At 31.7% G+C, this 115,343-nt stretch carries 104 protein-coding genes and 2 tRNA genes (1 of these 106 running past the window's edge); 49 read left to right on the top strand and 57 right to left on the bottom strand.

Features of this window, described 5'->3' with window-relative positions; all coding sequences use genetic code 11:
• Positions 1-1,367 carry the 5' portion of a tRNA (N6-isopentenyl adenosine(37)-C2)-methylthiotransferase MiaB gene (gene miaB / locus ACKTSW_RS13445; protein WP_408025767.1) on the bottom strand. It extends 88 nt beyond the left edge of the window, so 1,367 of the gene's 1,455 nt are visible here — the first part of the coding sequence; the start codon lies at positions 1,365-1,367; its stop codon lies beyond the left edge, outside the window.
• 200 nt (positions 1,368-1,567) lie between these two features.
• Here miaB and topA point away from each other — a divergent pair, with 200 nt between their 5' ends.
• The 7 genes from topA to ACKTSW_RS13410 all read left to right on the top strand — a co-directional run bounded on the left by topA (position 1,568) and on the right by ACKTSW_RS13410 (position 11,004).
• A complete protein-coding gene (gene topA / locus ACKTSW_RS13440) occupies positions 1,568-4,054 on the top strand; it encodes a type I DNA topoisomerase (RefSeq protein ID WP_408025766.1) in 2,487 nt (828 codons plus the stop codon).
• A gap of 35 nt (positions 4,055-4,089) precedes the next feature.
• The gene (locus ACKTSW_RS13435; RefSeq protein WP_408025765.1) at positions 4,090-5,250 is read left to right on the top strand and encodes a formimidoylglutamase; all 1,161 of its coding nucleotides are present in this window, start codon (positions 4,090-4,092) and stop codon (positions 5,248-5,250) included.
• A gap of 96 nt (positions 5,251-5,346) precedes the next feature.
• Positions 5,347-6,723: a T9SS ring complex lipoprotein PorK/GldK gene (gene porK, locus ACKTSW_RS13430; RefSeq protein ID WP_408025764.1), complete on the top strand. Its 1,377-nt coding sequence runs from the start codon at positions 5,347-5,349 to the stop codon at positions 6,721-6,723.
• A gap of 42 nt (positions 6,724-6,765) precedes the next feature.
• Positions 6,766-7,416 carry a type IX secretion system motor protein PorL/GldL gene (gene porL / locus ACKTSW_RS13425; protein ID WP_408025763.1) on the top strand — a complete coding sequence of 217 codons (651 nt, stop codon included), beginning with the start codon at positions 6,766-6,768 and terminating at the stop codon, positions 7,414-7,416.
• Between the two features lie 43 nt (positions 7,417-7,459).
• Positions 7,460-8,995 carry a type IX secretion system motor protein PorM/GldM gene (porM, locus tag ACKTSW_RS13420; RefSeq protein WP_408025762.1) on the top strand — a complete coding sequence of 512 codons (1,536 nt, stop codon included), beginning with the start codon at positions 7,460-7,462 and terminating at the stop codon, positions 8,993-8,995.
• An 18-nt stretch (positions 8,996-9,013) separates the two neighbouring features.
• Positions 9,014-9,874, top strand: coding sequence for a type IX secretion system ring subunit PorN/GldN (gene porN, locus ACKTSW_RS13415; protein ID WP_408025761.1), 861 nt, complete (start codon positions 9,014-9,016; stop codon positions 9,872-9,874).
• An 83-nt stretch (positions 9,875-9,957) separates the two neighbouring features.
• The gene (locus ACKTSW_RS13410) at positions 9,958-11,004 is read left to right on the top strand and encodes an NAD(P)/FAD-dependent oxidoreductase (RefSeq protein ID WP_408025804.1); all 1,047 of its coding nucleotides are present in this window, start codon (positions 9,958-9,960) and stop codon (positions 11,002-11,004) included.
• Between the two features lie 3 nt (positions 11,005-11,007).
• Here the strand turns inward: ACKTSW_RS13410 and ACKTSW_RS13405 are convergent, their stop codons facing one another.
• Complete coding sequence (locus tag ACKTSW_RS13405; RefSeq protein ID WP_408025760.1) at positions 11,008-11,424, bottom strand: DUF983 domain-containing protein; 417 nt, start codon at positions 11,422-11,424, stop codon at positions 11,008-11,010.
• 118 nt (positions 11,425-11,542) lie between these two features.
• Between ACKTSW_RS13405 and ACKTSW_RS13400 the strand changes: the two genes are divergently transcribed.
• Positions 11,543-13,459 carry an ABC-F family ATP-binding cassette domain-containing protein gene (locus ACKTSW_RS13400; RefSeq protein ID WP_408025759.1) on the top strand — a complete coding sequence of 639 codons (1,917 nt, stop codon included), beginning with the start codon at positions 11,543-11,545 and terminating at the stop codon, positions 13,457-13,459.
• A 73-nt stretch (positions 13,460-13,532) separates the two neighbouring features.
• On the opposite strand, the gene ACKTSW_RS13395 is transcribed toward ACKTSW_RS13400, so the two are convergent.
• Positions 13,533-14,459: an MBL fold metallo-hydrolase gene (locus tag ACKTSW_RS13395; protein ID WP_408025758.1), complete on the bottom strand. Its 927-nt coding sequence runs from the start codon at positions 14,457-14,459 to the stop codon at positions 13,533-13,535.
• A 420-nt stretch (positions 14,460-14,879) separates the two neighbouring features.
• Between ACKTSW_RS13395 and ACKTSW_RS13390 the strand changes: the two genes are divergently transcribed.
• Genes ACKTSW_RS13390 through ACKTSW_RS13380 form a run of 3 tightly spaced genes read left to right on the top strand, consistent with a single transcriptional unit; the run spans position 14,880 to position 17,511 of the window.
• Positions 14,880-15,743: a winged helix-turn-helix domain-containing protein gene (locus tag ACKTSW_RS13390; protein WP_408025757.1), complete on the top strand. Its 864-nt coding sequence runs from the start codon at positions 14,880-14,882 to the stop codon at positions 15,741-15,743.
• 32 nt (positions 15,744-15,775) lie between these two features.
• Positions 15,776-16,717 carry a 1-aminocyclopropane-1-carboxylate deaminase/D-cysteine desulfhydrase gene (locus ACKTSW_RS13385; RefSeq protein ID WP_408025756.1) on the top strand — a complete coding sequence of 314 codons (942 nt, stop codon included), beginning with the start codon at positions 15,776-15,778 and terminating at the stop codon, positions 16,715-16,717.
• On the top strand, positions 16,717-17,511 hold the full coding sequence (locus tag ACKTSW_RS13380) for a glucosaminidase domain-containing protein (RefSeq protein WP_408025755.1): 795 nt from the start codon (positions 16,717-16,719) through the stop codon (positions 17,509-17,511). Before ACKTSW_RS13385 ends, ACKTSW_RS13380 begins: the two co-directional genes overlap by 1 nt.
• A gap of 48 nt (positions 17,512-17,559) precedes the next feature.
• Here ACKTSW_RS13380 and ACKTSW_RS13375 read toward each other — a convergent pair whose 3' ends face one another.
• Positions 17,560-18,690 carry a hypothetical protein gene (locus ACKTSW_RS13375; RefSeq protein ID WP_408025754.1) on the bottom strand — a complete coding sequence of 377 codons (1,131 nt, stop codon included), beginning with the start codon at positions 18,688-18,690 and terminating at the stop codon, positions 17,560-17,562.
• Positions 18,691-18,927: 237 nt separating this feature from the next.
• Between ACKTSW_RS13375 and ACKTSW_RS13370 the strand changes: the two genes are divergently transcribed.
• The 4 genes from ACKTSW_RS13370 (at position 18,928) to ACKTSW_RS13355 (ending at position 23,527) form a co-directional block, all read left to right on the top strand.
• Positions 18,928-21,126, top strand: coding sequence for a tetratricopeptide repeat-containing sensor histidine kinase (locus tag ACKTSW_RS13370; RefSeq protein WP_408025753.1), 2,199 nt, complete (start codon positions 18,928-18,930; stop codon positions 21,124-21,126).
• A gap of 2 nt (positions 21,127-21,128) precedes the next feature.
• Positions 21,129-21,863, top strand: coding sequence for a LytR/AlgR family response regulator transcription factor (locus ACKTSW_RS13365; RefSeq protein WP_408025752.1), 735 nt, complete (start codon positions 21,129-21,131; stop codon positions 21,861-21,863).
• Positions 21,864-21,869: 6 nt separating this feature from the next.
• Positions 21,870-22,385: a gamma carbonic anhydrase family protein gene (locus tag ACKTSW_RS13360; RefSeq protein ID WP_408025751.1), complete on the top strand. Its 516-nt coding sequence runs from the start codon at positions 21,870-21,872 to the stop codon at positions 22,383-22,385.
• Positions 22,386-22,546: 161 nt separating this feature from the next.
• Positions 22,547-23,527 carry a DUF3179 domain-containing (seleno)protein gene (locus tag ACKTSW_RS13355; protein WP_408025750.1) on the top strand — a complete coding sequence of 327 codons (981 nt, stop codon included), beginning with the start codon at positions 22,547-22,549 and terminating at the stop codon, positions 23,525-23,527.
• Positions 23,528-23,707: 180 nt separating this feature from the next.
• Here ACKTSW_RS13355 and ACKTSW_RS13350 read toward each other — a convergent pair whose 3' ends face one another.
• Positions 23,708-24,139: a hypothetical protein gene (locus tag ACKTSW_RS13350; RefSeq protein ID WP_408025749.1), complete on the bottom strand. Its 432-nt coding sequence runs from the start codon at positions 24,137-24,139 to the stop codon at positions 23,708-23,710.
• A gap of 123 nt (positions 24,140-24,262) precedes the next feature.
• Between ACKTSW_RS13350 and ACKTSW_RS13345 the strand changes: the two genes are divergently transcribed.
• Positions 24,263-25,240, top strand: coding sequence for an endonuclease/exonuclease/phosphatase family protein (locus tag ACKTSW_RS13345; RefSeq protein WP_408025748.1), 978 nt, complete (start codon positions 24,263-24,265; stop codon positions 25,238-25,240).
• A 243-nt stretch (positions 25,241-25,483) separates the two neighbouring features.
• On the opposite strand, the gene ACKTSW_RS13340 is transcribed toward ACKTSW_RS13345, so the two are convergent.
• Both ACKTSW_RS13340 and ACKTSW_RS13335 read right to left on the bottom strand, forming a co-directional pair.
• Positions 25,484-25,556 (bottom strand) — tRNA-Phe (locus tag ACKTSW_RS13340).
• Between the two features lie 65 nt (positions 25,557-25,621).
• Positions 25,622-25,694 (bottom strand) — tRNA-Phe (locus ACKTSW_RS13335).
• 110 nt (positions 25,695-25,804) lie between these two features.
• Here ACKTSW_RS13335 and ACKTSW_RS13330 point away from each other — a divergent pair.
• The 7 genes from ACKTSW_RS13330 to ACKTSW_RS13300 all read left to right on the top strand — a co-directional run bounded on the left by ACKTSW_RS13330 (position 25,805) and on the right by ACKTSW_RS13300 (position 33,424).
• The gene (locus ACKTSW_RS13330) at positions 25,805-26,536 is read left to right on the top strand and encodes a type III pantothenate kinase (RefSeq protein WP_408025747.1); all 732 of its coding nucleotides are present in this window, start codon (positions 25,805-25,807) and stop codon (positions 26,534-26,536) included.
• A complete protein-coding gene (locus tag ACKTSW_RS13325; protein WP_408025746.1) occupies positions 26,529-27,797 on the top strand; it encodes a hypothetical protein in 1,269 nt (422 codons plus the stop codon). The genes ACKTSW_RS13330 and ACKTSW_RS13325 overlap by 8 nt, the downstream gene beginning before the upstream one ends.
• Positions 27,798-27,812: 15 nt before the next feature.
• Entirely contained in the window at positions 27,813-29,123 is a 1,311-nt protein-coding gene (locus ACKTSW_RS13320) for a hypothetical protein (RefSeq protein ID WP_408025745.1), read from the top strand.
• 12 nt (positions 29,124-29,135) lie between these two features.
• The gene (gene lptC / locus ACKTSW_RS13315; RefSeq protein ID WP_408025744.1) at positions 29,136-29,705 is read left to right on the top strand and encodes an LPS export ABC transporter periplasmic protein LptC; all 570 of its coding nucleotides are present in this window, start codon (positions 29,136-29,138) and stop codon (positions 29,703-29,705) included.
• Positions 29,705-29,902, top strand: a complete 198-nt coding sequence (locus ACKTSW_RS13310; RefSeq protein ID WP_408025743.1) for a hypothetical protein — start codon at positions 29,705-29,707, stop codon at positions 29,900-29,902. Before lptC ends, ACKTSW_RS13310 begins: the two co-directional genes overlap by 1 nt.
• Positions 29,902-31,194 (top strand): hemolysin family protein, encoded by a 1,293-nt coding sequence (locus ACKTSW_RS13305; RefSeq protein WP_408025742.1) that lies wholly within the window; start codon positions 29,902-29,904, stop codon positions 31,192-31,194. The genes ACKTSW_RS13310 and ACKTSW_RS13305 overlap by 1 nt, the downstream gene beginning before the upstream one ends.
• A 112-nt stretch (positions 31,195-31,306) precedes the next feature.
• Entirely contained in the window at positions 31,307-33,424 is a 2,118-nt protein-coding gene (locus ACKTSW_RS13300) for a peptidylprolyl isomerase (RefSeq protein ID WP_408025741.1), read from the top strand.
• A 32-nt stretch (positions 33,425-33,456) separates the two neighbouring features.
• Here ACKTSW_RS13300 and ACKTSW_RS14355 read toward each other — a convergent pair whose 3' ends face one another.
• The 4 genes from ACKTSW_RS14355 to lpdA form a co-directional block, all read right to left on the bottom strand.
• On the bottom strand, positions 33,457-33,675 hold the full coding sequence (locus ACKTSW_RS14355; protein WP_456243488.1) for a DUF7220 family protein: 219 nt from the start codon (positions 33,673-33,675) through the stop codon (positions 33,457-33,459).
• Positions 33,662-34,384: a metallophosphoesterase family protein gene (locus ACKTSW_RS13295; RefSeq protein ID WP_408025740.1), complete on the bottom strand. Its 723-nt coding sequence runs from the start codon at positions 34,382-34,384 to the stop codon at positions 33,662-33,664. Before ACKTSW_RS13295 ends, ACKTSW_RS14355 begins: the two co-directional genes overlap by 14 nt.
• 47 nt (positions 34,385-34,431) lie before the next feature.
• The gene (locus tag ACKTSW_RS13290) at positions 34,432-35,298 is read right to left on the bottom strand and encodes a helix-turn-helix transcriptional regulator (RefSeq protein ID WP_408025739.1); all 867 of its coding nucleotides are present in this window, start codon (positions 35,296-35,298) and stop codon (positions 34,432-34,434) included.
• An 87-nt stretch (positions 35,299-35,385) separates the two neighbouring features.
• Positions 35,386-36,786, bottom strand: coding sequence for a dihydrolipoyl dehydrogenase (gene lpdA / locus ACKTSW_RS13285; protein WP_408025738.1), 1,401 nt, complete (start codon positions 36,784-36,786; stop codon positions 35,386-35,388).
• A gap of 97 nt (positions 36,787-36,883) precedes the next feature.
• Between lpdA and ACKTSW_RS13280 the strand changes: the two genes are divergently transcribed.
• Positions 36,884-37,342, top strand: coding sequence for a heme-binding domain-containing protein (locus tag ACKTSW_RS13280; RefSeq protein ID WP_408025737.1), 459 nt, complete (start codon positions 36,884-36,886; stop codon positions 37,340-37,342).
• 18 nt (positions 37,343-37,360) lie between these two features.
• Positions 37,361-38,590 (top strand): glycosyltransferase, encoded by a 1,230-nt coding sequence (locus ACKTSW_RS13275; protein ID WP_408025736.1) that lies wholly within the window; start codon positions 37,361-37,363, stop codon positions 38,588-38,590.
• Here the strand turns inward: ACKTSW_RS13275 and ACKTSW_RS13270 are convergent.
• The 5 genes from ACKTSW_RS13270 to ACKTSW_RS13250 all read right to left on the bottom strand — a co-directional run bounded on the left by ACKTSW_RS13270 (position 38,587) and on the right by ACKTSW_RS13250 (position 44,555).
• Positions 38,587-39,894, bottom strand: coding sequence for a carboxypeptidase-like regulatory domain-containing protein (locus tag ACKTSW_RS13270; RefSeq protein WP_408025735.1), 1,308 nt, complete (start codon positions 39,892-39,894; stop codon positions 38,587-38,589). The two genes, ACKTSW_RS13275 and ACKTSW_RS13270, sit on opposite strands and share 4 nt — an antisense overlap.
• Before the next feature lie 403 nt (positions 39,895-40,297).
• A complete protein-coding gene (locus ACKTSW_RS13265; RefSeq protein ID WP_408025734.1) occupies positions 40,298-42,322 on the bottom strand; it encodes a M3 family metallopeptidase in 2,025 nt (674 codons plus the stop codon).
• An 80-nt stretch (positions 42,323-42,402) separates the two neighbouring features.
• On the bottom strand, positions 42,403-42,882 hold the full coding sequence (gene purE / locus ACKTSW_RS13260; RefSeq protein ID WP_408025733.1) for a 5-(carboxyamino)imidazole ribonucleotide mutase: 480 nt from the start codon (positions 42,880-42,882) through the stop codon (positions 42,403-42,405).
• A gap of 38 nt (positions 42,883-42,920) precedes the next feature.
• Complete coding sequence (locus tag ACKTSW_RS13255; RefSeq protein ID WP_408025732.1) at positions 42,921-44,078, bottom strand: 5-(carboxyamino)imidazole ribonucleotide synthase; 1,158 nt, start codon at positions 44,076-44,078, stop codon at positions 42,921-42,923.
• A 66-nt stretch (positions 44,079-44,144) separates the two neighbouring features.
• On the bottom strand, positions 44,145-44,555 hold the full coding sequence (locus ACKTSW_RS13250; protein ID WP_408025731.1) for a Rieske (2Fe-2S) protein: 411 nt from the start codon (positions 44,553-44,555) through the stop codon (positions 44,145-44,147).
• A gap of 192 nt (positions 44,556-44,747) precedes the next feature.
• Here ACKTSW_RS13250 and greA point away from each other — a divergent pair, with 192 nt between their 5' ends.
• The 3 genes from greA to ACKTSW_RS13235 all read left to right on the top strand — a co-directional run bounded on the left by greA (position 44,748) and on the right by ACKTSW_RS13235 (position 46,660).
• Positions 44,748-45,221 (top strand): transcription elongation factor GreA, encoded by a 474-nt coding sequence (greA, locus tag ACKTSW_RS13245; RefSeq protein ID WP_408025730.1) that lies wholly within the window; start codon positions 44,748-44,750, stop codon positions 45,219-45,221.
• Between the two features lie 98 nt (positions 45,222-45,319).
• Positions 45,320-45,712 (top strand): HIT family protein, encoded by a 393-nt coding sequence (locus ACKTSW_RS13240; RefSeq protein ID WP_408025729.1) that lies wholly within the window; start codon positions 45,320-45,322, stop codon positions 45,710-45,712.
• 66 nt (positions 45,713-45,778) lie between these two features.
• Positions 45,779-46,660: a hypothetical protein gene (locus ACKTSW_RS13235; RefSeq protein WP_408025728.1), complete on the top strand. Its 882-nt coding sequence runs from the start codon at positions 45,779-45,781 to the stop codon at positions 46,658-46,660.
• Positions 46,661-46,681: 21 nt separating this feature from the next.
• Here the strand turns inward: ACKTSW_RS13235 and ACKTSW_RS13230 are convergent, their stop codons facing one another.
• Positions 46,682-47,830 (bottom strand): sensor histidine kinase, encoded by a 1,149-nt coding sequence (locus tag ACKTSW_RS13230; RefSeq protein WP_408025727.1) that lies wholly within the window; start codon positions 47,828-47,830, stop codon positions 46,682-46,684.
• A 75-nt stretch (positions 47,831-47,905) separates the two neighbouring features.
• On the opposite strand from ACKTSW_RS13230, the gene ACKTSW_RS13225 reads away from it, so the two are divergent.
• Positions 47,906-48,766 (top strand): flavin reductase family protein, encoded by an 861-nt coding sequence (locus tag ACKTSW_RS13225; RefSeq protein WP_408025726.1) that lies wholly within the window; start codon positions 47,906-47,908, stop codon positions 48,764-48,766.
• Between the two features lie 7 nt (positions 48,767-48,773).
• The gene (locus tag ACKTSW_RS13220; RefSeq protein WP_408025725.1) at positions 48,774-49,139 is read left to right on the top strand and encodes a DUF3127 domain-containing protein; all 366 of its coding nucleotides are present in this window, start codon (positions 48,774-48,776) and stop codon (positions 49,137-49,139) included.
• 227 nt (positions 49,140-49,366) lie between these two features.
• Here the strand turns inward: ACKTSW_RS13220 and ACKTSW_RS13215 are convergent, their stop codons facing one another.
• From ACKTSW_RS13215 to ACKTSW_RS13205, 3 genes are all read right to left on the bottom strand, one after another.
• The gene (locus ACKTSW_RS13215) at positions 49,367-49,603 is read right to left on the bottom strand and encodes a DUF1456 family protein (protein WP_408025724.1); all 237 of its coding nucleotides are present in this window, start codon (positions 49,601-49,603) and stop codon (positions 49,367-49,369) included.
• A 12-nt stretch (positions 49,604-49,615) separates the two neighbouring features.
• Complete coding sequence (locus tag ACKTSW_RS13210; RefSeq protein ID WP_408025723.1) at positions 49,616-50,251, bottom strand: YqaA family protein; 636 nt, start codon at positions 50,249-50,251, stop codon at positions 49,616-49,618.
• Positions 50,252-50,329: 78 nt separating this feature from the next.
• Positions 50,330-51,886 carry an NAD(P)/FAD-dependent oxidoreductase gene (locus ACKTSW_RS13205; protein ID WP_408025722.1) on the bottom strand — a complete coding sequence of 519 codons (1,557 nt, stop codon included), beginning with the start codon at positions 51,884-51,886 and terminating at the stop codon, positions 50,330-50,332.
• Positions 51,887-52,043: 157 nt separating this feature from the next.
• Here ACKTSW_RS13205 and ACKTSW_RS13200 point away from each other — a divergent pair, with 157 nt between their 5' ends.
• Both ACKTSW_RS13200 and aat read left to right on the top strand, forming a co-directional pair.
• The gene (locus ACKTSW_RS13200) at positions 52,044-53,423 is read left to right on the top strand and encodes a short-chain fatty acid transporter (RefSeq protein WP_408025721.1); all 1,380 of its coding nucleotides are present in this window, start codon (positions 52,044-52,046) and stop codon (positions 53,421-53,423) included.
• A gap of 117 nt (positions 53,424-53,540) precedes the next feature.
• Entirely contained in the window at positions 53,541-54,164 is a 624-nt protein-coding gene (aat, locus tag ACKTSW_RS13195) for a leucyl/phenylalanyl-tRNA--protein transferase (RefSeq protein WP_408025720.1), read from the top strand.
• Positions 54,165-54,314: 150 nt separating this feature from the next.
• On the opposite strand, the gene ACKTSW_RS13190 is transcribed toward aat, so the two are convergent.
• The 11 genes from ACKTSW_RS13190 to ACKTSW_RS13140 form a co-directional block, all read right to left on the bottom strand.
• Positions 54,315-54,749: a response regulator gene (locus tag ACKTSW_RS13190; RefSeq protein ID WP_408025719.1), complete on the bottom strand. Its 435-nt coding sequence runs from the start codon at positions 54,747-54,749 to the stop codon at positions 54,315-54,317.
• 6 nt (positions 54,750-54,755) lie between these two features.
• Positions 54,756-56,210: a PAS domain-containing sensor histidine kinase gene (locus tag ACKTSW_RS13185; RefSeq protein WP_408025718.1), complete on the bottom strand. Its 1,455-nt coding sequence runs from the start codon at positions 56,208-56,210 to the stop codon at positions 54,756-54,758.
• Positions 56,211-56,323: 113 nt separating this feature from the next.
• Positions 56,324-57,301 carry an NAD(P)-dependent alcohol dehydrogenase gene (locus ACKTSW_RS13180; RefSeq protein WP_408025717.1) on the bottom strand — a complete coding sequence of 326 codons (978 nt, stop codon included), beginning with the start codon at positions 57,299-57,301 and terminating at the stop codon, positions 56,324-56,326.
• Positions 57,302-57,467: 166 nt separating this feature from the next.
• Complete coding sequence (locus ACKTSW_RS13175; RefSeq protein ID WP_408025716.1) at positions 57,468-58,571, bottom strand: serine hydrolase domain-containing protein; 1,104 nt, start codon at positions 58,569-58,571, stop codon at positions 57,468-57,470.
• 169 nt (positions 58,572-58,740) lie between these two features.
• Positions 58,741-59,712, bottom strand: a complete 972-nt coding sequence (locus tag ACKTSW_RS13170) for an acyl-CoA thioester hydrolase/BAAT C-terminal domain-containing protein (RefSeq protein ID WP_408025715.1) — start codon at positions 59,710-59,712, stop codon at positions 58,741-58,743.
• A 352-nt stretch (positions 59,713-60,064) separates the two neighbouring features.
• A complete protein-coding gene (locus ACKTSW_RS13165) occupies positions 60,065-61,450 on the bottom strand; it encodes a restriction endonuclease subunit S (RefSeq protein WP_408025714.1) in 1,386 nt (461 codons plus the stop codon).
• Positions 61,437-63,218: a restriction endonuclease subunit M gene (locus tag ACKTSW_RS13160; protein ID WP_408025713.1), complete on the bottom strand. Its 1,782-nt coding sequence runs from the start codon at positions 63,216-63,218 to the stop codon at positions 61,437-61,439. The genes ACKTSW_RS13165 and ACKTSW_RS13160 overlap by 14 nt, the downstream gene beginning before the upstream one ends.
• Positions 63,218-63,418: a helix-turn-helix domain-containing protein gene (locus ACKTSW_RS13155; RefSeq protein ID WP_408025712.1), complete on the bottom strand. Its 201-nt coding sequence runs from the start codon at positions 63,416-63,418 to the stop codon at positions 63,218-63,220. The genes ACKTSW_RS13160 and ACKTSW_RS13155 overlap by 1 nt, the downstream gene beginning before the upstream one ends.
• A 368-nt stretch (positions 63,419-63,786) precedes the next feature.
• Entirely contained in the window at positions 63,787-63,936 is a 150-nt protein-coding gene (locus ACKTSW_RS13150; protein WP_408025711.1) for a hypothetical protein, read from the bottom strand.
• 136 nt (positions 63,937-64,072) lie between these two features.
• Positions 64,073-65,995, bottom strand: coding sequence for a CocE/NonD family hydrolase (locus ACKTSW_RS13145; RefSeq protein WP_408025710.1), 1,923 nt, complete (start codon positions 65,993-65,995; stop codon positions 64,073-64,075).
• A gap of 77 nt (positions 65,996-66,072) precedes the next feature.
• Positions 66,073-68,571, bottom strand: a complete 2,499-nt coding sequence (locus ACKTSW_RS13140) for a zinc-dependent metalloprotease (RefSeq protein ID WP_408025709.1) — start codon at positions 68,569-68,571, stop codon at positions 66,073-66,075.
• Positions 68,572-68,743: 172 nt separating this feature from the next.
• On the opposite strand from ACKTSW_RS13140, the gene ACKTSW_RS13135 reads away from it, so the two are divergent.
• A complete protein-coding gene (locus tag ACKTSW_RS13135) occupies positions 68,744-70,696 on the top strand; it encodes a YgiQ family radical SAM protein (RefSeq protein ID WP_408025708.1) in 1,953 nt (650 codons plus the stop codon).
• Between the two features lie 30 nt (positions 70,697-70,726).
• Here ACKTSW_RS13135 and ACKTSW_RS13130 read toward each other — a convergent pair whose 3' ends face one another.
• From ACKTSW_RS13130 to ACKTSW_RS13100, 7 genes are all read right to left on the bottom strand, one after another.
• Positions 70,727-70,981: a hypothetical protein gene (locus ACKTSW_RS13130; protein ID WP_408025707.1), complete on the bottom strand. Its 255-nt coding sequence runs from the start codon at positions 70,979-70,981 to the stop codon at positions 70,727-70,729.
• 83 nt (positions 70,982-71,064) lie between these two features.
• A complete protein-coding gene (locus tag ACKTSW_RS13125; protein WP_408025706.1) occupies positions 71,065-72,537 on the bottom strand; it encodes a nicotinate phosphoribosyltransferase in 1,473 nt (490 codons plus the stop codon).
• 70 nt (positions 72,538-72,607) lie between these two features.
• On the bottom strand, positions 72,608-73,333 hold the full coding sequence (locus ACKTSW_RS13120) for a metallophosphoesterase (protein WP_408025705.1): 726 nt from the start codon (positions 73,331-73,333) through the stop codon (positions 72,608-72,610).
• Positions 73,334-73,337: 4 nt separating this feature from the next.
• Positions 73,338-73,835: an RNA 2'-phosphotransferase gene (locus ACKTSW_RS13115; RefSeq protein ID WP_408025704.1), complete on the bottom strand. Its 498-nt coding sequence runs from the start codon at positions 73,833-73,835 to the stop codon at positions 73,338-73,340.
• A gap of 11 nt (positions 73,836-73,846) precedes the next feature.
• Positions 73,847-74,320, bottom strand: a complete 474-nt coding sequence (locus ACKTSW_RS13110; protein WP_408025703.1) for a macro domain-containing protein — start codon at positions 74,318-74,320, stop codon at positions 73,847-73,849.
• A gap of 43 nt (positions 74,321-74,363) precedes the next feature.
• Positions 74,364-75,200, bottom strand: a complete 837-nt coding sequence (gene prs, locus ACKTSW_RS13105; protein WP_408025702.1) for a ribose-phosphate diphosphokinase — start codon at positions 75,198-75,200, stop codon at positions 74,364-74,366.
• Between the two features lie 64 nt (positions 75,201-75,264).
• Positions 75,265-75,954 carry an NUDIX hydrolase gene (locus ACKTSW_RS13100; protein WP_408025701.1) on the bottom strand — a complete coding sequence of 230 codons (690 nt, stop codon included), beginning with the start codon at positions 75,952-75,954 and terminating at the stop codon, positions 75,265-75,267.
• A 238-nt stretch (positions 75,955-76,192) separates the two neighbouring features.
• Between ACKTSW_RS13100 and ACKTSW_RS13095 the strand changes: the two genes are divergently transcribed.
• Entirely contained in the window at positions 76,193-78,070 is a 1,878-nt protein-coding gene (locus ACKTSW_RS13095; protein ID WP_408025700.1) for an Ig-like domain-containing protein, read from the top strand.
• A gap of 329 nt (positions 78,071-78,399) precedes the next feature.
• Here the strand turns inward: ACKTSW_RS13095 and ACKTSW_RS13090 are convergent, their stop codons facing one another.
• From ACKTSW_RS13090 to ACKTSW_RS13050, 9 genes are all read right to left on the bottom strand, one after another.
• Positions 78,400-78,939 carry a sigma-70 family RNA polymerase sigma factor gene (locus ACKTSW_RS13090; RefSeq protein WP_408025699.1) on the bottom strand — a complete coding sequence of 180 codons (540 nt, stop codon included), beginning with the start codon at positions 78,937-78,939 and terminating at the stop codon, positions 78,400-78,402.
• A gap of 259 nt (positions 78,940-79,198) precedes the next feature.
• Complete coding sequence (locus tag ACKTSW_RS13085) at positions 79,199-79,534, bottom strand: DUF3703 domain-containing protein (RefSeq protein WP_408025698.1); 336 nt, start codon at positions 79,532-79,534, stop codon at positions 79,199-79,201.
• A 51-nt stretch (positions 79,535-79,585) separates the two neighbouring features.
• On the bottom strand, positions 79,586-81,199 hold the full coding sequence (locus ACKTSW_RS13080; protein WP_408025697.1) for an amidohydrolase: 1,614 nt from the start codon (positions 81,197-81,199) through the stop codon (positions 79,586-79,588).
• Between the two features lie 107 nt (positions 81,200-81,306).
• Positions 81,307-83,067, bottom strand: a complete 1,761-nt coding sequence (locus ACKTSW_RS13075) for a S41 family peptidase (protein ID WP_408025696.1) — start codon at positions 83,065-83,067, stop codon at positions 81,307-81,309.
• A gap of 12 nt (positions 83,068-83,079) precedes the next feature.
• A complete protein-coding gene (locus ACKTSW_RS13070) occupies positions 83,080-83,826 on the bottom strand; it encodes an outer membrane beta-barrel protein (protein WP_408025695.1) in 747 nt (248 codons plus the stop codon).
• Between the two features lie 392 nt (positions 83,827-84,218).
• Positions 84,219-84,578, bottom strand: coding sequence for a DoxX family protein (locus tag ACKTSW_RS13065; protein WP_408025694.1), 360 nt, complete (start codon positions 84,576-84,578; stop codon positions 84,219-84,221).
• 3 nt (positions 84,579-84,581) lie between these two features.
• Positions 84,582-86,021, bottom strand: a complete 1,440-nt coding sequence (locus tag ACKTSW_RS13060) for a M20/M25/M40 family metallo-hydrolase (RefSeq protein WP_408025693.1) — start codon at positions 86,019-86,021, stop codon at positions 84,582-84,584.
• A gap of 48 nt (positions 86,022-86,069) precedes the next feature.
• On the bottom strand, positions 86,070-87,851 hold the full coding sequence (locus ACKTSW_RS13055; RefSeq protein WP_408025692.1) for a TonB-dependent receptor: 1,782 nt from the start codon (positions 87,849-87,851) through the stop codon (positions 86,070-86,072).
• Between the two features lie 39 nt (positions 87,852-87,890).
• Complete coding sequence (locus tag ACKTSW_RS13050; RefSeq protein ID WP_408025691.1) at positions 87,891-90,911, bottom strand: tetratricopeptide repeat protein; 3,021 nt, start codon at positions 90,909-90,911, stop codon at positions 87,891-87,893.
• A 124-nt stretch (positions 90,912-91,035) separates the two neighbouring features.
• Here ACKTSW_RS13050 and ACKTSW_RS13045 point away from each other — a divergent pair, with 124 nt between their 5' ends.
• A complete protein-coding gene (locus tag ACKTSW_RS13045) occupies positions 91,036-91,719 on the top strand; it encodes a cell division ATP-binding protein FtsE (protein WP_408025690.1) in 684 nt (227 codons plus the stop codon).
• A 205-nt stretch (positions 91,720-91,924) separates the two neighbouring features.
• On the opposite strand, the gene mdh is transcribed toward ACKTSW_RS13045, so the two are convergent.
• The 6 genes from mdh to asnB all read right to left on the bottom strand — a co-directional run bounded on the left by mdh (position 91,925) and on the right by asnB (position 99,279).
• The gene (gene mdh / locus ACKTSW_RS13040) at positions 91,925-92,851 is read right to left on the bottom strand and encodes a malate dehydrogenase (RefSeq protein ID WP_408025689.1); all 927 of its coding nucleotides are present in this window, start codon (positions 92,849-92,851) and stop codon (positions 91,925-91,927) included.
• A gap of 146 nt (positions 92,852-92,997) precedes the next feature.
• Positions 92,998-94,017: a DUF6588 family protein gene (locus ACKTSW_RS13035; RefSeq protein WP_408025688.1), complete on the bottom strand. Its 1,020-nt coding sequence runs from the start codon at positions 94,015-94,017 to the stop codon at positions 92,998-93,000.
• Positions 94,018-94,095: 78 nt separating this feature from the next.
• Entirely contained in the window at positions 94,096-96,033 is a 1,938-nt protein-coding gene (gene gyrB / locus ACKTSW_RS13030) for a DNA topoisomerase (ATP-hydrolyzing) subunit B (RefSeq protein WP_408025687.1), read from the bottom strand.
• A 262-nt stretch (positions 96,034-96,295) separates the two neighbouring features.
• Complete coding sequence (locus tag ACKTSW_RS13025) at positions 96,296-96,673, bottom strand: hypothetical protein (protein ID WP_408025686.1); 378 nt, start codon at positions 96,671-96,673, stop codon at positions 96,296-96,298.
• A 313-nt stretch (positions 96,674-96,986) separates the two neighbouring features.
• A complete protein-coding gene (locus ACKTSW_RS13020; protein WP_408025685.1) occupies positions 96,987-97,268 on the bottom strand; it encodes a DUF4870 domain-containing protein in 282 nt (93 codons plus the stop codon).
• A 349-nt stretch (positions 97,269-97,617) separates the two neighbouring features.
• Positions 97,618-99,279, bottom strand: a complete 1,662-nt coding sequence (asnB, locus tag ACKTSW_RS13015; protein WP_408025684.1) for an asparagine synthase B — start codon at positions 99,277-99,279, stop codon at positions 97,618-97,620.
• Between the two features lie 367 nt (positions 99,280-99,646).
• Here asnB and ACKTSW_RS13010 point away from each other — a divergent pair, with 367 nt between their 5' ends.
• The 6 genes from ACKTSW_RS13010 to trpA all read left to right on the top strand — a co-directional run bounded on the left by ACKTSW_RS13010 (position 99,647) and on the right by trpA (position 106,370).
• On the top strand, positions 99,647-101,038 hold the full coding sequence (locus tag ACKTSW_RS13010; RefSeq protein WP_408025683.1) for an anthranilate synthase component I family protein: 1,392 nt from the start codon (positions 99,647-99,649) through the stop codon (positions 101,036-101,038).
• Positions 101,039-101,100: 62 nt separating this feature from the next.
• Positions 101,101-101,679: an anthranilate synthase component II gene (locus ACKTSW_RS13005; RefSeq protein WP_408025682.1), complete on the top strand. Its 579-nt coding sequence runs from the start codon at positions 101,101-101,103 to the stop codon at positions 101,677-101,679.
• 70 nt (positions 101,680-101,749) lie between these two features.
• Positions 101,750-102,736, top strand: a complete 987-nt coding sequence (trpD, locus tag ACKTSW_RS13000; RefSeq protein ID WP_408025681.1) for an anthranilate phosphoribosyltransferase — start codon at positions 101,750-101,752, stop codon at positions 102,734-102,736.
• Between the two features lie 122 nt (positions 102,737-102,858).
• On the top strand, positions 102,859-103,647 hold the full coding sequence (trpC, locus tag ACKTSW_RS12995; RefSeq protein ID WP_408025680.1) for an indole-3-glycerol phosphate synthase TrpC: 789 nt from the start codon (positions 102,859-102,861) through the stop codon (positions 103,645-103,647).
• Positions 103,648-103,712: 65 nt separating this feature from the next.
• Positions 103,713-105,521, top strand: a complete 1,809-nt coding sequence (trpB, locus tag ACKTSW_RS12990; RefSeq protein WP_408025679.1) for a tryptophan synthase subunit beta — start codon at positions 103,713-103,715, stop codon at positions 105,519-105,521.
• 66 nt (positions 105,522-105,587) lie between these two features.
• Entirely contained in the window at positions 105,588-106,370 is a 783-nt protein-coding gene (gene trpA / locus ACKTSW_RS12985) for a tryptophan synthase subunit alpha (protein WP_408025678.1), read from the top strand.
• 48 nt (positions 106,371-106,418) lie between these two features.
• Here trpA and ACKTSW_RS12980 read toward each other — a convergent pair whose 3' ends face one another.
• Positions 106,419-107,027 carry a TonB-dependent receptor plug domain-containing protein gene (locus tag ACKTSW_RS12980; protein WP_408025677.1) on the bottom strand — a complete coding sequence of 203 codons (609 nt, stop codon included), beginning with the start codon at positions 107,025-107,027 and terminating at the stop codon, positions 106,419-106,421.
• Positions 107,028-107,172: 145 nt separating this feature from the next.
• Here ACKTSW_RS12980 and recQ point away from each other — a divergent pair, with 145 nt between their 5' ends.
• Together recQ and ACKTSW_RS12970 are read left to right on the top strand one after the other, a co-directional pair.
• Positions 107,173-109,278, top strand: coding sequence for a DNA helicase RecQ (gene recQ / locus ACKTSW_RS12975; RefSeq protein ID WP_408025676.1), 2,106 nt, complete (start codon positions 107,173-107,175; stop codon positions 109,276-109,278).
• A gap of 11 nt (positions 109,279-109,289) precedes the next feature.
• The gene (locus ACKTSW_RS12970; RefSeq protein WP_408025675.1) at positions 109,290-110,018 is read left to right on the top strand and encodes a hypothetical protein; all 729 of its coding nucleotides are present in this window, start codon (positions 109,290-109,292) and stop codon (positions 110,016-110,018) included.
• Between the two features lie 25 nt (positions 110,019-110,043).
• Here ACKTSW_RS12970 and ACKTSW_RS12965 read toward each other — a convergent pair whose 3' ends face one another.
• Together ACKTSW_RS12965 and ACKTSW_RS12960 are read right to left on the bottom strand one after the other, a co-directional pair.
• On the bottom strand, positions 110,044-110,664 hold the full coding sequence (locus tag ACKTSW_RS12965; RefSeq protein WP_408025674.1) for a hypothetical protein: 621 nt from the start codon (positions 110,662-110,664) through the stop codon (positions 110,044-110,046).
• Positions 110,648-111,130 (bottom strand): RNA polymerase sigma factor, encoded by a 483-nt coding sequence (locus ACKTSW_RS12960; RefSeq protein ID WP_408025673.1) that lies wholly within the window; start codon positions 111,128-111,130, stop codon positions 110,648-110,650. The genes ACKTSW_RS12965 and ACKTSW_RS12960 overlap by 17 nt, the downstream gene beginning before the upstream one ends.
• Before the next feature lie 121 nt (positions 111,131-111,251).
• Between ACKTSW_RS12960 and ACKTSW_RS12955 the strand changes: the two genes are divergently transcribed.
• From ACKTSW_RS12955 to ACKTSW_RS12930, 6 genes are read left to right on the top strand one after another with little or no spacing between them, the layout of a single operon-like run.
• On the top strand, positions 111,252-111,758 hold the full coding sequence (locus ACKTSW_RS12955) for a GbsR/MarR family transcriptional regulator (RefSeq protein WP_408025672.1): 507 nt from the start codon (positions 111,252-111,254) through the stop codon (positions 111,756-111,758).
• A 44-nt stretch (positions 111,759-111,802) separates the two neighbouring features.
• The gene (locus ACKTSW_RS12950; RefSeq protein ID WP_408025671.1) at positions 111,803-112,189 is read left to right on the top strand and encodes a DoxX-like family protein; all 387 of its coding nucleotides are present in this window, start codon (positions 111,803-111,805) and stop codon (positions 112,187-112,189) included.
• On the top strand, positions 112,186-112,923 hold the full coding sequence (locus tag ACKTSW_RS12945) for a DUF2071 domain-containing protein (protein ID WP_408025670.1): 738 nt from the start codon (positions 112,186-112,188) through the stop codon (positions 112,921-112,923). Before ACKTSW_RS12950 ends, ACKTSW_RS12945 begins: the two co-directional genes overlap by 4 nt.
• A complete protein-coding gene (locus ACKTSW_RS12940) occupies positions 112,914-113,672 on the top strand; it encodes a methyltransferase domain-containing protein (RefSeq protein WP_408025669.1) in 759 nt (252 codons plus the stop codon). The genes ACKTSW_RS12945 and ACKTSW_RS12940 overlap by 10 nt, the downstream gene beginning before the upstream one ends.
• Positions 113,673-113,680: 8 nt before the next feature.
• On the top strand, positions 113,681-114,076 hold the full coding sequence (locus tag ACKTSW_RS12935; protein ID WP_408025668.1) for a hypothetical protein: 396 nt from the start codon (positions 113,681-113,683) through the stop codon (positions 114,074-114,076).
• A gap of 13 nt (positions 114,077-114,089) precedes the next feature.
• Positions 114,090-114,788, top strand: a complete 699-nt coding sequence (locus ACKTSW_RS12930) for a YqjF family protein (protein WP_408025667.1) — start codon at positions 114,090-114,092, stop codon at positions 114,786-114,788.
• A gap of 25 nt (positions 114,789-114,813) precedes the next feature.
• On the opposite strand, the gene ACKTSW_RS12925 is transcribed toward ACKTSW_RS12930, so the two are convergent.
• Positions 114,814-115,343, bottom strand: a 530-nt coding sequence (locus tag ACKTSW_RS12925) for an IS3 family transposase (protein ID WP_408025666.1), incomplete at its 5' end; no start/stop codon positions are given.

The raw sequence follows: 115,343 nt of genomic DNA, 5'->3' as shown, positions 1-115,343 counted from the left end.
TTATAGTGCTCTTTAGGGAAAACAACCACCGTGTTTTGCGTATTTCTACCTTTCCATTCATTAGGGTTCTTTTTAGAGGTTCCTTCAATTAAAACTTCTTCAATTTTACCCAAATGCTGTTGAGTTCGATATAAACTATGTTCTTGTTGTAAGTCGATGATTTCCTGTAAACGTCTTTTTTTGGTTGCTAAAGGAATATCGTCTTCCATTTTTTTAGCAGCTAAAGTTCCTGGTCTTTCAGAATATGCGAACATAAATCCGAAATCGTACTTTACATAACGCATTAAATCTAAGGTGTCTTGATGATCTTGTTCTGTTTCTCCACAAAAACCAGCAATCATATCTTGGCTTAAGGCCATTTCGGGAATAATTTTATAAATATTATCAACCAATTCCATATACTCTTCGCGAGTATGTTGGCGATTCATAGCTTTTAACATATTGTTACTTCCGCTTTGAACAGGTAAATGGATGTATTTACAAATATTTTGATGTTTAGCCATTACATGAATTACATCTAAAGTCATGTCTTGTGGGTTTGATGTAGAAAAACGAAAACGAATTTTAGGAAATTCTGTAGCACACATATCAAGTAGTTGGGCAAAACCTATTGCAGAAGCTTGCGCTAGTTCAGAAGCTTTCTTAAAATCTTTTTTCAATCCACCACCATACCATAAGTAAGAATCTACATTCTGACCTAATAGGGTAATTTCTTTAAAATTTTTTTCTTGCATACTGCGAATTTCTTCAATAATACTCTTTGGGTCACGACTACGTTCACGACCACGAGTAAAAGGAACCACACAAAATGTACACATATTGTCACAACCGCGGGTAATTGATACAAATGCAGAAACTCCGTTAGAGTTTAAGCGTACAGGAGAAACATCGGCATAGGTTTCTTCTTTCGATAAAATTACATTTACAGCATCACGACCTGCATCTACTTCTTCTATTAAATTAGGTAAATCGCGATAGGCATCAGGACCTACAACTAAATCAACAATTTTTTCCTCTTCTAAAAATTTTTCCTTTAAGCGTTCGGCCATACAGCCCAAAACACCAACTTTCATAGTAGGGTTTGTTTTTTTAACAGCGTTGTATTTTTGAAGTCTGTTACGAACAGTGGTTTCTGCTTTTTCCCGAATAGAGCAAGTGTTAACCAATACCAAATCTGCGTCTTCTAGGTTTTGTGTAGTGTTAAAACCTTGTTCAGCTAAAATTGACGCCACAATTTCGCTATCGTTCATATTCATTTGACAACCATAACTTTCAATAAAAAGCTTTTTGCTGTTTCCTTCTTTGTGTTCTGTAGCAAGGGCTTTCCCTTGCTTTTGTTCGTCAATTACTTTCTCTACGTGTTCCATAAATCCTAAAATCGTACTAAATATAGTGAGCAAAGATACAACCAAAATGTGTAATTTGTGACAAATTGACATGGATAGTTTTTTCAAGAAAAAGTAAAATTTTATTAAAAAGGACTCATTAAAAAAAAACTATATACTTTTGCAAACTGAATTATGCCTATATTAATAAGGTGTAAAATGAGATAAGAGACATAAGACGTATGGCAAAAAATTTAGTAATAGTTGAGTCACCTGCTAAAGCGAAAACGATAGAGAAGTTTTTAGGAAAGGATTTTCAGGTTGAATCAAGTTTTGGGCACATTGCAGACTTACCTTCTAAAGAGTTAGGTGTAAATGTAGAAGGAGATTTTAAACCAAAATATATAGTTTCTACTGATAAAAAAGCAGTGGTGAAGAAACTTAAAGATTTAGCAAAAAAAGCAGAAACTGTTTGGTTAGCATCCGATGAAGACCGTGAAGGAGAGGCGATAGCATGGCACTTAGCGGAACAATTAAAGTTAAAAGAAGAGAACACAAAACGGATTGTTTTTAACTCTATTACTAAAAATGCAATATTAAAAGCAATAGAAAATCCACGTACAATTAATTATAATTTAGTTGATGCACAGCAAGCACGACGTGTATTAGATAGAATTGTAGGGTATGAGTTATCTCCTGTTTTATGGAGAAAGGTAAAGCCAGGGTTATCTGCAGGTAGAGTGCAATCGGTTGCAGTACGTTTAATTGTAGAGCGTGAAAGAGAAATAGAAGGTTTTACCTCTATAGCTTCTTACCGAGTTGATGCAGAGTTTGTGAATGCAGAAGGTAAAAAGTTTAAAGCAAAACTTGCGAAGAATTTCTCAACTAAAAAAGAAGCAGAAGATTTTTTGAACTCATGCTTAGATGCAGAATTTTTTGTAGCAGATTTACAAAAAAAGCCAGCAAAAAAATCTCCAGCACCACCGTTTACAACATCTACCTTACAACAAGAAGCATCAAGAAAATTAGGTTTCCCTGTTGCTAAAACAATGATGGTTGCACAACGTTTGTATGAAGCAGGGTTAATAACCTACATGAGAACAGATAGTGTGAACTTATCTAGCGATGCAAAAAATGCAGCCCAAGCAGAAATCATTGCTTCTTATGGAGAAGAATATAGCAAGCCACGTAACTTTTTTACGAAATCAAAAGGAGCACAAGAAGCACACGAGGCGATTCGTCCAACAAATATGGAGAATCACGAAATTACAGGTGAATACGATCAAACAAGGCTCTATAGCTTAATTTGGAAACGCACGCTTGCTTCACAAATGAGTGAAGCACAGTTAGAGCGTACCGTTGTGAAAATAGACAACAATAAAAATAAGAAACAATTTACTGCAAATGGAGAGGTAATTACTTTTGAAGGTTTCTTAAAAGTATATTTAGAAGGGAACGATAATGAAGATGAGGAGCAAGCAGGAATGTTGCCTAAAATGGAAATTAAGGAGCAATTAACTAATGAATTAATAACAGCTACCGAACGTTATACACGTCCGCCAGCAAGATTTTCAGAAGCAGCCTTAGTAAAGCGTTTAGAAGAATTAGGAATTGGTCGTCCATCTACTTATGCACCTACTATTTCAACAATTCAAAGAAGAGAATATATTGAGAAAGGAACAATAGAAGGAAAAGAAAGGAATTATACACAATTAAGTTTAGTAAACCAATCAGTATCAGAACAACTTTTAACTGAAAGAGTAGGCTCTGATAAAGGAAAACTAGTTCCAACTGATATTGGGAACATCGTAAACGATTTCTTGGTAGCCAATTTCGATGCTATTTTAGACTATGGTTTTACAGCCAAAGTAGAAAATGAATTTGATGAAATTGCTGAAGGAAAAGAAGATTGGATAGTAATGATTAAAGATTTCTATAAAAACTTTCATGTAATTGTAGAAGATGTTGCTGAAAATGCAGAAAGAGCAAAAGGAGAACGTTTGTTAGGAGTTGACCCAGAAAGCGGTAAAAATGTATATGTGCGTTTAGGACGTTATGGAGCAATGGTACAAATAGGAGAGGCAACAGACGAAGAAAAACCTCGTTTCGCCAGCTTACAAGGAGACCAAACAATGAATTCAATTACCTATGAAGAAGCTATGGACTTGTTTAAGTTACCAAAAACATTGGGAGACTATGAAGAAAAAGAGGTAATAGTAGCCAACGGAAGATTTGGTCCTTATATTAAATTTGACGGCAAATATGTATCGTTAGATAAAGGAGAAAATCCAATGGAGGTAGATATGGATAGAGCTGTTGAATTGATAGAAGCAAAGAGAAAAGCAGATGCCCCTATTGGACAATACGAAGGTATGCCTATTCAAAAAGGTGTTGGACGTTTTGGACCGTTTATTAAATGGAACTCTATTTTTATTAATGTAAATAAGAAGTATGACTTTGATAATTTAAGTCAAGCAGACATAGAAGAGCTAATTGAAGATAAAAAAAGAAAAGAACGAGAAAAACTTATTCATAATTTTGAAGAAGTTGGTATTCGTGTAGAAAAAGCACGTTGGGGACGCTTTAATGTTATCAAAGGAAAAATTAAAATAGAGCTTCCCAAAACGACTGAGATAGAAAAATTAACGCAAGAAGAGGCTGTTAAAATGATTGAAGCTAAAGCTCCTAAGAAAAAAACAACTAAAAAGAAAGTGACCAAAAAAAAATAGTTTAGTATATTGCGGCACTTATAATTCCCCTAATTATGAATATAGACTTCTTTACTCCAATTGAAGACTCTGTGGCTACTCATGTGGTTTTACAGGCTTCTTCTGTGCTTGGAAGAAAAGTTCAACTTCATACTGCTCAAGACGGTTTTCCAGACTTATCTGACGTTTCTATAGCTATTTTAGGTGTTAAAGAAGATAGAGGAACTGTAAATAACTTGGGTTCAGGTAAAGAATTACATGAAATTAGGAAGTATTTATATCAATTATTTCCAGGGAATTGGCATACACATATAGCTGATTTAGGAAATATAGAAAATGGAAATGCTATAGAAGATACCTATTTTGCAGTTAAATCATCGGTAGCCTTTTTGTTAAAAAATAATATATTACCTATCATAATTGGTGGGGGACAAGATTTAACTTATGCAAATTATAGAGCTTATGATGAGTTAGAGCAAACGGTTAACTTAGTAGCTGTAGATAGCCGATTTGATTTGGGTTCATTGGAGGATGAATCAAGTTCAAAATCGTATGTAAGCAGAATTATTATGGAAGAACCAAATAATTTGTTTAACTTTAGTAACGTAGGATATCAAACTTTTTTCAACTCACAAGAAGAAATAAGCTTAATAGATAAATTGTATTTTGATGCTTACAGATTAGGTCAAGTAAAAGATGTAACTTTAGTAGAACCTGTAATGCGTGATGCTGATGTGGTTAGTATAGATATAGGAAGTATTCGACAAAGTGAAGCACCAGCTAACAAAAATGCCTCTCCTAACGGTTTTTACGGAGAAGAAATATGTGCTATTGCACGTTATGCAGGGATTAGTGACAAAGTAACGTCTTTTGGTATTTATGAGTATAATAGTAAATTAGACTCTAATTGTCAAACGGCAAATTTAATAGCACAAATAATATGGTATTTTATTGAAGGAGTAAATTCTAGAGCTAAAGACTACCCATTTGCCACAAAGGAAAGCTATCAAAAGTTTACAGTGCTTTTGAATGATGACGATCCAATAAACTTTTATAAGAGTGATAAAAGTGGACGTTGGTGGATGGAAATAAATTTAATATCAAATAATAAACACAAAAGACATGCGTTAATACCATGTAGCTATCGAGATTATGAGCAGGCACTACAGCAAAAAACACCTGAAAGATGGTATAAAGCTTTGCAAAAGCTTGTTTAGGAGAAAGTTGTGTGTTATGTAAAAAATAATAACTCGTAATTGTTTTTTAATAAAAAAAATAATAGGTTTACGCCTCTTTTATAAGAAAGATATAATATGAAAAAAATAATAGTACTTGCATTGTTAGCATCTATCATCTACTCTTGTGGTTCAAGTGGCGATAGAGGAGAATTGGTAGGAGTTACGTCTAAAAGAAAATGGTTTGCAGAAAAACCATATGGTATGGCTAAAATACCAGGAGGATCTTTTACCATGGGTAAACAAGATGAAGATCCTATGGGAGCCATGAATGCGCCAACAAAAACGGTTACTGTACAACCATTTTATATGGATGAAACAGAAATAACCAATAGTGAGTACAAAGCATTTGTTCATTGGGTAAGAGACTCTATAACGAGAACAAAACTAGCTTATCAAGCAGAGTTTGCTTTTTTAGGAGGTGATGAAGCGAATGCAGGAAAGAATGCAGAAGGAATCCAATTGTATGCTTTTGCTTCAAAAGATACAGTAAACGAAACTCCGTATGAAAAATACATGCGTGAGAACTATTACGAACTAGGAGAAGGATTAGATTCTTTAAAACCATTAAACTGGGAAGAAGAAATTGTTTGGGATTCTCAAGAATATCCAGATGCTGATTATGTTGAGGTAATGGATTCTTTATACATAAAGAAAGACGAAGCTTTAAATGGTATTAGAACTTTTAATACAGAATTGTTAAATTATAGATATTATTGGTTTGATAATGAGGCAGCTGCAAGAACAGGAAAGAACAGAAAAGATTTCTTAAAAGATAAAGTAATTAACGTATACCCAGACACCACAGTTTGGATAAAAGACTTTAATTATTCCTACAATGATCCAATGCATCAAGAATATTTTGCTCATAAAGCCTACGAAAACTATCCAGTAGTTGGTGTTACCTGGAATCAAGCAAAAGCATTTTGTCACTGGAGAACAAAAACTAAAAACAGTTATCAACGATCAAGAAAAAAACTAGGTTTAGTTCCAGCATTCAGGTTGCCAACAGAAGCAGAATGGGAATACGCAGCTCGTGGTGGCTTAAATTACGGTAAATATCCTTGGGGTGGGCCAAGTACCACAAGTGATAGAGGGTGTTTCTTAGCAAACTTTAAACCAGTACGTGGAGACTATGCTGCCGATGGGGCTCTATATACTGTTGAAGCGATGTCATATAACCCAAATGAATATGGATTATTTAACATGGCAGGGAATGTTTCTGAATGGACAAATACAGCATACAACCAAATGTCTTATTACATGGGGTCTACAATGAACCCGAATGTTGAAATTAAAGAAAATAGAAGAAAAATTATCCGTGGAGGATCATGGAAAGATGTTGCTTATTTTTTAGAAGTTAGTTCTCGTGATTGGGAATATGCAGACACAGCAAGAAGTTATATCGGATTTAGAACAGTACAAGATTATTTAGGTACTAATAAAAGTAATTAATAAGAAAACAAGAATAAATATTAATCCCCAAAATTTAAAATTATGGCACAATCAAAATCAACTAAAAAATTATTTAACATGGCTTACGGTTTGGGAGCCTCAGTCGTTATTTTAGGAGCATTATTCAAAATTATGCACTTTAAAATTGGTCCATTAACAGGTGGAGTTATGTTAACCATAGGGTTAGTTGTAGAAGCAGTGATTTTTGCTATTTCAGCATTTGAACCTATTGAAGATGACTTAGATTGGACAAAAGTATACCCTGAGTTAGGAGATGGTCAATCAACAGGAGGAAGAGGTAAAGAAGCATCTCCTGAAGAGGCACAAAGTATGTTATCACAAAAATTAGATAATATTTTAAGCGAAGCGAAATTAGATGCGCAGTTAGTATCTCGTTTAGGAGATAGTATAAAAAACTTCCAAGGAGCAGTAGAGCCTTTAGCATCAGCTTCTCAAGCGATTTCTGCAACAGGTAGTTATAATGAGCAAATGACAAGAGCAGCAGCTCAAATGGAATCATTAAATAGTTTATATCAAACACAAGTTGAAAATGCTAGTAAGCAAGCGGATTTAAATTCTGCAATGGTAGAAAATTCTCAGCGTTTACAAGAGCAAATGCAATCCTTAGCAACAAACTTATCTTCTTTAAACGGAGTATACGGAGGAATGTTAACTGCAATGTCTAACAAATAATTAATTAGTTTATCTAATTTATTTATAAAACAAACTAATTAATATGGCAGGAGGAAAGCAGTCACCAAGGCAAAGGATGGTAAACTTAATGTACCTTGTATTTATTGCAATGTTAGCAATGAATATGAGTAAAGAAGTTTTATCAGCTTTTGGATTAATGAAAGAAAAATTATCGGCGTCTAATATAAGGGCGACCGAAAAGAATGAAGCATCTTATGATGTATTAGCTCAAAAAGCAGCTGAACAAGCGAAACAATACGGAGAAGCTAAACAAAAAACAGATACGCTTAGAACAATGGCGGATGGGTTTTATGCTTATATTGAAGATTTAAAAACTCAAATGACAAGCGATTTAGAAGATAAAACAGCTTATGAATCGATGGATAAGTCAGGTTTCTTAGATCAATACTTTTTTGCGAATGGAAAAATTAGTCCTAAAGGAAAAGAGTTTGTTGATAAGATAAACGAGTTTAGAGAAAAATCTTTAGAAGTTTTAGGAGAGTCAGAATTATCTGAAGTAATTAAAGAACGTTTTAGCACTACCGATAAAAAAAATAAAGAAGGAGTAACTGTAAACTGGTTAAAATATAACTATGAAGGTTTCCCTTTAATAGCATCTTTAACAAAGTTAACTCAGATTCAAGCAGATATTAAAACTACAGAGTCAGATGCTCTATCAGCTTTATTACAAGGAGAGTTACAAAGTGCAGTATCAATGACCAAGTATGAAGCTATGGTTGTTTTTGATAAGGGAGCTTATTATCCAGGAGAAAAATTATCTGGTAAAGTTATTTTGGGAAAAAAAGACCCGAATTTAACAGCTGAAAAAGTAATTATTAACGGAGAGGAAATTGCTGAAGAAAAAATTCAGGCAGGTCAAGTTATTTTAGACGGACCAGTAGGTAATGTAGGAGATAAAGAGTTATTAGGAGAATTTAAGTTTAAAGAAGCTGATTCTACTGTTACCATTCCAATTAAAGGAGCTTATGCTGTTATCCCAAGACCAAACGAAGCATTAGTTTCAGCTGATAAAATGAATGTTGTGTACCGTGGTTTAGCTAACCCATTAACAATTTCTATTCCAGGGGTACCAGGAAACAAAGTAAGTGCGAAGGCTCCAGGACTTAGAAGAGTTAAAGGAGATAGTTATATAATGAGCCCAGGAAATGGTAGTGAGGTAAACATCGTGGTTACTGGAACGCCAACTGGAGCAGATAAAGGAGTTCGCTCTGTTAAGAAATTTAGAATTAAAGATATACCACCAGCGGTAGGTATGGTAAGAGGTCAATATGGTACTGTAAAAATGCCTAAGTCTAGTGTAGGTAGAGTTAGTGTTGCAGCTGGACTACCAGACTTCTTATTCGATTTAAAACTAAACGTATCGAGCTTTAAAATAAAAGTACCAGGGCAAGTAGCTATTCCTATTAGTGGAACAACTATGACCTCTAGAGCTAAGGCAGCGTTAGCTAAGGCAAGAAGAAATGATGTAATTACTATTTTTGATATTAAAGCATCAGTTTCTGGCTCTAACTACAAAATTAAAAAAGTACTGCCTGTTAGTATAGAAATTACGAATTAATAAGTAAAACAAGAAAGTATGAATTGGAAGCGTTTTTATATGGTTTTATTCGCTTTTGCAGCGACAAGTTATGCAAGTGCACAAGCTAACCTTTTAAATGCTAAAAAGGTAGATGAAATTGGATTTAAATCTGAAGCACAAATTGCTTCAGAAGATGACAAACCACTTCCTTACGGCTATATTAGTGATAGAGATGTATTGTGGTCTAAAGTGGTGTGGGAATATGTAGATTTAAATCAAAAAATAAATCTTCCGTATTATTATCCAATTGATACTATGAATGCAGGTTTAACAAGACGTTCTTTATTTGATACCTTGCTAAAAGGTATTAAAAATGGTGAAATAAAAGAAGTATATAACGACTCTTACTTCACTACTAAAATAGGAATGGAACAAGTAAAATCTATGACATTTAATCAACGACAAAATGGAGATTATGTTGATGATTATTTTATAAAGTCTGAAGATATCAAAGGATATATGCTAAAAGGTATTTGGTATTTTGACAAGCGTCAAGGTGAATTAAAGTACCGTTTGTTAGCATTAGCTCCTATGGGGCCAGATGTGCAAGTAATGGGAGTTGAAGAGATTGATGACAAGGAAAGTGTATATGAGCTGTTTTGGGTGTTTTTCCCAGATGTTAGAGAAACATTACACAGTTCTAAAGTATTCAACCCAGAAAACTCAGCACAACCGCTTTCTTATGATAACTTGTTAAATGCAAGACGTTTTACGTCTACGATTCTAAAAGAAGAGAACATTTATGGAGATAGATCAATTTCTGACTATGTTCGTGGAAACTCTTTATTTCAATTGTTAGAAGCAAATAGAATTAAAGAAGGTATTCGTAATAGAGAAATGGATATGTGGAATTATTAATATTCCTATTCAATACAAATACAAAAAGAGCTTGCATTGCAAGCTCTTTTTTATTGTAATAATAGTACTTTTGGAGTATGAATATAGCGGTAGATTACATTATAGTAGGTTTAGGACTCTCAGGAATAGCTTTTACAGAACTATTACTTAAAAATAACAAAAGTTTTATGGTTTTTGAAGATGATTCACAAGTATCTTCAGTTGTTGCGGGAGGAGTATATAATCCTGTAATTTTAAAACGATTTACACCAGCTTGGAACGGACATAAACAATTACAAAAAGCAATACCTTTTTATCAAGAATTAGAAGAAAAGCTAAGAATTAAACTAGATTACAAGTTTACCACTAAAAAAGTATTTACTAATGTAGGTGATGAAAATAACTGGTTTATAGCGTCTGACAAACCCATGTTATCTTACTATATGGATCCAAAAATTTCAAAAGAAAAAATAAAAGGAATTATAGGTGATTATGGTTTTGGAGAACTAAAAGGCACAGGTAGAGTTGATACACCTTTATTAGTAAATTCTTATAAAGAATATATTAAATCATTAAAAAGTCTTATAAAAGAAGCTTTTGACTATTCAAAAATACAGATTTTAGAAGATAAAGTTAGTTATGATAATATCACAGCAAAAAGAATTGTATTTAGTGAAGGGTTCGGATTGAAAAAAAATCCGTTTTTCAATTATTTACCACTAAACGGAACAAAAGGAGAGACAATTACAATTTATGCACCAGAATTACAAATAGATTTCTTATTAAAAGGAAGTGTATTCATTATGCCTTTGGGTGATAATAAATACAAAGTAGGAGCAACGTTTAATTGGACTGATAAAACTTCTATTCCAACAGAAGAAGGCAGAAAAGAACTTGAAGATAAACTACAAAAGATAATAGCAGTTCCTTACACTGTAATAGAACAATCAGCAGGAATACGACCTACGGTAAAAGATAGAAGACCTTTAGTAGGGAAACACCCAAAATTTTCAAAACTAGCAGTTTTAAATGGTTTAGGAACAAGAGGTGTAATGATTGCGCCAACTGTCGCAGAAAATTTATATAATCACCTAGAAAAAGGTGAAGAATTAGATAAAGAAATCGATATAAAAAGATTTTTAACAGATTAACCGTTAGTTGCTAGTATCCTCAGTATTCTCTTTAGAATGTATTTTGCCTGCTTTCTCATCATAGCTCACAAAAAGATTAATCCAAATAATTCTTGAAAGACGTAAGCTGATAGGAGTCAATAATAAAGAAACTACTATAATAGCAATAAAACTTTGTAAAATAGCTAGTCCGATAAATACCTTTGCAATAATAAAAATAGCTACAAACAAAGCAACAGCAATTGCGTAGTTAACATACATAGCCCCAAAGAAGAAAGAAGGCTCCATCATATATTTTAAATTACACTTAGGGCAGTTTTTATGTAAAGCGGTCATTTTTTTAGGGTTGAAATTAAGTTTGTATTCAAAAAACTCTCCTTCATGGCAACGAGGGCATTTATTATTAGAAATACTATACAATTTACTTCCCTTTCCAAACATATCTTCTAAGTATTAATTCAATTAACTATTTCCTTTTTGTAAGTTTGCACAAGTTTCAACAAAAATAAAACACTTGTTTGTAACTAGGGTTACAAAATGAAGTAATTAACTATAAAATATGCTAAACGTACACGATTTATCAGTTTCATTTATGGGGACAGATTTGTTCTCTGGAATCACTTTTAAATTAATTAAAGGTGATAGAATTGGATTGATTGGAAAAAATGGAGCAGGTAAATCTACCTTATTAAAAGTATTAGCAAAAGATATTGAAAGTAGTGGAGGAACCTTAGCTTTTGATAAAGAAGTACGTATCGGTTTTTTACGTCAGGATATTGATTTTGAACAAGGAAGAACCATTTTAGAAGAAGCCTACCAAGCATTTACCGAAATTAAAGAAATTGAGTTAGAGTTAGATGAAATTAATCAGCAACTAGCAGAAAGAACCGATTATGAAAGTGAGTCGTATAATCAATTAATTATCGATTTAAACGAAAAAACTGAACGTTATGAGTTGCTAGGAGGGTACAATTATCAAGGAGAGACTGAAAAAATATTACAAGGATTAGGGTTTCAACGAGAAGATTTTGATAAGTTAACCGATACCTTTTCTGGAGGTTGGCGTATGCGTATTGAACTAGCCAAACTATTATTACAGAACAACGATATTTTATTACTCGATGAGCCTACCAACCACTTAGATATTGAATCGATTATTTGGTTAGAAAACTTCTTAAAAAGTTATGCAGGAGCCATTGTATTGGTATCACATGATAAAATGTTTTTAGATAACGTAACTAATAGAACGATAGAAATTTCTTTAGGACAAATTTATGATTATAAAAAACCGTATTCTGAGTTCTTAAAACTGCGAGCAGAAATTAAAGAAAAGCAGTTACAAACCCAGAAAAATCAACAAAAAGAAATAGAACATACTGAAAAATTAATTGAGAAATTTCGTGCGAAAGCAAGTAAAGCTTCCATGGCACAATCACTCATTAAAAAACTAGAAAAAGTTGAGCGTATTGAAGTAGATCAAGATGATAATGCGGTAATGAACGTTCGTTTTGCCATATCAAAAGAACCTGGTAAAATTATTGTTGAAGCTGAAAATTTAACCAAGAACTACGGAGAAAAAGAGGTTTTAAAAGATGTTGATTTATTGATTGAGCGTAATAGCAGAATTGCTTTTGTTGGTCAAAACGGACAAGGAAAATCTACCTTAGCTAAAATGATGGTAGGAGAAATTCCGTTTGAAGGAAACCTAAAACTAGGACATAACGTAGAAATAGGATATTTTGCTCAGAACCAGTCTGAAGAATTACCACCAGAGAAAACAGTGTTGGAAATAATGGAGGACGCTGCTACCGATGGCAATAGAATGCGTGTAAGAGATATGTTAGGTTCATTTCTGTTTGGTGGAGAAGCGGTAGATAAAAAAGCAAAAGTACTTTCAGGAGGAGAGCGAAATCGGTTAGCATTGTGTAAGCTGTTGCTATCGCCATTCAATGTGTTAATCATGGATGAACCTACCAACCACTTAGATATTGCTTCAAAAAATGTATTAAAAATGGCTTTACAAAACTTTGACGGAACCTTAATCGTAGTGTCTCACGACCGTGACTTCTTACAAGGGTTAACCACTACTGTTTATGGATTTAAAGACCGTGAAATAAAAGAATATTTGGGCGATATTGATTATTTCTTAGAGCAACACAAAATGGAAAGTTTGCGTGATGCTGAAAAAAGAACCGTAATAAAAGAAGATAAAAATACTTCAAAAAAAGAAGCCTATCAATTATCGAAAGAACAAGAAAAAGAACTTAAAAAGTTAAAAAACAGGCTGAATAAAATTGAAACGCAAATCGCAAATTTAGAAGCCGAAATAAAAAAAATAGATTTAGAACTAGCTCAGCATTACGACGAAGTGTCTTCTCGCCCTAACTTCTTTGAAAATTACAAAGCTAAAAAAGCTAAAGTAGACGAACTCATGGAAGAATGGGAGCAAGTTGAGGAGCAGGTATCTGGGTTTTAATTAAAAAATGAATAGTTAAAATTAAATTATAAGTAACCTTAATAAATAAGGGGTTATTATAGTTTTAGTTAAGCTACAGTTCAAATGAATTATTTAATCTTCCTACTTGAAAACCATTAGCTATTATCATTTTTGATTCTTCACTATTTGGGTCAATAACCGGATTAGTATGGTTAAAGTGAATAAATATTATTTTTGCTTTCTCTGTTTTAGTTAGATTTTTAAATTTCTCCATGCTCTCAATAATAAAAGGGTGCGGTATTTCTGAGATATTTCTATTATTAATTTCTTTTTCATTAAAAAATGTTGCATCTAAAAAAGCATAATCGACCTGTTTTATTTCGTCAATAATATTGTTTTTCCATTTCTCCCATTTATCAATATCAGGAATAAATAAAGCGGATTTATTCGGTCCAATAATTTTGAAACCTACAGTTTCAGAATACTCATCTCTATGAGGAACTATAATTGGTATTACTTTTATATTAGATGTTAGTGTAACTGTTTGCTCATTTTTAATATTGTTTAGTCTTATATTGTGGTTACTTATTAATTGATTCCATGGGCCATTATTTTTAAAGAAATCACTCATCTTGGGCATCGCATAAACAGTTACATTTTGTGCGTTTTTAGCTTCTTTTCCTAAGTACATTAGTCCCGCATAATGACCTATATGTGCATGTGTAATAAAAATTCCATCTGGCATTTCATTTTTACTAACGGGTTGTATGTTTTTAAGAACCTTTAACTGGCGAGAAATATCTGGCGTAGCTTCAAATAAATACTTTTTGTTGTTTGGACCATCAATTAAACCCAAAGAAATTACTTGTCTGTTTTTGTCAGGATTATTAAATAGATTTTTACAACATTTTTTCTCACACCCGATGTGAGGTGATCCTGCATCTTGTATGTTTCCTAAAATAACTAATGAAGTATTACTTAAGTCTTGTTTAAAATCAATTGATGTTTCACTTTGCTTATTGTTTTTACAAGAAAACATTAACAGTATTGGTATGAAGAGGAGGGTATTTATTTTCATTAAGCTTTATTATTAAAAACGTTTAGTTCTTAAACATAAGTATAGTTAAAACTGATTATATTATACTTGATGTTTTAAAAGCCAAAGATAAGTGTAAACTTATTTTTAAGGTTAATTTAATGATATTTTTTACAGTTTTTTTGTTTGTACTATCATAAGTGTTTATGAGATTATATAGCTTCGTTTTAGTTCGTCGTTTGTTATTCCTGTAAAGGTTAACCATAAGAAGTAATCTTAAAATAGTTTAGTTACTTTTATTGATAAGTTTTTTATCTCAGTTTAATTTCAGTTTGAAATGATAGTAAAAAAATGACAAAAAAGTGTAAAAGAAATGTCAACTATTGCTCAAAGTAATTGAAAAGTAGGATATTTGTAGGTAATATGAGCAATAACTTCAACTTAATAACTACCAAAATAGAACTATACCTATTTGCTGTGATAACCTTGTTTATATCGTGTACAACCAGCGAAAATTTTTCAGAACGTGTAAAAGTTTCACTTCGAAATGTAGGACACCAGTTATTGCTAAGTAATGCAGATACTACCTCACTAGTTTTACCTGTACAAAAGTTCAATGAATTAACCTTTAAACTAAGTTTTCAAAACAATTTGGAGATTGAACCAGATGGTTTGGTAGCTTTTGTAAACAGAAGTTTTAAAAAGTCAAATTTTCCAACAAATTACATTTTAGAGGTCAAAAATTGTGATGATGAGGAAGTAGTGTATAGCTACGAAATGCGAAAAAGAGAAGAAAAAGCAATCATTCCGTGTAAAGGAAGAACATTACCGCAGGGTTGTTATTTTATAGAAGTTCAATTTCTTAAAAAGAGTACATCAAATAAAAGTCAGTTTATTTTTTATGGATTATTGTTCTTAACTCTAGTATTCAGTGTAGCGGTGTATCAAAAGAAAAGAAAAAGCACAGCAACAAAAATTAATAATCAAACTAATGTAGCAACTTTAGGTATTTTTGAGTTTTACCCCGAACAGCACAAATTAGTAAAGCAGACGACCGAAATTAGCTTATCTAAAAAAGAATGTGAATTATTGGAAATCTTTATTAGTAAACCCAATGAAGTTATTAAAAGAGAAGAACTTATGAAAAAGGTTTGGGAAGACAACGGAGTGGTGGTTGGGAGAAGTTTAGATACCTATATCTCTAAACTCCGGAAAAAGCTAAAAGAAGATACTTCTATAAAAATAACCAACATTCATGGAGTAGGGTATAAGCTAGAAATAGAGTAAACACTTATTTTTGCATTGATAACTATTTTAAAATGCTGTTTCAACTAGAAATTCCGACACCTGAAAATCAACAAGTCGACCTGCCCATTTTAGCTTCAAAAGGAATTGAACTTTTAATAAAGCGAGAAGACACTATTCACCCATTTGTTTCAGGGAATAAATTTAGAAAACTGAAGTACAATATTGAAGAAGCAAAACAACAAGAAAAAGATACGTTGTTAACTTTTGGAGGTGCTTTTTCAAACCATATTGCTGCTACTGCCGCAGCAGGAAAAATAGCAGGACTTAACACCATCGGAATTATTAGAGGAGATGAATTAGGAAGAAATTTAGCAGCAACACTCTCTCAAAACACCACGTTGAAAAACGCATATGATAAAGGAATGCAGCTCAAGTTTGTGTCAAGAGAAGCCTACCGAAACAAAACTTCCGAAGAATTTATCAATCAGTTAAAAAAAGAATTTGGAAATTTTTATTTGGTTCCCGAAGGAGGAACGAATGCTTTAGCGGTAAAAGGTTGCGAAGAGATTTTAACAAACGAAGATGAAAAATTCGATTATATTTGTTGTGCTGTTGGTACTGGCGGAACGATTTCAGGATTGATAAATTCAGCTAAAAATCATCAAGAAGTAATAGGGTTTCCTGCACTGAAAGGTGATTTTTTAATAGATGAAATCAAAGCCTTTGTAAATAGGAACGATCATTGGAGCTTACAAAACGAATACCATTTTGGAGGTTACGGAAAATATACAGAGGAATTAATCCGTTTTATAAATGAATTTAAAACGCAAACAAGTATTTTGCTAGACCCTATTTATACAGGTAAAATGTTATTTGGAATAGTAGATTTAGTAGCAAAAGACGTATTTCCGAGGAATAGTAAAATAATCGCAATTCATACAGGAGGTATACAAGGTATCGCAGGAGTAAATCAAAAATTGAAGCATAAAAACAAAGAGTTAATAAAGGTTTAATGAGGGTAAGAGTAGTTTTTTTAGCAGTATGTGCTGTAGTATTGACAAGTTGTGGTTCGGGTAAAAATGTGGTAAAATCTACTCCTAATAAGGTAGTTTTAGAATCAAGAGAAGAAAAATTACCAGAAGTACCACAGTTAGAACAAATACAAAAACCAATATTAACTACAACAAATCATACCGAAGCGTATATTCAAAAATTTGCACCTATTGCAGTTAAGAAAATGCACGAACATGGTATTCCTGCTAGTATTACCTTAGCACAAGGAGTATTAGAGTCAGGAAGTGGAAGAAGTGCATTAGCTCGTAGATCAAATAATCATTTCGGAATTAAATGTCATAGAGGTTGGCAAGGGCATAGTGTAACCCATGATGATGATGAAAAAGGAGAATGTTTTAGAAAGTATAACTATCCAGAAACTTCGTATGAAGATCACTCACAGTTTTTATTAACTCGTAAGCGATATGCAAACTTATTTAGATTAAGACATACGGATTATAAAGGTTGGGCTTATGGATTGAAAAGAGCAGGATATGCAACAGATAGGAAGTACCCTCAAAAGTTAATAACGATTATTAAAAAATATAATCTCAATAAATACGATAGAATACAACCAGATGGTTCTTTAGCAGCAAAAACACCAAGTTATAAAGTCAGTTCTCATAAGGTACAAAAAGGAGATACATTGTATTCTATAGCACGAAAATATAATACTTCCGTTAAGAAAATAAAAGAAGTAAATAATTTAGAAAGTAATAATATTAGTATTGGTCAAGATTTGTTGGTAAAATAAAAAAGCGGAGTAAATACTCCGCTTCAACTAATCAACCCCTAATCAAAACTACCAAGAATAGTTTTTCTTTTTTGCTTGTTTTTTAATAGCTCTAATCATTACACTTTCTAATTCATTTTTTTTAGAACTTTCACGTTGTTTTTTGGCAACAAAAGCCTTTCTTTTTTTATTTAATTCTTGAATTTTTTGTTGAATTTCAGTACGCTCTTTACGTTTCTTTTCAACATGAACTTTAATTTCTTTAGCAGATTTATTTTGTAGTTGTTTAGGAAGCTGTTTCTTTTTTAAAGAACTGTAATTAATTTCTCTCTCTTTAGAAGCATCAACCAAATCCCATTCAGCATTATTATATAGTTTAGAACTTTTAGTTACGGCTCGTTTTACTACCACAGCTTCATCCAAACTTTCCGCATTCATATCTTGTTTTGCTTGATTACGGTGTTTAGAATACCCGTAAGAACCATAGTGTATATACGTATTGTTTAATCGCTTGTTTAAAATAATAATATCGTTGTCATAAGGAGTTACAATATGTACAATATGCTTGTTTTGATTAATAGTCATATAATCACCACCTCCATAAATAGCTCCGTCTTGCCATTTACCAGTAACCCCTTGGTTGTAATTACCACAAAAAATAGTATTTATTGTAATATCTTTTTCTTTGGCATTAGTAATAGCATCTTTGTAATTAATTTTTCCTTGTGTAAAAGGTTCATTTCCCGCTATAAAAATCATTTTCAAATCACGTTTATTGTTGCCCCACGCTAATTCATTTAAAGAAGTTTGAATTACCTGCCCGCAGTATTCACTCCCTCCATCTGTACTTAAAGAAAATAAATACTCAGAAATCTCATCTAAATCACTAGTGAACTGTAAAACTTGTCGGATATATCCTTCTTTAGAAGGTAAATTAGAGTTTCCGTACTCGTACAAAGCAATTTCTAAGTTAGGAGTAATACCACTGCATTTAGCATACGATAACTCGTTTACAATTTCCCATAATTGTGCTTTTGCTTGATTGATTAACCCATCCATACTATTACTAGTATCAAGTAACAATGCAACTTTAACCGTTTGTTTTTTTACTTTTCTTGTAGGTTGATTTTCATTAGCAAACGTAGTTACCGTTAGTAGTACTAAGCAAAAGAAAAATACTTTTAATGCGTGCGTTTTCATAATTTTTGTTTTTAGTTATTAATTGGGTAAAAGTTTGATTGGTGTTAATTTCTACTCAAAACTACTTTCAACTTTCTTCTTAAAAAATCGAGAATGAGTAAACAGGTTATTTCGTTTAGGTAAATAATTAATTAAATGAGTAAACCCGTATTTTTAATTGTTTTTGACAGTGTTTTAGTAATATAGACGTTTTTTTGTATGGCTTTTTGTATGTATGTTTACACTAAGAAACAAAGAATGAAAAAGCTTTTTTATATACTAATATTCTCCATGGTTCTGTTGAGGTTTTCACCAGTATATTCTCAAATAGATAATGAATTATCAAAAAAATTCTCAGTAAAAGTCCAAGTAGTAAGTAGAGAAACGCATCAGCCTATTAAAGATGCAAAAGTAGAAGTAAACGGACTAACTTATCGATTTTCTGAAATAACAGGAAGTTATACTGTAAAAGCTACAGCAGGAAGTCTATTAGAAGTATCACACCCTAATTTTAATCGTGTTTTTTATACGATTAAAGATGATGAAGATATAAAGGTGGAAGTAGAAGGATTTACACCTAAAAGAAAATCAAAACTAAGTTCTTATAGTACAAGAAAACAAACAGGTTTATATTCACAATATTTAGATTCTGTTAAGTTTTATAAAAAGAAAGATATTGATAAAAGTTTATCTTTTGTAGAAAAGACACTTTTAACAAATCCAGATAAAAACCAAAGGGCCAATGTATTCAAAGAGTTGGCAGAGGTGTATTTTTATTGGAAACAATACGATTTAGCAGTTGAAAACTATCAAATTTCCTTACAAGAAATAAACTCTCCTAGAGTTCGTTTGCAATTAGCAAAAGCAGCGTTCTTATCAAAAAACTACAACGATAGTGAGCAAAATTATTTACAAAGTTTACAAAGTGGAGTGCTTAATAATTACCTCCGTTTAACTGCATATCAAGGATTAGGAGATGTGTATCTGGCACAAAAGAACTACAATCAAGCAAGAGTTAACTATAAAAAAGCTTTAGAGATTGCAAAAAAGAATTTAATTACCCCTAAAATTACGGATTTAAATTCTAAGTTGGCCGAAGTTTTTGCAGCACAAGGAAATATACAAAAAGCAGATGGGTATTATAAAAACTCATTAAAATTAGCCTCTGAAGAAAACAAAAAACGTTCATTAAAAGAACAACAAAAAGTAGCTGATTTTTATAATAAATCTCAGCGATACGATAAAGAAATTCAGTTACGAAAAGAAAGTTTAAAAGAAACAGATGGTGTAATAGAACCTGAAAATAATGAGACGTTAGTTGATTCAATTACCTCACAAAAAATTAACTACAAAATTGGGAATGCATACATACAAAAATCTGAATATGAAGAAGCAATACCATATCTAAAAAAGAGTATTGAAGATGCAGATAAAAATAAGGATTTAATTATAGGGAAAGACGCTACACGAAGACTTTCAGAAGCCTATGAGAGAGTTGGTAATTATATAGAAGCTCTTGAAGCTTATCAAAGCTATGTAAAATTAGTAGATACATTGTACTCTCGAAAAGAACAAGAAATTCAGCAAATAAAACGTTTTAGAAAACGAATACTAGACAATCAAAACAGGATAGTTAGTTTAGAAAAAGATAAAAAATTAGCAGACAGTAAAATCAATTTAGCGTATAAAGATCAACAATTGGTTCAAGAAAGCAATAAGCGTCAAAAATGGATTATTTATTCATTAATTGGAGGGTTTTTGTTAATGGTTTTGTTATTGTATTTTATGTTTAGAACAAATAAGCAACAAAAACTAGCTAATAACTTATTGGCATTAAAATCGATGCGCTCACAAATGAATCCGCACTTTATTTTCAATGCATTGAACTCAGTGAATAGTTTTATTGCAGTAAACGATGAACGAAGTGCAAACCGATACTTATCAGAATTTTCGGTATTAATGCGTTCAGTGTTAGAAAATTCAGATGAAGACTTTATTCCGTTAACCAAAGAAATTGAATTGTTAGAGTTATATGTGAAGTTAGAACACAACCGATTTAAAGATAAATTCGATTACGCTATTCATATAGACGAAAGTATACCGTTAGAACAATACTCTATTCCACCAATGTTATTACAACCGTATATAGAAAATGCTATTTGGCACGGGCTTCGATATAAAAAAGAAAAAGGAAAATTACAAATTTCAATGCTTTCTAAAAATAAAGACGCTATTACTATTATGGTTGAAGACGATGGAATAGGAAGAGAGAAGTCAATAGAAATGAAAACAAAAAATCAACTAAAACAAAAATCGAAAGGAATGAGTACCATTAAAAATAGAATAGCTATTCTCAACGATATGTATCAAGATAAAGTTTCTGTAATGGTTTCTAATACTTTTGTAGATGGAGGTGGAACGAGAGTTGAATTGACACTAAAAAAAGATAAAAATTAGCGATGAAGATAAAAGCTATTATTGTTGAAGATGAGCAAATAAGTAGAGATATTTTGCGAAATTATATCGTTAAATATTGTCCAAATGTAGCATTATTAGGAGAGGCAAACAATATTGAAGAAGCTTATAAACTAATTCAGGAATACGAATTAGATTTGGTGTTTTTAGATGTAGAAATGCCCTTTGGAAATGCTTTTGACCTATTAGAGAAAGTAGAAAATCAAACCTTTGAAACAGTTTTTGTAACCGCTTATGACCATTATGCCATTGAAGCATTAAACAACCAAGCAACTTATTATTTGTTAAAGCCTATTTCGATAGATGAATTAATTAAGGCAGTAAATATAGTTACAGAAATAAAAGAAAAAGAAAAAGAATTAGAAACGGCTATTTTAACTCCAAAAGTAACACATAAGGTAAATGGAAAAATTACCATTCCGCAACAAGATGGATTTGAAGTGTTAGAGATTAATGAAATCTTATTTTGTAAAGCTGACGATAACTATACCGAAATTTATTTTGAAAACTCTAAAAAGTTGGTGAGTAAAACATTAAAGTATTTTGAAGAAGTTTTAAAAGATAGTTCTTTTGTTAGGATACATAAATCATTTTTAGTTAACGTTAATGAAATAGCAAAGTATAAAAAAGGTAAAGGAGGAAGTATAATACTATCAAACGGGAAAGAGATTATGGTTTCAGCCTCTAAAAAAGCAAACTTATTATCGTATTTTAAATAAAAACTTATGCCAATTATAAAGCCAGTAAAAGGAAAACATCCACAAATTTCAGAAGATTGTTACATCGCTGAAAATGCAACTATTGTAGGTGATGTACAAATGGGAAAAGAGTGTAGTGTATGGTTTAATGCGGTAATTCGCGGAGATGTACACTATATAAAAATGGGAGATAAAGTAAATGTGCAAGATGGAGCAGTAATACATGCAACATATCAAAAATCACCTACTACCATAGGAAATAATGTTTCTATAGGGCATAATGCTTTAGTTCATGGTTGTACCATTCATGATAATGTGCTGGTAGGTATGGGTAGCATTATTATGGATGATTGTGTAGTAGAATCTAATTCTATTATTGCTGCTGGAGCAGTAGTAACTAAAAATACACGAGTAGAAAGTGGAAGCATATATGCAGGTGTACCTGCAAAAAAAGTAAAAGATATTTCAGAAGAACTCATATCTGGAGAAATTGATAGAATAGCCAATAACTATGTGAAATATTCAAGTTGGTATAAAGAATAACAGCACAAATAACCTTAAGAGCTTTTTAAGTCACTAGGAAAACACTTACATAAGAGACTTCAGATGTAGAAAATTCAAAATAAGAGTTATTTTTATAATTATCTGATATGTAATGTTTTATTTTTTTTCCGACTTATTAAAAGTAATTAAATATAAAAACTATGGTTTGGCGTTGTATTATTTTTTGCTTGGTGTTTTATTCTTGTGCAGACACATTTGATAATTCTACCTCTACAGACGAAGAGGTTAGTTTATGGAGTGTTGATGAAAACTTTATAAAAGAAGGAGCTCCATTTGACCTTATACAAAATCCAAGTTTTAAGAACATATCAGAAATGAAGGATTTAAAAGATGAAGACAGATTATTATTAATTAAAATAGATAATGAAATAAGAGCGTATCCATATTATTATTTGAATTATTCTGAGGTTTTAAATGATTACATAGGTTCTGTTAATTATGTAGTATCATATTGTCCACAAACAAAAAGCGGGATATGTTTTTATGGAGGAATTAACGGTCAGCAGATACCAATGATTGCTTCAGGTTATTTATTCAAAGATAATTTAGTTTTGTCAGATTTAGAAAGACAAAACTTTTGGTCTCAAATGTTAATAACCGGTATTCGTGGAGAGGAAATTTATAAACAAATTTCAAAAATATATTCTTTTGAAACTAAATTTGAAACAGTTAAAAAATACTTCCCTAATGCAAAAGTTTACCATCGAAACTTTTCAACAGAAAAATCAAATCAATTCAAAAGTAATAGAAAAAAGACAAATTGGGCTGGTTATTTAGGTGTTGTGGTTAATGGAATTAAAAAAAACACATATGTTTTTAACCATAATAAATTTACAGAACTTACTATGTATAAGGTTACTGATAAAAAAAATACGATAGTGGTTGTTGGAGACAATAATAAGAAATTCTTTACTTCGTTCTATGTCTCCCATGAAGTTAATTTAAAAATAGTAAAAGATAAATTTCCTGTTATTTTAGAAGATGATAAAGGTAATGAATGGAACACTTTTGGAGAAGAAGTAAGTGGAAATGGAGGGCAAAAATTAAAATCTCCAATATTTTATAACGCTGATTTATGGGCTTGGGAATATTTTTTTGAGAATGTAGAAGAAAGTAAATGACTTTATTAATGTTATTTGTACACCTTTAGTGAGTGTATGTAAGGAATAATTAAAAAAAACATCGAGGATTGTAACTCTCGATGTTTTAATTTTTACACAATTTACAGGGTGTTCCGTTCTCAGAACCGAGCTTTTTTAATCAAAAACTAATCTACTATACTACTAAATTTACTTAAATTCTTAATGTTTTTCTTTATGTTTAGTTTTTCTGAATTTTTTATGACTAGCTTTCTTTTTATGTCTTTTCATCTTTCTTGCAGTCATTTTTTCAAAGCGCTCGTATTGTTGCTTATCTAAAATACGTTTCATCTTAGTTTTGTAAGCAATTTGCTTGTCAAGCACCTTACTTTTCATAGCATAACGTTCATTAGCAGTAGGTTTATTACCACTTTTCTTCATTGCTTTTCTTTTAGAATGCATTTTGTGTCTTTCGGCAACTTGCTCTGCTATTAAAGGCTTTACTTGATCTTGTTGAGCTCTAGTTAAATCAAGCTGCAAGGTTAACTTTTTAACGGCAAGCTCAGTTTTTTGTTCAATAGTTAATTTTTCATGTTTGGCTTTATCTGTTCTTTGTCCTTGAGTTGTAACAGTAAAACCAACTGTTAAAATCAATATTGTGAGTAACTTCTTCATGTTATTAAATTTTAAGGTTCGTAATTATTTTACATATCTAAGACTATAGACGATTAAAAAAGTTTAAATTTGAAAGTATTTTTAACATTTTTTTAATTTTTTATGAAGTCTATTTTCAGAGTTGTTTTAAAGTTTTTATTACTATTAGTAGGGCTGTTTATAATCTTTTTTTTCTGGGCATCATCTCCAACAATGGATGAGGCAGAATACGCTAAAATTATTACACATGAGTATACTACTACGAATAATAATGATTCAATATACAGTATAGTAACTTATAATATTGGTTATTTAAGCGGAATGACAAATAATAGAGCAGTTGTCAAGACTAAAGAATTATTTGATTCAAACTTAAAAAAAGTACTTGAAAAAGTTAAAAAAGTAAACCCAGATATTATTGCTCTTCAAGAAGTTGACTATAATGCAGCGAGATCATACGAAGTTAATCAAGAAGAAAAATTAGCGGAGTTAGGGTATAACTTTGTGGCAAGAGGTGTGAATTGGGATGAACATTATGTGCCTTTTCCGTATTGGCCACCAAGTATGCATTTTGGTAAGATAGTCTCAGGACAATCAATTTTAAGTAAATACGAGTTAAAAGATTACCAGCGTATAGTTTTAGAACGAGTAGCTGATAATCCTTTTTACCGAGACGCTTTGTATTTAGATAGATTAGCACAGGTGGTAAAAGTTATTTTAGAAGGAAAAGAAGTTGTGGTGATAAACTTACACTTAGAAGCGTTTGATAAAACAACAAGAGTAAGACAATTTGAGTATGTGTTGAATCTTTTTAACAAGTACAAAAAGAAATATCCAACTATTTTATTAGGAGATTTTAATTCTAAAGCAAGAGATATAAAATCTGTAATTCGAAAAATGTTTGAAATGGAAAATGTAGGAAATGCTGCTTTTGAGATTTCTAACCCTGCAAATACATTTGATACAAAAGATTTATTTGAACGTATTGATTATATTTTCTATACTGAAAATTCAATTGAATATGTAAATGGAAAAGTGTTAAATGAGTTCGGACAAGCATCTGACCATTTACCTATAGAAATGAAATTCAAATTGAAATAAATACAAAACATATAACTGTCTTTTGAGTTGGTTATAACAATCTTGTTATCATTTTTTGTTAAGTTTTTTTTGAAATAAGCTGTTTTTATGAAAACATCTTCAACCCAACCAAGCTCAGATATAGAAGTAAGGTTATACCTTTACATTAACTTATAATTTAGCTATATACTTTAAGTTCTTTATAAGGAAGATTAAAAAGCATTTAAACTAAAAAACCCGAACAAATTGTTCGGGTTTTTATCGTGGTGCCTCCAGGAATCGAACCAGGGACACAAGGATTTTCAGTCCTTTGCTCTACCAACTGAGCTAAGGCACCAGTTATGGCTTTAAAAAGTAACATCTTTAAAATAAAACTCGTAACAAACGCTACGAGTTTTATTGTGGTGCCTCCAGGAATCGAACCAGGGACACAAGGATTTTCAGTCCTTTGCTCTACCAACTGAGCTAAGGCACCAGTTGCTACTTTCGTTAAGCGGATGCAAATATACAATCGTTTTTTAATTTTACAAAGTAAAAACTTTAAAAAAATGTACCGTAAATTTACAAGCTCTAAGAAATAAAAATATGTACCTAATTATTGATGTAGGCAATACAAGAGTTAAAGTAGCTGTTTTTGAAATAGATACTATTAAAGAAGTCTTTACTTTTGAAAAAATAAATATAATTCCAGAACTGAAAAAAATAATTTCAAATTTTTCAATTTCGAATAGTATTGTGTCATCTGTAGCAAATTTTACAGATGAGGAAACGAAAAAAATAAAGGAACTCTTGAATCCAGTTTTTTTAGATTCAAATACAAAAGTTCCATTTGAAAACTTATATAAAACACCAAAAACATTAGGAGTAGATAGAATAGCATTAGCATCAGCAGCGGTAAATAAATATCCAAATCAAAATGTATTGGTATTAGATGCTGGAACTTGTATAACATATGAATTTATAACTGATGAAGGAAACTATCTAGGAGGTGCCATTTCACCAGGAATAGCCATGAGATATAAAGCATTACATACTTTTACTTCTAAATTACCGTTACTAGAAGCAAATGAATTAGAAAACTTTATTGGTACAGATACTGAAAGTTCAATCCATTCAGGAGTTATCAATGGAATTTCTAATGAAATAGACGGAATTATAGCAGAATATCAAAAAAAATATCCAGATTTAACAGTAGTTTTAACAGGAGGGGATACATATTTTTTGTCAAAACAATTAAAAAGTGTCATATTTGCCAATCCAAATTTTGTTTTGGAGGGGTTACATACTATTTTGATACACAATTTAGCGAATGATTAAGAGATTTATATTAGGAGTTTTCGTATTTACTACATCAGCAATTTTAGCACAAAAGAACAGTGCTTCGCCATATTCTTACTTTGGAATAGGTGAGAATTTTGAAGGGGTAACAGTAGAACAAGCTTCTATGGGAGGTATTGGTGTTGCAATGAAAGATTATCATCATTTAAATTTTACAAACCCAGCGTCAAATGCTGATTTAAGAGCAGCGACTTACGCTATAGGAGGTAGCTTAACTTTTTTAACAGTTAAAGAACAAAATGTATCTCAAACAGGAAACTCTACAAGTTTAAGATATATTTCTTTAGGATTTCCTGTTGGAAAAAAAGCAGGGTTATCTGTTGGATTACAACCTTTTTCATCTGTAGGATATTCTTTGTTGGATAGCGATAACTCTGATGATATTACTTTTTATACAGGAGAAGGAGGAGCTAATAAATTATACGCAAGCTTTGGTATTTATGCATATAAAGGACTGTCAGTAGGAGCTGAAGCTAGTTTTATCTTTGGAAGTATTGATAATAGTATTTTAAACCAAAGGACGAATGTTGCTTTAGCAACAAAGCATGAAGAGTCTTTTAATGTAAGAGGAGGTCAATTTAAATTAGGAGTTCAATATAAAACAGAATTAAAAAATAAATTAAAATTTTATACTGGTGCATCACTTACCTTAGCCACAGATTTATCATCAAAAGGTTCTGAGAGAATGTATTCATTATCATTCAGTGGAGCTGGTCAAGAAATACTTAGAGATGAATTGTTTAATAGAAGCTTAGAAGGGAACATAAGTGTACCTCTCAAAAGTGTTTATGGTTTTGGTTTAGGAAAAGAAAATAAGTGGTACATAGGAGTTAATCAACAATTTCAAAGCGCTTTAAAAACCAATAATGCTTTTATATCAAATGGAGCATCTCATAAATATGATGACTCGAGTAAGTTTGCAATAGGAGGATATTATATTCCAAAAATAAATTCAATATCAAGTTATTGGGATAGAGTGACATATAGAGCAGGTTTGCGTTTTGAAGATACAGGGCTATTAGTGAAAGGAACCAATAATTTTACTTTGGTTAAAGACTTTGGCATAAATGTTGGATTAGGATTGCCATTGCCGAGACAATTATCAAACGTGAATGTAGGATTTGAGTACGGACAAAGAGGAACGACTAAGAATAACTTAATAAAAGAAAACTACTTTAATATAAGACTAAGTTTATCTTTAAATGATCTTAAGTGGTTCCAAAAAAGACGAATAGATTAACAAAAACAGAGAACGATGAAAAAAATTACGTATTTACTAACAGGGTTATTTTTGTTTGTAGCCGTAAATGTAGTGAAAGCACAAGCAAGTCAAGAGTGTCATATCAAGTATAACCTTTTCAAAGGAGATGCTACTACAAAGAAATATACTCAAGCAAAATCTAACTTAGAATATTTATTAGATAATTGTGCAACGTTATCTATCAATATCTATAAATATGGAGCAAAAGTAGCAGAAAATTTAAAAAACCCAGTTTTAGCTAAAAAAGTATACGAAACAAGATTGGCTAATTTCCCTGATAAAGATCCGGCAAAGGCTCATAGTGATTATGCAGAGTTCTTAATAGAGAATAAGTTAGCATCTGATGATGAGGTTTTTGAAATCTTGAAGAAGGCATACGATATTTCTCCAAAAGATATGGGAGTTAAAAATATCTTTAGATATTTTCAAACAATAGCTGATAAGAATAAAGATACAAATCCTCAAAAAGTTTTTGACACGTATGATGATGTAATGGAGTCTGTAGGGGAGAAGCTAGATGATTACAATAAGAAGATAGCGAAACTACAAGAAAAAGACTCTCTAAAAACAATTAGTTCAAGAGAAAAAAGAAACCTAAGAGCATATACAATTAATTCAACTTCTTTAGGTCAAATTGAAGGAGGGTTAGATGCTATGATTTCTAAGATAGCAACTTGCGAAAGATTAATACCAATCTACTCAAGAGATTTTGAAGAGAAGAAAACAGATGGTGTTTGGTTAAAAAGAGCAGTATCAAGAATGTATAATAAAGAATGTCAAACTGACCCTTTATTTGAAAAGTTAGCAAACGAATATGCTAAAGTTACCCAATCTGCAGATGCTTATAACTTCTTAGCTGGAGTGTTAGCTAAAAATGGAGATAAAAGTGGAGCAGCAGAGATGAGAAAAAAGGCATTCGATTTAGAAACAGATCCATTCAAAAAAGCTAAGTATAAGTTAAGAGAAGCTCAAAGTGATAGTGGAAGTAGAGCAAGAGCGTTAGCTTATGAAGCATTAAAGTATAACCCTAATATGGGTAAAGCATATTTATTCATTGCTAGTTTATACCAAAGAAGTGCAAATTCTTGTGGTAGTGATGAGTTCGAAAAGAGAATGGTGTATGCAGCAGCTTTAAATAAAGCATTAAAAGCAAAACAAGTAGACCCAGGATGTGGAGCAAATAGATATATTTCTAGCTACAAGAAAAACTTACCATCTAAGAAATTAGTATTTCAAAAAGGTATAGCATCAGGAGCTAGCTATAAAGTTGGATGTTGGATTGGAGAAACTGTTCGTGTACCTTAATAGTAGAGCTTAATGCTTAAGAGCACAAAACATATATACAATAGCATTGCTACCATTTGTTTGGTGGCAATGTTTTTTTCTTGTACCAACTCAAAAAAAGAGGTACGAGATTTTTTAGCTGATAAGAACCTACCAGTAGGTTCTGCAGTAAATATTTATCATGTTCACAAAGATTCAGGTAGAATAACCTCAAAAACAAAAGCACCTGTTTTTTATGATTACTCCAACAAAAAACATTCCTATAAAGAATTTCCGAAGGGAATTGAAATAGTAACAATTAATAAATCAGGAATAGATTCAACAACAATCTCTGGAAATTATGCATTAGCTTATGATGATACAAAAGTGTCAGAAATTAGAGGGAATGTAGTAATCATAAATCATTCAAAACAAACAAAATTAGAAACCAATCAGCTATTTTGGGATCAAAAAGAGCATTACTTTTTTACTGAAGATGGTTTCCGTTTTACAACACCAGAAAGTGTAATAAATGGTTTTGGTTTTGAATCTAGCGAAGATTTAACCAAATGGATAGCTAAAGACATTACAGGAGATATAGAAACTACACAAAAAGATATATAATGAACGCACTTTGGAAATATTTACAATATGGATACCTTGTAATAGGAATCATTTTTTTTGTTGAAGGATTCTTAAAATGGAATTCTGACAAAGAAGAAGCGTTAATTATGTTCGGATTTGCTATCTTTATCATATTAATTTTCTTCTTTAAACGACATTTTAGAAGAAGAATAGAAAAAAGAAACCAAGAACGTTAATGCAACCAGAAGTCTTAATTATTCTTACTTCTATCTTATTTTCAGCCTTTTTTTCTGGTATGGAAATAGCCTTCATTTCAGCAAATAAACTGCATATAGAGCTAGAAAAGAAAGGAGAAGGAATACTCTCTAAAATTTTAACTAAGTTAACTGAAAAATCCTCAAAGTTTATCACAACTATGTTGGTAGGTAATAATGTGGCATTAGTAGTTTATAGTTACTTTATGGGAGAATTATTAATGGGATGGTTCCAATCTTTTTTACCTTCCGACTTTACAGTTGTTAATTACCTATTATCAGATATTAGTTTACTAACACAAACCCTAATTTCAACAGTAATTATTTTAATAACAGCAGAATTTTTACCAAAGGCAATTTTTAGAATTTATGCAAATGAAATGCTAAAGTTTTTCGCTGTACCAGCATATATATTTTACGTGTTTTTTTACGGAATAACATGGGTAATTACTAAAATATCAGATTTTTGTTTGCATATTTTCTTTCGAGCAAAAGAAGATGAAGTCCAAACAGAGTTTAGTAAAGAAGAACTTGGTAACTATATTTTAGAACAATTAGATGCAAGTAACGACGAAGAAGAAGTAGACTCAGAAATACAAATTTTTCAAAACGCTTTAGAATTTCACAAGGTTAAAGCTCGTGAAATAATGGTTCCTAGAACAGAAATTGTAGCGGTAGATATACATGAAGCAGTAAGTAACTTAAAAAAAACGTTTATTACCACTGGGTTGTCAAAGGTTTTAGTGTATAAAAATTCGTTAGACGACATTTTAGGTTATGTAAATGCTTTTGAATTGTTTAAAAAACCACGTACAATTAAGTCTATTTTATTACCGGTAGAGTTTGTGCCAGAATCTATGATTATACATGATGTGCTAAATAACTTGATTAAAAAACGAAAAAGTATAGCAGTTGTAGTTGATGAATATGGAGGAACTTCTGGAATTATTACAGTAGAAGATATTGTAGAAGAATTGTTTGGTGAAATAGAAGATGAACACGATACACAAAAATTATTAGAAGAAAAAATAAACGAAACCGAGTTTAATTTTTCTGCACGATTAGAGGTAGATTACTTAAATGAAGAATACAGTTTAGGAATTCCAAAAGAAGAAGCATATGAAACTCTAGGAGGTTTTATTTTAAATCATACCGAAACAATACCTTTACAAGACGAGATTTTGCATATTGAAAACTTTCAAATTAAAATTTTAAAAGTTAGCGCTACTAAGATTGATGATATTTATTTTAAAGTAACTCACAAAGAAGACTAGTATTTCTTTTATTTACCTAGAGCGCCACCCCCTTCAAAAACAGCGTAAAAAAACATTGCATTATTTAATGTGAAATTGTATTTTCGCTGACTGTTAATAAAATAAATGACGTATGGCAATTTTATCGAAAATTAGAGAACGCTCAATGTTCTTAATTCTTGTAATTGGTTTAGCACTTTTTGCATTTGTATTAGACCCTTCTACAATATCAGACTTTTTTAGTGCAAGTAAAGTGAACGAAATAGGTGAAGTTAATGGAGAAACCATTTCTCGTCAAGAGTTTGCAGAAGCTCTAGAAGCTTACAAAACACAAACTGGAAATAGAGTTTCAGAAATGCAAGCAGCAAAAACTGTTTGGAATAACTTAATTCGTCAAAAAATATATAAAAAGCAATTAGAAGAAGCTGGAATCACAGTAGGTGATGCAGATATTTTAAATGCCTTGTATGAATCTCCATCTATCCAAGGTGATTCAAGATTCCAAACTTCAGGTATTTTTGATAAAAATAAATTAAAAGAACATTTAGCAACCATTAAAGAAGAAAACGGACAAGAGTGGGCTGCATGGCAAAACTATATGGCTTCTTTACAAAGTAATATTGAAAAAACAACATACGATAACTTAGTGGCAGCTGGTTTAGGAGCTTCTTTAAAAGAAGGAGAATCTAATTACCTAATAGAAAATACTAAAGTATCTGGTAAATACGTATACGTACCATACGCTACAATAGCAGATAGTTTAGTAACATTAAGAAAGAGCGATGTAGAAAACTATATAAACAAGCATCAAGATGCATTTCAGGTAGAAGCATCAAGAGATATTAACTTTGTAAAGTTTGATATAGAGCCAACATCAGAAGATGAGGCAGCTATTAAAGAAGAAGTAGCAAAGTTAATCGAAGATTCGGAAGTAAATAACACTACTGTTAAAGGATTAAAGAATACTACAAACTATAGTGAGTTTTTAGAAGAAAATAGTTCTGATTTGGCTTTAGATAATAACTATAAGTTTAAAGTTCAAGTTTCTCAAGTAATCGCAGAAGAAGTTTTTAATGGTAAAGAAGGAGATGTTTTTGGACCATATAAAGATGCAGGACTCTTTAAGTTATCTAAAATTACTGAGGTAAAACAATTACCTGACTCTGCACAAGCAAGTCATATTTTAATTCCTTTTGTTGGTTCTACCAGTGCTGATGAAACAGTTGTTCAAACAGAAGAAGAAGCTAAGAAAACAGCAGATAGTTTATTAGCAGTTGTAAAGGCTGATAAGTCTAAGTTTGCAAACTTAGCTAAAGAAATGTCATCAGACCAAGGTTCTGCTGAAAAAGGAGGATTCTACGATTGGTTTGCCTATAACAGAATGGTGCCTTCATTTAGAGACTTTGTTTTTGAAGGTAAAGAAGGAGACATAGGCGTTGTAAAATCTCAATTCGGATTCCACGTAATTAAAATTGATGGGCAAAAGAACTTCCAACCAGTTGTTAAATTAGTAACTTTTGGTCGTAAAATAGAAGCTTCAGAAGAAACAGAAAATACAGTATTCCAAAATGCAGAAACATTTGCTTTAGAGCTAGCTAATGGAAAAGAATTTGAAGAATCTGTAAAAGAAAAGAATTTAAAATCATTACCAGCTGTTGGATTAAAGTCTTTAGATGAAAGTGTACCAGGTATAGGAAATGAAAGACAAATTATTACTTGGGCATTTGATAAAGAGGTAAAAGTAGGAGACTTTAAACGCTTTGATGTTGAAGGTGGATATGTAGTAGCTGTGTTAACTACAAAAACTGAAAAAGGATTAATGCCAGCTGATAAAGCAACTGCAACCGTTCGTCCTATTTTAATAAATGAGCGTAAAGCAAAAATGATTGAAGACAAAATGAGTGGTTCAACATTAGATGAAATTGCTAAATCTGTAAGTCAAACAGTAAGAGTTGCTACCGATGTAAACTTACAATCACCAACAATTTCTGGTGTAGGTTTTGAACCAAAAGTAGTAGGAGCAATGATCAACGCAAAAGAGAACGAAGTAGTTAAAAATGTAGTAGGAGATAAAGGTGTATTTGCCTTTGTTGTTGAAAAGAAAGAGTTACCAACAGCGTTACCTAATTACGATACTTACAGAAAGCGTATTGCTAACGAAAGAAAGAATAAAACATTTCAAATGTATGAGGCGGTTAAAAAAGCGTCTAATATTGAAGATAACATGAGTTCTTTCTACGGAATTCAATAAAAAATAACGTCATACAAATATAAAACCGAGCTCTAATTAGTTCGGTTTTTTTTGTTAAAAAACCTTCTAATTATATAGTTTCTTATAATACTTAGTAGTGTAAAATAAAAGGTTAAAACAATGTTTTTCTTAGAATTACTTTCTATTCCAAGAATAGGGAAGATAATGTTTAAAGAAAGTATAGTTATAAAAAAGCCAATTGATACATTAATGATGCTTTCTATTAAAGATTGTTTTTTAGTTTGACTCATAAAATAGCTGTGTTTTAGATGTAACCTTGTTGTTATCAATATGTATTATCCTATAGCCATAAGTTTCACTATCAATTTTTATAGAGCAGCTGGAGCTTTTAATTTGAAATGATACTGCTGGTGTGATATACTGTTCAATATTTTTATAAGAAATGAAACTATCCATATGATAATGACCACAAAAAATAGTAATCATGTAGGGTTGTATGGAAAGTAATGATAAAACATCTTCTCTATTTCTTAAACAACCAATCTCATCTACTTTTAAGGGTAGACCAAGTATTGGATGATGTATAAAAATAATAATAGGTGTAGAACTAACGAGTTCTCTTTTTAACCAAGCAAATTGACTATTATCAATTTGACCCGATGAAGAATCTAAGTAAATGTATTTTCGATGTAATTCTTGTCGGCTATAATATAGTTTGTTGGGCTCTTTTGTCTTTTCATAATTTAAATATTTTTGAACTTTTCTTAAAGAGTCATGGTTGCCTAGTGTGACAGATAGATTAAAACCATTACATTGAGTAAAGAAGAAATCTAAGCTATTATTTTCACCGATATCCCCAGTACATACAATTTCTTTAATACCTTGTTTTAAAATATCCTGTAGAACATTACTTAATCTATTTCTTGTAGAAATTTTATTTTCTTTAGGTAGTTTCTCATCTAAATGTGAGTCAGTAATATGAGCTATTCTTTTTAACATAAGTTATTCTCTTTATAACAAAAATAACTAAGCTTGTAAAGTGAGATTTATAAAATCTTGCTGATTTTGTTTTTCCTATAAGTAGTAGGGGAAATTCCAAAATAACTTTTGAAAATATTTGAAAAGTACGGAGTATTGTCAAAACCACAATCAATAGCAATTTCAAAAACAGATTTTTTTGAATGTTCTAATTGTTGCTGCGCATTTTTTAAACGGACAAAAGTCAAATATTCTAAAGGAGTATTTCCTGTTACCTCACTAAATAATCTATGCAGATAATATTTACTAACACCAATACTTGTACTTAATTTTTCTAATGTAACTTTAAGATTAAAATTATCATTTATAAATTCTTTAGTAGAAATAACATGTTTGAAAATTTCTTTTTTTGTATTGTATTTAATGATTTTTAATTCAGAAAACCTCTTTTCTAAATCTACTTGTTCTTTAATTACAACTTCGGAAAGCTTAATAAACAAATCGTGCATTTGAAGTTTAAAAACAGAAGGATTATTGTTAAAAAGAAAGATTGTTTTATATAGCTGATTACCAACTTCACTGTTGTAACTTGATTGTGGGAACTCAAAAAAATCTAAAGAATAATTACTACTAGAATACAAGTTGTTGTATATCTCTGATATTAATTGATGAGATAAGAAAAGAGAAAACCCTTTAGTGCCTTGAAAGGCTTTAGTGTTAATATTATTATCGTTTAAGATTAAATATTGTCCAGAAGAAACATGAATGTCTTTATTATTGAGATTATAGCACTTAGAGCCTTCAATAACATATTTTAATGTATAGGTAGATTTATAATTTACTTCAATATCTTCATTATGTTCAGAATATAATATTTTATTGTCAAGCTGATGTGAAAAATTTGGAAGCTTTGTTACTTTTTTAAATTCAACCATAGTTAAAATAGAAATAAGATATTATATAAAGTTAAAAAAGCAACCTCAAATGAGATTGCCTTTTAAAATATGTTTTAAAACTTTTTATTAAGCGTTTAATGGTTGTCCATCCCAAGCTGCTTTTGCTGCTTCTTTTACAGCTTCAGAGTAGGTTGGATGTCCATGACATATACGAGCTAAATCTTCCGCAGAAGCTCTGTATTCCATTGCTACAGCTGCTTCCATAATTAAGTCAGCAACACGAGCACCTACCATGTGAACCCCTAATATTTCATCAGTATTTTTATCAGCTAATACTTTTACAAATCCGTCTAAATCTCCACTTGCACGAGAACGTCCTAATGCACGCATTGAGAATTTTCCAGACTTATAATCAACACCAGCATCTTTTAATTCTTGTTCAGTTTTACCAACAGCCGCTACTTCTGGCCATGTATAAACGATTCCAGGAATTAAGTTATAGTCAATATGAGGTTTTTGTCCAGCTAAATATTCAGCAACCACAACACCTTCTTCTTCTGCTTTATGCGCTAACATAGCTCCACGAACTACATCACCAATTGCATAAATGTTAGCAACGTTAGTTTGTAAATGATTATTTACTTCAACCATTCCTCTTTCAGTAACTTTTACACCCGCTTTTTCTAAAGCTAATCCTTCAGTATACGGACGACGACCCACTGAAACTAAACAGTAATCACCAGTAAAAGTAACCTCTTCACCTTTTTTATTGGTAGCTTTTACCACTACTTCATCACCATTTCTTTCAACAGAAGTCACACCGTGACTAGTATTGATTTTCATACCTTGCTTCTTTAAAACTTTAGTAAGCTCTTTAGAAACATCTTTATCCATAGTAGGAGTAATTGCAGGCATAAATTCGATAACAGTTACTTCAGCACCTAAACGCTTGTAAACTGACCCTAACTCTAAACCGATAACACCACCACCAATTACTAATAAGTGTTTAGGAACTTCAGGAAGTTTTAAAGCTTCAGTAGAAGTTATTACCCGTTCTTTATCTATGGTAATAAAAGGTAAAGAAGATGGTTTAGAACCAGTAGCTATAATAATGTTGGTACCTTCAATTACTTCTTCAGCACCATCATTTTTAGTGATTTTTACGTGAGTAGCATCTTCAAAAGATCCTAAACCTTCGTAAACTTCAATATTATTTTTATCCATTAAATATTTGATACCTCCTGTAGTAGTTTCTACTACATTTGCTTTACGAGCTACCATTTTTCCGAAGTCAAAAGAAGGCTTCTCAACAGAGATACCATGCTCTTCGAAATGATTTACTGCATCATAGTAATGATGAGAAGAATCTAATAAAGCTTTTGAAGGAATACATCCAACATTTAAACAAGTTCCACCTAAAGTTGAGTATTTTTCGATAATTGCAACTTTAGAACCTAATTGAGCGGCTCTGATAGCAGCAATGTACCCTCCTGGACCAGAACCAATAACGATTAAATCGTATTTCATGAGTTGTGTTTTATTTTTTCATAAATAATGAGGTACAAAAGTACAATTATTTGTCGATAAAATTAGTTTTCATATCTTTAAAACTTAAATTCGTTGTATGAAAATTTTCAAAAAAATTATAGGGTTATTACTAATACTATTGGTAATAGCACAATTTTTTCAGCCAGAAAAAAATGAAGGAGAAATAACTACAGTTGAGCCTTTTATAAAAGAGACTAAACCAAATAATCAAGTACATAAAACACTAAAAACAGCATGTTTTGATTGTCATAGTAATTCAACCCGTTATCCTTGGTATAGTAGTATTACACCAGTAAATTATTGGTTGGCGGATCATGTAAATCACGGAAAAGAAGAATTAAATTTTTCTGAATGGGCTACCTATTCTCTAAAAAGAAAAGAACATAAGATGAAAGAAGTTTGGGAGGAAGTAGAAAAAGGAAAAATGCCATTAGATTCATATACTTGGACACATGCCGATGCTCGTTTAACTAAAGAAGAAGTTGAGCAAGTAATTAACTGGGCTAAAAGTGTACAAAGTAAGTATAAAATATAGTTAGCGAACTAAAAATTAATGCAACAACTTTTAATAATTGGGTATGTTTGGATAGAAAAAACTACCGGAGCTGGTAACCGAATGTTACAGTTGCTCAACGTTTTTAAAAACGAAAACTATACCATCACTTTTGCAACTCCTGCTCAAAAAACTGAAAATTCTTTAAACTTATCAAAGTTAGGAGTTCAAGAGCAATCGATTGAATTGAATTCAAGCTCTTTTGATGATTTTGTTAAAGAACTGCAACCTGATATTGTGTTGTTCGATCGTTTTATGATGGAAGAACAATTCGGTTGGCGTGTTGCAGAACATTGTCCGAAAGCTTTACGGGTTTTAGATACAGAAGATTTACACTTTTTACGCAAAACACGTCATCAACAATTAAAAAAAGGAAAACAATTTTCAACAAAAGCTCTATTGAAGTCAGATGAAGCTAAGAGAGAAATTGCTGCTATTTTACGTTGTGATATGAGTTTGATTATTTCAACATACGAAATCCAACTCTTGAAAGAAGTTTTTAAGATTGATGAAGCTTTGTTATATCATTTACCTTTTTTGTTGGATAAAATAGATACCGAAGCTATTCAGAATTGGAAGTCTTTTGAAGAACGAGAACATTTTGTGTTTGTTGGGAACTTTTTTCATGCTCCAAATGTCGATGCCGTTTTACAATTAAAAGCAATTTGGAAAACGATAAGGAGAAAATTACCTGAAGCAGAGTTACATATTTACGGAGCCTATGCTACGCAACAAATTCAGCAATTACATAAATCAAAAGAAGGATTTATAGTTAAAGGTTTTGCAGAAGATGCGCTCGAAGTAGTTAAAAAAGCAAGAGTAGTATTAGCACCAATTCGTTTTGGAGCGGGAATTAAAGGTAAGTTAACTGAAGCGATGGAGTGTGGAACTCCAAGTGTTACTACCTCTATGGGCTCAGAAGGAATGCATGCTAACTTACCTTGGAATGGATTTATAGAGAACGATTTAGAGGAATTTGTCAGTAAAGCGATAGAACTATATACTTATGATATTCTTTGGAAAAAGTCTCAATTAAAAGGTATTACAATTATCAATTCGATATATAATAAAGAAAGATTAGTTACTTCTTTTATGAGTAGGTTAAATGAAATTCAAGATAATCTTGACACACATCGTACACAAAATTTTTTGGGAAGTTTGTTACAACATCAAACCTTACAGGCTACAAAATTCATGAGCAAGTGGATTGAGGAAAAAAATAAGAGCTAGTTAGAAGAAGGTTTATAATCTAAAGGTAACATATTAGCAAAAGCTTCAAATCCCCAATACCCTTCATTAAATATGGCATTTGGGTTGATAAGAACTCCTGATTTATCTATCTGAGCTTTTCCTTCTAATAAAACAATATTTGAGGTTTGTACGCCACTAGGTTTTTTGCGTTTACCAAACATTCCTATTAAATAATTTTCTTCTTCAGGTTCTAGAGTGTAAATAACCATTAAGTAATCCTTAAAACTTAAATATGGCGTTTTGTTATCATAAGAAATCATATCCTTATAAGCAACATCTCTTTTGTATAAAAAATCTTGATATTTAGGAAGTTTAGCTTTTTGAAGAGTGACAATCACACTGTCTAAAGTAGTTTTTGGGTTAGATATGTTTTTAGATAAGTTGATTGGTTTATTACAAAGGTTGAAATACTCTCTAGCAAAATTGATTTTTTCTTCAGAAGGTCTATCTGGATTAGGCACTCGTTTAAATTGATTTACTAGAAAACCATCTTTCTTAAGTTTTTTTGAAGTTAGACTTCTTAAAAAGTGCATCTGAGAGCCATTAAAGGCTTTAAGCCTGTTTTGTTTCCATTTCCTTTTAATATTTTTTCGTAAGTTATCATAACGTGCAAATCCACTAAAAAAGAGGTTTTGATTTTTTAAGGTAAAATCAACTAAATCATAAGTAATTATATATCCTAGTCCCTGATGTTTAATTTTAAGTGGTTTTTTAGTAAATGCTGTAAGAGTGTTTTTTTTAATATTATAATTAAAGTGTATATCCTTTTCGTTTAAAATTTTGCAAGTTTCAGCAAGTTTTGTTCTTCCTAAAAAAGCGTGCTTAAAGCGTGCTAAATTATGCTTCCAGTTATCATCATAAACTGTTTTTTTAATTACAATCTCATTTAAAATACTGCTGTCTTCTTTAAGTTTAATATGAATGTTTACATCGTTGTTTTGTGGAGTAATTAAAAGTTGTTTTGTCTTATAGCCTAAAAAAGAAATAATTAACGTGTAATTTCCCTCTTTAATTTTTAACTCAAACTCACCTTTAGAGTTGGTAATGGTGCCAATAGTGGTATTATTAAAGTATACAGAGGCTCCAACTAAAGGTTTATTGGTTTCCGAAAGTATATTTCCTTTAATTAAAATTTGAGAAAATGAAATTGAACTAACGAAAACGAATAAAAAAACAAGTCTCTTTTTTACAGAAAAAGATTTTTCCGTAAAAAAGAGACTTGTTTTTTTAAATAAAAGTTTAATTATTTTTTTTGTATAATGAATATTCAGCTGCGTAATCATGGAAGTATAAGGTTTTAGTATCTATATCATAAAAGAAATGAAGCCCACCTGGATTTCTTAGATTGTAAGGGTAGTCTAATCCAGAAGGTAAAGTAGAAACATATTTCATCCATTATAATCATAATTTACGGTTAGGTCAGTACCATCATAACTTTCATATGATTTTATAGAAAAATCTTTGTTAATAACATAATCTTCCTTACTAGAATAAATAGCTATTTTAAAATCACAATAAAGCTATATTGGTTTGCATATTCTTGTGGTATTTTATCTATTTGAATATTAATATAGTATTCGGTAATAGAATCACTATGTACTGCAACCAACTATAAACAAACCTATTAAGGAGTAAATTATTTTTTTCATGATAAATTATTTTTAAAAGGGCGCTAAGATAAATAAATTAAATCAACCCAGCACGTTTTAATAAAGCATCTGGTTTAGGCTCTCTTCCTCTAAAACGTTTGTATAACTCCATAGGCTCTTCTGTTCCTCCTTTAGATAATATATTGTTTTTAAATTTATCTGCAACCTCTTTATTAAAAATACCTTCTTCTTTAAAGTATTCAAAAGCATCGGCATCTAAAACCTCTGCCCACTTGTAAGAGTAATATCCAGCTGAGTATCCCCCTTGAAAAATATGAGAGAAAGAAGTACTCATACAGTTTTCAGCTACATCAGGATATAATTTGGTTTCAGCAAAAGCATTTGTTTCAAATTCTTTCACTGAAGATATATTTTCAGAAGAATCTCCAGAATGCCAAGACATATCTAATAATCCAAAACTTAGTTGACGTAAGGTCTGCATCCCCTCATGGAAACTAGCAGATTCTTTAATTTTCTCAACATATTCCATCGGAATAACTTCTCCTGTTTCGTAATGTTTTGCAAATAATTCTAACGCTTCTTTTTCATAACACCAGTTTTCTAAAACTTGACTAGGTAATTCCACAAAATCCCAAGAAACTGAAGTGCCTGATAAGCTTTTATAAGTGGTATTTGCTAACATTCCGTGTAATGCATGACCAAATTCGTGGAATAGGGTAGTGACCTCGTTAAAAGTTAATAAAGAAGGTTTGGTTTGCGTAGGTTTAGTGAAATTACAAACAATAGAGACTTGCGGTCTTTCATTTGTATCATTACTCATGTATTGTGATTTGTAAGAAGTCATCCACGCACCGTTACGTTTTCCTGGTCTTGGATGAAAATCTGCATAGAAATAGGAAACAAAATTACCTTTAGCATCAGTTACAGCATAGGTTTTAACATCTTCATGATACTTGTCAATAGTGTCAATTTCTTCAAATTGTAAATTGTACAATTTGTTAGCCACAGTAAACACACCATTAATTACATTTTCTAATTTAAAATAAGGTTTCAATAACTCTTGATCTAAGTTAAATAACTCTTTTTTTAGCTTTTCAGAATAGTAAGCACCATCCCATTTTTGTAACTGGTCTATCCCGTCTAGTTTTTTAGCATAGGCCTCTAAATTATCAAACTCACGTTGTGCAGCAGGTTTCGCTTTTTCTAAAAGTTCATTCAAAAACTCCATAACCTTTTCAGGAGTTTCAGCCATACGCTCTTCTAATACAAAATGAGCGTGGGTTTTATAACCTAATAGGTTTGCACGTTTGTGGCGTAAGGTTACAATGTCTTTTACAATTTGCTCATTGTTGTATTCATTTTGTTGAAACCCTTTTTTACCAAAAGCGATTGCTAATTTTTTTCTCAATTCTCTATTATCAGCATAGGTCATAAAAGGAATATAGCTTGGGTAATCTAAGGTAATCATCCAACCCTTTTTGTCTTTTGAACTAGCAAGTTCTTTAGCTGCTTCTTTGGCACTTTCAGGCAAGCCAGCTAAGTCATCTTCATTGGTGATTAATAATTCAAAAGCATTGGTTTCAGCTAATACATGTTCTCCAAACTGTAACGATAATTTTGCTAACTCAGTATCTATTTTACGAAGCTCAGCTTTGTCAGCTTCATTCAAATTTGCTCCGTTACGCGTAAAACTTTTGTATTGCTTGTCTAATAACATTTCTTGCTCAGGAGTCAGATTTAAACCAGACAATTGATTATAGACAGTTTTTACACGTTTGAATAAACCTTCGTTTAAAATCATGTCGTTTCTAAACTCACTTAACCAAGGTGAAATATCTTTCGCTATTTTTTGAATTTCTTCATTTGTTTCGGCAGAGTTTAAGTTAAAAAAGATAGAAGTTGCTCTATCTAATTTATTACCTGTATTGTCTAAAGCAACGGTGGTGTTTTCAAAAGTTGGAGCTTCAGAATTCTCTATAATAGCATTAATTTCATCTTTTGCTATTTGTATAGCTTCTTTTATAGCAGGTTTATAATCTTCTTCTTTAATTTGAGAAAAAGGAGGTGTATTAAAATCTTGTAAAAGTGGATTTTTAGTCATGAAAAATTCGTTTTAATAATTAAAGAAACCTCACAAATAAAAATTTATGAGGTCTTCAAGTTAATATCGTACTAAGGTACTTATTTTTTTACTCTTTCAGAAGCTTTTTCAACTTTCAGTTTTAAGCCTTCTTTATAAGTGATAATTTTGTCTAACACACATTTGTCAGAAGCTCCAATAATTTGTGCGGCTAAAATACCTGCATTTTTAGCTCCGTCTAAAGCTACGGTAGCCACAGGAACACCAGCTGGCATTTGAAGAATAGACAACACAGAATCCCAACCATCAATAGAGTTTCTGCTTTTTATGGGAACGCCAATTACTGGTAGCGGACTCATACTTGCTACCATTCCTGGTAAATGAGCAGCACCCCCAGCACCTGCAACTATAACTTGTACTCCGCGTTTGTGTGCATTGTTAGCATAATTAAATAGTTTTTCAGGAGTTCTGTGTGCAGACACAATATCTACTTCTACTTGAATATCAAAACTCTCTAAAATATCAATTGCTTCTTGCATAATTGGAAGATCTGAATCACTTCCCATGATAATTCCTACCATAATTTTATATTTTTGTCATCTCGAGCGTAGTCGAGAGGTTATTTTGCTATAACTTTAATAGTTTCTTTTACTTGTTGAGCAATTTTTCTCGCTTCATTTATATCTTCATTCACAATAGTTACGTGCCCCATTTTACGAAAAGGTTTGGTTGTCTTTTTTCCGTAGATGTGAGGAGTTACTCCATCAATCTTTAAAATTTTTTCAATATTTTCATATACTACATCGCCAATATAGCCTTCTGCACCTACTAAATTCACCATGATTCCAGCAACTTTACTTTCAGTACTACCTAACGGAAGGTTTAAAATACTGCGTAAGTGTTGTTCGAATTGACTGGTGTAACTTGCTTCAATAGAATAATGCCCAGAGTTGTGAGTTCTTGGAGCAGCTTCGTTTACTAAGATATTGTCATCTTCAGTTTGAAACATTTCCACAGCTAATAACCCAACAAAATCAAAAGTATCAGCAACTTTTAATGCAATTTCGCGTGCTTTTTTGGCAACAGTATTTTCAATTCTTGCAGGGCAAATTACATATTCTACCTGATTGGCTTCTGGATGAAATTCCATTTCAACTACTGGGTAGGTTTTGGTTTCTCCGTTTGTATTTCTAGCAACAATGACTGCTAATTCATTTTTAAAAGGAATTAGTTTTTCAGAAATACATTCATCAGTAGGTAAACTTTCTAAATCGTTGATAGAACGAACTATTTTTACACCATTACCGTCATATCCAAATCGAGCAGATTTCCATACAAAAGGAAACGTAACCGCTTCGTTACTAATAGCGTGTTTTAACTCTTCTAAAGAAGTAAATCTCGAAAAATCAGCTGTTGGTATATTGTTGTCGTGATAAAACACTTTTTGATGTGCTTTATTTTGAATAGTTCTCAAGTTTTTAGGCTTCGGAAAAATAGTTAACCCTTCAGCTTCTAAAGTGTCTAAAGCGTCAATATTTACGTTTTCAATTTCTATGGTTAACAAATCTACTTGTTTTCCAAAGTTGTAAACAGTATCATAATCTAGTAAATCTCCTTGATGAAATTCGTTACATATCTGAGCGCAAGGAGCATCAGCATTTCCGTCTAGAATAACAGTATAAATATCGAATTTTTGGGTTTCTGTAAGTAACATTCTTCCTAATTGGCCTCCTCCTAGAACACCCAATTTAAAGTTTGAAGAAAAGTAGTTTTTCACGATAAATGTGTTAATTGTGTTGTTGTTGCTGCAAAAATAAGAATCTAATTGTTAGTACAAATAGTATTAACGAGATATTCTTAACTGATTGTTGCTAATAGGAGTTACAAAATACATTAACGCATTACAGCCATCACCATTTAATGGAGTGCCTCCTGAAAGGTAATTGTACTTCTTATCATCACAAGGGCAGTTAATTTCTACTCCGTTAAAGGTCATTAAAGAGCTACAATTTCTTTCTGGACATTGTTGATCAAAAGCTTTGTAACCAGAAGTTCCTGTTCTAAAAATAAAAACATTTCTTCCTTGTATAATGTTTTGCGATTCCCCTCCAGGGACTAATAGACCACTAAATTCAGGGAGAGACAAATCAATAATAGCATTCATCTTTACTCCAGAAAAACAATTGTTAATAGGAGTGTTATCACTACAGTTAAAACAAATTATAACAAGAAATAAATAAACTATTTTTTTCATTTTTTAGTATAGAAGTTGTTATTGTAACGCAACGAAGTTACAAATATTTTGTACATTTGTAACACAATCTCATCCCTAACGGCGTGGGATTTTTAAATTTAACCCACAGGGTTCTAGGAAGAAAAGTTATACACTTCTACAAAACGTTAAGAAAAGTGTATAAATTTAGTTGGTTTTAAAAAGAGAGAAGAGATGAGTAATGTATCATATTATACGGAAGAAGGATTAAAGAAGCTTAAAGAAGAGTTGGCGCATTTAGAACAGGTTGAAAGACCACGTGTTTCTCAAGAAATAGCAGATGCTCGTGATAAAGGAGATTTAAGTGAGAATGCAGAATACCATGCTGCAAAGGAAGAGCAATCGTTATTAGAAACAAAAATAGCGAAGCTAAAAAATGTAGTGGCAAATGCTCGTGTTATTGATGAAAGTCAATTAGATATGTCAAAAATCTTAATTCATTCAATAGTTAAAATTAAAAATTTAGTTAACGGAATGGAGTTTACCTATACACTCGTTGCAGATAGCGAAAGTGATGTAAGAAACGGAAAGTTATCTGTTAATTCACCAATAGGTAAAGGTTTGTTAGGAAAAAAAGTAGGCGATATGGTTGAAATACAAGTACCTAATGGTGTTATGAAGTTTGAGATTATGGAGATTTCTCGATAAGAAAAAATAAAGATAAAAGAGCAAATATTTATTCGGGTTTTGGCATCGCTAAAACCCGAATTCTTTTTTATTTTTACTGTAAAATTAAATAAAACAATATGGCAAGTGTTTTTACGAAGATTATAAACGGAGAAATTCCATCATACAAAATAGCAGAAGATAAAAACTATTTTGCTTTTTTAGATATCAATCCAAATGCTAAGGGGCATACCTTGGTAATTCCTAAACGTGAAGAAAATAAATTATTTGACTTATCGAAAGAAGAGTATGATGGATTAATGTCTTTCTCTTACAGAGTAGCCAAAGCGATTGAAAAAACAATTCCGTGTGAACGCGTAGGAATGAGTGTAATTGGCTTAGAGGTACCTCATGTGCATGTACATTTAATTCCATTGCAAACAATGGAAGATATTCGCTTTGTAAAGAAAGAAAAACTAACAAATGAAGAGTTTGTAGCTGTTGCAGAAGAAATTGCTAAGAATTTTGAGTAACTGAGTTATCATTATTTTAACGAGATTATAAATACTTAACATTAAGTGACCAAATAAGAAAAAATAATGCTGAAAACTATCATACCTATTTTATTAATACTTACTATACTATTTAGTTCTTGTCAATTTAATCAATCAGTGAATAAAGATTTAATAACAGGAGCATATTCAAGAGGAGATGGGGTAGGATCTGATGATGTAATTATAGAAATTAATGGAGAAGTTGAAAAAAGCAATAAATTTGTTTTTGGCGAAAAGGTAAATTTAGTTTTTAATAATGTTACTGGTTTAACAAAATTTGATGAAAAGACTTTCCCAGGGCTTTCGATGTATATTATTAAAAATAAAAAAGATACAGTACTCTCTAACCATGATTTACTTGAAAACATAAATGATGGAACAGTGCTTTTTCCTCTTAAATTACAAGCTAATTTTAGAGCATCATTACCATATCAGAATAATGAAAAGTATAAGGTTTATGTTGAAATATGGGATAAAAAAGGAGATGGGAAATTTAATTATGAATTACCATTTACCATAAAAGAAAACGATTTACTCAAAATAACAAGTAATAAGATTGAGTATACAAACATTTATTTGTGGAATGAGACACTTAAACAACCTGTTTTTAATAAGAATATAAGTCTAGATCATTTATTTTTTTTAATAATTGAGGGAGCAAAAGGTTTAGAATTAAGTGCGAATAAAGTTTTTCCTATTTTTTCACTTGAACTTTCAGATAGTAAAGGAGGTGAAATTACTTCTAACCCTAACCTATTAAGTACTTATGAGGATGGAGTTGCTCCTGAAGACTTAGAAAACCAATTAGCAGTTAAAATTAGCTTTTCTAAAGGAAGGATAAATAATCCATGTAAGTTAACGGCTAAATTAAAAGATAAAAACTCATCAAAAGAAATTACTGTAACAACAGAGTTGATGATAAAATAATCTTAAACAAGAGTAGTAATTTTAAACCTTATTCAATAAAACTTCAAAAGTAGTTCCTTTTCCTAGTTCAGATTTTAGTACGTGTATTCTTCCGTTGTGGTAATCCTCAATAATACGTTTAGAGAGGGACAAACCAAGTCCCCAACCGCGTTTTTTTGTAGTGAATCCTGGGGTGAATACCTGTGAAAATTGTGTTCTAGGAATTCCTTTTCCTGTATCGGAAACTAAAATTTTTACATTTTTAGAGCTTTCATTAATACTAACAGATAAACTTCCTTTGCCTTGCATAGCATCAATGGCGTTCTTAATTAAATTTTCTATTACCCAACCATATAACTCGGTATTTAGATTGGTACAAATTTCTTCTGCTTCCGAAGTAAAAGAGAAAGAAATTTGTTTAGAGCTTCTGTTTTCTAGATAATCAAAAGCAGCCCTGGTAATTGATACAATGTTATAGGGTCTTAACTCAGGAAGTGATCCTATTTTAGAAAAACGATTAGCAATGGTGTTTAAACGTTTTACATCTTTTTCAATCTCATCAACATATTCACTACTTATATTTTCAGCACGTAAAATAGCGATCCAACCTAATAATGAAGAAAGAGGAGTTCCTATTTGATGTGCCGTTTCTTTAGCCATTCCTGTCCACAATTTATTTTGTTCAGCAACTTTATTAGATTTGTAGACCATATACATAATGGTAAGGAAGAACCCTAATATTAATACTAAAGCAAGTGGATAGTATTTTAGTTTGTATAAAAGATCTGAATTTCGATAGTAAATATATTCCTTAACATTTAAGTACTCAACCAAAATGGGGTCATTTTGATTTTTCATAGTAGCAAGTTGTTTCTGAAGGTATTTAGGATCTTTAGATTTGATAGTGTCTAAATTATTAAACTCTTTAATAGTACCATTTTCATATATAGAAATAGTTGGTATATTTTCTATTGTTTGGTATACTTTGTTTACCAAATTAAAATTACCATCAGAATCAGGGTTAGATGCAACTTCTTTAATCGCAGTAGCATAAATTTCCATTTTTGCACGTTCATCTTTTTTAAATTTTTGAAAAAATACATAAGTATTCCATAAAATAAATAAAACGATAAGTAAGGAAATACTAATTGCAATTCGCTTTACCCAATAAGTATTTGTAAAAAAAGTCATTAATCAAATATAAACTATTCTATAGAATAACTAAATTTATAAATAGGTAGTATATTTACAATAAATTTATATAGAATGTTATCAATTAATCCTAAAGATATACCAACTTCTAAATTACATGGGTATTTATTAGGAGCTGTAGCTCCAAGACCTATCGCCTTTGCAAGTACTATTGACGCCGAAGGAAACCCAAATTTATCACCATTTAGCTTTTTTAATGTATTTGGAGCAAACCCTCCAATTATGATTTTTTCTCCAGCACGTAGTGTAAGAGAAAACAAAACGAAACATACCTTAGATAATGCAGAAGCAACCAAAGAGGTAGTAATTAATATTGTAAATTACGATATTGTACAGCAGATGTCGCTAAGTAGTACTATGTATCCGAAGGGAGTAAATGAGTTTGTAAAAGCAGGCTTTACTATGTTGCCTTCAGATGAAGTAAAACCATTTAGGGTAGCTGAGTCTCCTGTACAATTTGAATGTAAAGTGAAAGACATAATTTATACAGGTAAAGAAGGAGGAGCAGGGAACTTAATTATATGTGAAGTAGTAAAACTACATGTAAATGAAGATGTACTGGCAGAAGATGGTAGTATAGATCAATACAAAATAGACTTAGTAGCAAGAGCAGGAGGAAGCTATTATAGTAGAGCAAGAGATGGTTTTTTTGAAATACCAAAACCCTTATCTACACTAGGAATTGGAGTTGATGAAATACCAACAGAAATTAGAAACAGTAATGTATTAACTGGGAATAATTTAGGTATGTTAGCTAATGTAGAACAGCTACCTACAGAAGAAACTGTTAATAACTTTGCAAAAGAACATTCACAATTTGTGGGGATTTCAACTGAAAAAAAACATATTTTTGCACAAGAGTATTTACAAAATAATGATGTAGAAAGCGCTTGGAAGGTGCTTTTAATTAAATAGATTAGAAATGGAAGTAATAGGGAAAATTAAATTAATTAACGAAACGCAAACATTTGGATCTAATGGGTTTAGAAAGCGTGAAATGGTCGTAACTACTGATGAGCAATATCCTCAAATGATAATGATTGAGTTTGTTCAAGATAAATGTGATTTATTAAACAGTTATCAAGTAGGACAAGATGTAAAGGTTTCTATTAATTTAAGAGGAAGAGAGTGGATTAATCCACAAGGAGAAGCAAAGTATTTTAATTCTGTTCAAGGATGGAGAATTGAAAACCTTGCACAAGGAGCTCCTCAAAATATTCCACCAGCTGACCAATTTGAGCCAGCTCCAGATTTATCTGCAAACGAACCAGATGATTTACCTTTCTAAGAGTAGTTAGGTAATGAGAATACAAAAAAGAGTGCAAAATTTTGCACTCTTTTTCTTTTTGCGGAAAACAACATTTATACTTGCAGACATCCCTTTTTGTACACCGAGAAACTAAGATATATTTGTAACATCATTCGGTGTTTATTGAATGTGGAATTTGAAGGGGAAATAAAAACCTTCCGGTTTTTAAACCAGAAGGTTTTTTAATTATATAGCTTACTGTGTAGTTATTTTTTATCAGGCATTGGACCCCTTAAGTGAATAATTAATCCGTTTAAAAAATTACGTAAAAACTGATCGCCGCACTCCATATATTTAGGATGATCTTCTTTCCTGAAAATAGCATTAATTTCCGATTTAGAAACTTTAAAGTCTGCTAAAGCACAAATTTCAATAATATCAGTATCCCTTAATTTATGTGCTACACGTAGCTTTTTAAAAATGTCGTTATTAGTTAGTCCCATAATTGTTTTAAGTTAATTTACTACCGAAAAAATAGCCCATGCATAAATGGCAAAACGAGCAAAACGAAATAAGCCTACAAAAACTACATTTTTAAAAGGGTATTTAATCATACCGGCTGTTAAACAGCTAATAGCAAAAGGAAGCGGTAAAAGTGCTCCTACTAAAATTAAAAAACCTCCCCATTTACTGGTGTTTTTAAGGTTCTTAGCCATTTTTACTTCTAAATAGTTTCTTACAGAATTAATTTTTAAAGAAGCTCTTCCTATAAAATAAGCACATAACCCACCTAGGTAAGATAATGTAGCTAAAATAGAAAGGTTTACAATAGGATCTTCTGTTTTTTTAGACCAAGCAATAAAAATTTCAGGTGGAATTAATCCTAAAATAGTTTCTGAAATAAAAAAAGTGGTTAAAACTCCAACTCTCGAAAAAGTTTCAGTCATGTTTTGTAAGCCTTCATTAATATTGTAAACATACTTGTTAAATAATAACAATCCAACAACTACCCCTATAATTGGCCAAAAAGCTTTTTTTAAGCTAACCCAAATAAACATGTAAAAACCTGTGCGATTATAATAGTTGTGTAAACGTTTATAATGCGGTTTGTCTATTTTCTTTTTATTATTTTTTTTGTTCTTTTTACTCATCGCAAAAAAGCCTCTAATTTTAGGAACTGCAAAAGTACGAGGTAATTAGAAATTACACCAACAAATATTTGTTAATTATTATAGGTTTTCAATGGCAGCTTCTGCACAACGTTCCCCATCCATAGCAGCCGAAATAATCCCTCCAGCATAACCACCACCTTCACCACAAGGAAAAAGACCTTTTATTTGTGGATGCTCTAAGTTTTCTTTTCGTGGAATATTTACAGGTGATGAGGTTCTAGATTCTACCCCAACAATATTTGCTTCCGCAGTATAATACCCATGCATTTTTTGTCCGAAAGCAGCAAAACCTTTACGTAATCTGCTTCCAATTAATTTAGGAAGTAAAGAATGTAGCGGAGAAGAATTTAACCCTGGTTGATACGAAGAATCATTTAATGAAGAAGAAAGTCTACCTTCTACAAAATCTGTTAAACGTTGTGCTGGGGCAACTTGACTTTTTCTTCCAGCGTTAAAGGCTAGTTTTTCTAAGTCTTTTTGATATTGTAAGCCTTTTAAAACTCCATATTTTTCATACTTCGGTAAGTCTTTATCTACATTAATTTCAACCACAATACCAGAGTTCGCAAACTTGTTATTACGACGCGATGGTGACATTCCGTTCACCACAACTTCCCCATTGGCTGTTGCTGCAGGAACGATGAACCCGCCCGGACACATACAGAATGAATACACTCCACGGTTTCCAACTTGATGTACTAAACTATACGCAGCAGCAGGCAATAACTCATCACGTTGACCTGAACAACTATACTGAATTTGATCGATGATTTCTTGCGGGTGCTCTACACGAACCCCCATAGCAAACGATTTTGCTTTTAACAAAATATCTTTTTTATGCAGTAGTTCGTATATGTCTCTTGCTGAATGACCTGTAGCTAAAATCACAGCATTTACAGCCATTTCAGAACCATTTTGTACTTGTATGGCCTGTAGTTTATTGTTTTTAACAACAAAATCGGTAACACGGGTTTCAAAATGAATTTCGCCACCATGTTTTAAAATCGTTTCACGAATGTTTTGAATAATTTTCGGAAGTTTGTTGGTTCCAATATGCGGATGCGCATCTACCAAAATTTGATCGGTAGCTCCGTGATATACTAAGTTTTCAAATATTTTGCGAACATCACCACGTTTTAAACTTCGAGTGTATAACTTCCCGTCAGAATACGTACCGGCACCACCTTCACCAAAACAATAGTTAGAGTCTGGGTTTACTTCATGAAATTGGTTAATAGCACGTAAATCTCTACGACGATCTTGTACATTTTTACCACGCTCTAACACAATAGGTTTGTAGCCTAATTCAATACAACGAAGTGCTGCATACATTCCCGCAGGACCAAAACCTACAATATGAATTTCTTTGGCATTCGACACATCTTTATATTCAAAAATGTAGTCAGAAGTATCAGGTTGCGGTTCGTTAATATAAACTGCTACTTTGTAGTTGAAAACAACTTCTTTTTTACGTGCGTCAATCGATTTACGCAACACTTTTATACTAGTAATATCAGCAATGTTAATACCTAGTTTTTTAGCAGCTTTTAGCTGCAATATATTGTCTTTACGTTCTTCTACTAAATTAACACGTAATTGAAGTTCTTTTACCATGCTGCAAAGCTAGTTAAAAAAACAATTTACTCCCTCAATGAGATTTAAATACTATAGTAGATTAAGAGAAATATTTCAAGTTTTATCTTATAACTATAAACTTGTTCTAAAATAATTTATCGCTATTTGATTATTTTAGCAAATCAAACCCTACACTATGAAAATTACACAGGTTATAGAAAATGTTTTTAAAAAATATTTACCCTCACCTTTTACCATCGCCATATTATTAACACTGGTAACTCTTTTATTAGCACTGTTTTTTACAAAACCAGAAGAGAGCTCAGTAGTTAATTATTCTTTAGAGGTGTTACAATTTTGGGAAAACGGAATTTGGTCTAACGGATTGTTGGTTTTCGCCTACCAAATGATGTTGATTTTGGTGTTAGGGCATGTATTGGTGTTGAGTAAACCTGTGAGTAATTTAATTTTAAGAGTAACAAAGTATTGTACTAATACTGCAAATAGCGCTGCTATTGTAAGTTGTACAACCATGTTGGTGGCATTTTTTAATTGGGGGTTAGGACTCATCTTTGGAGCTTTGTTGGCGCGTAAAGTAGCAGAACATGCACAACAACATAATATCAAACTAAATTATCCAATTATTGGAGCGGCAGGTTATATGGGATTGATGGTTTGGCATGGAGGAATTTCAGGTTCTGCACCAATAAAAATTAACGAGAGCGGACATATAAAAAGTATTATGCAATCGGTTTCTTCGGATGAGATTTTAGCTCAAATACCGGATGTGATTGATTATTCTCAAACTATTTTTAGTTGGTGGAATTTGTTGATTTTTTTGGTGGTGGTAATTACAGTATCTGCAACTTTTTATTTCTTAGGAAAAAAAGCAAATCCTACAGCGATTCACTTACCAGAATATAAAATGCATACAGATGAAAAAGCAACTACCCAAGCAGAAAAACTAGATAGTTCTAAATGGTTAGCCATTGCTTTTGGTGTTTTGATTTTAGTAGCATTTGGTTATCGTTATTGGGCAGATATTCAGCAATTAAAAATTACGCCTAACCTAATTAATTTTTTTATGCTTGGGTTGGGAATTATTCTTCATGGAAGTTTTAAAAAGTTTACCAATGCTGTTGGAGAGTCGATTAGTGATGTTTCTGGGATTTTAATTCAGTTTCCGTTGTATTTTGGTATTATGGGTGTGATGAAAAGTACGGGGATGGTTATTTTAATTTCTGATTTTTTCGTGTCGATAGCAACTGCAACGACATTACCAATATTTACGTTTTTTAGTGCTGGTTTGGTCAATATTTTTGTACCGAGTGGAGGAGGGCAATGGGTTGTACAAGGGCCTATTGTTGTAGAAAGTGCGTTAAAATTAGGGGTTCCGTTGCCTAAGGCAATTATGGCACTAGCATACGGAGACCAAATAACCAATATGTTACAGCCTTTTTGGGCATTACCCTTATTAGGAATTACAAAACTAAAGGCAAAAGAAATTTTACCCTATACCTTAATAGCAATGGTGGTAGGCAGTGTAATTTATTTGTTAGGACTAACATTGTTTTAGGAATAAATTGAGAAAATGCCAGTGAACTTTGCTGATGGCGACTATACTTTGTTTTATTGATAAAACTTTTATGTTGAGTTCACGGATATAGTATTTTTGTAAAAAAGAATGTAACGAATGATTTGGCTTTCTGAAAAAATAGAATTTCCTCCGTATGAGTTGGCTACTGATGATGGTTTACTGGCTTTGGGCGGTGATTTATCGGTTGAGCGATTGGTGTATGCCTACCAACATGGGATTTTTCCGTGGTTTAATGAGGGTGAGCCGATTGTTTGGTATTCTCCATGGGAGCGTATGGTGTTGTTTCCTGAGGAAGTGAAGATTTCCAAATCGATGAAACAAGTATTGAGAAAAGGTGGTTTTACCATAACAGAAAACAAAGCTTTTGATGAGGTAATTTTTAATTGCCGACATATTAATCGTTTTGACCAATTAGGTACTTGGATTACCGATGAAATGGAAGATGCTTACATAAACCTTCACGACAAAGGCTATGCAAAATCTATTGAAGTATGGATGGATGACAAATTGGTAGCAGGTTTGTACGGAGTAGATTTAGGAAACGGGGTGTTTTGTGGCGAGAGTATGTTTAGTAAAGTAAGCAATATGAGTAAAGTTACTTTTACTCATTTAGCTCAAAAAGGTGGTTATAAACTCATCGATTGCCAAGTATATAACGACCATTTAGCAAGTTTAGGTGCAAGAGAAATTCCTAGAGAGGAGTTTTTAAAGTGGTTGTGAACGTTGAGTATATGTAAAGTAGGCGATTGCGGACATAAAACTTATCAAACCGTTATAATTCGAAAGCGGGATATGCCCCCTGAATTTAATACAATCTCGCCTGTTTTGTATATACATTGTAGTGGGTATGTGCCTAAGTAAAATATATGTTTAGGCATCTTGTGGAAAAAACTTGTATATGATTTCTTCTAACTTTTGAACTGTAAGCGGTTTATTAATAAACTCAACCAAATCTCCTTTTGAATTAGCTCGGTTTATATCATCAGGGTTATTACTCGCGGACAACATAGCAATTACGTGTTGAGTTTTTAGATCTTCGTTTAGGTTTTTATATTCATCAAGAAACTGCCAGCCATTCATTAATGGCATATTTATGTCAAGAAAAATTAAACCAGGCTGAGGAGAGCATTTATTATAGTGATATTTTCCTGAACAAGTAAGATATTCTAAACCTAGTTTACCATTAAGTGCAACTTCTACATGAACATCAATTTTTAATTTCTCTATAAGCTTAATATTGAGATAATTGTTTATTTCCTCATCATCAATTAGTAAAATACAATCTAAACCTTTTATTTTTCTCATGTCAATTTATTTAACAGCTAAAGTGAAATAAAATATACTGCCTTTCCCTACCTCTGAATCGGCCCATATATTACCATTATGGAGTTCGACGATTTTTTTACAATGAGCTAACCCAATGCCTACCCCTGAATATTCATTGCGAGCATGCAAGCGCTGAAATAATAGAAATATTTTATCCTTTTGGTCTAATGGTATACCTATACCATTATCTCTTATAGCGAATTGCCATAAGTTATTGACATGTTTTGCAGAAATATGGATTTTTGGCGGAATTGTTGAATTCCTATATTTAATTGCATTGCTTATTAAATTTTGAAATAACAAATGAATCTCAAGCTCATAAGCTTTTATTTTTGGCAGGTTTTCTACAATAATATTAGCTTCATGCTTTTTGATTGAAGACTCTAAATCACTTAGAACATTTTTTACAAGTAGGTTAAAATCAACTTCAACGGATTCTACATTTTTACCTAAACGAGCATAGTCTAATAATCCTTTTATAAGTTCCTTCATGCGGGTTACTGATTGATCCATAAAATTTAATTTCACAATCAAGTTTTCATCAATATTATTTTCTTCATCATCCATTATTAATGAAATAAGGCCTTGGATAGAATTTAATGGTTCACTTAAATCATGAGATGCTATATAAGTAAACTGTTCCAATTCCTGATTCTTATGTTCGATGCTTTTTGTATATTCTTTGAAAGCTTCTTCATTCTTTTTCCTTTCTGTAATGTCAATTATTGATGCAAGGACAAATTGGCTATCCTTTTTTGGAATAAGGTTTAGTCCAATTTCAATAGGGATTTCTATTCCATCCTTTTTTAGGGCGAAAAGATCTCTTCCAGCTCCCATTGCTCTTGATGTAGGTTTTTTATAAAAGCTAGTTCTGTGATTTGAGTGGTTTTCTTTAAATCTATCTGGTACTAACAATTCCATTTTTTGACCAATAAGTTCATCTCGACTATATCCGAAAAGTAATTCGGTTTGTTTGTTTATCATTATTATTAGACCACGATTATCAACCATTATCATTGCATTGGGTGCTGATTCAACAACTAAACGAAATTGTTCATCTGCTTTTTTTCGATCTGATATATCAATAATTGCAGCAAGAACAAGTGTTCCATCAACTGTAACTAACGGATTTAATCCTATTTCGACAGGAAAGGTGACACCATTTTTCTTTAAGGCATATAACTCCCTATTCTCACCCATTTGTCTGCTTTTGGGATTTACAAAAAACTCTTTTATATAAGCAGGATGGTTTGAACTTTTATTTTGAGGGATTAAGATGCCAATATCTTGTCCAATCAATTCATTCTTTTTATAAAGAAATAATTTTTCGGAAAAATTATTGAGGTAAGCTATTTTTCCATAATTATTAACAACAATTAAAGCCGTTGGAGTAGCTTCAACCATTAATTGAAAACTAAGCTCATTGTGTTTAATTTCCATTATTGATAGATTGCTTGTTTTGCTAAGGACAATGTACAATTTAATTTAGAAAAAAAGTGTTATTTGAATACTATAATTCAGCATTACCCACAACGGTTTAGCTAAACTGTGTTTCAATGCAGTTTAGATTTTGTTGGGTATTCGTTATTATTATATTGAATATTTATAATCACTTTACCGGGTGCGTGTCCTTTACTTATATAGTCCATTGCTTCTGCTGCCTTTTCAAGGGCATAACGCTTATGAATGATCGCTCTAATTTTCCCTTGATCCAATAATTTTGCAACGTATTCTAAATCTTTTGGATTAGATTTTGCGAAAAGAGGTTTCATTATCTTCCCTCCAAAAGACAATATCCAACCAAAAAAAATAGATTTTAATATCTGTGGTAGTGTGCCGCCTACCATAACAAATATGCCCTTTGAATTAAGAATCCGCCTATATCCTAATAAGGGATAACTGCCGTTGATTGCTACAATGAGGTCGTAGCGAATGCTGCCTTTGGTAATATCTTCTTTCGTATAATCTATTACTTCATCTGCTCCCAAAGAAGTTGATTGTTCTATGTTTTTAGAGCTACATACAGCAGTGACTTTTGCACCAAAATATTTAGCGAGTTGCAATGCAAAGATTCCAACGCCACCTGAACTACCAACAATTAGCACGTTTTGTCCCTTCTGAATATTGCCTTTATCTCGCAATGCTTTTAGAGCGGTTGTTGCAGCCACAGGCAATGTTGCAGAATCTTCAAAGGATGTGTTTGGTTGTTTGTGGATAAAAGCTTTTTCTGGGGCTACAGCGAATTCTGCTAATCCTCCAAAGCCAAAATCTGTGAGGTCTCCAACTACTTCATCTCCAGATTTCAGATGTTTGATGTTTTTTCCCACTAACTCTATTGTGCCAGATACTGCTGATCCAAATATTCTTTTCTTTGGAATCATTCCCATTTTCATTGAACGGTAGTCCGCAGCATTTAACGATACTGATGAAACTTTCAGCAAGACTTCATTGTCCTTGGGTATAGGTTTTTCAACCTCTTTGATTTGCAGTCTGAAGGGTAAGTGTTTCTTGTTATATACTATTGCTTTCATTAGAGTATAAGTGTTCCGTTGGTTTTGTCTAATGATATCCAACGTGTTTGTATATGTTTTAGGCTCCTAATTTAGCAAATACAAACAAAATAGAAAATCCGCGAAGATTTTCATAAGTAGGCTAGAACTAGCAATAAATTATATACGGTGTTATCTGTAGTATTTTTTATTTTTTTGTATTCAAGAATTCGTTTAAAAAAGCCATTGCAAATTTAGAGTTCAATACATTTCCTTTTCCCAAATCAAATGGTTGACTTAAATTTTGGCTGTTTGCTAAAATTACTAAAGTCAAATCCTTTTCAAGAACTTTTAAGTATAGACCAGAATAGGCGTTTGGTTGTAACCCATAGTGCCAAACCAAAGTGTATCCATTATATTTCTGTGTAAACCAACCATAACCATAAGGCGAAAGACTTTTGTTTGCCAACTCAAATGGTTTCAGCACTTTCTCTCTACTTTTTTTTGAGATAATTTCATTATTGTCAAAAGCTCTGTCAAAGAGTAATAAGTCATTAGCAGAAAAGACAAGACCTGCACCTGCATTTAAGTCTAGGTCTGGGAATTCAACTTTTTGAAAATTTCCGTTATCGTCAATTTTATAAGGTAAGGCAATTTTATCCAAGATTGTTTTTTTTGATTTGTCTAACTGCGAGGGTGCTGAATTTTGTAAATTCAGTTTTTTAATTACTAAACTGTCAACCCATTTATCAAATTTTTGATGCGTGACATTCTCTACAACGTCAGAGAGCATTCCATAGAGAAATCCATTGTATTTATAATTTGTTCCGGGAATATTTTCAGCAGTATGAGATAGATGATGTTTTAGCAAGATATCATCACGTTCTGGCTGATATTTATTTAAGAGAAATGAATATTCTGGCATTTCTTCGTTAAAATATCCAAGTATTCTTGTACAGCTGCCTATATAGTCTGGATAATAATCTTTTATTTTCCAATTTAAATCAATTTTTCCTTCTTCGGTCAGATGCATAAAGATTGTTGAAAAAATCGGTTTAGTTAATGAAGCTATTCGTAAAGGTGTATCTCCTGTCATTGGAATTTTTTGCTCAACGTTAGCCAGTCCAAAACCTTTGATTAATTGTATTGAATCATTAATAGAAATTCCTACACTAATTCCAGGAATTTTATATTCTGTTCGTAAAGAATCAACTTGCTGTTCAAATCGTGCAATATTATTTACTTCAAATTTTTCTTGTGATTTACAGGAAACAAATAGAATGACGCAAAAGAGTAAAATTAATTTATTCATTGTCGGTTTATTATATTGCAGTTAACGTGTTTGTGTATGGTTAGTTGCGTGTTTAAGCAACTAATTTAGCAAACAAATCACAGATAGAAAATTCCAGCAGAATTTTCGTAAGTCGGAAGTGAACTAGCAATTACTTATGGCCATTGTTAGCAACTGCCTTTTTAAAGTTTTATATTCCATCTAAAAATTCCATTAACTTCATTTTCGCATCTTTCTTCGCTTTGTAATCTCCATCATCAGTTCCACCAAATTCATATTCGAATTCCCTTCCTCCAAGATTTATTTTTCCAGTTCTAAGGTCTGTTTTTTGTTCGGGATTTCTTGAAATTAGATGCCCTGCATTTTCATATTGAATATTTTTAAGGGCATACTTGAAATTATTTTCTTCTAGTCTTTTTTCAATCATATCAGCCATCTTTGCGGATGGCCATACCTTATCATCAATTCCAGAAAAGAGTAAAATAGGTCCTGTTATGAATTCTACCTTTATAAAAGCGTTATCAACTAAATCAGTTTTAGATAAGCCCTTTTCCCAATAACCTATCATTTCAACTTTGTTAGACTTATTTCCAGAAATTTTATCCATAGGTATATATGGAATATCAATCCCTTTGTATTTCCAACTTGGTTTCAATTCATTCGAATTATAGGGTAGAACTGTGTTTGACCAAGAAACAGAACTGGGTGAATAAGCGATAACTCCTTTTATAAAATTAGTAAAAATTGAAGCGATGACTAATGCTAATTCGGCATTTCGTGATGCTCCCATTACAATTATCTTTTCAGAATTAACTTCTTTTTGTGCTCCTAGCCACTCTATTGCATTTTTAAAGTATTTTAAATCAATATCTTCGGGTAGTTTCGGTAATCCCTCTATTCCAGTATATGGCAATGATAATGCGACCATTTCTTTATTCGAAAATTCCTGTGCCCAATAATCTCCCCATTGTCCACCTCCAATTAGAACAACTGCAGTTTTATTGGTCAAGTCACCTTTAGCGAAGTATTTTGCTTGAAAGCCATTCTCGTTTATAGCCTTTGGTCTTACCCCATCGAATAAAATGGAATCAGCTATTAAATACCCTGCAATGAGAATTATAATAATTGAAAATGGGATAATATATTTTCTTTTTTTCGACATTTATGTTCAGGTTGTTTGGTAACGGTCTTGTGTATGAAACGTAGCGTATAAATAAACGCTAGCTTTTCGGATTTAGCACGAGCCGAATTTTTTGTTTTTATGTTTAATTTTCTTTTTTAAATATAACCAAATAAAAAATTTGGCGTACTTTTTAAATATACAAAAACCTTTCGGAAAGCCTATAATAGCTATGTTTTATACACGTTGTTGTAAGTAGTGCTTTTTTTCATTCAGCTTGGTTTTCCGATGTTTGTTGTTTAGTTCATATGTGAGCGTTGGCAAGACATACTCTTTTGCAATTTTTGGCGTAGCGTTGGCTTGTGCGAGTTGCAAATGTGTATGGCTTTGTGCGTTAGCTTATTAAATATCTGTTTATTGACGTTCTGATTTCTTTTATTAGTTTCTTACGTTTGTTTTTTAAGTCCATCGCTTTCTTTGTCATTTTAGAAAGTTCCTCAATCTTATCTTTTGGCAATATCGGTATTCTAAAATTTTTAATTTTACTTTCTCTTAAATGTGGAATTGTAGAAGCGTAAACCGTATGCTGAATAGCTTGAAACTGACCAATATAATCACTTGTAAGAACAAGGAACAAATAATAAGGGTCAATGTTTTTTGCTCTAATTATTGAAACTCCGCTTGAAGCAATTAGTCTATCTTCAGATGTAACATAAGCAGTTTTTCCAATACGACCATCTTTAGTAAATAGTATGTCGTTTTCTAATATTTTCTGCTCTAATTCGTTGAATATTTCAATTGGAATGAAAAAGTCAGGATTTTGGTCAACTTGCCAATTATATATATCTGAAGTTCTAATAAAAGGAACATCATCTTCATTTTTTTCCAAATATTTGCTGTAATTATCACTTCCTACTTCATCACCTTTAAACATAATTGCAACACCATTTTCACCTACTAATGGTTTAGTTTCCCATTTTTTCTCTACTTCTATTAGAGTAGTAGCATATTCAGGTAGATAAAGTTTAGGTATCCAATTATTATTCTTTAGTAAAGAATCACGACTTGTAGAATAGGTTTTGGAATAATCAATAGATTTTTCTGGTATTTCTAAATACTCTTCAAATTTACTTTTACTGTCTGCAATTATTTTATTCGACTTTTCAGTGTATTCAATTGCCTTTTTAAATAAGTTAGCAATGTTATCTTGAAACGCTTTTGGTGGAACAATAATTTCTAAATTCTTAATTTTTGGATAAGTTAATATTCCGTGAATATTACCTGTAAATAAACAGTTTATTTGTTCCTTGATTAAATAACTATTTAAATACGAAGCAACATAATAAGGATTTATATATTCTTCATTTATCTCAATTTTAACTAAATTTTGATTGATATTTGCTTCGCAAAAATTTTCAGGTACAATTGTGGCAGAGCCAATATGACCTATAGTTGTGAATAATACGTCTTTCGGCTTTAAGTTTGAACGTTTTTGTTCTTCGTGTTTCCATTTTTCAATATAAAAGCCATCATTTAATGAAATATCAAAATCTTTAATTGAGGAATTTTTTATGAATAATATTCCTTCTTCTACAAAATTTTGACCTGCGTGTTCTCCATCTGTAATTGTCTTAAGAACTTTGGGGTCACCAAGTTTAACTAGTTCAAAATCTTCACGGTCGTTAAATTTTTGCAAAACATCTTCTAAATAAAAGTATCTGGCATCAAAACGACCTGCTTCTTCAATTTTGGATTTGTATGTCGTTTTAAAATGTAACATTGTTCTCTTTTAACCAATTTCTAAATATTGGACCTATTCCTGATAAGTCTTCTTCTTCTAAAACATTTCCTCTTCTATCGTGACCACATTTTTCTGCAACTGCCATAAAAACCGGATAATCTGTTTCAGCTTTTTTTGCTAACTTTTTAACAAATAATATACTTGTTTTTGTACTTGTGTGAGGCATAAATGTTTCTTTTGGAACATCAACTACTGCTACAATTTGACAATTATCGGAAATAATGTTTCTTATGTAACCTAACTGGTCATTACCAAATATTCCATCTGGTAGAACAATACCCATTTTTCCTCCTGCTTTTAAAAGATGAATACATCTTTCTATAAATAAGTATTGAGGTGCTTCTTTATCTTTTAGTTTTCCTTTCTCCCAAGTTCCTTCTTTTTTATTCTTTTTCCATTTGTAACCTATATCATATTGGGAAAGTAGTTTTTCGCCTTCTACATTTATTTTCTTCCCAAATGGTGGATTAGTAACAACCATTGAAAAAGTACCAAGCTGTATCTTTTCACGTGTTTTAGTTGACCAGTTTGATGGGACATCAAGAGAATTTTCACAAAAAATTCCACCTCTTCCATCACCTAGTATTGCCATATAAGCTTTACATACTTTTCCTAGGAAATAATCTTTATCAATCCCTCTGATTTTATCTATTGCAACTTTCTGTTTTTCAATTTCTATTTCGTTATCTGGCCATTTGTATTTTTTGCCTTCTTCCTCAACTTTACTCCATAAATGTCTCAAGCACTCGATAATAAATCCACCTGAACCACAAGCTGGGTCAATTATTAAGTCTTCAGTTGTTGGGTCAAGCATATCAATTGTCATTTTGACTACATTTCTAGGTGTGAAGAACTGACCTTGACCGCCTTTTAATGCGTGGTCGATAAATACCTCAAAAGCATCACCAACAGCATCACGTTCAGCATCAGTTAGAGAAAATAATTGAAGTTCACCGACTACATATGATAAAGATTTTGCATCAAGCATAATTTTATCAGAACTGTCCATAACATCTTGGTATTTTTTCTTAACCAAGTCAAAGATTTCTAAAATTCTTGTTTTTACATCTTCAGGTTTTTCATCAATTCCAGCTCTAAAACTTGTGATGTCATCTGGTCGAGTATATTTTTCATCATATATTTTACAAAATATCACATTGATTAACTGTTGAGCTAGCACTTCATCTCTAGTTGCACCAACCACATTACCTGCAAGATAGTTTCGCATTGTTCTAAAGATAGACTTAAGATTATATGCTGGCTTTAAGTCTTTTCTCTTAAACTTACCAATATCTTCAATACGTTGTCCGTAAATTGGAATGTTAGGTATCTCTTCAAATAAAACTTTACCGTCTTTTTCAATTTTTTTTAAGAAGAGTTTTTCATTTCCATTAAACCAAACTCCAAGTTGAGCTTTAGAAAAAGTCAGATAGTTCTCTAGTTGACCTCTACCATCTTTTCTGGTCTTTTTCTTACACTCAATTATTATCCAAATATTGTCATCATTTTTATTCTTTTTATTGAATACTGCAATATCAACAGGATAAGGTTTAGATGTGTCGCTTGGTCTTGCCTTTACACGGAATTGAGGTCTTGTCTGAATATACTCTTTTGGATAGTCATAATCTTCAACAAGTATTTTACTAAAGACTTGCACAGCATCTATTTCTTCAGGTGTTGCTTTTATTTCTAGTCCAGAAATATAGTCGTATATATATCCTTCTTTTGGTTTGGTTTCTTCTATCATTATTTTAAATCAGTTCTTTCAATTAATAATTCTTTGACTTCTACATTTAGGATTTCTGCAATTTTGTATAAGTCTTCCAAACTTGGTTGTCTTTTGTTTTGAGCATAAGAGTGCACCATATTGTAACTCTTTCCCAATTGTTCAGCCAACCAGATTTGTTTTATTCCTTTTTGTTCTAAAACCTCTTTTATTCGGTTCATTTTGAATTTTTTTAATTCAGTTTACTAAAGTAAAGAACATTTTCAATATACTCACTAAATGAGTATTAAAATTATCATTCCGTAAAGGTGAGTGGTGGAAAAAGGCAAGCTCTTTTTATTTTGTGAGGCACGAGCAAAATGAAATGTGCTTGACTGTGCGGTTGGCTTTTTTAGTTCAAATGTTGAATTTTAGCTCGATTTTCGCATTACTTACAACTTGTTTATATAAGTACTTTTAGTGTTTTTATACGAATGATATGGAGGTATAATAGCACTTTTTCATCCAAATATAAAAAAATAAAAGGAGTACAAGAGCCTAAAATAATTGTGTTGACTAAATAAGCGTTTGTTTTAAAGATGCTTATTTTTTATGATAGATTTTTAACCTCACTAACTGGACCTGTAAGCGGAGTTTGAGCAGGTTTGGCTATTCCGTAAACTACTACAACACCAGAGCCACCACCCCAAGTAGAATAGTTAGGCGAAGGGTTTTTAGAATCTTTTATTAATTTTAACACAAATTGACTTATTATCACCTTGGTAGTGTCCTTTATAGTTTTTGATTATAGCTATGGCTTGCCAAGGTATTATAAAACTAAAAAACTCACAATGCTCTTAGGTTTTGTGAGTTTTTAAATAGAAAAAAGTTTGTTGTTATTTTAACACAGTAAATTCTATACTAGAATCAGTAAATACTGAATGTGTTTGTGTTTTAAAATCTTTTTCGTCTGCCTTGTAAATATTGTCTACATAGGTTTGCGGATTCAAATCGATTAATGGAAACCAAGTACTTTGCACTTGTATTTGAACTTTGTGTCCTTTTTTAAACGTATGGAAAACATCTTGTAGTTTAATATTTACGGCTGTTTTCTGGTTTGGTGTAAATGGTTCTGGTTTAGAAAAACTATTTCTAAAACGTCCACGCATTACTTCGCTACGTACCATTAAATGATAGTTGCTTAGTTTTAAATGTGGTTGCATTTCTTTGTTGTCGTTTTTTAAATCAGCAGGATGTACATCAACAACCTTAACAATCCAATCGGCTGCAGAACCTGTGGTAGCTACTTGTAGTTTTGCTAAAATATCACCAGCAAGTGTAAAATCTTCAGTTAATACTTCTGTTTCAAATACCAATACATCAGGTCTACGAGCAGCAAAACGCTGATCGTCTGTCATATATTTACGTGGAGTAAACACCGTTTTTATGTCTTCTGAATAGGGTACAGGTCGTTTAATATCACTAATAAAACTAACCTTACTATTTCCTTTTTGAGTTGCCGTTAATTCTTGGTTTTCTGAAAGGAAAAATGTTTGTTTTTGTGCATTTTTTGGTGGCCATGCATCGTATGATTTCCATGTTTTTTTACCTGTATCAAAAACATAGGCTTCTGGTAATCCTGAGTTTTTAGTACCATCACTTTTTAAGAAATGATTGAAGAATTTTGTTTCTACTTCTTTTTGGAATTTTAAAGAGATTGAATCTCCAAAGTAGTAGTTACCAACTTTGTTAGCTACTTTATTTCTCGACCATCCACCGTGATCCCAAGGTCCAAAAACAATTGTATTATAATTGTTTGGTTGATTTTTTTCAATGTTTTTATAGGTTTCTAATGGACCATACAAGTCTTCAGCATCAAATTCACCTCCAACAATCATCGTTGCTACCGTAGAAGGTACTTTGTTTAAATGCTGAATAATTCCTTTGCTTTGCCATACCGAGTCGTAGTTAGGGTGTTCTACCATTTCCTTCCAAAAGAAATCATCAATACGTTCTTTAGTATCGGCAACTTTGGTGTCTAATTTGTCGTATTGAAAATATTCGTTTAAGTTTTTTAATGGTCCTTTGTCTAAGAAAAACTGATATTGATCTTGAGTTTTCATATCAGGAAAAGAGTACCAAGCTGAATCGGTAGGTTGATCTTTGTAAGTTCCAAATAAAGAAATAGCTTTAAAGTAGCTTAATAAGAAGGCTCCGTTATGGTGAAAATCATCAAAAAAGAAATCACCAATACATGCTTGTGGTGAAGCAGCTTTTAAAGCTGGGTGCGCATCAATAGTTGAAACAGTAGCGTAGTGACCAGGATATGAAATTCCCCATGTACCTACTTTACCATTATTGTTTGCTACATTGTTAACTAACCAATCAATAGTGTCATAGGTGTCGGTAGTTTCATCGGCTTGTTTTGCTGTTTTATTCGGAATGTAAGCACGCATGTTGTCGTATACTCCTTCACTCATCCAACGTCCGCGAACATCTTGGTATACTATGATGTTCCCTTCTTTCATTAAAATAGGATTAGGACCTATTTTTTTTCTGAATTCACTTTCTCCATAAGGTCTACAGCTATACGGGGTGCGTTGTAGTAAAATAGGGTAGGTTTTACTGGTGTCTTTTGGTGAATAGATGGTGGCATGTAGCTTCACGCCATCTCTCATTGTAATTTTTACCTCTTTTTTAGTGTAGTGGTCTTTAACGTAAGTGTTTTCTGTCTTTTCAGCTTTTTTTGCCGTTGTTTTCTTAGTACAACTAGCAAATGAAACTGCAATTATAAATAATAGAACTAAGTTTTTTTTCATTGTAGTTTTTTAGTAGATGGAAGGTAAATGTAAAAAAAATAACAGCAACCAATTAGATTGCTGTTATTTAAGAAAAATTATTTGTTTGGGTTTAGAATAGTATTTATTCTATCTGCTGCATCTTGTAAGTGGTAACGAGTTATCGTGTTACGAGCAGAAGGAATACTTCTTTTAATATCTCTTTGTAAACGCTTTAATTCTCCTCTTACTACAGGTTTAATATCTGATTGATTGATAGTAACGGCTGTTTGTTTAAAGTAACCTCGGTCACTTTTAGCAGCTTTTTGATCTTTGGCTTTATTTAGTAAAAAGTCTAATCGATCTAAATGTGCTCGTTGTAAGTTTCTACGATAAGGGTCTATGGTTTTGTTAGCATATATTTCGCTCCAAATACCTTTACGTAAGTCACCCATCATTTGGAGAAGTGTGTAAGCTTTATTACCATTCAGCGTTTCGTTTTCAATCATACGTGTTAACCTTCCCGTTTTTAAAACTCTATTTAACGTTCGTACTTGTAAACCTCTAATGCGCTCAATAACACCTGAGTGTTGTGTTTTGCTAATAATGTTTTCGTCAATTAACCAATTTGGAGTTTTAAACAATTCATCATTTACAAATTGTAACGCTCTTTTTTGGTGTTCTTTTGGAACGTGAATATATACAGCACCGTCTTGATCGGCAGTTTTAAAGTATTCATATACACCACCAATATTAGAACTTACGTGTCCCATATATCTATTAAATTGCCCAACTACTTGTCCGTACATAGTTTTTAACTCTTCATAAGTTTCACCATCTTCAGTAGTCCACTCTTCTAAACGAGGTAAAATACGTTGTAAGTTTTTAATACCATAAGCACTTGCTTTCATAGCATCGTCTCCTAAATCTTCTGTTTGAGAACTAGGATCAATGATGTTACGAACTTGTTGGTGTCCGAATCTATACACAGGGTTTCCTGCTTTTTCTTTAATCCACTTATTTAAGGTAGGCTTTTCTTCCTTAGCAGATTTATCTAAAATTGGTCTGTATCCCCAATTGATAGCATACTTGTCGTAAGGTCCAATATTTGGCATTAAGGCTACACCTTTGTCTTCTGGTTGTGCTACATAGTTAAAACGAGCATAATCCATAATAGAAGGAGCAGTTCCATTTTTTTGAGTATACTCAGCTGAACGTAATGAATCTACAGGGTAGGCAACAGAGCTTCCCATGTTATGAGGTAATCCAATAGTGTGACCAACTTCGTGAGAAGATACAAAACGAATAAGACGTCCCATGATTTCATCTTTAAACTGATTGGTTCTAGCTTCTGGATTAATAGCTGCTGTTTGTACAAAATACCAGTTGTGTAATAGGGTCATTACGTTATGATACCAGTTGATATCTGACTCTAAAATTTCTCCTGAGCGTGGATCACTAACGTGAGGTCCATTTGCATTTGGAATTGGAGAAGCTAAATATCTAACTACAGAATAACGTACATCTTCAGGACTCCAATCTGGATCTTCTTCTTTAGTAGGAGCATCTTTAGCTACAATTGCATTTTTAAATCCTGCAGTTTCAAAAGCAATTTGCCAGTCTTCAATACCTTGTTTAATGTATTTACGCCATTTTTTTGGAGTAGCTCTATCAATGTAGTATACGATTTGTTTTTTAGGCTCTACCAATTCTCCTCTTTTAAACTTTTCAAGGTCTTCATCTTTTACTTCTAAACGCCATCTGTCTAAATACGTAACCGATTTACTTTTTTGTGCGTCTAATCCGTAATCTGTTTGAGAACTCGTAAACCACCCTACACGCTCGTCAAAATAACGTCTTTTCATAGGGGTTTTAGGAAGTAAAATCATAGAGTTACTCAACTCCATAGTTACTGAACCTACACTTGAATTTGATGGAGGATTTCCTGCAATGTAAGTTTTTACATTTCTAATTTCTATGTTTTGAGGATAACTACTAATTCTGTCAATATAAGATCTCGTTTTATCCATTTTAGAAATCTTATAACGCTTTCTGCTTCTTTGAGGAAAAGCAATTGCTTTTACATCATTTTCAAAAAGAGGACTAGCATCAATTACCGTAGCTGTTGAGTCTTTGCTAAATGCTTTGATAGGAAAAGCAAATAGGATGGGCTCAAAGTTTGAATTAACTACAGCTTCGTGTACAGGTAAAATGGTGTCAGCAACAACATTGTGAGAAACTATTTTCAATAGAATCTTTTTTTTATTTTTTACCCAGCGTAGTACTTGTGTGTTTTGTTTTCCACCACCAAATCCAATTCCATTAGCCGTTTTAGCTATTCTAGTAACCATTAACATTTCACGGTTAAGTAACGAATCAGGGATTTCAAATAAATATTTAGAATCTTTTGAGTGTACTTTAAAGAAACCTTCATCTGTTTTGTGTTTTTTAGTAACCACCTTTTCGTAAGGTTGTATACCGCCCTTTTTAGGTTTGTCTTTTTTAGTAGTAGTCTCTTTTTTTGCGTTTTTATTCTTCTTTCGCTGTGCTTCCGCATTCAAAGAAAATCCTAAAGCAAGAAATACCACTAAAATAATTGAAAGTATTTTTTGGGTCATTGTAAAAATTAATTGAATAAATAAGGGCGGAATTTAGCAAAACTACTTTCGGCATTATCTTAATTAATTGTTAAAGAGGTGGTTTCTTATAGATGGTAATTATTATTTATCGCTAGTTTTCAGTTTTTTACTGTATTGTGATGTAAATAAAACCCCGTACCTTTGCAGCGGCATGAGAATAAGACGACTTTCAGATTGGTTACCTACTACAAATAAAGAGGTGAAGTTAAGAGGATGGGATGAATTAGATGTAATCCTGTTTAGTGGCGATGCATATGTAGATCATCCATCATTTGGTCCAGCAGTAATTGGGCGTATTTTAGAGAGTTATGGCTTGCGTGTGGCGATTGTTCCGCAACCAAGTGTACATGATAACTTACAGGATTTTGAAAAGTTAGGAACCCCAAGATTGTTTTTTGCGGTTACGGGTGGTTGTATGGATCCGATGGTAAGTAATTATACGGCGAGTAAACGTCGTCGTGATAAAGACGCTTACACTCCTAATGGGGATAAAGGGTTTAGACCTGATTATGCTACTTCAGTATATTCTAAAATTTTAAAAGAAAAGTTTCCAGAGGTTCCTGTATTAATTGGTGGAATTGAAGCTTCTTTACGTCGTGTTACACATTACGATTATTGGTCTGATAAATTACTACCAACCATTTTAGAAACGTCTAAAGCTGATATGTTGGTATACGGAATGGGAGAGCAGCCACTACGTGAAATTGTAGAGTTGTTACAAAAAGGAGTTCCGTTTTCGAGTTTGAATACCATTAAGCAAACAGCTGTTTTACTAGAGAAAGGAGAAAAAGTTCCAAAGAATAAGAATTGGGAGGATATTGAAATTAGCTCGCATGAGACGTGTTTAAAGGATAAAAAGGCATACGCATCTAACTTTAAAGTAATAGAGCAGGAGTCGAACAAATTATATGCGCGTCGTATTTTTCAACAAGTTGGAAATAAAAAGTTGATGATTAATCCACCGTTTCCAACAATGACGGAGGAAGAAATTGATGCTTCATTCGATTTACCATATACGAGATTACCACACCCAAAGTACAACAAACGTGGGCCTATTCCTGCATTTGAAATGATTAAGTTTTCTATCAATATTCACCGTGGATGTTTTGGAGGATGTAGTTTTTGTACTATTTCTGCACATCAAGGAAAGTTTATTGCGAGTAGAAGTCAAGAGTCTGTTTTAAAAGAAGTAGACCAAGTTGCTCAAATGGACGATTTTAAAGGGTATTTATCGGATATTGGAGGACCATCTGCGAATATGTACAAAATGAAAGGTAAAGTGCAGTCGATTTGTGACAAGTGTGTTGCACCGTCGTGTATTTCGCCTGTAATTTGTAGTAATTTAGATACATCGCACAAACCATTAACAGAATTGTACCAAGCGGTTGATGCACATCCAAAAGTAAAAAAATCATTTATAGGTAGTGGAATTCGACATGATATGTTGGTGCCTGAATTCAATAAAAATGCAGACCCTAAAGAGTTAGATGCGTACACAGAAGAAGTGATGACCAAACATGTTTCTGGAAGATTAAAAGTAGCACCTGAACATACATCTGACCCTGTGTTAAAGTTAATGCGTAAGCCTTCATTTAAATATTTTCACTTATTTAAAGATAGGTTTGACCGTATTAATATTAAAAAGAAATTAAAGCTTCAGTTAATACCATACTTCATATCGAGTCATCCAGCTTGTGAGGCAGAAGATATGGCAAACTTAGCTGCTGAGACCAAAGATATGGGCTTTCAATTAGAGCAAGTACAGGGGTTTACGCCAACACCAATGACAGTAGCAACGGTGATTTATTACAGTGGATATCATCCGTACACGTTAAAAGAAGTAAAAACTCCTAAGACAAAAAAAGAGAAAGATGATCAGCACAAGTTTTTCTTTTGGTATAAGAAGGAAAATAAAAAATGGATAAAAGATACCTTGACTAAGGTGGGACGTAATGATTTGTTGAATAAGTTATTACCAGAAGATACTTCTTGGCGTAAAAATAAAGCGGGAAAAACTAAAAATACATTTGATGATACTGTAACGGATAAATCATCAAAACCTTCTAGAAGAAAAAACAAAGGTTTTAAAAAGAAAAGACGATAAAAATAAAAATCCGCTATTAAGCGGATTTTTTTATGCTTCGTTTTCTAAACGGTTTCGTTTCATTTCAAAAGCTTCTGTAGCTTGTTTGATAATTTTTAAGGTGTCAGAAGCTCTTACCATTACTTTTTCTAATTCTTTGTCTAAATCTTTTGACTGAATATCAAATAGCTGAACTTCCACAATTCCAATTTTTTCAATTAAGCTTTTTTGTGAGTTTTTAATGTCTTCCATTTTCACTAAAACCGCATTCATTGTATTGAGTCTTTTTTGTTCTTGATCTGTCATAAAGTTCTTTTTAAATTTCCAATAAGGTATGAAAAAATCAAGAGAAATACAAATTGAAAGATTTGTAAGGTATTGTTTTTGTATTAATTTGTAAGTTCTAATACACTATTTTTTGTACGAAATCTTATTTCACTAAGTTTTTCATCAACTAACAATTTTCCGTCTTTAAAAACTTCTCTCAATTCACCTTTTTGTTCTTCTTCCCAGCTTACTTGATCGTGTAATTTATATTTTCCATCTTCTAGAGTTATTTTTAATAGCCCTTTAGCAGACTTCTTTGTTCCGTCATCGGTAATTGGATCTTTAAAAATCTCTCTTCCTTCTCCATCTACTTCTCCATAGGTAGCTTTCATAGCAAATCCAAAGGTATCTCTGGTGTTGTATTGATAGGTAAAAGAACCTATTCCTAAGACTACGTTAGTAGAGGCAAACCCTTTTTGTTTTAAGCGTTCACAAATTTGTGTTGCTCTTTCAAGGGTAATACTATCGCCATAAATAGCCCCTATATGACTGTCTAATTCTTTATAGCCTTTTGTGTTGGTTGTTCCTCCAAAAACTTCCCAAAGCAGTTGTATAACTCCTTTTTGTGCTGCTTCTGTCTTACCGTTAGGGTTTCCGCAAATAATATCTACTGGATCACCACTATCTGGTCTAACTACTACTTTACCGTCTCTTGCTAATACTTCTTCTTTTAAGTTTGGTAAATATTCGGTAAGTACTTTCCATAAATCCCAAGTATCAGAAACAATAGAAACGATACCGTTTGGATATACTTCCGTAATTAATCTCTTAAAAGTTTCTTCTTCACCACTATTGGTTCCCATACACATTACAGAGTGTTCAGTTGCCGCAACAGAGCCGCCTATCAATTCATTGTCAGAATCTGCATTGTAATACTTTTCTAAAAAGTCTACAGCAGGAATTGTATCTGTACCCGTAAAACTTAATAGGTGACCAGCAGCACTCATTTCAGCAGCTTCTATACCAGCCATTCCTCTCATAGAAAAGTCGTGTCCTTGCCAATCTACCATTTCAGGAACAGATGAGGTTTCTTGTGCATATTTGTCTAATATTTTTCTGTATTGTTTTGCGATGGTTGCAGAATTACATGGTAACCAAACTGTGGTAGATAATAAAGTTTCAAAGTAATTGGTTAACCAAAAGAATTCTGGTAATGTATTATACATGGTAAACATTGGTACTCTAATAGGAACTTCAACACCTTCAGGCAATGCTTTAAAAGTCATAGGAATGTATCCTAAGTCGTGTAACGCAGCAATATGCTCAATACCTACTGAGTTTTCGCCTAAATAATTATTGATTCTTCTACTGTATTGTTTGCAAATTTCTTTTTTTGGTTTGTTAAAGAAATTGGTTTGAAACTCTTCAATGATATATTTTTTGATGAAGTATTGTAGTCCGAAAAAAACTACTTTTTCAACTCCTTGAATTCTACTTTTTCTTGGTGTCCAGTTTGAATATACTAACGTAGTGTTGTTAGGGTATTGTCTTCTGTGGTCTACTTTATAACCGTCTGTATATAATAATGGGTTCATAGTTTGTTATTTTGTTTGTGTTAAATTTACGCAAATTAAATTGTAAGTAAAAATTTTATTGTGTTTTATTTTAATTCCTTCCTTTTTCATTTGGATACAGAGTATTTACTTGATCGCTTTGCCAAAACTCTTTGCTGTCAATATCCATAATTGTTAAACATCCTGTAAATGCAGCTCCCGTATCAATATTCCATAAGTTTAAAGCGTTTACAGGACTTGATGAATTATAGCGTATAGTTGGGGTATGACCAATATATATTTCTGAATAGTGCGTGAACCTCTCTGGGTATAGTTTAGATTTTTCAGATAAGTTTTTATCGGTAGCTAAAGCAGTTTCCCATAAAGTTCTGTCGAAATAATAGTTTAATTTGAAAGTCTCTTTCTCAATTCCATGCATTGAGGTAAAACCTGCATGAATAAACAAACGATTTTTACTATCGATATAATACGGTTTCATTTTTTGAAAAAAGGCCAGATGTTTTTGCTTTTCTTCTTCGGAAAAAGAATCGTAGCTCTTCCTGGTTTCTTCTCCACCATGTGCTAACCAAATGGATTCACCTTCACCAGTTGTCAACCAATCTTCACACCATAAATCATGATTTCCTTTAATGAAAATACATTTATGCCTTTTGTTTAGCTCTATTAAAAAATCAATTACTTGTGCAGACTCACTCCAACCGTCTACATAATCACCAAGAAAAATTAAGGTATCTTCTAAGGTAACTTTGGCTTTTTTTAAAACCTGTGGTAAGGCCTTTAAGCCTCCATGAATATCACCAATGACAAATGTTTTCATACCATTATAAATATTGAAATTCGATAAATTCAGTTGGGACAAGATTGGTTAACCAAACTCTGTTTTCAGATAAAAAGAATTTGAATTCTTTTTTATGCATAGTTTCTGATTGAACAGTCAAAATTATAGGTTTACCTCTTCTGCTACCAACTTTTTTTGCAGTTTCTAAATCGGAACTTAAATGAACGTGTTGTCTACTCATTTTTTGTAATCCGTTTTCTTTTATTGATGGAATAAATTTAGCTACTGTTCCATGATATAAAAATGGAGGAGGAGTTTTTGTTTCAGTTACTATTGTTACATTTTTTAAAGAGTGTCCTTGGTTTGCTCTTATTTTTGTTTTGTCTTCGTTAAATGAAAATCCATTATTTTCTGACTTAGCAAAGAGTTCATCTAATAAAGCCCATCCATTTGTGTCTAAAGTTAATCCAATTTTTTCTGGTTGGTGTCTTAATATTAAGCTTAAAAACTTACTTATTCTTTTTGTGTTTTTCTCATTCATAGTTTAGATTTTTAGCCAAAATCATATACTGTAGTGGAAATAGATTTTTTTATGAGCTCTTTTATTATTAAAGGCTCTATTTTATCCCACGTTCCACCAGCCAATCCATAGCCAATTCTTGGCATGTGAACAGATGCGTTTAACTCTTTTGCTTTTTCATATACTTTTTGTAATCCCAGTTGAATAGCTTCATAACGAATTGGTGGATTACCATTTTCATCTTTTCTAATTTTGTGTTGTCCTATAAGATTAGCAACCCATAAATCTTCTTTAACTTGTATAAATTGAACTTCTCCTAAATTAAAATTTTCTTTGGTTTTATACCAGTTACGATATTCTTTTTCTGGAGCTTTCCATCTTTTAGAAATAGCCATTACAAACCCCTTTCCCCAGCCACCAATATCATTACAAACATGAATAATAATTTTATTACCTTCTTGTTTTGGTTGGGTTGCATCTCCTTTTATGTACTTAACATCATTCATCATTCAATCATTTTGTTTTTCATAACAATTTTTTATTTAGTCTTTATAGCAATTTTCCTAATTCAATTTGTATACAGTTCTTGTTTTTAATAGTTTTAAAACTATCTGTAGTGAAAATTTTAGTAAAATGTTTTTCAAGTTCTTCGAAACCTTTACTAAATATTCCATGACTTACGGCTAAATATAGGTTACCAGCATTTTTAGCTTTTAGTTCTTTAGCTAGTCCTAAAAAAGTACCTCCACCATCACAAATATCATCTACTAGTAAACAATCTTTACCTTGTAAATCATCAGCATATACTTTAAAGCCTGTTAGCTGACCAGTTTTTACGTTTCGGCTTTTAGAGCATTCAACTACTTCATAGTTTTGAAGGTAAGCAGCAACTTTATATATCTTTTTTAGAGCACCGCCATCAGGAGAAATTAGTAGTAAATCGTCTGATAGTTGTTGTGTTATTTGCTCTATGAATTTGTGGTTGTCAATAACCTTACAGTTATTCAATAGGGCAGGAGTTACTTCCGAATGTGGGTCGAAAATAGCTACAGACTCGTAATTCTGAGCATTTATAATTTCTGCATATACTTTTACTGATAAAGGTTCACCTGATACCATCAACCTGTCTTGACGAGCAGCTGGAAAATAGGGAAGTACAACGTGTAATTTTTTAATTCCCATGTTTTTTAATGCATTGGTAGCCAATAATAGTGTACCTATATCATTAAAAGACTGAATACGATGTGTAATGGTTACTTCAGCTACATTTTCAAGTTGAGAAATGATTTTAATGTGTGGTTCTCCTCCTGAAAAAGTAAAGAAGTTATAGTCTATACTGTTTTCCGTTCGGTAGGGAGTAAAGTTTTTATCTAAGTTTAAAATCATATTGCGTAATTTTTACACAAATATAATGTGGTTTTTTAAAATAAAAAATGTTTTAGTGTTTTTTTTACGCAAACTTAATTTCGAAGTGAAACCCTTCTTTTTCTAATTCTTTATACTTGTTAGCATTGAACTTAAAAAGTTTTGCAGGTCTACCACTAGATGGTTGGTATATTTTGTCTGTTTCGGTAAGTATTCCAAAGCTCATTATTTTTTTTCTGAAATTGCGTCGATCGATTTTTCTATCAAGGATTGTTTGATACAAATTTTCTAAATCAGAAAAAGGAAACTCTTTTTTTAGTAGTTCAAAACCAATAGGTTGGTAGTTTATTTTGTTTTGAAGTCTTTGTAAAGCTGTGGTTAAAATAAGATTGTGGTCAAACGCTAATTTGGGTAATTCATGAATAGGGAACCATTGCACTTCAGCAGCATCTGTATTCGCAATGATTTTAAAATGATTGGGACTTACTAAGCCAAAATAGGTAACAGAAATAACTCTATTTCTAGGGTCTCTTTTGGGAGTTCCGAATGTGTATAGTTGTTCAAGATAATCAATAGTAACTCCTGTTTCTTCTAATAATTCTCTTTCAACGGCATGTTCTAGTGATTCGTTTTCTAAAACTAATCCACCAGGCAATGCCCAAGTTCCTTTAAAAGGTTCAATCCCTCTTTTTATTAATAAGACAGAAAGTTTTTTTTGTTGGTAGCCAAAAACAACAGCATCTACAGCAACTTTTATATTTTGTAATATCTTCATTTAGTGTTGAATTTACACAAAGTTACGAAAGTTTCATAAAGTATTCCTGTATAAAATATGTAATCTATTATTATGTTGATTTTAAATTTAATACCATTTTTTTTTAGATAATAGTCATAATTTATTTATATTTAGACTTAAAGTTTAACATACCCCTGTATTCTGGCATCATCAATTTGTAGCTAGTATGAACGGTTAGCTGATATTTAAGTTATAAAGAATTTTAAATTTTTACAAGATGTTAAATTTTATAATGTTACTTCGTTTTGAAATCAGAGGATGTAGTTTTAGCCAAAAGTTAAAAAGTGCTTTTTTGTTTTTTGTGTTTGTAAGTGTATACCCAATTTTTAGTCAAACAGAATATTATAATGTAGATACAGGATATCAAGGTTATGGTAATGAGAATATAAATCACACTACCAATGTGCCATTATCTTCGAATCTTTTAAATTCGACTGCTCCTTCTGGTGGTTATCGTCTATCCTTTTCATGGGCGGCTAATAATGGACAGGAAGGAGAAGCATGTTACTCTGGAGGAGAAAGTGCATCATTAGCGTTCCAACTTATAGTTAATGGAACAGAATTTTGGTGGGCTAAAAGTCCAAGTAACCAGAATGGGGTGTCTGGAGATAATCAAGTAAGGAATGGGGCTAGTTGGGTTTCAGGTACAACGGGAAATTGGAATATGACATGTAATACTCTTGCTCAAACACCAAATATAACTGCCGAAATACAGCTGCCAACTTGGATTAATTCCATTGCAAGTATTGAGTTGAGGTTGCAGACTGTGAATCCAAATGGTAGAGGTGCTGATGATGGTATTTTACGATTAAATAGTGTATATATGGGAGCCATTAGTGGAGGGTCTTGTAGCAATCAAATTGAAAACTCAGGAGTTAATACAGGCTATCAAGGTTATGGAAATGAAAATATAAATCATACTACCAATGTTCCTTTAAATTCAAATATTACTAGTTCAACAGCTCCCTCAGAAGGGTACCGATTGCGTTTTTCATGGGCAGCGAATAATGGACAGGAAGGAGAGGCTTGCTATTCTGGAGGAGAAAGTGCTTCTTTAGCTTTTAGATTGTTAGTTAATGGTGTAGAGTTTTGGTGGGCAAAGAGTCCTAGTAATCAAAACGGGGAGTCAGGAGATAATCAAGTTAGGAATGGAGCTAGTTGGGTTTCAGGTACAACTGGAAATTGGAATATGACATGTAATAGACTTGCTCAAACCCCTAACATTACAGCTGAAATACGTTTACCAATTTGGGTTAATTCAATAAATAGAATAGAATTAAAATTAAATACAGTAAATCCAAATGGTAGAGGAGCAGACGATGGTATTTTACGATTAGATAATATAACTTATTGTAAGGTAACTAATACGACAACTGCAATAGATGATAGTTTTAGTACAGATTACAATGTCGCTGTGAGTGGAAATGTCTTGGATAATGATAGTGATTTGGAGGGAAATACCCAAACGGTTAACACAGTTCTGGTTATTAATCCTAATTATGGTTCGGTTGTTTTAAATTCAAATGGGAGTTTTCTTTATACTCCTAACCAAAACTTTTCTGGCTCAGATAGTTTTAGGTATCGTGTTTGTGATAATGGAAGTCCTGTAGCATGTGATGAGGCTATAGTTACTATTACAGTCAGAAATTTTTCTCCTCCAGATTATTATCCAACCCTTTATACACAGGAAACTATAATTAATGGAAGTTCAGGAAGTATTGATTTTGTTGTAGCATTTGCTGAATCAAATGGTAATTTACCTAATATGATAGACGCTATTGAATTTAGAATTACAGACAGCTCTGCTTATACTTTTAACTTTGATGAGAGTTTAACAAGGTTAAATGGTTATGATTTAAATAATTCTGACTGGTCTTACAAACTGGAAGGAGGACTTCATAAATTTATTTATAAAGGAAATGGAGAGGCTTTTCCAAGAAATTCAATCTCTTTTATAGGGATAAAAGCAACTTTTAATTCTCCTAGTAATTCTCAAGGTGAATTGCCGTTAAAGGTTACGGTAAAGTCTAATTCTGGAGGGCAAACAAATACTCAAAACGACAATGACCAAGATATAATTAATTATAAAAATTAATTGGTTGTATTTTAATTTGATAAAAAATCGGACTTATTTAAGTGTAGGTTTTTATATGCTTTAGCGTTTTTTAAAAAAAATATTAAAGGTTTTTTGGTTCCATTGTTATAGGTAAAATGATGGAATAGTCACATACCTAATTATAATCAAATACTTCATGTATTTACTTTTTGTTTTATAGCTGTTTACCTCTTATAAAACTCAAGAATAACTATGTTGAGCTACATTTTATAGCTTAAAACTAATACGAAATACTGTGCGTATTGCTAATAAGTTTTTTATAATTAGTAGTATACTTAGAAAGTAAGAAGTTTAGAAAAAATAATGGTTTACTTACAAACCTTGCAATCTTCTTTATCTTGAATTTCTCCCACCAGTTTGCCTTCTTCGTTAAGTGAAAATCCACAACAATCCATAAAACCTTGTGCAATTAATTTACGAGCACGTTGAATTTGAGACTTAGTAGTGGTTAAATTTAGTTTTAGGACATTAGCAACTTCTTGCTGTTTTAAACCTTTAATATCTGATAAAAATAGCGGATCTCTATATTTTTTGGGTAGACTTTGTAGGATTCCATACAAGCAGTCTTTTTCAGTATGTTCGTGTTTTGTTATATTTGTTTGAATTTCAAAATTTTTAAATTCAACTGTTTGATTCGTGCTTTTAAAGTAGTCCATCATTGTGTTACGAGCAATCGAAAAAATCCAAGACTTTAGTTTGGTAATGTCGTTTAATGTATGAAGTTTTGTGTGAACTTTTATAAATGTTTCTTGTAAGAGGTCATCAGTTACTGTAGCGTCTTTCACTTTACTTAAAATAAAGTATTTTACATCATCTGCGTATTTTTTCCAAACTTGTTGTGTTGTCATCATATAAATTTACGAAAAATGTCACGCTGAATACAATGAAAACATAATATTCATTGTATTCAGAACGACAAGAGTTAAAAAAAAGATTTAATTAACAGTTACAATTGTTACATGTACAATTTTCGCATGTACAATTTGAACAGTTTCCTGTTTTACATCCTTCACAAGTGCAGGTACATTGATTATTATTTTTCATGATATTATATGTTTTGTGTGTTCATATAGTAGACTAGAAAAAGAATAAAAAGATGCATTTATTTTAAAAATATTTTTGAAGCTCGTTTCTAATAGGAATAGGTTTGATTGCTGAAATGTTTGAACCCCCTGTGTTTCCTATAGGAACCCAAATTAAAGTAATTAAAAGTGAAGCGATGATTCTGAAAAATTGACCCAATATTTCTTTACTGTTTTTTGTTTTTATTCCGAATACAAGCATATAATAATGCGATAAGGCATGGTGATACAGATATTTTTGACCTAAAATATGTGTATTTTCTAAATGATAAAAAGACACCTGAAAGCGTTTACTTTCAAGTGCCTTTTTAGCCAAAGTTAATTGTCTGCAATATTCTTGTTTTCGTTGTAGCTTTGTCATGATTTATTGATTTTATAAATCAGACTAGAGTAAAAAGAAAAAGATGCATTTTTAATTCACTTTTATCCCATTTACGTAGGTTGCTATAATTTTTGTGTTTGGAATGTCACTTCCGTCAATTGTCATGATGTCTTTATCTAAAATGATAAAATCGGCTACCTTACCAACTTCAATACTTCCTTTTTCGTTTTCTTCAAAATTCGCATAAGCATTCCAAATAGTCATTCCTTTTAAGGCATCTTCTCTAGATAAAGAATTTTCCATTTGATAACCTTTTTCAGGATAGCCTTTTAAATCTTTTCTAATAGTAGCTGCATAGAATGTATATAACGGATTTACATGTTCAATAGGAAAATCGGTTCCTAAAGCGACTTTACCATATTGTTTAAGTAAATCATTGTATGCGTAAGCTCCTTTTATTCTTTCAGAGCCCACACGATCTTCTGCCCAATACATATCTGAAGTGGCATGTGTTGGTTGTATTGATGGTAATATGTTTTTAAATAAATTAAAATCATTAGTATCTACAATTTGTGCATGCTCAATACGCCAGCGTCTATTGTTTTTGTTTTTCAGCACCTCATTATAAGTTTTTAGCATTACATAGTTGGCAGAATCACCAATAGCATGCGTGTTCATTTGATAATTAGAAGCTGCAATTCTTTTCGCTACTTTCTGTAGGTTTTCATAAGAATTAACCAATGCACCAAAGTGACCTTTTTGGTCTGAATATTCATCTTTAAGGGCGGCTCCTCGTGAACCTAGGGCACCATCAGCATACACTTTAACAGAGCGAACATTTAGTTTGTCAGTTTTTATGATTCCTTTGTTGAGGTAGTAATCAAGATTCTTTTGATTATTAGAAATCATTGCATATACGCGCATTTTTAAATCACCCGATTGTTGTAAGCTGTCAATTAATTCAATAACTTCTTTATCTAAACCAGCATCGTCAACGGTAGTTAGTCCTAAATCGAAACAGATTTTTTCAGCATCTTTTAAAGCTTGAATTTGCTCCTTTTTTGATGGCTTTGGAATATTAATAAAGTTCATTGCATTATCAATAAGTACTCCCGTTAGTTTGCCATCTTTTTTTATAAACTCTCCTCCGTTAATTTTTGAGTCAAGAGTTATTCCAGCTAAAGCAATAGCAGCTTGATTTACTAACATTGCGTGACCATCAATTCTACGAATAGCTACAGGAATGTTTGGGAATATACTGTCTAACTTTTCTTTGGTAGGAAATTCTTTAACTTTCCAATCATTTTGATCCCAGCCGCGACCTGTGATATAGTTTCTTTTCTTTTCTTTTTGAAAATCAATTAAGCGTTGTAAAACATCATCATAACTTTCTGTTCCAACCAAGTTTACTTTTTGTTGTTGTAGCCCTAAGCCATAAAAATGACAATGTGCATCAATAAATCCTGGGTATACGGGTTTGTTTTTAGCATCAATAAGGTTAGATGCTGTATATTTTTCTTGTATTTCTTTATTGGTTCCTAGAGCTACAAATTTTCCGTTTTTTACAGCAAAACTTTCTGCTGTATCAAAATTAGAGTTTACGGTATAAGCATTTGCATTAATTACAATAGCATCTACTTTTTCTTGTGATTTACAAGAAAACAATAGGCTAAAAGCGAGTAGAGGGAGTAGTGTTTTTTTCATCGTAGTGTTAAGTTAAAAGATAGATGTTCAAATGTATTTAAACTTAAACAAAAAAAAAGGAAAACTAATTTTAGTTTTCCTTTTTTAATACATGATAAAAAAAGGTGCTATTTGCTAACGGCCTTTAAAGCAGCGTTAAAAGCAGGATCAATATAAGTTGTTGTTAGATCATCAACTTGCTCTTGTGTTGGAATAGTTTTTATGTCTGGAGCAACGCCAATAGCTTCAACAATTTTTCCAGCACTATCCTTAAATGCCATTAAAGGCATGTAAAATTGTAAATAACCATTGCTTGATGTATTACCACCATTAAATGAATCTTGGCCTCCTAAGCCTGCAGTACCACCACCGCTATTATCTCCAACAATGGTTACATGGTTTCCTTGAGATTTAATCATCATAGTACTAATTTCAGACATACTAAAAGAGTTTTCATCAATTAAGACTGCGATAGGAATATTTTGTTGAAGGGCAAATTTGTGAGGTTTTGTCTCTACTGGTATCCATGGACTGTAGTTAAAACGGCCATTTCCTTCTTTAGTTCTTTGGTATCCCCAAACTTTTTGCTGAGTTATAAATCTTTCAGTAAAAATACGTGCATCAATTACATAACCACCACCATTACCACGTAAGTCTAAAATTATTTTTTTTGCTTTACCACTAGTTATAGGGTTGTATAACTTTCGATACAGATCAAAGTTGTAATTATAAGTAATAGAACTTAATAGTTCGTCGAACTCATCTGTAAAAGTAAGCCCGAAAAAAGAAATAGTACTAGCAAAACTAGAGACTTTTTGATAAGTCGCTATGCGCTTGTCGTAAATTTCGTAAAGCATAAAAACGGCATCTTTTTGTGCTTCTGTTGTGCTTGGAGCATAGTAATAGGCACGTAACATAGGTAGTACACTTGCATGTTTTGTTATAAAATCATCTTTAGCATCTTGAGTGAAGTTAGCTAAAGGTGTTAAACTATTTTCAAAATCGTCAATTAATTCAGTATTTTTAAAGTTATCAAGAGCTCCTACGTAAGTTTTATACTCGTTAGAGTTGATTATTGTACTGATTAATGTTTTAAAAGAGTTTAAGTTTTCTTTCATTAAAGTTTCAAACTCTGTACCTGTTTCGTTATCTAATTTTTTTAAGTCATCAAAATATGATTGATTGATTCCTTCAATGTTACTTATATCTTCCAATAAAGGGAATGCTCCATCTATTACAGCGTTTGTATAAACTTGAAAGCTCGTTAACTGAATATACATCGTTTCAGGATCGTCTTTCAGGAAGCCTCCTAAAATAGGACCATCTTGAACAATTGTAGTAGGGTCTAGCTTTTCATAAGCCATCACTAAACTTACATCTTCAGTGTCAATTTTTGGATTTCTTTGATTTCTACCTAAGTTAACAAAACCGTCTTCCTCAGTGTATTTGTACTTCATGTTACTAGAAAAACCAGCAGATATAAAAGCATTACGACCTGGTAATTTAACGCTTGGTAAAGGAACGGTAACATTTAAACCAAAATGCTGGTCTAAAACTTTTCCCGTGATAATTTCAGCAAAATATTTAAAAGCTAAGTTGGCTTCTTTTTCAGCTTTAATAGGGTCTACATCTCCTTTACCAAAAGTTGTTAGTTTATTAAACTTCGGACTGTATTTTTTATACACTATATCCCAACTTTCTTCTTGTTCGTTAAAATAGTTATAGTCGTTATTCATAGTATCCCAAAATGCATTGAAAAGATCAGAATAACTAGCGACCTCAGTTCTATCTAACTCTGCCACTTCTAAAGAGTCTTCTCTACAAGATTGGAGAGTGTGTAATGATAGAACTAGTATAAATATTTGTAATATGTATTTAAGTTTTTTCATAATAATTAGTTTTTAAAAGTTGTAAGATATTCCTACACCATAATTAGAGGTAGTGTAATAATAGTTAGAAGTTTGTCTTAATTGTTTTTTCTGGTTATCAGATAAACCATACATAAAAGAATACTCAACAAAAAGACTTAGGTTTTTGTAAATACTGTAACCAAACCTAGTTTCAGCTTGTAAACCATAATCAACTCGGTTAAAATGATTTTCATTTTTATCAAAGTCATAAGTTTCTGTAACTGTTTTCTTTGGGAAGCCATCAAAGTCTAATTCTCCAAAAACTTCAATAGTACTTTCTCTTTTGAGTGAATTCCACCAACCTACATAAGTACCTGCAAAAATTTCAAAGTTGAACTTCGTGTTTTTTAAAGATTTGTGTAATGGTTCTATACCTACCATTACTGGAATGTTGAAATATCTCGACTTATGAAGGGTAGAAACACCTTCACGTGTTCCTGTTCTTTGAAATCTATAGTTCTTATTAAGGTAGGTTAACCCTGTTTGTATGCTAATATGTTTGTATACTTTAAAATTAAATCCAGCTTTAAAGTAATTTCCGTCCTCATCTACATACTCAGTATTCACTCTATTGCTAGCACTGTAAGTAATTTCATTGTTATTTAACCCTCCTGAAAAACTTACTCTAAATTTATTTTGAGCAAAAAGAGAAGAGTTAATTAAAAAGGCAACAAAAAGAAGTAAGACTACTTTAGAGGTAAAAGAGGACCTCCTCCCATGAGTTTTGTTATTTTTCATGCGTGTTGTGTTAAAAATTAATAAATAATAAATGGTATCCAAATATGGATATAGCATAATTTTTTCTAGAATAAAATTGCTGTAATAAAACAGGTGAATACTTAAAAACCCTAATGTTTTATTTTAATTAGTGTTAAAAAGAAGTGAATTTTATGTTTTTTTTATGTAAAAAATGAGAAAATAATATTTGTTAGTAGTTTGGTTTATAGTATTGTAGGTTGTTGTTTGTTTTGATGAGGAATTTTTAATTTTTTTTTAAGAGTATTGAGGTTAATTTGGGATTTTAAAATAAAATCCTACATTTTAAAACTTAGTTTTAAATGTAGGATTCAGTATGATTTTCTTTTAAGAAGTATTTTTCTTTCGTTTTTGAAAAGTTATAACTTTCTTAATTAATGTGTATAAATTAAATAAGCGATGTATAATAGTAAAAATTGAAGTGGTACTCTAATAATTGCTATTTTTTTAGATCCAATGGCAGGTTTTTCTCTAAAAACATCCCAAATATGGATAGGTAAAAAAACTAACATTAATATAAACATAGCTAAAGCTGCGAATGTCGTTGTTTGGTTAATTAATAAACCGACACCAATAATTAATTCTAAGAAACCAGCTATATAATTTACAACTAATTTAGGAAGGAAATTAGGGATGAATCGATTGAAAGTTTTAGGCTTTATAAAGTGCATAATACCAGCAAAGGCAAAAAATATTCCAAATAAAACTCTTAACGTAATTATTAGAATATCCATAAATTAAGGTTTTAATGTTTCCTTGTTGTATAAGTATTTATCCATTAAATACACGATACTAGCCATAGAGGCACTACCTAATTCTAATTCACGTTTGTTTACTTTGTCGAAAGTATCGGTAGCAGCGTGATGATAATCAAAATAACGTTGTGAATCTGGGCGGTAGCCTACTAAAGTAACATAATCGTCTTTCAAAGGGCCAATGTCAGCCCCACTACCCCCTGCAGTGATATCATGCAATCCGTAAGGGGCTAACAGATTTTTCCAGCTCTGTACTAGTTGTATATTTCTTTCATTGGCATCGATAGAAAAACCTCTAGGAGTGTGTCCGCCAGCATCTGATTCTAAGGCACCAATATGTAGTTCGTTATTTTCTTTGGCTAAACGAGCATATTCAGTTGCACCGCGCAAACCGTTTTCTTCATTCATGAAAAAGACAATACGAATCGTGTTTTTTGGTTGAATATTGTTCTTTTTTAATAAATAAGCAACCTCTAAAGATTGTACAATACCAGTTCCGTCATCGTGAGCACCATCACCTAAATCCCAAGAGTCTAAGTGTCCGCCAATTACCATAATTTTATCAGGATATTCACTTCCTTTAATTTCACCAACTACGTTGTGTGAAGGTGCATCAGCTAAGTTCTCGCAACTTTGCTTAAAGTAAAACTCTATATTAGGATTTTCTTTTAAGTGTTTACTTAAGTTTTCCGCTGCACGAGAACTAATAGCAGCCGCAGGGATGTATTCTTCTTTAGGAATATCACCATAGCCCATAGAGCCTGTGTGTGGATAATCATCAATTCCATTAGTCATAGAGCGTACGATTACTCCTTTTGCCCCAAATTTACCAACAGTGGCAGCACCAGCAAATCGTTGTGCTACACAACCTCCATAGGCGCGAAATGTATTAATTAAAGTATTATCAAAAGCACCGTTAAAGAATACAATTTTTCCGTTGGCTTTATCTCCTAACTTTTTTGCTTCTTCAATGTTTTTAACTTCAATAACTTTTGCAGTAATTCCATTAGTTGGTGTTGCAATTGAACCTCCTAAAGCACAAATAGGCACGTTTATTTTTTCTCCGTTAAATTCATAATTAGCAACTTCTTTTTCTCCACGAACCCAATGAGGTACCATAACAGGTTGTAACCAAACAGAGTCTAAACCAACTTCTTTCATGAGTTTTTCTCCCCAAATAACTGATTTTGCTGCTCCTTCTGATCCTGATAAGCGGCTTCCAATGTTTTGGGTTAGGTCACGTAGCCATTCATAAGACTTACCTTCAGTAAGTGCTATACTGAACAGTTTTTTTATTTGTGTTGAATCTTGTTTGTAAGCTGCTTCTGTATAGGTTTTTGAAGCAGTTGTAGTTTGCTTTTGTTCTGTCTTACAAGCAAAAAAAGCAATGCTAGTAAGTACTAAAAAGGTTAGTTTTTTCATTAAGGTGTTTTTTTTAACACCCTAAATGTAAGTTTTATATTTTAATTTTTAAAAAAGGCTATCAAACTTCCATGTTAAACCACCCATTGCTTGAAACCCTTGTACATTAAAGTTGTTGAATCGTTGATAACTATTATTTAAGACGTTGTTTAAGTTTAAAAACACAGAGAACGAGTCGTCAAAATGATAACCACCATTAAAGTTTACGTCAAAATAACTTTTTAAATCTATTGAGGTAAAAGTATTTACAGGTAAAGGGTCATAAGCTCTTTCCTTACGATTTCCTACGAAGTATAAGTTGGTTCCTGCATACCACTTGTTAGTTTTATAAGTTCCAAAAACTTCTCCTTTTATTTTAGGTATATTCCAAGGTTCTAATTCGTTTGTTAGTGTAAATTTATTAAATTGTAAGTTAGCTCCGGTGGTTAGATTTTTTATACCGTCAAAAGTAACTTCACCAAAGAAAGAGATTAACTTAATGTCGTCATAGATCACTTTAAAAGAATTTCCGTATTCATATCCGTAGAAGGTAAATCCGTTAGTTCCAGCAATATTAGAACCATCAGATTTTGATTGATTCAATACAAAAAATGGATTATTTTCAATATCAGCATAACTTACCTTTGCATTGTAACTAAATTGATGGCTTAGCTTACCTCTAATTCCTCCAAAAGCATCAAACTTTTTGTTGGTTTGTCTCATGTCAAGAGTAGGAGATAGATAGGGGTTGTCATCCGTAAAAGATTGGTACATATTGGTAGTTAAATCTCCAGAAGCTCCTATAAACACATTTGCGAAATCTTTTACGATAGGATATGAAATTTCTACATCAGGATAAATAAAAAAAGTATTTTCACTATTTTCTGGATCCATTGAAAAATAGCTTTTAGCTCCTAGTTGAATAGCTAAATCTTGTATATTGAATTTGTATGTAGGATGTACACCAAGTGTTACAAACCTATAATCTACAGGTGTAGTAGCATCGTATGCGTAAGCGTATGAACCTCCTAGGTAATTAATAGTAGTATTTATATACAAATCGTTTAATTGACGATGAAAATTATCTAAAGGAAAACGAAATTGTGCATTACCATCAACTAAAAATTCAACACTTTCAAATGAGTCAGAGAAAAAGGCGATTGCTCCATTAGCTTCTTCTAAAAAAGAATCACCAGGTTTTATTTGTCCAAACACTTTAAAATGGTTGTAGCTCTGAGCTTCTTCAATAGTACTTATAGTAGCATCAGTAAAATTGATGTTTGTAGGTAAACCATACCAGTTGTATTTGTCCTTTTCTGCATCTAAACCAGCTGTCCATTGAAAATAGCGTTCTTGCTGTGTATGAAATAAGTTTAAATCAATGTTATAAAAAGTACTACTTAATTCTGTGTTTTCAACAGGGTTAGCAGATAATAAAAATTTTACATGTGCCCCAAATTCGCTATCATAACTTTCGTTTTGTCTAAGATAAGCCTCTAAAAAAGGAGAAATTTTATTTCCAAAGCCAACTGATAAATAATTAGAATATAATTTTTCTCTTTTTCCTAAGTCTACTTTTTTCATTGCTCCGCTTTTAGGAATAAAGGTAGAAGCTACAGGCACTGAAAATATTTGATATTCTAGTGCTTTTTTTTGAGTTTCTTTGGTGTGTTTAATTATAGGCTTTTGCTTTATTTTAAAAGCATCAGTAATTTTTGGAACATAAGAAGTTACTACATTAACAACTTCTGTTTTTATAATACTGTCTTTTGCTTTATTAGGAGTCTTTTTTTCTTGTGCATTTGCATATGCAATTACAAATAAAACAAGTAAACTTAGGTGCTTTTTCATCGATCTAATCATTTAACTTTCGTTTGTTATTAACAAATTTTAGTTTTGGGTAGTTACTGATTCGTTTGTTTTTGCTTCTTTATTCTTAATGGTACGAAGCTCATTTTTTGCTTCTTCAATCACATCTTTATACTGTGTAAAGTTTTTAATAATGTTTTCCAAGATGTAGGTTGCTTGGTAAGCATCTTTTAAGGCATAATAGTTTTTAGCCATAATAATGTAACTTTTAACTCCCCAATATTTGTATGATGAGTAATTAGCAATTAAATCTTGTACAGCTTTGTTAGATGCTTCGTGTTCTTTGTTTTCATGTAAGAAAAAGGCATTGTAGTATAAACATTCTGCTTTTAATTCACCAGTTGCTTTTCTACTAGCTTCATTGAAGTACTCTTCTGCAGTTAAAAAGTCATTGTTTTTAAAAGAAGAACGAGCTAGAATAATTTTTGCATCTTCAGCAATATTCGTATCTACTTTGCCTTTACTTAAAACTTTTTCACCATAAGTAATAGCATTGGTATAATCTTCTTTTTTATAATAACCTTTCATTAAGTTGCTTTGAGCAAAAATGATGTTTTGCGGATAGTTGGCTTCTTTTTCTAATCGAAGAAGAACTAATATTCCGTTATTCCAATCTTCTTTTTGGAGATAAATATTGGCAAGTTTTGTTAAAGACTCTTCTGTGAACTCATTTTTATTTTGCTTAGTAACATAAGTATAATGAGGAACTGCTTTGTTGGGTGATTTTGTATTACTATATGCTTGTGCTAAGTAAAAATGTGCTTTTAAAAGGTTAATTCCATTTGGGAATTGTTGTAAGTATTTATTAAACCCTTCAATTGCTTTGATATTATTGTTTTCTAAAAACTTATTTTCTGCAGACTGATAGGTAGCGTTATCTAATTCTGCATTGGTAACATTGGCAAAACTCACATTTTGAACCCAAGCAGCATATTCATCAACTTTACCTAAATCAATATATACGTTTTTAACATTGGTAACTGCTTGCCTTGCTTCGTTTGAGTTTGGGTATTTAGCAACGACCTTTTTGTATTTTTCAATAGCTTTTTTGTTATTGTTGTTGCTATAATATAGTAAACCTTGACGTAATAAAACACTTGGAGCGTAATTGCTTGTAGGGTAATCGGCCAGCAAACGTTCGTATGCTTTTTGAGCTTTAGAGGCGTTGTTTATAGTTGTATAGGTAGTTGCTAATTGAAACAAAGCGTCATCTTTTAATTGAGAATCTCCATTATCATTAATTAGTGTTGTTAGGTTTTTAATTTTTGTGTCATTTTTACCTAAGAAACCATTACTCATGGCCGTTTGGTATTGTGCGTAATCGGCACCTACACCACCTTCTTGAATTACTTTATTGTAAGCTTCAATGGCGTTTGTATAACTTTTTGAAGCATAAAAAGAGTCTCCTAAACGGTTTGAAGCATCATCATTTAAGTCGTTGTCGTCAAGTTTTTGGTCTAAGAACTGCTGAAAATATTTAGCAGCATTAGGATAACTTTTTAGTTTGAAATTTGTGTAGCCAATTTGGTAATTTAACATTTTAGCTTCGTCAATTTTTTTATTAGTTACTGATAAAAAATATTCAAGGGCACTTTGGTAATTACCTAAAGAATATTCGGTTTCGGCTAGCCAATATGATCCTTTATTACTTACAGTAATGTTTTCTGATTGGGTTGCATTTACAAAGTATGGCTTTGCTTCGGTTATTTTATTTTCGTTGTATAATTGAATACCTCTATATAAAGAAACTTCATTGATAATACTTTTACTTTCTGGAGTCTCTGAAGAGCTTAAAAAGTCCAAAGCGCCTTGATAGTCTCTCTGATGTAAGTATGAGGTAACTAATAAATTACTAATTTCAGCAGCATTTGGAGATGTTGGATATTTAGCTAAAAAGCCTTTTAAAACGTCTGGAACACTTTCATACGGGTTTCCTTCTTCGTAACTTAGTTTCGAATAATTTAAAGCAGCACTTTGTGTAATTTGAGCATCAAAATCCATTTCACTAGCATTTTTAAAGGCATTTAATGCTTCTGGTTTTTTATCTAACTCTAAATAACACTCTCCTAAATGATAGTAAGCATTTTGGGCTACTTTATTATTTCCTCCAATAATTTTATTAAAATTACTAATTGCAGTTTCATAGTCTTTCTGCTGATAGTAAGCATAGCCTAAATAATAATAGTCAGTATTAGTCCAACGACCTTTTTTTCCTTTGTAGGTTTTTAAAAACGGAATTGCTTTCTCATACTTTTTAAGGTTGAAATAACTTTCACCTATAATTTTAGAAATTTCAGAAATTTCTTTTTCATCTTTGGTAGTTTCTAGTAGTTTTTCTCCAATTTGGATTGATTTATCAAACCTACCTGCTTTAAAACTAATATCTAATATATAGTAATTAGCTTTTGCTTGGTAGGTAGCATCATTTGCTAATTGACTTAAATTATCTTCTGCTTCACCAAAATTTTCCTGTTTGTAAGCAATATAACCATAGTAATAACGAGCGTCGTTACCATAAATAGGATTTCCTAACAGGGATTGAAAACGAGACTTAGCATCTTTTAAGTAATTTGAAACTAATAGTGCATAACCCATTTTATAATTAAGCTCATTTTTTTCTTCTAAACTTAATAGTTTCTCATTTACTTTTTGATACCATTTTAGGGCATGAGCAGCTTTTCTGTTAGCAAAATAATAATTACCAACATTTAAAAATGCCTTCTCTTTTTTATTGTTGTACGGATAGTTCTCAACAAATTGATTAACTCTATAATCAGCATCATCTTGCTGCAATTTTATAGCGCACATTGCGTCATAATAATCAGCATCAGCTTTTAAGTTATGATGTTTTTCAGAGTTTAGGGAAACTTCACGAAAAAGTTTTTGTGAAGCAGCATAGGCTTTATTGTTATATAAACGTATTGCTTTATGAAAATCGGCATTTGCACCAGTATTTATAGCCGATTCTTGTGCTATTACCGCTGTTGTAATGGTTAAAAAAAGAAATAAGTAGCAGCTTTTTTTGAAACAATTAAATCTCATATTTTTTAGTTATCTAGAAACTATAACGTTAGTTTTTTATTTTTGTTGGGAGACTTTTTATCAAAAGTAAGAAATGTTACAGAATTACGTTATAAAATTTTAGATTTGTAAAAAACTACACTTCATGGAAAATCCCGTATTATACTTTGAGAACGCAGATATTTATCAACAAGACAATTTAGTATTATCAAAAGTCAATTTTACTCTAAACAAAGGTGATTTTTATTATTTAATTGGCAAAACAGGAAGTGGAAAAAGTAGCTTATTAAAAACGTTATATGGAGATTTACGTTTACAACGCGGCTTAGGAAGTATAGTTGACTTTGATTTAAAGAAAATGAAAGAAAGTGATATTCCTTTTTTAAGAAGAAAATTAGGGATTGTTTTTCAGGATTTTAAATTATTAAATGATAGAAATGTTTTCTCTAATTTAGAATTTGTTCTAAAAGCTACAGGTTGGAAGAACAAAGAAGATATGAAAAATAAAATTCATGAGGTTTTAGATAAGGTAGGGATGAAAGAGAAATATTATAAAAAAACCTTTGAATTATCAGGAGGAGAGCAGCAACGTGTGGCTATTGCAAGAGCTTTGTTAAATGATCCTGAATTAATTTTGGCAGATGAACCTACAGGGAATTTAGATCCGAAAACTTCACTTGAAGTAATGGAGCTGTTAAATGAAATTCACCAAAGCGGAAAAACAATTTTAATGGCCACTCACGATTATCAATTAATAGTAAAGTTTAAACAAAAAGTTATTAAATGTGAGGGTGGAGAACTGTTTGAAGTAGTACAGCAAGCTGTGTAGTATATAAAAACAAACCCACTTCAAGGATGAAGTGGGAAAATTGCTATGAAAAACTATGAAAAGAAACACTACTAATGCTTCTCTATAATAAAGACGCTTATATAAGTAGAATCTTACACAGTTATTTAAATTTTAACAAAAAATTATAAAAACCCTAAGTAAATAAGCCTACTTAGGGTTTTGAATATTTTACTGTATTAATTTCTTAGAAAGTTAAAGCAGTATTGTTATTTTTAACGGCTTCAGCAGAAGAAGTTAAAGCAGCTTTTTCTTCTTCGCTTAAGTTAATCTCAACGATTTTTTCAATTCCGTTTTTACCTAATACTACAGGAACTCCTATACATAAATCAGATAAACCGTATTCTCCTTCTAATAAAGCAGAACAAGGAAATATTTTCTTTTGGTCACAAGCAATTGCTTGTACTAAGCCAGATACAGCAGCACCTGGAGCATACCAAGCAGAAGTGCCTAATAATCCTGTTAAGGTAGCACCACCAACTTTAGTATCTTGTTTTACTTGCTCTAACCTTTCTTTTGATAAGAATTCAGATACAGGAACAGAGTTACGAGTAGCTAAACGAGTTAAAGGTACCATTCCTTTATCTGAGTGACCTCCAATAACCATTCCGTCAACATCAGAAATAGGAGCTTCTAGAGCTTCAGCTAAACGATACTTAAAACGAGCAGAGTCTAAAGCACCACCCATACCGATAATCCTGTTTTTAGGTAATCCAGTTGCTTTGTGTACTAAATAAGTCATAGTATCCATTGGGTTAGATACTACAATGATAATTGTATTAGGAGATTGCTCAACTAAACTAGCAGAAACTGATTTTACGATACCAGCATTGATTCCTAATAACTCATCACGAGACATTCCTGGTTTACGAGCAATACCAGAAGTAATTACACAAATGTCTGACCCAGCAGTTTTGCTATAATCTCCTGTTGTTCCTGTAATTTTAGTATCAAAACCATTTAAAGAAGCAGTTTGCATTAAATCCATTGCTTTACCTTCAGCAAAACCTTCTTTAATATCAACTAAAACAACTTCAGAAGCGAAATTTTTAATAGCAATGTACTCAGCACAACTTGCACCTACAGCACCTGCTCCTACAACCGTTACTTTCATTTTATATATGTTTTTTGTAATTAATTATGTTTAAGAGTGCGAAATCCGCACAAGATGCACAAAAATAGCGATTTGGCTATGGATATAAAAGAAAAAACCGTTGATATTTCAACGGTTTTTTTTGTCGAGTTTATTTTTGATAAAAGTTATCTAAAACTAAAAGCAATACCAGCATTTAAAGTATTTTGTTCTTGTAAAGTGTAACTCCCAAAAATTTTAAAGAACCCTAAGCTTAAACGAGTACCTAAAGTTGCATTAAAACCACCAATGCTATTAGAAAGTGATAATGGATCTGTTACTGTTTCTTGAATTGGAACAGATGGAGCTGTATTTGTTTGATAGGTTAAAGTATAATCACCTAATATGTTTAGTTTAGTGTTACCTCCATTGTAGCCTAAACCTCCATAAATGTTAACTACTGGGAAGTTTAAAGAGGCTATTGCTTGAACAGTGTATGAATTAAGTTTAAACTCTGTTAAGCCGTTATTTGTAGATACTTGTCCAGATGCTGTACCTATTGTATAATCAACATTCATGTTGGTATAAGCAGCTAACAAAGATATATGCAAAGGTGTTTTATCTATAGGCCCAAACCAATCTGTAATTTCTTTTTTTAGACCAATACCAAATAAACCAGCTTTTACATCGTTCGAACCAACCTTAGGTACAAAACGTAACATAGCTTCGAGTTTAAAAGGAAGTCCCAAGCCAACTTGAACCATTGGAGAAGGTGTTATATCAAAAGATTCTCCTCCTGGCATTGTAAAATTAGCAGAAACATTTTGACCTGCGACTGTACTGTTGAATGTTACAGTAGTTGCAGGAATGTTTTCTTCTGCTGAAATAGAAGGTGATGTATTATTTGAATAAGTTGTGTTATTTGATAAACCTAACTTTGTTAAATCAAATATATCGTCTTTAGAAGGAGCGAAAGAACCGCTTGCTCCAATAGTAATATCAAAACCAAATTTTTTATGAACTTTCGCTGTATGGTACCAACCACTATTAGAGCCATATATTAAACCTTTCATTGTAGGGTTAATATATGCTTGTGTTAATTTAGATGCATCTTCTTTAGCTAAAAGAATTGTTTCAAAATTTTGTGCTTTTACATTATTACTTAATCCAGTTAAGATAAATAATAAGAGTAGGGGGAATTTTTTCATGTTTAGTCTTATTTTATAGTGTAAAAATAAAAAAACCTTACTAATTAGTAAGGTTTTTTTGTTGGTAATTTTATGTTGTTATGCATCAATATTAGCATATTTAGCATTCTTTTCTATAAAATCTCTACGGGGAGGAACTTCGTCTCCCATTAACATAGAGAAAACTCTATCAGCTTCTGCTAAGCTATCAATGGTAACTTGTCGTAATGTTCTAAACTCAGGGTTCATGGTAGTGTCCCATAATTGCTCAGCATTCATTTCTCCAAGACCCTTATAACGTTGAATAGTTACTGATCCACCTAGTTTTTGAGCAATTAAATCACGTTGGTTGTCATCCCAAGCATATTCTCGTTTTTGCCCTTTTTTAACTAAGTACAAAGGAGGTGTGGCAATATAAATATACCCTTGTTCAACCATTTCACGCATATAGCGGAAGAAGAATGTTAGAATTAAAGTAGCAATGTGAGAACCATCTACATCGGCATCACACATAATAACTACTTTGTGATAACGTAATTTAGATAGGTTTAACTCACGAGGGTCTTCTTCAGTACCTATAGAAACCCCAAGTGCAGTAAACATGTTTTTGATTTCTTCATTTTCAAAAACTTTGTGTTGCATTGCTTTTTCTACATTTAAGATTTTACCTCTTAAAGGAAGAATTGCTTGGAAGTTACGGTCACGACCTTGTTTTGCAGTACCACCTGCCGAGTCTCCCTCAACAAGGAAGATTTCACATTGAGCAGGGTCAGTTTCTGAGCAATCTGATAATTTACCAGGTAAACCACCAATACTCATTACTGTTTTACGCTGCACCATTTCACGAGCTTTACGTGCTGCATGACGAGCTTGTGCTGCTAAAATTACTTTTTGAACAATGGTTTTAGCGTCATTCGGATTTTCTTCTAAGTAATCCGTTAACATTTCAGATACTGCCTGTGATACGGCTGCACTTACTTCACGGTTACCTAATTTTGTCTTTGTCTGACCTTCAAATTGAGGTTCAGCTACTTTTACGGATATAATAGCTGTTAAACCTTCACGGAAATCATCACCAGCAATTTCAAATTTTACATTTTTAAGTAAACCAGATTCATCAGCATACTTCTTTAATGTATGGGTTAATCCACGACGGAAACCAGATAAGTGTGTACCACCCTCATGTGTATTAATGTTGTTAACGTAAGAGTGTAAATTCTCAGCATACGAATCGTTGTACACCATTGCTACTTCTACAGGAATTCCGTTTTTCTCACCTTCCATAGAAATTACATCTTGGATGATTTGTGTTCTTGTTCCGTCTAGAAATCTTACAAACTCAGATAACCCTTCTTCAGAATGAAATGTTTCAACAATATCATTTCCTTCGTCATCTTTATGACGCTTGTCAGTTAACGTAATGGTAATACCTTTGTTTAAGTATGCTAATTCACGCATACGAGTAGCTAAGGTATCGTAGTTGTACTCTGTTGTTTGTTGAAAGATAGACTTGTCTGGTAAAAAAGTAACGATAGTTCCTGTAAAATCAGTTTCTCCAATAGTTTTAACAGGGTATAACGTTTTACCTCGTTCGTATTCTTGTTGCCAAATTTTTCCTTCTTTATGTACGGTTGCTGTTAAGTGATCAGAAAGTGCATTTACACAAGAAACACCAACACCGTGTAACCCACCAGAAACCTTGTAAGAATCTTTGTCAAATTTACCACCAGCACCAATTTTGGTCATTACCACTTGTAAAGCAGAAACTCCTTCTTTTTTGTGAATTCCTACAGGAATACCACGACCATTATCTTTGGTCGTAATAGAGTTGTCTTCATTGATAGTAACATCAATAGTATCACAATGACCTGCTAAGGCTTCATCAATAGAGTTATCAACTACCTCATATACTAAATGGTGTAAACCACGTACTCCAATATCTCCAATATACATAGAAGGACGCATGCGTACATGTTCCATTCCTTCTAGTGCCTGAATACTGGAAGCATCATAATTATGTTTTTTTTCTTCGCTCATTATAAAGAGAATTAAATTAAAGTTCTTATCATAAAAAAATCGCTCGAAAGCGACCTTTGATGTCTTACAAATTTACGGTTTTTTAACCTTAAATTAAAGTTTTTAAGCGATTTTAAGCGAAAATTATCAACATTTCTTAAAAAGTTAAAAGTGCTTTAAAACACTTTTAAATAATCTTAAACTAAATTTTAATAATTAACATTTAGTTTCAAATCTCAAGAAAAATAAAAAATGTCTTAAACAGGCTGTTTTAGTTTTTTAATTAAACTTTATTTTTCTTTTTTATCAGTTTTTCAGTCAAAAAAATTCTAACTACAAAAACTACTAACTGCATTGATATCCCAATTATTTCTGTTTTTTTATAGCTACCCAACCAAAAAATTAAAGTCGATATCTCTGTATCTAAAAGTTGGGAGATAAAAGTAGTGCCTGTGGCGTCATAGTAATAGGTAAATATAATAGCAAAAATGAATTGAGTAGCTCTAATTCCCAATACACTTTTTAGTTTTGTAAAGCCTTGTCCTCTAAAAATAATTTCTTCTAAGTAAGCTAGCGGAAAGAAAATTGGACACCAAGTTAAAGCATTTAAAAAGTTGTTTTCAGCATTAATTTTAACCTGAAGTTCACTAAAAAAAAACAATAAGGTAAAACCATTACAGTTGTTATAATGATATCTAATAAGAGTCCTAAAAAAGTTTTTTTGATAGTTAATTTTTGATAAAAATCTGTTGGGTTGATTTATTAAATATGTAACTAGTCAATATAGCTAAAGGAACTCCAAAATAATTAATAATAATTGATGGTATCTGGTATTAGACTGTATAAGGTAAATTAAAGGATTTAGTATTTGTAAAATTAAAATAAAGACTAAAAGTATGGTAATAGAAGTTACTGCCACCATAATTTTTTTTATTTAGGTAATTTTAAGGTTAAGATATTGTGATAGTTGTACGTTAGTTTTTCAAAAACTTAATGGAGAGCGGGTAGTTATAAGTTTGAGAGTTTAGAACTACTTTAATGTTGTAAAGGTTAGTAATACTTCCAAAGATAAGAACGAGACCAGTTAAGAAAAAGTTGAATCCAGAAAAAGGAAGAAATAAGAGTAGAGAGAAAATAAAATAAAGAGTTAATGAGCATTGAAAGTTTATAACTGCTTTTCCATGTTCATCATATAAAGGATTGTCTTTTTCTTTATGAATCCCAAAAAAGAGTTTCCATGCAATAAGAGTAACCACTTCTTTTGTATTGCTTCATGATTTGGGTTGTTAATTACTTTTAGGTTATCAGTTTTAATTTTTAAACTTTTGAGTAACCTTAGTGCTTGAAGATGTGGCTGAACCTTGTCTTTCTCTACATGCTGAATTGTTCTAATTCTTACTGATGAAATTGAAGCAAGTTCATCTTGTGAATACCTTTTTTAAGTTAGGTAATACTTTAACTTTTTCCCTAAACGTTGGTTTTTATTACGTTATTTATATGTCATGTATCTGTCAAGTTTAGGAGTTAATGGGTGTATAACAAAAAAATCTCGCAAAAGCGAGATTTTTATCACAACTAAAATTTGAAAAAAACTAAGAATTTTTCTTAGTAGGCGTCTTCATGCACAGCTTTAATAGCTCTACCAGAAGGTTCGTTTTGGTTTTGAAAACTTTTGTCCCAAGCTAATGCAGTAGGTGTACTACAGGCAATTGACGGTACTGATGGAACTGTTAAAGCGGCTGTTTCACTAGGAAAATGTTCTTCAAAGATAGAACGATAATAATACTCCTCTTTAGTTCTAGGTGTTTGTGTAGGGAATCTATGAGCTGCACTTTCTATCATTTTATCACTAACAGCGGTTTCTACCACTTCTTTTAAAGTGTTAATCCAATCGTACCCAACTCCATCAGAAAACTGCTCTTTTTGTCTCCAAGCCACTTCTTTAGGTAAGTAACTTTCAAATGCTTTACGTAGTACCCATTTTTCCATACGTTCACCATTAATCATTTTGTCTTCCGGGTTGATACGCATAGCTACATCTATAAACTCTTTGTCTAAAAAAGGAACACGACCCTCAATTCCCCAAGCCATTAAACTTTTGTTAGCACGTAAACAGTCATACTGATATAATTTATCTAATTTTCGTACAGTTTCTTTGTGGAATTCTTCTGCGCTTGGAGCTTTGTGGAAGTATAAATATCCTCCAAAAAGTTCATCAGCACCTTCACCAGATAATACCATTTTAACTCCCATCGATTTAATAACACGTGCCATTAAATACATAGGCGTAGAAGCACGAACTGTAGTAATATCGTAAGTTTCTAAGTTGTAGATCACATCACGAATAGCATCCAAACCTTCTTGAATGGTAAAAGTAATTTCATGATGAATAGTGTCAATATATTCAGAAACTTTTTTGGCTGCAACTAAATCGGGAGAACCCTCTAAACCAATAGAAAATGAATGTAATTGCGGATACCAAGCAGCGTCTTTATCACCAGACTCTACACGTTTAGCGGCATATTTTTTTGCAATAGCAGAGGTAATAGAAGAGTCTAACCCACCAGACAATAAAACGCCATAAGGTACATCACTCATTAATTGACGGTGTACAGCAGCTTCTAAAGCATCACGAACTTCTTCAATAGAAGTTTGGTTGTCTTTTACTGCTTCGTACTCCATCCAATCACGAGAATACCATTTTTGCAAACCATCTTCACGAGTATAGTAATGACCTGGAGGAAAAACCTCAATTTTGTTGCAATAACCTTCTAAAGCTTTTAATTCAGAAGCTACATAAAAAGTACCATGTTTGTCCCATCCCATATATAAAGGAATAATTCCCATATGGTCACGAGCTATTAAATACTCATCGGTAATACAATTATATACAGCAAAGCCAAAAATTCCGTTTAAATCATCTAAAAATTTAACACCTTTTTCTTTGTATAAAGCTAAGATTACCTCACAATCAGACTTTGTTAAGAACTCATGTTGCTCTTTGAGCTGCTTTCTCATTTCTTTGTGGTTGTATATTTCTCCATTAGCAGCTAACACAAATCTACGATCATTGCTAAATAAAGGTTGTTGCCCAGAGGTAGGATCAACAATTGCTAATCGCTCATGAGCCATTATAGCTTTTTCATCACTATAAATTCCGCTCCAGTCTGGACCTCTATGACGAACCTTTTTAGTCATTTCCAAAATTTGAGACCTTAACTTGTCTGATGGTTCTTTTAAATCAAATGCACATACAATTCCACACATAACTATATCTTTTATTAGTTTGTTTCTGCTGCAAATAACAGGTTAATGTTTTTTAATTGTAATTAAAAAGTTATTTATGGTTTTAAACTATAATAATAATTTCATTTTTAATATTAAAATGAAACTTTTTAAGCTAATTTATTTAAATAGACTTACTATTTTTTAGTAGTGAAAAATATTTTTAAAGAAAAGTTTGTAAAGTCAAAATCACTTTATACATTTGTAACATAATGATAAAACAACAATTAAATAACTGGTGGTGGAAAACTCATAACTTAAGTTAGTGAGACCATCTTTGTTATATCTATAATACAACGAAAAGGCTTATCTCATGATAAGCCTTTTTTGTTTTTACATATTAAATGAAATGAAAAAAATCACTTTTAAAACAATAGTAAAAAAACAATTGGCAGATATGGTTACGCCAGTTAGTTTGTACTTAAGAACTAGAGATAGGTATGCAAATAGTTTGCTGTTAGAGAGCTCGGATTACCATAGTAAAGAAAATAGTTATTCGTTTTTGTGCATAGAACCGTTGGTGACAATTAAAGCAGAAAATAATGAATTGTTACTTTCTTATAAAAAGGAAGAATTAAAAAGAGAGCCAATTCGAAGAAATTTTTATGAAAAATTTGATACGTATAGTGAGGTTATTTCGGTCGAGTGTTCAGAGGAAATCAAATCGTTTAACGGACTCTATGGGTACACTACTTTTGATGCTGTGCAATACTTTGAAACAATTCAGTTAAAGTCAAAGAAAGCTCCGTCTGCAATACCAATGTTACAGTATAGTTTTTTTAGATTTATTGTAGCTATTAATCATTTTAAAAATGAAATGATTTTGATAGAAAACATTCCTGAAGGGGAAGAGTCTCGATTGTCAGAAATTGAAAACTTGGTAAACTCTCAATCCTTTGCTAAGTATGATTTTGCTTTTCAAGGAGAGGAGACTTCAAATATTACAGATGAAGAATTTAAACAAAGCGTAACCAAAGCAAAAGAACACTGTAAAAGAGGAGATGTTTTTCAGTTGGTATTATCACGTCAATTTCAACAACAATTCAAAGGGGATGAATTTAATGTGTACAGAGCATTACGCTCTATAAATCCTTCACCTTACTTATTTTATTTTGACTACGGAAGTTTTAAGTTGATGGGTTCTTCACCCGAAGCACAAATTAAAATAGACGAAGGTCAAGCGATTATTAATCCAATTGCAGGAACATTTAGAAGAACCGGTGATGATGAAAAAGATAGAGAGTTGGCTAAAGAATTAGCAAACGACCCAAAAGAAAATGCAGAACATGTAATGTTGGTCGATTTAGCTCGAAATGATCTAAGCAAACATGCTACTAACGTAACGGTTGAAACCTATAAAGAGGTACAGTATTTTAGTCATGTAATTCACCTAGTTTCTACCGTAACAGGAAAAATTACAGGAGATCCAATAGAGATTGTAGGCGATACATTTCCTGCAGGAACTTTAAGTGGAGCACCAAAATACAAGGCAATGGAATTGATAGATACTTATGAAAATCAGACTCGCGGATTTTATGGAGGATGTGTTGGTTTTATAGGGCTGAATGGAAACGTAAATCAAGCCATTGCGATTCGTTCTTTTGTAAGTAAAAATAATACGTTGTATTACCAAGCAGGAGCTGGAATTGTGATTAATTCTAAAGAAGAAAACGAATTACAAGAAGTAAATAACAAATTAGCAGCATTAAAGAAAGCATTAGTGCTAGCAGAGGAAATATAAATTAGCTTTTAGCTGTTAGTCTTCTGCTAATAGCCAAGAGCCAAAAGCTAAAAGCTAAAAAAATGAACATATTAATATTAGATAATTACGACTCTTTTACCTATAATTTGGTACATTATGTAGAAGACATAACAGGTACTTTACCTGATGTGTACCGAAACGATGAGATTTCGGTAGAAGAAATAAAAAATTACAATGCTATTATTTTATCTCCTGGACCTGGGATTCCTGATGAAGCAGGTATTTTAAAAGAGACCATAAAAACCTATGCAGGTAAAATTCCAATTTTTGGAGTGTGCTTAGGATTGCAAGCAATTACTGAAGTTTTTGGAGGACAAATAGAAAACTTAAACGATGTTTTTCATGGGGTAGCTACAAAAATGACTGTTACCAAAAACGATACTACAACCTTTAAATATATTCCAGAAACATTTGAGGCGGCACGCTATCATTCTTGGATTGCCTCTCATAACAATTTTCCAGAGGAATTAGAAGTAACTGCAGTTGATGAAGACGGTAGTATTATGGCATTACGACATAAAGAATTTGCCATTGAAGCAGTACAGTTTCATCCAGAAAGTATTTTAACTCCAGATGGAAAAAAAATGATTCAAAATTTTATAGAAAGTATAAACAAATAATGTCATTTCGAACGAAGTGGGAAATCTGTTATCAAGAGACTGTCTTATTTGATAGAAAAATAAAAGAGAAATGAAAAAAATACTAAACACCCTTTTTGAACAAAAGCGATTAACCAAAGAACAATCAAAAGAAGTTTTGATAAACATTGCGCAAGAAAAATATAATGCTTCACAAATAGCTGCATTTATAACCGTGTTTTTAATGCGTCCAGTTTCGGTAGATGAATTGTCAGGGTTTAGAGAGGCTTTATTGGAACTGGCTATAAAAGTGGATTTATCTGACTTTAATACTATTGATTTATGTGGAACAGGAGGAGACGGAAAAAACACGTTTAATATTTCAACATTGACCTCATTTATTGTTGCTGGAACAGGACATAAAGTTGCTAAGCATGGAAATTATGGGGTGTCTTCAGCATCAGGGTCATCTAATATGTTAGAGTTTTTAGGGTATAACTTTACGAATGATGAAACTATTTTAAAACGTCAGTTAGGAAAAGCGAATATTTGTTTTTTACATGCACCATTATTTCATCCAGCAATGAAGGTCGTAGCGCCAATCCGTAGAGAACTAGGAGTAAAAACATTTTTTAATATGTTAGGCCCGTTGGTAAACCCTAGTCAACCACAAAATCAACTGGTAGGTGTATTTAATTTAGAAGTTGCTAGAGTATATAATTATATCTTACAGCAATCTAATATAAAGTATGGAGTAGTGCATACGCTTGATGGGTATGATGAAATCTCCTTAACAGGAGATTTTAAATTATTTACTAAAGAAGCAGAGCAACAAGTTTCTCCATCTGATTTAGGACAAAAGCAAATTACTCCTTCTGCTATTTTTGGAGGAAATACAGTTAATGAAGCTGCTGAAATATTTGTGAATATTATTAATGGAAAAGGAACAGAAGCACAAAATAATGTAGTATTAACAAATGCTGCATTTGCCTTAAAAACCTTTGATAAACAGAAGAGTTTTGAAACTGCTTTTGAAGAAGCGAAAGACTCTTTGTTAGGGTTAAAAGCAAAACAATCGTTAAAAAAATTAGTAAATTAAAATATAAAACCGTCATTCCGAACGGACACTGAGCGTAGTCGAAGTGGTAGTGAAGGAATCTTTCAGTAAAGAAGATAATTTAGATTGCTTCACTTTGTTCGCAATAACAAAAATAATACAAGATGACTATTTTAGATAAAATAATAGCCTTTAAAAAACAAGAAGTAGCAAAAATAAAAGCTGAGGTTGCTGTTAAAAAACTGGTAGAGAGTCCAAATTTTAAAAGACAACCAATTTCATTAAAAAAATCATTATTAGATCCGTATTCAACAGGAATTATAGCTGAGTTTAAACGACAATCACCTTCCAAAGGAATCATCAACGACAAAGCAACAATTGCCGAAGTAACCAATGGATATTTAGATGCAAACGTAGCTGCACAGTCTATCTTAACAGATACTTCTTTTTTTGGAGGAACCATGGCAGATTTGATGGAAGCAAGAGTTATAAATCAACAAACACCTATTTTAAGAAAAGACTTTGTTGTTGATGGATTTCAAATTGTAGAAGCAAAAGCAATTGGTGCAGATGTTATATTGTTAATAGCTACTTGTTTGACAGCAGAGGAGTTGAAAAATTACGGGCGGTTAGCAACCGATTTAGGCTTAGAGGTTTTGTATGAAATACATACTCAAGAAGATTTAGATAAAATAGGAGATTTAGATAACAAGATTATAGGAATTAACAATCGAAACTTAAAAACGTTTGAAGTTGATTTAGAGCATTCAATAAAGCTGGCAAGTCAAATTCCAGATACGGTTGTAAAAGTTTCAGAAAGCGGAATTTCAGACCCTAGAATTATTACAGGATTAAAAGAACATGGTTTTCATGGTTTTTTAATAGGTGAAAATTTTATGAAAACAGAAAACCCAGGAAAGGCCTGTAAAGAGTTTATTGAGCAAATAAGATAGGAGTAAGAATTTAGATTTGAGCATTGAGCCAGTTTCTCATTTCTCACCTCTCAATACCATATAAAATGAAACTAAAAGTATGTGGAATGAAATATGTAGAAAATATTCAGCAAGTAGCTGAATTACAACCTGATTATTTAGGGTTTATTTTCTACGAGAAATCGCCAAGAAATTTTGAAGGAGTGATTCCGAAGTTACCAAAAAAAATCAAAAAAGTAGGTGTTTTTGTTAATGAGTATATAGAAATTGTAGTTTCATTACTAGAAGAGTATCAATTAGAAGCGGTTCAGTTACATGGTGATGAAACAGTTGATTATATAAAACAACTGAAAAAATATTTACCAAAAGTAGAAATCATAAAAGTATTTGGAATTAAAAATGAGTTTAATTTTGAGCTTTTAAAACCCTATGAAGAGATAGTTGATTATTTTTTATTTGATACTAAAGGAAAAGAGCGAGGAGGAAATGGAGTTGTATTCGATTGGCAAGTTTTACAAAACTATAAATTAACAAAACCTTTCTTTTTAAGTGGTGGAATAGGTTTAGAGGAAGTAAACGAACTACAGTCATTCTTTAAAAGAAAAGAAGCAGAACACTGCTATGCTATTGATGTAAATAGCAAGTTTGAAACAAAATCAGGAGTAAAATCAGCAGAAAAATTAAAAAAGTTTAAGGCAGATAGCCATAAAGTTAGTTATATGAAATTTCAACCAGACAATAACGGTTATTACGGACAATTTGGAGGAGCATTTATTCCTGAATTGTTATATCCAAACGTAAAAGAACTAGAAGATAATTACATACAAATAATTGAATCTGAGTTTTTTCAAGAAGAATACAAAGATTTACTAAAGCATTATGTTGGACGCCCAAGTCCATTGTATTTAGCTAAGAGATTATCAGAAAAATATGGAGCGACTATTTATTTAAAACGGGAAGATCTAAATCATACAGGAGCTCACAAAGTGAATAATACAATTGGTCAAATTTTAATAGCAAAGCAACTAGGTAAAACTAAAATTATAGCGGAAACAGGAGCAGGTCAACATGGAGTGGCAACAGCAACAGTTTGTGCATTAATGGGACTAGAATGTGTTGTTTTTATGGGAGAAACTGATATCAAACGTCAGGCACCTAATGTAGCTCGCATGAAAATGTTGGGAGCAAAGGTAGTACCAGCGACAAGTGGAAGTAAAACGCTCAAAGATGCTACAAACGAAGCAATTCGTTATTGGATTCAGCATCCAGATACGTATTACTTAATAGGTTCAGTAGTTGGACCACATCCATATCCAGATATGGTAACGCGTTTGCAAGCAGTAATTTCAGAAGAAATGAAAGTACAACTAAAAGAACAAACAGGAAAAGAAAATCCTAATACTATTATAGCCTGTGTAGGTGGTGGAAGTAATGCTGCAGGAGCTTTTTATCATTATTTAGACGATGAAGAAGTAGAATTAATTGCTGTAGAAGCAGCAGGGTTAGGGGTAAACTCAGGAGAAAGTGCAGCAACGTCACAATTAGGAGAAGTAGGGGTAATTCATGGAAGTAAAACGATTTTAATGCAAGATGATTATGGGCAAATTGTAGAACCTTATTCAATTTCCGCAGGATTAGACTACCCCGGTGTTGGACCTCTACATGCATATTTGCATGAAACAAAACGCGCAAAATTTATGAATGCTACAGATAAAGAAGCATTAGAGGCTGCGTATGAGTTAACAAAAATAGAAGGAATCATTCCAGCATTAGAAAGTGCTCACGCATTGGCTGTATTACCTAAAATGGATTTACAGAAAGACCAAGTAGTTGTGGTGAATTTATCAGGGAGAGGTGATAAAGATCTAGAAACATACATTAAATATTTGAAGTAATCTGTGATTCTGAACGAAAGTGGGTAACAACCTTTCGCTAATTACATTAAACGATATATAAAAACGATGAATTCAATTCAACATATATTTAAACAAAAAGAAAATAATTTACTATCTATTTTCTTTACAGCAGGTTTTCCTCAATTAGAAAATACAACAAAAATTATTACCGAGTTAAGTGATAATGGAGTAGATTTTATAGAGGTAGGTTTACCGTATTCAGATCCGTTAGCTGACGGGCCAACTATTCAACATAGTAGTGATACAGCATTGAAAAATGGCATGAATCTCGATGTGGTTTTTCAACAGTTAGAATCAATTAAAGAATCTAATACCACACCTTTAGTGTTGATGGGGTATTTGAATCAGATTATCAAATATGGAGAAGATAAATTTTGTAAAAAAGTAAAAGAATGTGGAATAGACACTATTATTATTCCAGATTTACCAATGGTTGAATATGAAAATCACTATCAACAATTATTCGAAAATCATGGAATTACGAATGTGTTTTTAATTACACCACATACTTCTGAAGAGCGTATTCGTAAAATTGATTCTTTAACAAAAGCTTTTATTTACGTTGTTGCTTCGGCATCTATTACAGGAGCAAAAGGGGAGGTTTCATCAGTACAAATTAATTACTTTAAAAGGATTAAAGCTATGAAATTACAAAGTAAGCTTATTATAGGTTTTGGTATTTCAGATAATAAAACATTTACAACAGCTTGCGAATATGCAAATGGAGCTATTATTGGATCCGCATTCATTAAAGAGTTAGGAAAAAAAGGGGTTGAAGGAATTCGTGATTTTGTAAGTTTTATAAAAGCTAACTATGTTTCTAAGTAGAAATAAATAAAATATAAAAAAAACGAGTTTTAAACTCGTTTTTTTACTTTAACGTGTTTGAACTATAATAACTCCGTTAGCCCCCCTTGATCCATAGGTTGCGGTCTCAGGTCCTTTAAGAACTCTTATAGATTTGATTGTAGTAGGAACTATATTGCTAAAAATTGTTTTATTAACTGCAGTATTATTTAAAATAAATAAAGGTGTAGTGCTTCCATTAATGCTATTATAACCTCTGATATTGATGTTATTAGACCCCGTTATATTAACCCCTGCTACTTGGCCTCTGAGATAATCGTAAATATCTCTGTACTGAATAGGGTTGATGTTTTTACTTCTTGTATCACCGGAAATATAATGGTCATTTCCTTCCTTTATTTTCAAGATAAGTTTTTTTTCACCGTTGTATGCTACCTTAATGATACCTATTTTAGGTGAATATGCACTAACTTGCTTAGGTTTTTTTTCCAGTTTTATTTTGTATTCACCTTTCGCATTAGTCCACCTCTTTTGTCTAACATTATCTAAAAGTATAATTGCACCAGCTACAGGTGTGTTATTTTCATCGGTAACTTGAATGGTTAATTTTTTCGTTTGAGAATCAGCAGATAAATTAAAGGCTAGTAAAGCAACAAATAAGAATATAATTTTTTTCATGAAATCTATTTTATATTCCCAATATAAAAAAAAATATTAAACTCCTTATTTTTAGTAGGATATTTAATTTTTTTTAACTAAAAGTGATATGTAGTCAACTTATAAAAGGTCTCTTTTAGATTTTTTTTATCCTTATTTTTGCCAAATGATGCAGATTACAGAACAAGAATTGTTAGAAAAATTAAAGGTAAATTTTGGATACGATAGCTTCCGTTTAGAACAACAAACTATTATTGAAAATATCTTAGCAAAAAAAGACACGTTGGTTATTATGCCAACAGGGGGAGGGAAATCTATTTGTTATCAACTACCAGCCTTGTTTTTTGAAGGAGTTACTTTAGTCATTTCTCCATTAATAGCTTTGATGAAAGACCAAGTAGATAGTTTAAAGGCTAATGGTATTTCTGCAACCTATTTTAATAGTAGCCAATCAGTAGAAGAACAGCAACAAGTATTTGAAGCAATAGCTTCTAAAAATATAAAACTATTATATGTTGCACCTGAAAGCTTATCATTGCTTCACAATGTATTAAATCAATCTTATATAAGCTGTATAGCTGTTGATGAAGCACATTGTATTTCTGCATGGGGACATGATTTTCGTCCTTCTTACAAACAATTAGCATTCCTTAAACAGTCGTTACCAGAAACCCCAATAGTAGCATTAACAGCTACGGCAGATAAAGCAACACAGCAAGATATTTTAGAACAACTATCCGTTCCAAATGCAGCTCAATTTATAAGTTCTTTTAATAGAGAAAATATAGCATTAGAGGTACGTCCAGCGAATGATAGAGTACAACAAATCATAAAATTTATTCAAAGAAGACCAAATGAAGCTGGAATAATTTATTGTTTGAGTAGAAAAGCTACTGAGCAATTAACGAAAAAGCTACAACAAAACAACATTAACGCCAAAGCTTACCATGCAGGATTGCCTTTTGAAGAGAGAGCAAAAACGCAAGAAGCATTCATCAAAGATGATTGTGAGATAATTTGTGCAACCATTGCTTTCGGAATGGGAATCGATAAATCTAATGTTCGATGGGTGATTCATTATAATATGCCTAAAAACATTGAAGGGTATTATCAAGAAATTGGACGTTCAGGTCGTGACGGATTACCAGCAAATGCATTATTATTTCACAGTTATGCAGATGTTATTCAATTACGTCAGTTTATTGAAAATACAGGAAATAAAGAAGTACAGGAGGCAAAATTAGAAAGGATGAAGCAATTCGCTGAAGCCACGGTTTGTCGTAGGAAAATATTATTGAGTTACTTTGGAGAATTGATAGAAGAGAATTGTGGAAACTGTGATGTATGTAAGAATCCTCCTCAGTTTTTTGATGGAACTGTTATAGCTCAGAAAGGACTATCTGCGATTTATCGATTGCAAGAAAAAGAAGCTATGGGTATGGTAATTGACGTGCTAAGAGGCGCGAAAAATGCCGCCGTATTAGATAAGAATTATCAAACGTTAAAAACGTATGGAGTTGGAAAAGATATTTCTTGGAGAGATTGGCAACATTATCTAGTTCAGTTAACCAATCAGGGGTATTGTCAAATAGCCTTTCATTTAAACAATAGTTTACAACTCACAGATTTTTCTAGTAAAGTGCTTTTTGAAGGAGAAAAAGTACAATTAACTACACCTGTTGAATTTCAAAAGGAAGTAAAAACTATAACAAAAGAGAAAAAGAAAAAAGCGGTTAAAGATACACTATTCGAACGCTTACGAAAACTACGCTATCGAATTGCTCAAGAAGAAGATATTGCAGCTTATTTGGTTTTTAACGATGCCACACTTAAAGAAATAGAAAATGAAAGACCTCAGACAGATGAAGCATTTTTAGCTATTAGCGGAGTAGGTCAAAGAAAGTTAGAAGTATATGGAGCTGAGTTTATGGAAGAGATTAAAACTTTTTTAAACGAGAAGAAGCGAACTAAAAAAGACACTACTTTAGAGACTTTTAAGCTATACAAAGAAGGTTTTACAGTTGAAGAGATAGCTGAAAACCGAGGATTAAAACCTACCACTATTTTTTCTCATTTATCTAAATTGTATTTAGAAGGAAAAGATGTGAGTTTAGATGAATTTATAGAAGCAGATACGTTAGCTTTGGTAGCAAATGCAAAAAAAGTATTGAAAAATGAAACAACTTTAAAACCCTATTTTGAGTTTTTAGGAGAGAAAGTATCGTATGAAAAAATAAGAGTAGGATTGACTATTTTGCAAAGGAAAAGATAAAAAAGATTATAATGAGTAAAGAAAATTTCCCTATAAAAGATAAGTCAGATACAGGTTCTAAATTACAAGAGAGAATTAAAAAGGTGGAGTCTGAAATTGCAGCAATAGAATCTAAATTATTCCCTTTTGAACAGTCGTTACGGAATGCAATTTCCGATTTATTAATAGAAGAAAGAGAGCTAACCATTTTATATAAGCAACAAAAAAAAGCTAAGAAAGAAAAACGATTGGTGCAAAAACGAAAAGGCAAAAATTACAAAGAACCTATAGGTATTGTACCCATTTCAAAAAAAGAAGTAGCAGAAAAAACAAATCAAAAAGAGAAGAAAAGATTATATAAAGAGGCAATGTTGTATGTGCATCCTGATAAATTTTCAATGCAAGAAAAAGAGCAACAAAAAGCATTGGAAACGACAACAAAACTGATTGAAATATATCAAAATGGAAGTTTGGAAGAACTAGAAGCTTTTCATGCACATATCTTTGGAGGTAATACGATGATGAATTTTAATAAAGACATTTCATTAGTAAAAAAAACAACTAGTAATGCTACTTATTTAAAAAATGAGATTGAGCGTTTAGAAAAACAACTAACTGATTTGTTAGATAGTTATACTTACAAAGTTTTAACAACGTACAAAAACCCTATGTCATTTGTAGAGGAATTGAAGGCCTATTACGATGATAGAATCTTTAAACTTCGCAAACGAACTAAGACAAAAAATAAACCAGAATTATAAAAGAATAATTCTGGTTTATGATTAATTAAGAGGTTTTTAATTCTTCCATTTCTTTAATAATATCATCGAGTTTTGATATAAGACTATAATATAAAATTCGAGTAGATATGTTGTATACCACGAAACCAATAATTCCAGTTACAATTGCTACAATGAGTCCAACTCCTATAATGTCTAAGAATGAAGAGTCACTGGAAATATAGTTAGATAGAAAGCTTTTTTCTTTAACAGCATAAGCCAGAGCGAAAATTGATACAATAGCTAATGGAATTGCAAAAACAAATAACTTTTTTGTGGCTTTAGATACTAAGTTAATTACGTTTCTATAGTTTTTTAAATAAGTTAAATTATCGGACTTTACATCGATAGAGTTAAACCTTTTTAGTAATCTCGAGTTAAAGAAATACAAACTTAAGATTAAAAAAGCACCGTATGCACCAATAATAGTTTCAGATAAGAGAATTCCCCCAATAACTACAATTCCTGCCATAGGTAGCAATCCTTTATTGTCAAACTCGTAGGTTCTTTTAATTTTATTAATAACCGATTTAGATTTCTGGTTGTATATATTGTTGATTTTTGGAGCTATTAATGATTGTTCATTAATAAAAGCTTCATTCCATCTTTTTTCAATTGATTTTTCCATCTAATAATATTTTTAATTGTTTTTTAATTCTGTTAATGCGTACTGCAATATTGTTAGCGCTAGTTCCAATAATTGCAGCAATTTCTTTGTAAGGATTTTCTTCTAAATGCAGTAAAATTATCGCTCTGTCGACTTCAGATAATTTTTTAATAGCATCGTATAACAAGTTTAAATCTTCGTTTTGAAAAGCTCTATTATCCTCTGATAAATTGGGAGTTTTTTCTAAAGAATATTCTTTTTTAGCCTTTCTTTTAGCTAAGGTTAAACAAACATTTAGCGTAATTCTATAAATCCAAGTAGACCATTTAGATTTGTTCTGAAATGCATCTCTACTTTTCCATATTTGTAAACAGGACTCTTGATAAAAGTCTTCAAAATCCTCTTGAGAGTCCGTATAAGCTCTACATATTTTAATAATAATACCAGCATGTGGTAAAATGGATGTTATATAAAAATCGTTACTCAAAACTATGTTTTATTGATATGTATTCTGAAAAGTAAAATTATTACAAGAGAAAAGATAAATTTTTAAATATTTTATTTTCAGTAATTATTGAAAGTTTAATAAATTGTTGTATGTTTGTGGTATGAAATTAGAAGACGCAAAATTAAAATATATTCATACTTGGGGTAGTTTAGCCACTAGTTGGGGAATAAACAAAACGATGGCACAAGTGCACGCCTTATTATTAGTTTCAACAAAACCACTTTCTGCTGATGAAATTATGGAAACCTTAAAAATTTCTAGAGGTAATGTAAACATGAATGTTCGTGCTTTGATTGATTGGGGAATTGTAAGTAAAGAGTTTGTAGTTGGAGAACGAAAAGAGTTTTTTGTGGCAGATAAGGATATCTGGGAGCTATTTAAGCAGGTAACAAAAGAGCGTAAGAAAAGGGAAATTGAACCAGTTTTAAAAGTTTTGGATGAGTTACAAGAAGATGTGAAAGAAGACTCAGAAGAAGCAGAAGCCTTTAAAAAAGTAATGAATGATTTATCATCAGTTACTAAAACAGTTAATGGTATTTTGGAGAAAGCAATTAAAGCTGATGAGCATTGGTTGTTATCTAACTTTACCAAAATGATAAAAAAGTAAAAAAAATTTGTTCACAAACTTTCAAAAATTTCTGAAAATTTAATATGTATAAAAAATATATTCATATACTACTTACTTTTTTAATAGCCAATGTTTGGTTGATTAATGGACTCTTTTGTAAAATTTTTAATCTAGTTCCAAGGCATCAACAAATAGTAAGGGAAATTGTAAGTAATGACTATTCAAGAGAATTAACTCTTGTCATAGGAATGTTAGAAATAACAATGGTTGTGTGGATCCTATCAAACTATAAGTCAAAGTTAAATGCAATAATACAGATTGTAATTGTTTCAATAATGAATGTAATTGAGTTTATGATTACTTCAGACATACTACTCTGGGGTAAGCTTAATATAGTTTTTGCTGCTTTGTTTGTATTTATAGTTTATGTAAATGAATTTAAGTTAAATCCTAAAAATACTATAGCATGAAAGAGATACTAAAAAATCATCCATTTGCTGTTGAAGCATTTTTTGAAACTTCAATTGTTACAACTTTTGCAATACCAAAGAAACATTTAGAAGACTTTATTCCTGAGTGTTTGGACTTAGATACCTTTAATAATCAGTGGGCTTTTTTAGCAGTAGCTATGGTGCAAACTAATAATTTGAGACCAAAAGGATTTCCAAAAATTTTAGGGAGTGACTTCTTTTTAATTGGCTATCGCATTTTTGTGAGATATACCAATTCAAAAGGAAGAAAATTAAGAGGACTGTATATTTTAAAATCGGAAACGAATAGTAAAAGAATGGAGATAGCCGGCAATTTATTTACTCATTATAACTACACAACTTCTGATATTGAGCAGACTAATCTAGATATTAAAATAAGTATTAGCTCAAAAAAATCAGATTTTAAAATAGTGTTTAAGGATAAAGGAAGTGATGTGTCATTACCGAAATTTTCGCCTTTTTCTGATTGGAAAGAAGCAAGGCACTTTGCGGGGCCTTTACCATTTACTTTTACGTATAATAAACCTAAAAAAGAAGTATTAATTATTGAGGGAGTAAGAAATAATTGGAAACCAAAGCCTATTGAAATTGTCGATTATAATTTCTCATTTATAAAAGACCTTGGATTAAAAAATGTGAGAGTTGCTAACTCATTTATTATTAAAAGCGTTCCATATTATTGGAAAAAAGGGAAAATTGAATTATGGAAATAAGAAGAAGAAAGTTTCAAGGAGTATTAAACATACTTAGTTTCAATAGGCACTTTTATTACATTGGCTTAATAGCTTTATTAACGGTTGTTTTGGGGCACTATTTATTTAGCTATAATGATTACCTAAAGTGGTTTTTAGTTGTAATTATTATATACGGATTGTTAGCCCCCTTGCTAGTCTCTGCTTATGTATATGATTTTTCGAAATACTATGATTTTAAGTGGGTAGATAATATCAACTTAAAAGGTAATAATAACCTTGTGAATATTAACGCAGGTTTTGATGAGACTAGTTTCATTTTAAAAAATAAGTTTCAATCATCAAATTTGCAGGTTTTTGATTTTTACGATCAAACAAGGCATACTGAACAGGCCATAAAAAGAGCAAGAAAAGTGAGTAGGGTATATCCAGACACTAAATCGATTAGCACAGGTAAAATTCCATTAAAAGATTCATCTATTGATATTTTGTTTTTACTCTCGGCGGCTCATGAAGTGAGGTCTAATGATGAAAAAGAGCTTTTTTTTAATGAATGTTCTAGAGTTTTAAAAAAACAAGGAAAGATTTTGGTTGTAGAGCATTTGAGAGATTTACCTAATTTTTTAGCATTTTCAGTAGGATTTATGCATTTCTTTTCAAAAAAAACTTGGAAAAGTGTATTTGATAAAGCTAACATTAAACTAAAAGAAGAGATAAAATTCACACCATTTATGTCGGTTTTTGTTCTTGAAAAAATTAATAAAAAATAAAAATTACTATGGAAGTTCATTTAAAGATTATTGGATATTTGTTAATGCTTTTAGCTTTAATGCATGTTGTTTTTCCTAAATATTTTAATTGGAAAGATGAGTTAAAGGACCTTAGCCTAATGAATAAACAAATGATGATGGTTCATACTTTTTTTATTGCACTAACAGTGTTTTTAATGGGAAGTATTTTAGTGTTAGAAAGTAAAGAATTGATAGAGACAAACCTGGGAAGAAAAATCATACTTGGTTTTGCAGTTTTTTGGTCTATCAGATTATTTATACAATTATTTGTGTATTCCCCAAAGTTGTGGAGAGGTAAAAAATTAGAAACAGCTATTCACGTTTTTTTTACATGTTTTTGGGTATATATAAGTGCAGTAACTTGGAATATATGGTTTAATTAAAAAATAAAATTATATGAGTTTTTTAAAAGCAGAATGGCGAAAATTAGTCATGATAAATTATGAGGTAAATACAGAAGTACTAAAAGAGTATATACCTAAAGGAACTGAGTTAGACTTTTATGAAAACAAATGTTATATAAGTGTTGTCGGTTTCATGTTTTTAAATACTAAATTATTAGGGGTGAAAATTCCTTTTCATGTAAATTTTGAAGAAGTTAATCTTCGGTTTTATGTGAAAAGAGAAGGTAAAAGAGGGGTAGTCTTTATAAAAGAGATAGTACCTAAACCAGCTATCACATTTGTAGCCAATACAATTTATAAGGAAAACTACCAAACATTACCTATAAAACATAGTTGGCTAGAGAAAGATGATAAGTTTAAAATGTCTTATCAATGGAAAATAAACAGGAATTGGAATTCAATATCAGTTGAAAGCCTACCAAAATTAGTAGCTATTGAACCGAATACAGAAATTGAATTTATAGCAGAGCATTATTGGGGATATGCTAAGGATAAAAATGGAACAACTGAGTACGAAGTGAAGCATCCAACTTGGGGATATTATCCAGTGACAGATTACATAATAGATGTTGATTTTTCTGCTACTTATGGAGAGCATTTTTCTTTTTTACAGAGTCAAAAACCTAGCTCTATATTTTTACTAGAAGGTTCTGAAATTAGTGTAGAGAATAAAACAGTTGAGTCGTCCTAAAATAGGTTGACAGTTATTTAAAAAATTATATTGAACCAGAGAAGTTAACTTCTCTGGTTTTTTTGTTATGTACAAAGTTAGGTGTTTTCATGTTAAGACTTAAATGTGGTCTTTTGTTATTATATGTATTTATAGACTCTTTAATTAATTGTTTAAGTTCCTTTCCATTATTACATTTATAAATTAAGAATTCTTGTTTTAATATTCCATTAATACGCTCGGCTAATGCGTTTTGATAACAATCATATCCATCAGTCATTGATGGTTTTACATTATTTTTTAACAAAGCCTTTTGATAAATAGAAGAACAATATTGTAATCCTCTATCAGAATGATGTATTAATTCGTTGTTGTTGTTGTTGTTCCGATTCTTAACTGCCATATTAAAAGCTTGCACTACATTTTCAGCTCCCATATCATCACTAAGTTTATAGCCCATTATTTTTCTACTATAAGCATCTGTAACTAATGACAAGTAATGTGTTTTGTCTCTACTTTTAATGTATGTTATATCACTTACATAAACATGTTCTGGTCCTTTTGGTATAATACTTT

The sequence above is a fragment of the Tenacibaculum sediminilitoris genome (genome assembly GCF_964513795.1).
In the GTDB taxonomy this organism is placed as follows: Bacteria; Bacteroidota; Bacteroidia; order Flavobacteriales; family Flavobacteriaceae; genus Polaribacter; species Polaribacter sediminilitoris.
Note: the sequence above shows the minus strand (reverse complement) of the source record. Positions and strands in the feature narration are given on the sequence as shown.

Excerpts from the sequence above, each read along its gene's own strand:
- topA (WP_408025766.1), top strand. The coding sequence starts at position 1,568 with ATGGCAAAAAATTTAGTAATAGTTGAGTCACCTGCTAAAGCGAAAACG.
- ACKTSW_RS13435 (WP_408025765.1), top strand. The coding sequence starts at position 4,090 with ATGAATATAGACTTCTTTACTCCAATTGAAGACTCTGTGGCTACTCAT.
- porK (WP_408025764.1), top strand. The coding sequence starts at position 5,347 with ATGAAAAAAATAATAGTACTTGCATTGTTAGCATCTATCATCTACTCT.
- porL (WP_408025763.1), top strand. The coding sequence starts at position 6,766 with ATGGCACAATCAAAATCAACTAAAAAATTATTTAACATGGCTTACGGT.
- porM (WP_408025762.1), top strand. The coding sequence starts at position 7,460 with ATGGCAGGAGGAAAGCAGTCACCAAGGCAAAGGATGGTAAACTTAATG.
- porN (WP_408025761.1), top strand. The coding sequence starts at position 9,014 with ATGAATTGGAAGCGTTTTTATATGGTTTTATTCGCTTTTGCAGCGACA.
- ACKTSW_RS13405 (WP_408025760.1), bottom strand. The coding sequence starts at position 11,424 with ATGTTTGGAAAGGGAAGTAAATTGTATAGTATTTCTAATAATAAATGC.
- ACKTSW_RS13400 (WP_408025759.1), top strand. The coding sequence starts at position 11,543 with ATGCTAAACGTACACGATTTATCAGTTTCATTTATGGGGACAGATTTG.
- ACKTSW_RS13395 (WP_408025758.1), bottom strand. The coding sequence starts at position 14,459 with ATGTTTTCTTGTAAAAACAATAAGCAAAGTGAAACATCAATTGATTTT.
- ACKTSW_RS13390 (WP_408025757.1), top strand. The coding sequence starts at position 14,880 with ATGAGCAATAACTTCAACTTAATAACTACCAAAATAGAACTATACCTA.
- ACKTSW_RS13385 (WP_408025756.1), top strand. The coding sequence starts at position 15,776 with ATGCTGTTTCAACTAGAAATTCCGACACCTGAAAATCAACAAGTCGAC.
- ACKTSW_RS13380 (WP_408025755.1), top strand. The coding sequence starts at position 16,717 with ATGAGGGTAAGAGTAGTTTTTTTAGCAGTATGTGCTGTAGTATTGACA.
- ACKTSW_RS13375 (WP_408025754.1), bottom strand. The coding sequence starts at position 18,690 with ATGAAAACGCACGCATTAAAAGTATTTTTCTTTTGCTTAGTACTACTA.
- ACKTSW_RS13370 (WP_408025753.1), top strand. The coding sequence starts at position 18,928 with ATGAAAAAGCTTTTTTATATACTAATATTCTCCATGGTTCTGTTGAGG.
- ACKTSW_RS13365 (WP_408025752.1), top strand. The coding sequence starts at position 21,129 with ATGAAGATAAAAGCTATTATTGTTGAAGATGAGCAAATAAGTAGAGAT.
- ACKTSW_RS13360 (WP_408025751.1), top strand. The coding sequence starts at position 21,870 with ATGCCAATTATAAAGCCAGTAAAAGGAAAACATCCACAAATTTCAGAA.
- ACKTSW_RS13355 (WP_408025750.1), top strand. The coding sequence starts at position 22,547 with ATGGTTTGGCGTTGTATTATTTTTTGCTTGGTGTTTTATTCTTGTGCA.
- ACKTSW_RS13345 (WP_408025748.1), top strand. The coding sequence starts at position 24,263 with ATGAAGTCTATTTTCAGAGTTGTTTTAAAGTTTTTATTACTATTAGTA.
- ACKTSW_RS13330 (WP_408025747.1), top strand. The coding sequence starts at position 25,805 with ATGTACCTAATTATTGATGTAGGCAATACAAGAGTTAAAGTAGCTGTT.
- ACKTSW_RS13325 (WP_408025746.1), top strand. The coding sequence starts at position 26,529 with ATGATTAAGAGATTTATATTAGGAGTTTTCGTATTTACTACATCAGCA.
- ACKTSW_RS13320 (WP_408025745.1), top strand. The coding sequence starts at position 27,813 with ATGAAAAAAATTACGTATTTACTAACAGGGTTATTTTTGTTTGTAGCC.
- lptC (WP_408025744.1), top strand. The coding sequence starts at position 29,136 with ATGCTTAAGAGCACAAAACATATATACAATAGCATTGCTACCATTTGT.
- ACKTSW_RS13310 (WP_408025743.1), top strand. The coding sequence starts at position 29,705 with ATGAACGCACTTTGGAAATATTTACAATATGGATACCTTGTAATAGGA.
- ACKTSW_RS13305 (WP_408025742.1), top strand. The coding sequence starts at position 29,902 with ATGCAACCAGAAGTCTTAATTATTCTTACTTCTATCTTATTTTCAGCC.
- ACKTSW_RS13300 (WP_408025741.1), top strand. The coding sequence starts at position 31,307 with ATGGCAATTTTATCGAAAATTAGAGAACGCTCAATGTTCTTAATTCTT.
- ACKTSW_RS14355 (WP_456243488.1), bottom strand. The coding sequence starts at position 33,675 with ATGAGTCAAACTAAAAAACAATCTTTAATAGAAAGCATCATTAATGTA.
- ACKTSW_RS13295 (WP_408025740.1), bottom strand. The coding sequence starts at position 34,384 with ATGTTAAAAAGAATAGCTCATATTACTGACTCACATTTAGATGAGAAA.
- ACKTSW_RS13290 (WP_408025739.1), bottom strand. The coding sequence starts at position 35,298 with ATGGTTGAATTTAAAAAAGTAACAAAGCTTCCAAATTTTTCACATCAG.
- lpdA (WP_408025738.1), bottom strand. The coding sequence starts at position 36,786 with ATGAAATACGATTTAATCGTTATTGGTTCTGGTCCAGGAGGGTACATT.
- ACKTSW_RS13280 (WP_408025737.1), top strand. The coding sequence starts at position 36,884 with ATGAAAATTTTCAAAAAAATTATAGGGTTATTACTAATACTATTGGTA.
- ACKTSW_RS13275 (WP_408025736.1), top strand. The coding sequence starts at position 37,361 with ATGCAACAACTTTTAATAATTGGGTATGTTTGGATAGAAAAAACTACC.
- ACKTSW_RS13270 (WP_408025735.1), bottom strand. The coding sequence starts at position 39,894 with ATGATTACGCAGCTGAATATTCATTATACAAAAAAAATAATTAAACTT.
- ACKTSW_RS13265 (WP_408025734.1), bottom strand. The coding sequence starts at position 42,322 with ATGACTAAAAATCCACTTTTACAAGATTTTAATACACCTCCTTTTTCT.
- purE (WP_408025733.1), bottom strand. The coding sequence starts at position 42,882 with ATGGTAGGAATTATCATGGGAAGTGATTCAGATCTTCCAATTATGCAA.
- ACKTSW_RS13250 (WP_408025731.1), bottom strand. The coding sequence starts at position 44,555 with ATGAAAAAAATAGTTTATTTATTTCTTGTTATAATTTGTTTTAACTGT.
- greA (WP_408025730.1), top strand. The coding sequence starts at position 44,748 with ATGAGTAATGTATCATATTATACGGAAGAAGGATTAAAGAAGCTTAAA.
- ACKTSW_RS13240 (WP_408025729.1), top strand. The coding sequence starts at position 45,320 with ATGGCAAGTGTTTTTACGAAGATTATAAACGGAGAAATTCCATCATAC.
- ACKTSW_RS13235 (WP_408025728.1), top strand. The coding sequence starts at position 45,779 with ATGCTGAAAACTATCATACCTATTTTATTAATACTTACTATACTATTT.
- ACKTSW_RS13230 (WP_408025727.1), bottom strand. The coding sequence starts at position 47,830 with ATGACTTTTTTTACAAATACTTATTGGGTAAAGCGAATTGCAATTAGT.
- ACKTSW_RS13225 (WP_408025726.1), top strand. The coding sequence starts at position 47,906 with ATGTTATCAATTAATCCTAAAGATATACCAACTTCTAAATTACATGGG.
- ACKTSW_RS13220 (WP_408025725.1), top strand. The coding sequence starts at position 48,774 with ATGGAAGTAATAGGGAAAATTAAATTAATTAACGAAACGCAAACATTT.
- ACKTSW_RS13215 (WP_408025724.1), bottom strand. The coding sequence starts at position 49,603 with ATGGGACTAACTAATAACGACATTTTTAAAAAGCTACGTGTAGCACAT.
- ACKTSW_RS13210 (WP_408025723.1), bottom strand. The coding sequence starts at position 50,251 with ATGAGTAAAAAGAACAAAAAAAATAATAAAAAGAAAATAGACAAACCG.
- ACKTSW_RS13205 (WP_408025722.1), bottom strand. The coding sequence starts at position 51,886 with ATGGTAAAAGAACTTCAATTACGTGTTAATTTAGTAGAAGAACGTAAA.
- ACKTSW_RS13200 (WP_408025721.1), top strand. The coding sequence starts at position 52,044 with ATGAAAATTACACAGGTTATAGAAAATGTTTTTAAAAAATATTTACCC.
- aat (WP_408025720.1), top strand. The coding sequence starts at position 53,541 with ATGATTTGGCTTTCTGAAAAAATAGAATTTCCTCCGTATGAGTTGGCT.
- ACKTSW_RS13190 (WP_408025719.1), bottom strand. The coding sequence starts at position 54,749 with ATGAGAAAAATAAAAGGTTTAGATTGTATTTTACTAATTGATGATGAG.
- ACKTSW_RS13185 (WP_408025718.1), bottom strand. The coding sequence starts at position 56,210 with ATGGAAATTAAACACAATGAGCTTAGTTTTCAATTAATGGTTGAAGCT.
- ACKTSW_RS13180 (WP_408025717.1), bottom strand. The coding sequence starts at position 57,301 with ATGAAAGCAATAGTATATAACAAGAAACACTTACCCTTCAGACTGCAA.
- ACKTSW_RS13175 (WP_408025716.1), bottom strand. The coding sequence starts at position 58,571 with ATGAATAAATTAATTTTACTCTTTTGCGTCATTCTATTTGTTTCCTGT.
- ACKTSW_RS13170 (WP_408025715.1), bottom strand. The coding sequence starts at position 59,712 with ATGTCGAAAAAAAGAAAATATATTATCCCATTTTCAATTATTATAATT.
- ACKTSW_RS13165 (WP_408025714.1), bottom strand. The coding sequence starts at position 61,450 with ATGTTACATTTTAAAACGACATACAAATCCAAAATTGAAGAAGCAGGT.
- ACKTSW_RS13160 (WP_408025713.1), bottom strand. The coding sequence starts at position 63,218 with ATGATAGAAGAAACCAAACCAAAAGAAGGATATATATACGACTATATT.
- ACKTSW_RS13155 (WP_408025712.1), bottom strand. The coding sequence starts at position 63,418 with ATGAACCGAATAAAAGAGGTTTTAGAACAAAAAGGAATAAAACAAATC.
- ACKTSW_RS13145 (WP_408025710.1), bottom strand. The coding sequence starts at position 65,995 with ATGAAAAAAAACTTAGTTCTATTATTTATAATTGCAGTTTCATTTGCT.
- ACKTSW_RS13140 (WP_408025709.1), bottom strand. The coding sequence starts at position 68,571 with ATGACCCAAAAAATACTTTCAATTATTTTAGTGGTATTTCTTGCTTTA.
- ACKTSW_RS13135 (WP_408025708.1), top strand. The coding sequence starts at position 68,744 with ATGAGAATAAGACGACTTTCAGATTGGTTACCTACTACAAATAAAGAG.
- ACKTSW_RS13130 (WP_408025707.1), bottom strand. The coding sequence starts at position 70,981 with ATGACAGATCAAGAACAAAAAAGACTCAATACAATGAATGCGGTTTTA.
- ACKTSW_RS13125 (WP_408025706.1), bottom strand. The coding sequence starts at position 72,537 with ATGAACCCATTATTATATACAGACGGTTATAAAGTAGACCACAGAAGA.
- ACKTSW_RS13120 (WP_408025705.1), bottom strand. The coding sequence starts at position 73,333 with ATGAAAACATTTGTCATTGGTGATATTCATGGAGGCTTAAAGGCCTTA.
- ACKTSW_RS13115 (WP_408025704.1), bottom strand. The coding sequence starts at position 73,835 with ATGAATGAGAAAAACACAAAAAGAATAAGTAAGTTTTTAAGCTTAATA.
- ACKTSW_RS13110 (WP_408025703.1), bottom strand. The coding sequence starts at position 74,320 with ATGAATGATGTTAAGTACATAAAAGGAGATGCAACCCAACCAAAACAA.
- prs (WP_408025702.1), bottom strand. The coding sequence starts at position 75,200 with ATGATTTTAAACTTAGATAAAAACTTTACTCCCTACCGAACGGAAAAC.
- ACKTSW_RS13100 (WP_408025701.1), bottom strand. The coding sequence starts at position 75,954 with ATGAAGATATTACAAAATATAAAAGTTGCTGTAGATGCTGTTGTTTTT.
- ACKTSW_RS13095 (WP_408025700.1), top strand. The coding sequence starts at position 76,193 with ATGTTAAATTTTATAATGTTACTTCGTTTTGAAATCAGAGGATGTAGT.
- ACKTSW_RS13090 (WP_408025699.1), bottom strand. The coding sequence starts at position 78,939 with ATGACAACACAACAAGTTTGGAAAAAATACGCAGATGATGTAAAATAC.
- ACKTSW_RS13085 (WP_408025698.1), bottom strand. The coding sequence starts at position 79,534 with ATGACAAAGCTACAACGAAAACAAGAATATTGCAGACAATTAACTTTG.
- ACKTSW_RS13080 (WP_408025697.1), bottom strand. The coding sequence starts at position 81,199 with ATGAAAAAAACACTACTCCCTCTACTCGCTTTTAGCCTATTGTTTTCT.
- ACKTSW_RS13075 (WP_408025696.1), bottom strand. The coding sequence starts at position 83,067 with ATGAAAAAACTTAAATACATATTACAAATATTTATACTAGTTCTATCA.
- ACKTSW_RS13070 (WP_408025695.1), bottom strand. The coding sequence starts at position 83,826 with ATGAAAAATAACAAAACTCATGGGAGGAGGTCCTCTTTTACCTCTAAA.
- ACKTSW_RS13065 (WP_408025694.1), bottom strand. The coding sequence starts at position 84,578 with ATGGATATTCTAATAATTACGTTAAGAGTTTTATTTGGAATATTTTTT.
- ACKTSW_RS13060 (WP_408025693.1), bottom strand. The coding sequence starts at position 86,021 with ATGAAAAAACTAACCTTTTTAGTACTTACTAGCATTGCTTTTTTTGCT.
- ACKTSW_RS13055 (WP_408025692.1), bottom strand. The coding sequence starts at position 87,851 with ATGAAAAAGCACCTAAGTTTACTTGTTTTATTTGTAATTGCATATGCA.
- ACKTSW_RS13050 (WP_408025691.1), bottom strand. The coding sequence starts at position 90,911 with ATGAGATTTAATTGTTTCAAAAAAAGCTGCTACTTATTTCTTTTTTTA.
- ACKTSW_RS13045 (WP_408025690.1), top strand. The coding sequence starts at position 91,036 with ATGGAAAATCCCGTATTATACTTTGAGAACGCAGATATTTATCAACAA.
- mdh (WP_408025689.1), bottom strand. The coding sequence starts at position 92,851 with ATGAAAGTAACGGTTGTAGGAGCAGGTGCTGTAGGTGCAAGTTGTGCT.
- ACKTSW_RS13035 (WP_408025688.1), bottom strand. The coding sequence starts at position 94,017 with ATGAAAAAATTCCCCCTACTCTTATTATTTATCTTAACTGGATTAAGT.
- gyrB (WP_408025687.1), bottom strand. The coding sequence starts at position 96,033 with ATGAGCGAAGAAAAAAAACATAATTATGATGCTTCCAGTATTCAGGCA.
- asnB (WP_408025684.1), bottom strand. The coding sequence starts at position 99,279 with ATGTGTGGAATTGTATGTGCATTTGATTTAAAAGAACCATCAGACAAG.
- ACKTSW_RS13010 (WP_408025683.1), top strand. The coding sequence starts at position 99,647 with ATGAAAAAAATCACTTTTAAAACAATAGTAAAAAAACAATTGGCAGAT.
- ACKTSW_RS13005 (WP_408025682.1), top strand. The coding sequence starts at position 101,101 with ATGAACATATTAATATTAGATAATTACGACTCTTTTACCTATAATTTG.
- trpD (WP_408025681.1), top strand. The coding sequence starts at position 101,750 with ATGAAAAAAATACTAAACACCCTTTTTGAACAAAAGCGATTAACCAAA.
- trpC (WP_408025680.1), top strand. The coding sequence starts at position 102,859 with ATGACTATTTTAGATAAAATAATAGCCTTTAAAAAACAAGAAGTAGCA.
- trpB (WP_408025679.1), top strand. The coding sequence starts at position 103,713 with ATGAAACTAAAAGTATGTGGAATGAAATATGTAGAAAATATTCAGCAA.
- trpA (WP_408025678.1), top strand. The coding sequence starts at position 105,588 with ATGAATTCAATTCAACATATATTTAAACAAAAAGAAAATAATTTACTA.
- ACKTSW_RS12980 (WP_408025677.1), bottom strand. The coding sequence starts at position 107,027 with ATGAAAAAAATTATATTCTTATTTGTTGCTTTACTAGCCTTTAATTTA.
- recQ (WP_408025676.1), top strand. The coding sequence starts at position 107,173 with ATGATGCAGATTACAGAACAAGAATTGTTAGAAAAATTAAAGGTAAAT.
- ACKTSW_RS12970 (WP_408025675.1), top strand. The coding sequence starts at position 109,290 with ATGAGTAAAGAAAATTTCCCTATAAAAGATAAGTCAGATACAGGTTCT.
- ACKTSW_RS12965 (WP_408025674.1), bottom strand. The coding sequence starts at position 110,664 with ATGGAAAAATCAATTGAAAAAAGATGGAATGAAGCTTTTATTAATGAA.
- ACKTSW_RS12955 (WP_408025672.1), top strand. The coding sequence starts at position 111,252 with ATGAAATTAGAAGACGCAAAATTAAAATATATTCATACTTGGGGTAGT.
- ACKTSW_RS12950 (WP_408025671.1), top strand. The coding sequence starts at position 111,803 with ATGTATAAAAAATATATTCATATACTACTTACTTTTTTAATAGCCAAT.
- ACKTSW_RS12945 (WP_408025670.1), top strand. The coding sequence starts at position 112,186 with ATGAAAGAGATACTAAAAAATCATCCATTTGCTGTTGAAGCATTTTTT.
- ACKTSW_RS12940 (WP_408025669.1), top strand. The coding sequence starts at position 112,914 with ATGGAAATAAGAAGAAGAAAGTTTCAAGGAGTATTAAACATACTTAGT.
- ACKTSW_RS12935 (WP_408025668.1), top strand. The coding sequence starts at position 113,681 with ATGGAAGTTCATTTAAAGATTATTGGATATTTGTTAATGCTTTTAGCT.
- ACKTSW_RS12930 (WP_408025667.1), top strand. The coding sequence starts at position 114,090 with ATGAGTTTTTTAAAAGCAGAATGGCGAAAATTAGTCATGATAAATTAT.